Here is a 113,648-nt window from a genome sequence, read left to right on the forward strand (position 1 = left end):
CAGGCTTTGCTCACGTCACGCCACCTGATGACATTCCTGCTTTGCAGACGCGGTGACATTTCAACTTGGTTGCAACACACACGGATGTCCTACGGATACCTCTTCCGTGGGGATTTTCTGTTTAAATACTGACTAGTTGCTTGCCGTTGTTCGCACCACTCATCATGCGCAGGAACGCCTCTGGCATGCGCTCGAACCCTTGAAGAACGTCCTCGCGGTAGCGGATGTGGCCCTCGGCCTGCCAATCCTTAAGGTGCCGGAACGCCTCGGTGCGCTTGTGCCACCAGTCAAAAACAACCAACCCCTCGACCCGCGCGCGCGTCACGATCAGCCGCGCGCTGGCGCGCAGCCCGATGTCCTCGCTCGCAGGCTTGTCGACAACCGCGATGCGCCCGCAGATCACCACGCGCGCCCGTGTCGCGAGCTGTGCGAGAACGGTGTCGTGGATGTGCCCGCCAGTGTTGTCCCAGAACACGTCAATTCCACGCGGACAGGCCTCGGCCAGCTTTTCGGCCATCTGCGGGTCACGGTGAGAGAGCGCAACATCGAATCCCAACTCTCTGCAATAGTTCAGTTTCTCGTCACTTCCCGCGATGGCCACGACCCGCGCCCCCATGAGTTTGGCGATCTGGCCCACGAGCTGACCGACGGCCCCGGATGCGGCCGAGACCACCACGGTGTCGCCCGGCAGCGGCCTCCCGATCTCGGTCAGCCCGACATAGGCCGTGAGGCCCGGCATCCCGAGCCACGAGAGCGCCGCCTGCGGCGGAATGCCGTCGGGCACGCGGTTGGTGGCCTGCGCCCCCGGAAGATCCGGGTTCAGCACCGCGTGGGTCTGCCAGCCCATCTCCATGCTCTCCGCCAGGTCGCCGCTTTTCCAGGCCGGATGCGCCGAGGCGATCACCTCGCCGACGCCGCCGCCTTGCATCACGCCTCCCGGCGCAACCCCGGCGGTGTAATTGGCACCGGGGCTGATCCGCCCACGCATGTAAGGATCGAGTGAAAGCCATTGCGTTTTCACCAGAATTTGGCCCGGCATCAGCTCCGGAACGGGCACGTCTTCGAGCCGCCAGACATCGGCGGTCGCCGCGCCCTGCGGGTAATGGTCGAGCACCCATCTGCGGTTCATCATCTCCAGCCTCCCTCTATGGTGCTGATTTCGCGCTTTTTCTCCGATGGCGTAGCAGTCGGCCGCCAACGCATCAATCCTCTTGCCCCGGCTCGGTCCCTCGGTCACAAGGACAGCATGAGCAGCGCCCCCGATATCCTCTGCATCGGCTCCGTCCTGTGGGACGTGATCGGCCGATCCGCCAGCCACATGCGCCAGGGCTCCGACGTGCCCGGCCGCATCACCCGCTTGCCCGGCGGCGTTGCGATGAACATCGCGATGACCCTGACTCGCTTCGGGCTGCGCCCAGGCCTGATCAGCGCGGTCGGCCAGGACCCCAATGGCCACGAACTTGTGGATGCCTGCGAGCGGCTTGGGTGCATCACGGAATTTCTATATCGTTCCGAGGACTTGCCGACCGACATGTATATGGCGGTCGAAGGTGCGAACGGGCTGATTGCGGCGATCGCCGACGCCCATTCGCTGGAGCAATCCGGCGCGCGCATCCTCGCGCCGCTGATCGACGGGCCGCTCGGCACCTCGGACGATCCCTGGACAGGTCCGGTCGCGCTCGATGGCAACCTGACGCTGGGCCTTCTGGAAGAGATCGTCCGCCTGCCCGCCTTTGCCGCCGCCGACCTGCGCATCGCCCCGGCGAGCCCCGGCAAGGCCGAACGGCTGACACCCTTCCTGCGGGCCGGTCGCGGCGTGCTCTACGTCAACCTCGAGGAAGCCGGGCTGCTCTGCATGCAGGGCTTCGACAATTCCAGCGATGCCGCCAGAGCCCTGGTGGCGCGCGGCGCGTCGCGGGCGCTGGTCACCGATGGCGGCAAGCCCGCGTCGGATGCCACCTCCGAGGGGGTGATCTCGGAATGCCCGCCCGAAGTTCTGGTCACCCGCGTGACCGGCGCGGGCGACACTTTCATGGCGGCCCATATCGCCGCCGAACTGCGCGGCGCGGAGCGTGCGACGGCGTTGCATGAAGCGCTGGCCGCCGCCGCAACCTACGTATCCGGAGACGTGACTTCATGACCCTCGTGCATCTTTCCGCCCCCGTCGCCGAGGCCCTGTCCAAGGGTGCGCCCGTGGTGGCGCTGGAATCGACAATCATCACCCACGGCATGCCCTGGCCGCAGAACCTCGAGATGGCGCGCAAGGTCGAGCAGACCATCCGCGACGGCGGCGCCACCCCGGCGACCATCGCCGTGCTCGAGGGCAAGCTCTGCGTCGGCCTCGACGAGACGCAGCTCGAAGCGCTGGCGCAGACCAAGCATGCGGCCAAGCTCTCGCGCGCCGACATGGCCGTCTGCATGGCCCGCGGCGGCACCGGCGCGACCACCGTCGCGGCGACGATGATCGCGGCGCGGCTGGCGGGCATCGAGGTCTTTGCCACCGGCGGCATCGGCGGCGTGCACCGCGGCGCCGAGCAGAGCTTCGACATCTCCGCCGACCTGCAGGAGCTGGCGCAGACGCCGGTGACCGTGATCGCGGCCGGGGCCAAGGCCATTCTCGACCTGTCGAAGACGATGGAGGTGCTTGAAACCCTTGGCGTTCCGGTGATCGCCTACGGTCAGGACCAGCTGCCGGCCTTCTGGTCGCGCGAGGCCGGCATCGCCGCGCCGCTGCGGCTCGACACGGCAAGGCAGATCGCCGAGGCGCACCGGATGCGCGGCGCGCTCGGCCTGCCCGGCGGCCAGCTGGTGGCCAACCCCATCCCCGAAAGCGCCGAGATCCCGCGCGAGACCATGCTGCCGATCATCCAGCGCGCCATGGAAGATGCCAATGCCCACGGCATCCACGGCAAGGCCGTGACGCCCTACCTGCTGCAGCGCATCTTCGAGCTGACCGAGGGCCGCTCGCTGGACAGCAACATCCAGCTGGTGCTGAACAACGCCCGTCTCGGGGCCGCCATCGCGGCAGAAATGAGCGCCCTGCCCGCTGCGTAAGCCACAGCACGGATCACAGTCTCGCGCGCCCATTGTGAAGCGGCGCGCGAGTGCCTAGTTTGTTTCGGAACACCTCTTTCTCCGGAACACGAATGAACACCCCCTTCGACGACAAGCCCCGCCGCCCCGGCATCTTCGCGAGCCTGCGGGCCAGCTTCCTGACCGGGCTGGTGGTGATCGCGCCGGTCGGCCTGACAATCTGGCTGATCTGGACCCTGTTTGGCTGGGTCGACGGCTTCGTGCTGCCGCTGGTGCCACAGCGCTTCAATCCCGAGGAATACATCGGGATCAACCTGCGCGGCGTGGGTGTGATCTTCTTCCTGGTCTTCACCATCGTCGTCGGCTGGGTGGCCAAGGGGCTGATTGGCCGCTCGCTCATCCGTTTTGCGGAAACGCTGGTGGATCGCACCCCGGTGGTGCGCTCGATCTATTCGGGCATCAAGCAGATTGCCGAAACGGTCTTTGCCCAGTCCGAGCGCAGCTTCGAGAAGGCCTGCCTGGTGCAATATCCGCGCAAGGGCATCTGGGCGATCGGCTTCATCTCGACCCCGGCCAAGGGCGAGATCCTCGCGCGGTCGGACGTGATGGGAGAGTTGATCTCGGTCTTCGTGCCGACCACGCCAAACCCGACCTCGGGCTTTCTGCTCTACTTCCCCGCCGAGGATGTGGTCGAGCTGGAGATGACCATCGAGGACGCCGCGAAGCTGGTGATCTCGGCGGGCCTCGTCTACCCGCCCGAGAAGCCCGGCGACAAGCCCAAGGTCGAGCCGGTGCGCCGCGCCGGCTGAGGTCAGTCAAGGCGGGCAAGCATCTCTGTCGCCTTGCGCAAATCGGCCTCGTAAAGCGCTTCTGCCGCCGGGCGTTCGGCCTGCGGCAACCGCAGCAGGTAGGACGGGTGCAGGGTGATCAGCACCGGCGTGCCGTCCTGCGCCACTTCGATGCTGCCGCGCCGATCCATGAGCCCCCGCCGATCGCCGGTCAGGCTTTCCACCGCCGTCGCGCCCATGGCGAGGATCAGCTTCGGCTTCACCCGGCTCCGCTCGATATCGAGCCACCAGCGGCAGTGCTGCACCTCGCCGCGGTTCGGCGCCTGGTGGATCCGCCGCTTGCCGCGCGGCGTGAACTTGAAGTGCTTCACCGCGTTCGTGACATAGGCCTCGCGCCGGTCGAGCCCCACCCGGCCGGCGATCACGTCGAACAGCTGCCCGGCCGGGCCGACGAAGGGCCGCCCCTCGAGGTCTTCGAGATCCCCCGGCTGTTCCCCGACGATCATCAGCGCGGCCTCCTGCGGCCCCTCGCCCGGCACCGGTTGCGTCGCGTCCTGCCAGAGCGGGCAGCGGCGGCAGCCATCGAGCGCGCGGCGCAAGTCGGAAAGGTCGCCCACCGCGCCGTCGTTCGGTCCGTCCGGCACCTCTCTCAGACGCGAGGTGATCCGCCCGGCGCGTTTCGGCGCCAGCGTCGGCGCCGCCTCTGCCATCTCGCGCGCCCGCGCCTGCGCGGTGGCGACCATCTCTGGGATCAGCCGCGTTTCGGGCATGTTGTGCCAGTATTTTTTCGGCATCTCCGCCTGCATCGCCTTGAGCTTGACCCGCGCCGGGTTGAAGATGTTGCGGAAATAGGTGCGCCAGAGATCCTCGGCGGCATCCTCGGGCAGATCGGGTCGCGCCGCGCCGGGCGCAAGCCGCAGCGCGCCGCCCTCGAAATGCGCCGAGAGGTCGGGGGTGTAGATCGCCCAGTCCATGTCGCCGAAACGCTTCACGAAGAACGGCGCGGTCAGTTCGAGGATGTAGTGGCTCGGCTCGAACCAGGCGGCAAAGCTGCGGCGGTTGGCACCAGCTTGCCCGATCTCGCGGAAGCGGACGAAGGCGGTCATCTTGTGGCGGTCGCGGCTGACCTCCTTGGCCATGCGGGTCAGCTTCTCGACCCGCGGATCGCCGCGATCCTCGAGCAGGCGCTTCTCGCGCCGCAGTGCCCAGAGCAGCGCGTAAAGCCGGGCGAAACGTTCGGGATCGCGGTGCCAGACCACCAGCCGCGCCAGATCGACGAAGCCGCGCGGGACCGAGACCGGCGCGCCGCTGACCGGCGGCAACGCCTCGGCGAAAAGATCGCCCTCGCCCTGCCCGCGCTGCCAGAGCAGCTCCTCGGGCGGCACGCCTGCGCCCAGAAGGTCCCGCGCCTCGTTGCGCCAGGCCTCAAAGGTGCCGGTCTCGGGCAGGCTCACGCGGCGCATCAGAACAGCGACAGCTGCTCGGGCGGCGGCGCGAAGCGGGCGCGCAGGTCGGCGGCATCGCCCAGGGCGCGCGGCCGCCAGTCGAGCAGCGTGATGAAGGGTTTCGCCTGTTTCAGGTTCGCCCCCATGCGCCGCAGGTCGTCATAGCGCAGCGTGCGGTGGCGGCGTGTCGTGAGGATCCGCGCCACGGTCTTGGTCCCCAGCCCCGGCACGCGCAGCAGCATCTCGCGCTCGGCCCGGTTCACGTCGAGTGGGAACAGGTGCCGGTTGGACAAAGCCCAGGCGAGCTTGGGATCGATCTCGAGGTCGAGATGGCCGCCCTTGGTGGCCGAAGCGATCTCGTCCACCTCGAAGCCGTAGAAGCGCAGCAGCCAGTCCGCCTGGTAGAGCCGGTGCTCGCGCATCAGCGGCGGCCTGATCAGCGGCAGCGCGGCCGAGGCGTCGGGGATCGGCGAGAAGGCCGAGTAGTAGACCCGCCGCAGCTTGTAGCCCGAATAGAGCCGGGTCGAGGTGCGCAGGATCGTCGTGTCATCCGCCCCGTCGGCCCCGACGATCATCTGCGTCGACTGCCCGGCGGGGGCAAAGCGTGGCGGGCGCTTGCCGGTGAAGCTGCGCTCCTTGCCCGCCTCGCGTTTCAGCCGCACATCAGCCATGGCGCGGCGGATCTGCGCCGGGTCCTTTTCCGGGGCGTAATCCTTCACCGCGCGGTCGGTGGGCAGCTCGACGTTGATCGACAGCCGGTCGGCGTAGAGCCCCGCCTCCTCGATCAGCTCGGGCGCCGCGTCTGGGATGGTCTTGAGGTGGATGTACCCGCGGAAATAATGCTCGGTGCGCAGCATCCGGGCGATGCGCACCATGTCGGACATGGTCTCGTCGGGGCTGCGGATGATGCCCGAGGACAGGAACAGCCCCTCGATGTAGTTGCGGCGGTAGAACTCGAGCGTCAGCGTCACCACCTCCTCGGGGGTGAAGCGGGCGCGGGTGACATTGCTGCTGACCCGGTTCACGCAATAGGCGCAGTCGTAGATGCAGAAGTTCGTCATCAGGATCTTCAGCAGGCTGATGCAGCGCCCATCCGGGGCGTAGGCGTGACAGATGCCCGAGCCGGTGGTCGAGCCGATGCCCTTGCCATCGCGCGAGTCGCGCTTCTGCCCCCCGCTCGAAGCGCAGGAGGCGTCGTATTTCGCCGCGTCGGAAAGAATCGCGAGCTTCTGATCGAGGGTCATTCTTGCCATGCGTTCATGATATGTTCACATGAACCCGCGATCAATGGTCCGCTTGGGCGGGGACGTCCAGCTCACGCCGAAGTGTCCCCGCCGGGCCGTTCAGGGCTGGGTCAGCACCGGGTCAGAGCGCCGTCCAGCCACCGTCGACGGAGATCGTCGTGCCGGTGATCTGCGCCGCCGCGTCCGAGCAGAGAAACACCGCCGTGCCGCCGATTTGCTCGGTGGTGGCGAATTCCTTCGACGGCTGACGCTCGAGGATGACCTTCTCGATCACCTCTTCCTCGCTCATGTTGTACTTGGCCGCGGTGTCGGGGATCTGCGCCTCGACCAGCGGCGTCTTCACATAGCCCGGACAGATGGCGTTGCAGGTGATCGCCTCCTTGGCCGTCTCCAGCGCCACGGTCTTCGTCATGCCGACGATGCCGTGTTTGGCCGCGACATAGGCCGACTTGAACGGCGAGGCGGTGAGCCCGTGCGCCGAGGCGATGTTGACCACCCGGCCCCAGCCCGCCTTGCGCATCATCGGCAGCGCGGCGGCGGTGGTGTGGAAGGCCGAGGTCAGGTTGATGGCAATGATCGCGTCCCATTTCTCGACCGGGAACTCGTCGATCGGCGCGACGTGCTGGATCCCGGCATTGTTCACCAGGATGTCGCAGGCCCCGGCCTTCTCGATCAGCGCGCGGCAGTCGTCGCCCTTGGACATGTCGGCCTGAATGTAGCGCACCTCGACACCGAACTCCCGGGCCATATCCGCGGCCAGCTGATGGTCCTCGTCGCGGTCGGTGAAGGAATTGAGCACCACCGACGCGCCCGCCCGCGCCAGTTCGCGCGCGACGCCGAGCCCGATGCCCGAGTTCGATCCGGTGACGACAGCCGTCTTGCCCTTGAGAGACATGCGAAAACTCCTCGAAATGTGCGGCACCGACATGGCACGCCGCCGTTTGGGGTCAGAAGGCCCAGACCTCCCGCGTCCCGCCCCCGCCATTGCTCTGACATCCCGCCCGAAGCTGCAAGCCCGTGTTCGCAACGTCATCACGGATTCGTAGGGGCGAACTTCGCTGGTCCCCCTAGGCAAGAGCCGCACTGCCCTGTATGGCTCGGCGCACCGTCGCACACCGACGCCTACGTCTACTCCGTCAGCAGCGCGCCACCACAGCGAGGCGCGAGATCGTCTTGTCCGGCTGGCCATTTCTGCAATGTCTTGGCTGCACCGGACGACAGGTCCCTCCCGGAAGGTCGTGCAAAACCAAAAAAAAACGCCGGCACGAGGCCGGCGTTCAGTCATTGAGGCAGGTTTCATACAGGCAAGAAACCTATCGAGCAGTGATGTCTTTATACGCGCTTTGCTGCCGGAGTCCAACCTAAAAGTTTGAAAAGACGTAAAAGCCCCGGTAGGCTCGAAAACCAAGAAAACAAGGGCAGAGCAGGACGGTTTCTCCAATGGCCGCAATTCATTTCAAATTATCTCCGATGACGTCCGCGCTGACCGCGCTGGCGCTGTTCACCGGATTCGCGGCGACGGCGGAACCGATGCATGGCATCGCCATGTATGGCGCCCCTGCCCTGCCCGCGGACTTCGATCACCTGCCCTATGTCAACCCGGAGGCGCCCAAGGGCGGCCGCATCGTAACCGGCGAAGTCGGCAGCTTTGACAGCCTCAATCCGCATATTCTCAAGGGCACCGTGCCCTGGCAGCTGCGTTTCCTGGCCTATGAATCGCTGATGGGCCGCAGCTGGGACGAGCCCTTCACGCTCTATTGCCTGATCTGCGAGACGGTCGAGACCTCACCCGAGCGCGACTGGGTCGAATTCACCCTGCGCCCCGAGGCGAAGTTCTCCGACGGCACGCCGGTGACGGTCGAGGACGTGATCTGGAGCTTCAACACGCTCGGCACCGAAGGTCACCCACGCTACCAGGGCACCTACAGCCGCATCGAGAGCATCCAGCAGACCGGCGAGCACAGCCTGCGCTTCAGCTTCAACGTGCAGGACCGTGAACTGGCGCTGATCGTCGGCATGCGTCCGATCCTCAAGAAGGCGCAATGGGAGGGCAAGGATTTCGCCGCCTCCGGGCTCGACGTGGTGCCGATCACCACCGCGCCCTATGTCGTCGACGCCTTCGAGGCCGGCCGCTACGTCTCGCTCAAGCGCAATCCCGACTACTGGGGCAAGGACGTGCCCTTCATGAAGGGCCAGGCCAACCTCGACGAGGTGCGCATGGAATTCTTCGGCGACGGCACTGCCATGTTCGAGGCCTTCAAGGCCGGGCTGCTGAACTCCAACCGCGAGCTCAATTCGGAGAAGTGGGAGAGCCAGTACAACTTCCCCGCGGTGCAGAACGGCGACGTGGTGAAATCGGTGATCCCGCACGGCCGCCCCTCGGGGATGACCGGCTTCGTGATGAACACCCGCCGCCCCGGCTTCGACGACTGGCGCGTGCGCGAGGCGATGATCCAGCTGTTCAACTTCGAGTACATCAACGAAACGCTGACCGGCGGCCGCCAGCCGCGCATCACCTCGTATTTCTCGAACTCCGAGCTGGCCATGCAGCCCGGCCCGGCCACCGGCCGGGTGAAAGAGCTGCTGACCCCCTTCGCCGACAGCCTGCTGCCCGGCACGCTCGAGGGCTACGAGATGCCCGAGGGCGACGGCTCGGCGCGCAACCGCGCCGGCCTGCGCAAGGCGATGGAGCTGATGCAGGAGGCGGGCTACACGGTGCAGGACGGGGTGATGATGACCCCCGAGGGCCAGCCCTTCCAGTTCGACATCGTGCTGCCGCAGGGCGAGACCGAGGCCGGCTCGATGATCGACATCTACGTGCAGGCGCTGGAACGTCTCGGCATCAAGGTGCGCGTCGACACGGTGGATTCCGCGCAGTTCAACGCCCGCAGCGCCAGCTTCGATTTCGACATGACCTGGTTCCGCCGCGGCATCTCGCTCTCGCCGGGCAACGAGCAGCGTCTCTACTGGGGCAGCGCCGCCGCCGACCAGGAAGGCTCGCGCAACCTCATGGGGGTGAAAAGCCCGGCGGTCGACGCGCTGATCGAGGATCTGCTGACCGCCACCAGCCGCGAGGAGTTTCTCGCGGCCACCCACGCGCTTGACCGGGTGCTCACCGCTGGCCGATATGTCATCCCCACGTACGAGTGGAATCAGAGCTGGATCGCCCACGCCAAGGAGCTGACATTCGCCGAGCCCACGCCGGTCTACGGCGATTGGATCGACTGGCAGCCCAACGCCTGGTGGTGGGACGACAAGAACTGAGCCATCCGAAGATCAACAAGACCAACGAACGACGAGCAGACAGTATGAAACGCTTCCTTCTCCTGGCCCTCCTGGCCGCGCCCCTCGCCGCCTGCGGCACCGTCGACGGCTTCGGCCAGGATGTCTCGCGGGCCTCGCGCACGGTGGACAGCTGGTTCTGAGCGTCCACGGGGTCTGAGCGTCCCCCAGGGCGGCGCCGGCCCCTTCTTCTAGGCGGAAATATCCTGGGGGTCCGGGGGCAACGCCCCCGGTCTGCGCCCTCAGTCTGCGCTCCCGTTCCGCGCCCTGTGCTGCATCCGGCTCAGCGCGTGTCGCGCAGCCCCGGATGCAACCGCGTCAGCACCGCCAGAAGAAAAGCCGTGCTGACCCCGAAGGTCAGCAGCCCGGTGATCGCCGCGAAGGCCCCGAAGATGCGCAGCCCCGCGTCCAGCGTGACGTCGCCGTAGCCCAATGTGGTGTAGCTGACCACGGCGAAATAGAACGCCTCGGGCAGGGTTTCGAACGCGCCCAGGTGCCGGAAGCTGGCGGCCCAGAGCCAGATCTGCAGCGTATGCGCCAGCACCATGGCGCCGAAGGCCGCGCAGATCAGCGCGAAGAGCCGCAGCGGACCACTGTGGGCCTCGATCCGCGCAATGGCACCGAGCAGCCGGGGCGCGGTGCGCGCGACGATCCATATCTGGACCCCCGCGCAGAGGCACAGCAACCCCGTTCCCAGCGCGATCTGCGCCCACATCCCCATCCCGGCCGCCCTAGCGCGCCTTGAACAGGCTGCCGAGGATACCGCGCACCAGCCGCTTGCCGGTGGTGCCCGAGAGCTCCTTCAGCACCGCCTGCCCCAGCGCCTCGCCGAGGCTGTCCGGGGCGCTGTAGCGGGTGCTGCGCGGCTTGCTCGGGCTGCTCTTGCGCGGCTCTGCGCGGGGCGTCGGATCGTAACGCCTGGCCCTGTTGTAGTCCCGGATCTCCTCGTCCAGCGCCGCCTGCACGTCTCCTTGCGTCTCGGCCTCTTCCGCCGCAGCAGCAGCAGCCTCGGCGCGCGCCTGAAGCATCTCATGCGCCGAGTTGCGATCGACCGGCGTGTCATATTTCCCCTTCAGCGGCGAGGCATCCATCGCTTCGGTGCGCTCGGCATCAGTGATCGGCCCGAGTTGCGAAGCCGGCGGGCGCACCAGCGTGCGCTGCACGATCCCCGGAACGCCCTTCTTCTGCAGGAAGGAGGTCACCGCCTCGCCGGTGCCGACCTCGCGGATCGCGGTCTCGGTGTCGAAGGCGGGGTTCTCGCGGTAGGTCTCGGCGGCCTGTTTCAGCGCCTTGCGGTCGCGGGCGGTAAAGGCCCGCAGCGCATGCTGCACCCGGTTGCCGAGCTGGCCGAGGATGTCCTCGGGGATGTCATCCGGGTTCTGCGTCACGAAGTAGACGCCGACGCCCTTGGAGCGAATCAAGCGCGCCACCTGCTCGACCTTGTCGACCAGCGCCTTGGGGGCGTCGTCGAACAGCAAGTGCGCCTCGTCGAAGAAGAACACCAGCTTGGGCTTGTCGGGATCGCCGACCTCGGGCAGTTCCTCGAACAGCTCCGACAGCAGCCAAAGCAGGAAGGTCGCATAGAGCCGCGGCGCGCCCATCAGCGCGTCGGCGGCAAGGATGTTCACATGGCCGCGCCCGTCCGGCGCGCAGCGCATCAGGTCGGCAAGCTCCAACGCCGGCTCGCCGAAGAACCGCGCGCCGCCCTGGTTTTCCAGCACCAGCAGCCGGCGCTGGATCGCCCCGACCGAGGCGGTCGAGATATTGCCGTAGCGCAGGCTGAGATCCTTGGCGTTCTGCCCGACCCAGACCAGCAGCGACTGAAGGTCCTTCAGGTCAAGCAGCGGCAGGCCCTGTTCATCCGACAGGCGGAAGGCGATGTTGAGGATGCCTTCCTGCGCTTCGGTGAGTTCCAGCAGCCGCGCGAGCAGAAGCGGACCCATCTCGGCCACGGTGGTGCGCACCGGGTGGCCCTTGGCGCCGAAGAGGTCCCAGAACACCGCCGGGTATCCGCTGTAGGCAAAGGTGTCGAAGCCGATCTTTGCGTTGCGCTCCATGAAAGGCGCGTGGAGATCCGCGCTTTCGGAACCGGGCCGCGAGAGTCCCGATAGATCGCCCTTCACGTCCGACAGGAAGACCGGCACGCCCGCGGCGGAAAATCCCTCTGCGAGAATTTGCAACGTGACCGTCTTGCCGGTGCCCGTAGCCCCGGCGATGAGCCCGTGACGGTTGCCGTACTTCAGGCCAAGAAACTGTTTTTCCGAATAGGCTTCGCCGCCGCCGCCTACAAAAACGTCATCGCTCATCGCCTGTCTCCGCTGCCCTGTCGTTCCGAGCATACAATCTTAACTCTTTGCTGCCAGTATGAAAATTGCTCGGGGCACCATGTCCTCTCCTGCCTCGGGCAAACTTCCTCCCTGTCTGACTTGCCGCGTCCGTATCACGGGCGCGGCCTTTTGCACAAAAGTGAAGCCTCGCCGTTGCAAACCCTGTTGACCGGTGGGAAAGAGTTTCGTAGCGTCTCGGCAATGACAAAGTCGGCCGGTCCGACAGGGAGCAAGGGAAAGGGGACCGCAGGGTCCCTTTTCTCTTTTGGATGAATGGCTTTCGCGCTTTATTGCCGTTCTCGTGAAGCTTCAGAATTCCCGACTGACACCGCTTTGTGCGCATGATAAGCGGGCATTGAAACAAAATGACCGTTCAGGGGGACCCATGTTCAGACCTCTTCAAATCCTGCGCCTTCTGCCGCTCGCCGCGACGCTGGCCGGACTGCCGGCCTACGCGCAGGATGCCGCGCCGTCGAGCGACGCGCCCGCCGAAGACCAGACCGAAGGGACTGTTGCCGCGGGCGGACTGTCGCTTGGCGAGGATGCCAACGGCGCAGCACCGGCGGCACCCGGCCAGCAGCAGCCCGAGACCTATGTGAAGGCCACCCATGGCTCCTGGGAACTGCAGTGCCTGCGCGCGCCCGAGGGCAGCGATGCCGAAGATCCGTGCCAGATGTACCAGCTTCTGCAGGATGGCGATGGCAACAACGTCGCCGAGGTCAGCCTGTTCCGCGTCGCCAACGGCGGCCAGGTCGCAGCGGGTGGCACCTTCGTCGTGCCGCTGGAGACGCTGCTCACCCAGAAGCTGACCATCGCCGTGGATGGCGGTCAGGCGAAGCGCTACGACTTCTCCTTCTGCACCCCGGTCGGCTGTTACGCCCGCGTCGGCTTCACCGAGGAAGACGTGAGCCGTTTCAAGGCTGGCAAGGGTGCGACGATCACCATCGTGCCGGCGCTGGCACCCGATCAGAAGGTCACGCTGGACATGTCGCTCTCGGGCTTCACCGCCGGCTACGAAGAGGCCAGCGCGCTGCGCCAGTAACCTCTCGTCGAACGCGAGCAAAAGAACCCCGGCGACGCTCGCCGGGGTTTTTTCATGGCATTTCGGGGTCTCAGGCGTCGTGCAGGCCGGCCAGCACCGCTTCGGCGGCACGCATCCCCGGCGCAGGTCCGCCCTTGCCGAGCCGCTCCATGGTGAGCTGCATTGCCTGCGTCTGCTCCTGCGGTGCCTCGAGCACCCGCAGCACCGCATCGCCGATCGGACCCGGACGGCAGGCATCGCCGATGTACTCGGGGATTGTCCGGCTTTCTGCCACCAGGTTCACCAGGTTCACCGAGTCGACCAGCATCAGCCGCCCGATGATCTGCCGCGACAGCCAGCCCATGTCGTAGCCGATGACCATCGGCGTATTGGCCGCTGCAAGCTCCAGCGCAACCGTTCCAGAGGCGGCAAGCGCCACGTCGGCAGCGGCAAAGGCGGCGCGTTTCTCGGCCTTGCCCGCCTCGCCCTGTCCGCGCGGATCGAGCAGGATCGGATCGACAGACCAGCCCTGCACCGTCTCTCGCACCAGCTCGGCAACCGGCGCGGCCATCGGCAGCACGTAGCGCAGCTCGGGGCGGGCCTCCTGCACGCGCGCCAGCGCTGCGCCGAAGACCGGACCAAGCCGCGAGACCTCGGACCGGCGAGAGCCCGGCAGGATCAGGCAGAGCGGCGCATCGCCGATGCCATGGCGCAGGCGAAACTCGGCCTCTTCGGACTGGCTCGCCTGCGGGTCGGTGACAACGGGGTGTCCGACGAAATCGCAACGCATCCCGGCCGCCTCCATGTAGGGCGGCTCGAAAGGCAGCAGCGCCAGCACTTGGTCGATGTGTTTCGCCATCTTCGCCGCCCGGCCCGGACGCCAGGCCCAGACCGTCGGGGCGACGTAATGCACGGTGCGGATGCTTGAAGCGGCCTTCACCAGCTTGGCGACCCTCAGCGAGAATTCCGGCAGATCGACGGTGATCAGCACGTCGGGCTTGGCGGCCACCACCGCCTCGGCGGTCTGGCGGATGCGCGCCTTGAGCGCGCCGTAGTTGCGCAGGATCTCGGTGATCCCCATGATCGAGATCTCGTCCATGGGAAAGAGGCTCTGCAAGCCCTCCTCGAGCATGCGCTCGCCGCCGATGCCCTCGAAGCTGACGTCGGGGACCAGCGTCTTCAGCCCCTGCATGAGCGCGCCGCCCAGCTTGTCGCCCGAAGGCTCGCCCGCGATGATGAAGACCTTCATGCGTCCCGCTCCCGTACCCACAGGAAAAGCCCTGCGGCATCCAGCATTTCTATGACCGCCGCGCGGTCGAGCACCATGACGCCCTGCGCCTCGATAACAATCCCGGCAAGCCCGGCGCGGATTGCGCCGACGGCGGTGTTCGGCCCGATGACAGGCAGGTCGGCGCGGCGCTCCTGTCCCGGCTTCGGTGCCTTGTAGAAAATTCCGCCCGGCACCGGAGGCAGCTCGCCCAGCATGGCGTCCGTGCCGCGATGGTCCTCGCGCGCCACCACCTCTCCACCGGAAATGACACAGCATTGGCCCAGGTCCTCGAGCCCCTGCCGGTGACTCACCGCATCCGCGAGCCTGGCCATCTGAGCCGCCCCTTCGCCGGGACGGGCCTGCGTCAGCACACCGGCCTCCGGCAGAAGGCTCGGCGCGGCGTCATGCGCCCCCACCACCGCGAATCCTGCGTCTTCGAGCAGACCGATGACGATGCGCAGCGCGCCATCGTCGCCGCGCTTCAGCGCACGAAGGATTTTCGGCACCAGCAGCAGGGTCGGCAGATCGAGCCGCGAGAGCCTGACCTCGGGCCGCCCCACCGCACCGCACATGCACACGCGCGTCACCCCCTGCGCCTTGAGCCAGCGCAGGAAAGAGCCGAGCTTCTCGATCCGGAACAGGTGGTCCGCGGCGACCCGGTCGGGAGGCGAGCTTTCCATGGCGCAGATCAGCGCCGGTTCGGGCAGCGCCTCGAGCACCGCCCGAGGCAGATCGCCCTGCCCTGCGATCAGCGCCAGCATGGGGTCAGCCCGGCGTCAGGAAGTGGCGGTCGCTGTCACCGAGGATGAAGGCGACGATCTCGCGCACGTACTCGCTTTCGGTCTCATCGCCGAGGCGCTTGGCGCGTTCGGCGAAGGCACCTTCGCCCTGCGCCAGCATCTGGAAGGCGGCGCGCAGCGCGGTGATGTCCGCCCGGCTCACGCCGCGGCGCTTGAGGCCGACCAGGTTGAGCCCGTCGAGCTTGCCGCGCGGTGCCTGGACGAGGCCGTAGGGGATCACGTCGTTCGTCACCATGGTGACCGCGCCGATGATCGCGCCCCGGCCGATGCGCACCCATTGGTGCACGCCCGACAGACCGCCGACGATCACGTCGTCCTCGATCACGCAATGCCCGGCCAGCGCCGAGTTGTTCACCAGGATCACCCGGTCGCCGACCTGCGCGTCATGCGCCACGTGGCAGCCGGCCATGAACAGGCCATCATCGCCGACACGGGTGACGCCGCCGCCACCGTCGGTGCCGGCGTTCATCGTCACGTGCTCGCGGATGCGGTTGCGCTTGCCGATGACGAGCGCGGTCTTTTCGCCGCGGAACTTCAGGTCCTGCGGAATTTCACCGATCACCGCGAAGGGGAAAATCACCGTGTCCTCACCGATCTCGGTGCGGCCGGTGACCACCACGTGGCTCTTCAACTCAACGTTTGCCGCCAGCACGACCTCGGGGCCGACGTGGCAGAACGGGCCGATCTTGCAGCCCTCGCCGATCTGCGCGCCCTCTTCGACATAGGCGCTGGGATGGATCACTGCCTCGGTCACGCCGGCAGGTCCATCATCGCGGTGAATTCGGCCTCGCAGGCCAGCTCGCCATCGACCTCGGCGATGCCCTCGAACTTCCAGACCTTGCCGCCCGGCTTGCCGCGCAGGGTGCGGACCTTCATCTTGAGCACGTCGCCCGGCACCACCTTGCGGCGGAACTTGCACTTGTCGATGCCCATGAAATAGACCTTCAGGTCCTTGTCGGCGAGGTCGAGCGCCACGCCGACCATCACTGCGGTGGTCTGCGCCATGGCCTCGACGATGGTCACGCCCGGCATGATCGGCAGACCGGGGAAGTGGCCCTGGAAATGCGGCTCGTTCATCGTGACGTTCTTGATGCCCACGGCCGAGCTGGTGCCATCGATCTCCACGACCTTGTCGACGAGCAGGAACGGGTAGCGATGCGGCAGGATGCGCTGGATCAGCTGGATGTCAGCGCTGAGAAGCGTCTCGGTCATCGTCGGCCTTTCAAAAGGAAAAAGTCGCCCTTCCCCTAGCAATCCCGGCGGCGCGGGGCAAGCGGCGCGGTCTTTGCGACGTCACGGGATGCAACAGGTTGAAACAGCGCCGCCGGTCAGGGCTTGGACGGCGCGGAGTCCGCGGGGCCGGTGACGGCGCCGGACAGATCCGGCAGCGGCTCCGGATCGGGCAGCATCTCGTTCATCCGCGCGATGGCCATATCGGTGATGTCGATCGAGTTCGTGGACAGGAACACCGTCCGCTGATCGAGGATGATATCGGCCCCGGCGTCGCGCATCAGTTCGGCGAGGATCGGTTCGGCCTTCGAGATGAACTGCCGACGGCGCTCCTCGGACAGGTTGCCAAGCGTGCGCGCCTTGCTGTCCTGCGCGTCGCGCAGTTCCTGGACCTTGATGTCGAAAGCATCCGCCAGCTTGCGAAACGCCACCGGATCCATGGTCCGGCGCTTCTCGGTCAGGGATTTCTCCTCGGCCGTCAGCTCGGCTTCGATGCGCCGGTTCTCCGCGGCGATCTCGGTGCCGGTGGCGTCGAGCAGTTCCGAGACCTGCTTGCCAAAATCGCTGTCGGCGTAGAGCCTGTCGATCTCGACCGTCAGGATGGGGCTCTGCACGATGCCGGGGCGGATCGCCTCCTGCGCCAGCGCGGGGCCTGTCCCCGCGCACAGCAGAAGGATGGCGGCGCGCAGCAGGCTGCGCGCCCTCCGCTCAGAAGGTGCTCGAGACCGAGAGGCTGAAGTTCTGCTCGTTGTCATGCTCTTCCTTCGACACCGGGGTCGAGAAGTTCAGCCGCAGCGGCCCCAGGACGGAATCCCAGAAGACCGAGAAGCCGACCGACGAACGCGCGGTGAAATCGCTGTAGAGGACCTCGTTGTCACCGGCCTTCGCGATGGTGTCGTCGGACAGGCCCCAGACCGAGCCGATGTCGTAGAAGACACCGCCGGTGATGCCGTATTCCTCGGGCAGGCCAAGCGGGAACTCCGCGTCGAAGCGCAGGGCGGCGTAGTAGTTGCCGCCGAGCGGGGAATCGATGTCCTCGTCGTCGTTGTACTCGCGCGGGCCGATCCCGGCGTATTCGAAGCCGCGCATGATGTTCTCGTTCATCATGTAGCGGTCGGTCACCCGGCTGTCACCGTCGAGGTAGTTGATCGCCCCCGCCTGGAAGGTCGCGCGCAGGGTGATTTCCTCGTTCCAGACCAGCGTTTGCGCGATGGCGCGCAGATCGGTCTGGATGAAGTTGTTGTCGCTGCCAAGACCGCCGAAGTCCTGACCGAACTCGAGCAGGTAACCCTTGTTCGGGTCGAGACCCTCGCGCCGGGTGTCATAGCTGAAGGTATAGCCCAGCATATGGTCGTTGCGCGCGTCTTCCTCGGCTTCCGAGATCACCACGTTGCCGACGACATCCTCGTCGTAATCGGTGATGTCGGTGTAGCGGTAGGTGTAACGCAGGCCAAGACGACCATTGTCCGAGATCGGGAAGGTCAGGCTGGGCCGGAAGATGCCGGTGGCCGTGTCGTAATCGGCGCTGTCATACGACGTCTCGCGATAGCTCAGCGCCAGCCCGAACGCCACGTCGCGGCCCAGGAAGGCCGGTTCGACGAAATTGAACGTGTAGCTCTGGTTGGTCGACGCGGTGTTGATCCCGAACGACAGGCGCTGACCGCGACCGAGGAAGTTCTGCTCGGCGAAGCTGATCGAGGCCCCAAGGCCATCGGTGGTCGAATAGGAACCGCCGAAGCCGATCGAGCCGGTGGGCTTCTCGGTCACGTTCACATCGACGATCACCTGCTGCGGGGTCGAGCCTTCGCGGGCATTGACCTCGGCGTCCGAGAAATAGCCAAGCGCGCGGATGCGCTCCGCGGTCTCGCGGATCTCGCGCGGGTTGAACGGGTCGCCCTCGGCGACGTTGAATTCGCGACGAATGACCTGGTCGAGCGTCGTCGTGTTGCCCTCGATGTCGATGCGCTCGACGAAGATGCGCGGCCCGCGGGTCAGGTTGAAGGTCACGTCCAGAGTCTGCGCGCGGTCGTTGCGCGAGACCTGCGGATCGATGCGCACGAAGTTGAGGCCCTGCTTGGTCGCAAGGCGCTCAAGGCGGATGATTTCCTTGTCCACTTCGGCGGGCGAATAGGCCGCACCCGGCTTCAGGCTCAACGCGCTCCGGAAGGCGGCGAGGTCAACCTCGGGAAGCTCGCTCGCCACGCCGATACGGCCAAAGTCGAATTGCTGGCCCTCTTCGACGTTGAACGACAGGAAATAGCTGTCGCGCTCCTGCGAAAGCTCGGCATTCACGCCGGTAACGCGGAAATCCACATACCCGCGCGAGGCGTAGAAATCCTGAAGCAGCTGCCGGTCGAAGGCGATCCGATCCTCGATGTAGGTGTCGCTGCGGATCACGGCGCGCAGAAGTCCGGCCTGCTTCGTCTCGATGACGCGGCGCAGGCGGCTGTCAGAGAAGGCCTGGTTGCCGACGAAACCGATGCGCTCGACCTCGGTCACACCGCCTTCGAAGACTTCGAAGACAAGATCGACGCGGTTGTTCGAGCGGCGGATGAGCTTCGGCGTCACCTGCGCGGCGATACGGCCCTGTTGCAGGTAGGCGTCGGCGATCGCCTGAGCATCCTGCTCGGCCTGCCGCGGGCTGTACACGCGGCGCGACTTGGTCTTGACGATCGAGCCGAGGTCTTCGTCCTTCAGCCGGCGGTTGCCTTCAAAGGCGATCTGGTTGACGGTCGGGAACTCGGTGACCTCGATCACCAGAGTGTTGCCCTGCGGCGTGATCTCGACGCTCTCGAACAGACCGGACTCCACGATGCGCTGGTAGGCCGAGTTCAATTCCCCGGCGCTCACCGTTTCGCCGCGTGCGATCCCCGCATAACTCAGGATGGTGCCGGATTCGATCCGCTCGTTGCCCTCGATACGGACGTCGTTGAATGCGTAGGATTGCGCCTGCACCGCCTCTGGCAACGCCGTGAAGGCCACCGCTGCCGCAAGGGAAAGCGCGAGGGCCGAAACGCCTGCGCGATGCGCGTAAGATTTGCCGCGGGGCCTGCCCGACTTCTGCCCGATGCTCATGCTCGCTGTCCACTCCGCCGTGTTTTTTTATTGTGAGTAGCGGGTGTAGGTCATCTTGTCAAAAGACGAAACTGCGACGGGTCAAAGAGTTCCCAGGAAGGCGCCAAAATACAACGCGGCGAAAATCACCACGGCGAAGAACAGCCGGTCCCAGTTGATCGTCAGAAGCAGCCCAAGGCCGCGATAGCCGTCGTGAAAAGTCTGCATCCCTGCCCCCGCAAAAGCATGTGGTCCTGAACGCGGCTACACGGCCATCATGGCGGATTTAGGGCGAAAAAGGCCGGGCAGAAGATTTTCCCGCCCGGCCTTGTCCGATCTGTCGCCGTGGCGGCGATCAGGGGCAGAAGAGGTCGTTGGTCAGCGCAAACACCATCATCCCGAGGATCAGCACCAGCCCCGCGGACATCAGCGCGCGCAGCGCCCGTTCCGAGGGCGGCTTGCCGGTGACCGCCTCGTAGGCGAAGAACACGAGGTGCCCGCCATCGAGTACCGGCACCGGGAAGAGGTTCAACAGGCCCACGGCGGTCGACAGCACCGCGATGAAGGTCAGGAAGCTTTGCCCGCCCTGAGACGCCATCGCCCCCGAGGTCTCGGCGATGCCGATCGGACCGGACAGGTTGCACGACGAAATATTGCCCGCGATCATGTGCCACAGGCCCGAGAGCGATCCGGCGGCAATGCTGTAGGTGCGGCTCACCGCGCCTTTCATCGCATCAACGGGGCCAACGGTGGAGGTCGCCGGCTCGAAGAAGATGCCGCCGACGATGCCGATCCTGTACACCGCGTGGTAGCCGCCATCGGGCAGCGGCTCGTCGGTGCGTTTCGGGGTCATCGCCAGATCGAGGATCTCGCCGTCGCGCCACACCTCGAGGCCAAGCGTCGCCCCGTCCGAGCTTTCGACGCGCTGCTTGAGCTGGTCGAAGGCGAAGATCGGAACGCCGTCGATCGACATGATCACGTCGCCGGGCTCCATGCCGGCCTCGTTCGCGGCAGAGCGCGGCACGACCTGCGACACCAGCGGCGGATAGACATAGGGACCGGTCACGTCCTGGCGCGCGCCGCCGCGTTCCACGGTGTAGGTCAGCGAGTTCTGCAGCGGCAGCCCCTTCAGGAACGCCTCGAAGCCCTCGGCGTCGTCAAACGCGGGCGTCGCCGTTCCCTCGATCTCGAGCAGCACGTCGCCTTCCTGCAACTCCTGCACGCTGGGCATGGGGCGCAGATTGCCGACGGTCAGCGGCTCCGAGACCTGCCCCTGCACCATGAAGATGCCGGTGAACAGCAGGATGGTGAGCGCGAAGTTGAACACCGGACCGGCGGCGACCGTGGCGGCACGGGCCCAGAGCGGCGCGCCGGTCATGGTCTTGCGGCGCTCCTCGGCGCTCATCGGGGCCAGCGCCTCGGCGTCCGAGGTGCCGCTGGCGGCATTGTCGTCGCCCTTGAACTTCACGTAGCCGCCAAACGGCAGCGCCGCGATCTGCCAGCGCGTGCCGCGCTTGTCGACGCGGCTGAACAGCACCGGCCCGAAGCCCAGCGAGAAGACATCGGCATGGATCCCGGACCACCGACCGACGATGTAATGGCCGTATTCGTGGATCGCGACGATCACGGACAGCGCGACGACAAACGCAAGCAGCGTCCAGATGACGCTCCCGAACTGCGGGATCAGCTGGGTGACTTCCAAAGGCCCTGCCCTTTCAAATCGTTTCTTCTTGTCCCGCGGCGGGCCGTATCACCGGCGCACGGCGGCCGTCATCAATGGTGTTGCAGCGTCAGCTCGCGCGCGGTCTCCCGTGCGAGATGGTCAGCCGCACGCACGTTATCAAGGGTGATCTCGCTGCTTGTGACGGCACTGTCCGCCGCGAGCCGCTCCAGCGTCTGCTCGACGATCACCGCCATGTCCTGGAAGCCGATGCGCCTGGCGATGAAATCATCCAGCGCCTGCTCCTTGGCGGCGTTGAACACCGCGCCCGAAAGCCCGCCCGCCGCCATCACCTCGCGCGCGAGCCGCAGCGCAGGCCAGCGGGTCTCGCGGGCCGGGCGGAACGTGAGCTGCGAGAGCTTGACCAGGTCAAGCCGCTCGACCGGCAGCAGCCCGCGCTGTGGATGGTGCAGCGCGAAACCGATCGCATGGCGCATGTCGGGCGGTCCGAGATGCGCCATCAGCGCGCCATCGCAGAAGCCGACCAACGCGTGCATCATGCTCTCGGGGTGCACGACAACCTCGATCTTCTCGGGGTCTAGTCCAAAAAACTCTTTGGTTTCTATGACTTCCAAAGCCTTGTTGAACATGGAGGCGGAGTCGATGGTGATCCGCTGCCCCATCGCCCAATTGGGGTGGGTCGCGGCCTGCTCGGGGGTCGCCTCGGCCAGTTTTTCGATGGGCCAGTCACGGAACGCCCCGCCTGAGGCGGTGATGATCACCCGTTCGACGCGGCTCATGTCCTCGCCGATCAGCGCCTGGAAGACCGCCGAATGCTCGCTGTCCACCGGCAGCACCCGCCCGCCGTGGGCCTGCGCGGTGCGCAGCACCAGCGGACCGGCGCAGACCATGCTTTCCTTGTTCGCCAAAGCCAGCGTCGCGCCCTTTTCAAGCGCCCGCAGCCCCGGTGCGAGACCTGCCGCGCCGACGATGGCCGACATGACCCAATCGGCCGGGCGGCCTGCTGCCTCGATGATCGCCTCGGGACCGGCCGCGGCCTCGACCGCGGAGCCGGCAAGCCGTGCACGCAGCTCCGGCAACAGCGCCGGCTCCGCGGTCACTGCAAGGTCTGCACCGAACTTTCGAGCGTCCTTCGCAAGTTGCGCGACGTTCTTGCCGCCCGTCAGGGCAACGACATGGTAGCTTTCGGGATCGCGCGAAATCAGGTCGAGCGTGCTCTGACCGATCGAGCCGGTCGCGCCGAAGATGGAAATGCGTCTCATTGGACCGGTCTCACTCCACGCCGGGCGGGAAGTCGACGATCTGCCCGGCGATAAGCAGGAAGAGCGCGGCCCCCAGCATGCCGTCGAAGCGGTCGAGCAGGCCGCCGTGGCCGGGCAGCAGGTTCGAGCTGTCCTTGACCCCGGCGCGGCGCTTGACCGAGCTTTCAGCGATGTCACCGATCTGGCTGGCCATGGAAATCGCGATCGAGACCCCCACCAGCCCGAAGCCCGCCTCGCGCGAGTAGATGGCAAAGAGAGCGCCGACGATGCCCGCGCCGATCCAGCCGGCGGTGGCGCCGGACCATGTCTTCTTGGGGCTGACGCGCGGCCAGAGCTTCGGCCCGCCGATGGCGCGACCGGCGAAATAGCCGGCGACGTCGGTCACCACGACCACGGTCACCATCCAGAGCATCCAGGTCAGCCCGAAATCCGAGCGCAGCGACATGATGCCGTAGCCGGCGAGCATGATCATCGCGGTGAAGACCGAATAGGTGACCCCGCCGCGCTCCATCTGGCCGAACCCGGCCATCGACGGCAGCAGCAGCAGCGGCAGCGCGAAGGCCGGCGGCAGGTAGACCGAGGCCAGCGCGCAGACCCCGGCGACGACGGCAAGCAGCCTCGCCGACTTGCGCCGGTTGGTGTCCACCATGTTGACCAGTTCCCAGACCATGCCGCCGCAGGCCAGCGAGATGGCGATCCGCCACCAGATGCCGCCCAGCCAGACGCAGATCAGTGCGACGACGATCAGAACCGCCGCCGACGCCATGCGCGGGCCAAGGTCGCTCCAGCGTGCCGAGGTCATGCCTTCACACCGCCGTAGCGCCGTTCGCGCAGCCCGTAGCTGCCGATCAGGGACGAGAATTCCGCGGCCGAGAAATCCGGCCAGAGCGTGTCGACGAACTCGTATTCCGCATAGGCGGACTGCCACAGCAGGAAGTTCGAGATGCGCGCCTCGCCCGAGGTGCGGATCACCAGATCCGGATCGGGCAGCACGCAGGTATCAAGATATTTCGGCAAGGTCTCTTCGTTGACATCTTCGGGACTGAGCTTGCCCGCCGCGACATCCTGCGCCAGCCGTTGCGTCGCGCGGGCGACCTCGTCGCGGCCGCCGTAGTTGATGGCGATGGTCAGGTTCACCCCGGTGCAGCCCGAGGTCATCACCTCAAGCTCGTCCATCAGGGTGATCAGCTTGCGGTCGAGCTTCACCCGGTCACCAATGAAGCGCACCCGCACGTTCTCGGCGAAAAGCGCGCGTGCTTCCTTCTGGATGTAGCGGCGGAACAGGCTCATCAGCCCCGCCACCTCGGTCTGGGTGCGCTTCCAGTTCTCGGTCGAGAAGGCGAAGATCGTCAGGTATTTCACCCCGGCATCGGGGCAGGCCTCGACGATCTCGCGAACCCGCTTGGCGCCCGCGTGATGGCCGAAAAGCCGAGGGCGGCCCCTCTGGGTCGCCCAACGGCCATTGCCGTCCATGATGATGGCCACGTGGCGCGGGCCTCTGCCGTCTCGGATCGGTTTGGGCATCGGCCCTCCTCGCTTGGGCGTTTCCGCCTCAGACCTGCATGATCTCTTCCTGCTTGGTCTCCAGCGCGGCGTCGACCTTCTTAATGTAGCTGTCGGTCATGTCCTGCACCTCGGATTCCCAGAGCTTCTGGTCGTCCTCGGACATGCCGTCGGCCTTGGCCTTCTTGATCTGGTCCATGCCGTCGCGACGCACGTTGCGGATTGCGACACGGGCGTGCTCGGCATATTGGCCCGCGACCTTGGTGAGATCGCGGCGGCGCTCCTCGTTCAGCTCGGGGATCGGCAGCATGATGATCGTGCCGTTGAGCTGCGGGTTGATGCCAAGACCGCTCTCGCGGATCGCCTTTTCCACCTTGCCGACCAGGCCCTTGTCCCAGACGTTGATGGTGACCATGCGCGGCTCGGGCACGTTGACCGTGCCGACCTGGTTGATCGGGGTCATCGAGCCATAGGCGTCGACCTGCACGGGCTCCAGCATCGAGGCAGAGGCGCGGCCGGTGCGCAGCGAGGCGAATTCCGTGCGCAGGTTGGACATGGCACCATCCATGCGGCGTTGCAGGTCGGCGGTGTCGAGTTCGAATTCTTCAGACATGTTGGTTCTGCCCGTTCAAGTCATTCCGGTTAAAAGGCGTTCTAAGCCAGAGGCGGGCGGATGTATAGCGCTTTGCAGCCCGCCCGGACCGGCGAGCCGCCTCATGCCGCCGCGGCAGCCTGCTGCTGGATCCGCTCCACCATGGCGCGCAAGCCATTGGAGCGCTGCGCGGAAAGATGCTCGTTGAGCCCGAGCCGCGCCAGCTCGGCGCGGGCATCGATGCGGGCGACCTCGGCCGGCGTCAGCCCGTCGTAGAGCCGGTGCAGCACGGCGATCAGCCCGCGCACGATCATCGCGTCGCTCTCGCCCTCGAAATGCAGCCTGCCGCCGTCCCAGGTCAGGTGCAGCCAGACCTGGCTGGCACAGCCCTCGACCTTCGTGGCGGGCACCTTCAACGCCTCGGGCAGCGGCGCCATCGCCTTGCCGAGCTCGATCACCGTGCGGTAGCGGTCTTCCCAATCCTCGAGGAATTCGAAATCCTCGACCAGTTCCTCGAAACCTTCCTGTGCCATCTGTGCTCCTGCTTGCCGCGCCGCGCCGCACGGCGGCTGGCGCCGGGCGCGGGTGTGATCGGTCCCGAGAAGTAGGAGGCCGCGCCGCAAAGGTCCAGCCCTGGCAATGCATGCTTTTCAATACGGGTGCGATAGGCTAACCCGTGACCACCACAGGCAGAGGCATATCGCATCATGTTCAAACCCGTATCGGCCCTCATGATCTCGGCGCTCGTGCTCGGCGGCTGCGTCGGCCAGGACGAGACTGCGCCGGTCAGCAGCGAAACCGGCGCGAACAATCCGCTGATCCCGGAACGCTCGGCGGTAAGCTTCTTTGCCAAGAAGGAAGAGGTCTATCTTGGCCAGCCGGTCGGGATGATCACCGAGTTGCTGCTCGAGCGTCGTCCGGGCGGGTTCATCGTGCGAGTGAGCGGGGTTGCCGATTTCGCCGGACCTTTCGATGTTCAGCTGGTGCCGGTCGCCGGGTCCGAAGACACCGGCACGCTTGCCTTCCGGCTGCTGGCGCTTCAGGTGCCGGGACCGGTCCCCGCCGGAGCGGCCGCACGCACCGTCACCGCGGCGAAATGGATGACGGACAAGGAACTGGCCCCCTACCGTGCGCTGCGGGTCGAGGGCCTGCGCAATTCGCAAAGCGTCAGCCGTTGATCCGGGCGCAAATTCCTTCGAAGGAATTTGCACCTCTCCTCCGAGAGAGTCGCCCGCGCCAAGGCCTGGTGTGAACTTTGGGAGCGGCTCTGGTTCCGGAATTTGCCGTCTCGGATTGGCGCCGGTCGCGCGCCTTTTATTGTGACATCCTCGGGTTCGACTGTGCCTACGCGCGCCCCGAGGAGGGATTTTGCTACCTGCGCCTCGGCGACGCCGAGCTGATGATCGACCAGATCGGCCTGGGGCGCACCTTCGACGACGGGCACGCGCCCGATGCACCGCCCTTCGGCAAGGGGCTGAACCTGCAGATCCGCGTCGCCGCGATTGCCCCGATGCTCGCGGCGCTCGCCGAGGCCGGGCATCCTCTCTTCCTGCCGGTCGAAGAGCGATGGTATCGCGTCGGCAACGAGGAAGGCGGCAACCGGCAGTTCGTCGTGGCCGACCCCGATGGCTATCTCCTGCGCTTCTACGAAGAGCTTGGCAGGCGCCCGGCCGCGGGCTGACACCCTTTGGTCACGCTGACAGCGGCGCACGCACAACATGAAAACGCCCCCGCAAGTTCCTGCGAGGGCGTCAGATTTTTGGTTGAACGACGTGGTGCCCGCGTCAGAGCTCGATCACGTCCACCGACTTGCCCTTGGCTGCGAGCGCGATCTTGCCGTCGCAGAGGCGCAGCGCGTCGGCCCCGAAGACCTCGCGGCGCCAGCCGCTGAGGGCCTTCACGTCGCGCTGGCCGGCGGCGATCGCATCCAGTTCGGCGGCCGGGGCGATCAGCTTCGAGGCCACGCCCGAGCTTTCGGTCTTGGCCTTCAGCAATACGCGCAGCAGGTCGGCCAGCGCCGGGTTCACCTGCAATTGGTCGCGGTCGTCATCGACCTTGGGCAGCGACTCCTTCGGCGCCTCCTGCCCGGCCTTCACCGCCTCGAGAATGCCGTCGGCGATCGGACCCTTGCGCGCCTCGCGCAGCAGCAGCCGGGACCGGCCGAGGTCATCGAGCGTCACCGGCTTGGTCGAGGCCAGCTCGGCCAGCGCGTCATCCTTGAACACGCGGTTGCGGGGGATGTTGCGCGCCTGTGCGTATTCCTCGCGGAAGGCCGCGAGCGCGCGCACGATGGCAAGGAAGCGCGGGCTCGACGAGCGGGTGCGCACGCGCAGCCATGCCTCGTCGGGACGGGTGATGTAGGTCTCGGGATCGGTCAGCGTCGCCAGCTCCTCGGCGACCCAATGCGCGCGGCCGGATTCTTCGAGCTTGGCGGAAAGGAACTCGTAGATCACCCGCAGGTGCGTCACATCGGCCAGCGCGTATTTCTTCTGCGCCTCGGTCAGCGGACGGCGCGACCAGTCGGTGAAACGCGAGCTCTTGTCGAGCTGCTGCTTGGCGATGCGCTTGACCAGCGTCTCGTAGCCCACCTGCTCGCCGAAGCCGCAGACCATGGCGGCGACCTGCGTGTCGAAGAGCGGCTCGGGGATCACCCCGTGATCGACGTAGAAGATCTCGAGATCCTGCCGCGCGGCATGGAAGACCTTGACCACCGCGGTGTTGCGGAAGAGCTCCATCAGCGGCTCGAGCGACAACCCGTCGACCATCGGATCGACCAGCACGGCGTTCTCCTCGCCCTTGCCGGGGATCGCCAGCTGGATCAGGCAAAGCTTGGAGTAATAGGTGCGTTCGCGCAGGAACTCGGTGTCGACGGTCACATAGGGCGCGCTGGCAGCTTCGGCGCAGAATTCCGCAAGTTCTTCGGTCTTGGTCAATGTCTTCATGCGTGCACCGGCCCGTTCATGGATGTCTTGTTTCTCTTGGTTATCGCGCCTCCTACACCTTCGGCGCGCCAAGTTCAAAGCGGCAGCCACCGAAAGCTGGACAGAGCGGCATTTTCGCAGCCCTGCGCTTGCGCAGAGCGTACCGGCTGGGCCGCATCGCGCCCCACTCATCAAGCCTCGTGATGCCTCACGTGACAAGCATTCGTTTTCGCGAAGAGCCGGGAGCGTTTATGGAAAGGGCACTCCGAAGTCCCCCCCAAAAAAACTCCAAGGAGCTCTCCCATGTCCTCGCTCGATCTTGCTTACAGCTACACTCACCGCCCCGCCGTCACCGGCGGCTTCGGATCAATCGTCGCGGCGCTTGCGCTGCTCGCCCTGCTCGGCCTGCCGGCGCTCACCGCGCCCGAGACAGACGCGGCAGCGCTCGACTGGCACGGCAATGCCGCCAGCCACAAGGCCTCGCGCTAAGGCAGGACGACCGGCGTCTTGTCGCCCGCCGCGAAGCGGCGCAGCACCGCCGGGTAGAGCCTGTGCTCCATCTCCAGCACGCGCGCGGCGAGGCTGTCGGGCGTATCGCCCGTCAGGACCGGCACACGCGCCTGTCCCAGAAGCGGGCCGTCGTCCAGTTCCGGCGTGACCTCGTGCACGGTGCAGCCGTGCTCGGTATCGCCCGCCTCCAGCGCCCGCGCATGGGTGTGCAGCCCGCGATACTTCGGCAGCAGCGAGGGGTGGATGTTCAGCATCCGCCCCTTCCACGGCTCGACGAAGCCCGCGGTCAGCACGCGCATGAACCCCGCGAGGCAGAGGATGTCGGGCTGTGCCTTGTCCAGTTCCGCCTGCAGCGCCGCCTCGAAGCCGGGGCGGTCGCCCTTGAACGGGCGGTGGTCCACGACGGCGGTAGGGATGCCCATCGCGGCGGCCTTCTTCAGCCCGCCGGCATCCTCATTGTTCGACAGAACGAGAACCGGGCGCGCCGGGTGATCTCCGGTCATGCTCTCGGCCAGCGTCACCATGTTGGAGCCGCCGCCCGAGATGAAGATCGCGACGCGCTTCACTTCAGCGCGCCCTCGTAGGTCACGCCCTGCCCTTCGGTCACGGTGCCAAGCGTGCAGACGGTCTCGCCCTCGGCCTCGAGCAGCGCCTTCAGCGCCTCGGCGCGATCCGCCGAAACCGACAGGATCATGCCGATGCCGCAGTTGAAGGTCTTGAGCATCTCGCGCTCTTCGATACCGCCCACTTCGGCCATCCACTTGAAGACCGGCGGCAGCTGCCACGCGGCAAGGTCGATGGTCGCGCCGCAGCCCTCGGGCAGCACGCGCGGCAGGTTCTCGGTGAGGCCGCCGCCGGTGATGTGGGCGAGCGCATGCACGCCGCCGGCGCGGACCGCGGCCAGCGCCTGCTTCACGTAGAGGCGGGTCGGGGTCAGCAGCACCGCGCCAAGCGAGCCCTCCGCCCAGGGGCAGTCAGCCTCCCAGCCAAGACCCGAAACTTCGACCAGTTTGCGCACGAGGCTGTAGCCGTTCGAATGCACGCCATCCGAGGCAAGACCCAGCAGCACGTCGCCCACGGCCACGTCCTTCGGCAGATCCGAGCCGCGCTCCATCGCGCCGACGGCAAAGCCCGCAAGGTCGAAGTCACCCGCCGGGTACATGCCCGGCATCTCGGCGGTCTCGCCGCCGATCAGCGCGCAGCCCGAGCGCACGCAGCCTTCTGCGATGCCCTCGATGACCCGCGCGGCGCTCTCGGTGTCGAGCTTGCCGGTGGCGAAATAGTCGAGGAAGAACAGCGGCTCGGCGCCCTGGCACACCAGATCGTTGACGCACATGGCGACGAGGTCGATGCCGACGCCGTCAAGGTGGCCAGTGTCGATCGCGATACGCAGCTTGGTGCCCACGCCGTCGGTCGCCGCGACGAGGATCGGATCCTCGTAACCCGCGCCCTTCAGGTCGAAGAGCGCGCCGAAGCCGCCCAGACCCGAGACGGTGCCGCTGCGGTTGGTCCGCTTGGCCGCGGGCTTGATCCGCTCCACCAGCGCGTTGCCCGCATCGATATCCACGCCTGCATCCGCATAGGTGATGCCGTTCTTGCCTTCGGTCATGCCAGCCTCCGAGACCCCGTTTCGCGCGGGAATAGCGCAGGTCCGCGCAGATGAAAAGCGCCCATGCCCGGGGTTTTCGCGGATGGCGCGGCTGCGGGTGCGTATTTGCGGAACAATGAAAGCCGAAGGCCGGTCCGCTGGCGGCGGGCCGCGCGGCTCGGGATGAATGTTCCGCGGCTTCCGTAGCGTCAGTAATATTATTGCGCGGGCTCTACGCAGAACTGGGTATTCACAGCGCCGTGAGCGTTAGATAGCGTCAGCATCAGGCAAAAATGCCGCCGGTGCCCTTGGGAGGGGGTGCCGACCCAGGGAGGAGTATCATAATGAAAAAGACCTTCACGGCCGTTTCGGCCGCCGCTTTCGCTTTTGCCGGTGCTGCCTCGGCGCAGGAACTGCTCGAGATGACCTCGGGCTATTCCAAGAACCTGCCGATCCTCGGCACCGCCGCGGTGAACTTCGTCGAGAAGATCAACGCGATCTCGGAAAGCGTCGAGTTCGAACATTTCGATCCGGGCGAGCTGGTGCCGTCGCTGGAGATGCTCGACGCGGTGTCGAACGGCTCGGTGGACGCGGCCTATTCGACCTCGGGCTACTGGCAGGGCAAGATGCCCGCCGCCGGCCTCTTTGCCGCCGTGCCCTTCGGCCCCGAGCCGGGCGAGATGCTGGCCTGGATGCTCTACGACGACGGCATGACCCTGTTCCAGGAAATGTACGACACCAACGGCTACAACGTCCATGTGGTGCTCTGCGGCTCCTACGCCCCTGAAACCTCGGGGTGGTTCAAGAAAGAGATCAACTCGCTCGACGACCTCAAGGGTCTGAACATGCGCTTTTTCGGCCTTGGCGCCGAGGTGATGCAGAAGCTGGGCGTCTCGACCTCGCTGCTCGGTGCGGGCGACATCTTCCCGGCGCTGGAGCGCGGCGCGATCGATGCGACCGAGTTCTCGATGCCGATCGTCGATGCCAACCTCGGCTTCTACAACATCGCCAAGTACAACTACTTCCCCGGCTGGCACCAGCCCGCCACCATGTTCGAGCTGCTGATCAACAAGGACCGCTGGGAAGAGCTGGACGAGAAGAGCCAGAAGCAGATCGAGATCGCCTGCATGGCCAACCTGACCGACAACTTCGCCGAAGGCGAAGCGAAGAACTTCCCGGCCATGGTCGAGAACGTCGAGCAGCACGGCGTGACGATCAAGAACTGGACCCCCGAGCAGCTCAAGCAGTTCGAAGCCGCCTGGCTCGAAGTGGTGGAGGAGCTGAAGGCCGAGGACGAGATGTTCGCCAAGGCCTGGGCCGACCTCAGCGAGTTCCGCGAGGGCTACAAGACCTGGTTCAACAACATCTACCTGCCGCGCCCCTGGAACTGAGGCTGAACGGCTGATCGCCGGGCGCATGCGCCCGGCCACCTCCGGCGCGCCAGATGCATCGCGGGCGCGCCGTTTTCACGTCGCATGACCCGGATGGGCGCGGCGCAAGACCCCCAAGGCAGGCAGAACAAAGGACTAGGCCCGTGGAGGATTTCAAGGTTGCCATCTCCGACCCCGGAGAGATCGGACGCAAGGACCAGAACCGGGGCGACAGGTTCATCGTGCACCTGTCCAATCTCTGCGCCTGGCTGTTTCCCATCCTGATGCTCGCCATCTGCGCGCAGGTGGTGTTGCGCCAGATGGGCCACAACCAGGCCTGGCTCGATGACCTGCAGTGGTGGCTCTACGGCGTCGCCGTGCTGATCGGCATCGCCTATGCTGTGACCACCGGCAGCCACGTGCGGGTCGACATCTTCTACGACAACTTCGCCAAGAAGAAGCGGCTGATCATCGACATCATCGCGCTGGTCTGGCTGTTCTTCCCCTTCGTGCTGCTGTGCTGGGACGTGACGCTCGACTACGCGCTGACCTCGATCGCCGCCGACGAGGGCTCGTCGAGCCCGAACGGGCTGCACAACCTGTGGATCCTGAAGACGCTGATGAACCTCAGCTTCATCGTCATCATGGTGGCGATCTGGGCGGCCTACGTGCGGCACCTGTCGCAGCTGACCCGCCCGGCGCTGTGGAAGCAGCTGCTCTTCGCCCTGCCCTCCACCGTCTTCGGCCTGCAGCTGATCATCTGGTACGCCTGCGTAGGCTGGCTCATGGCGACCGACCCCGAGGTGGACAGCATCCGCACCGCCACCCGCGCCGCGATCTTCGACGACCTCGAATTCGGCCCGTGGGAAATGAAGAAGACCATCGCCCTCGCGCTTGTCGCAGCGGTGGTCGTGATTGTCGTGGCGCGGCTCTTCGCGCGCAAGGAGCGCTGAGATGCTGCACTTCCTCGGCCAATACCTGACGCTGAACGAGATCGCCGTTGCGGCGATGTTCCTGACCTTCATCTGGATGCTGTTCCGCGGCATCCCCGTGGCCATGTCGCTGGTCGGCGTGAGCCTGATCTTCGTGATCCTGTCGCAGATCCTGCTCGACCCGTTCCGCGCCGAGTTCAAGGATGTGATCGAGTTCGACCGCATCGGGCTCGAGTACAACCGCCTGCTGGCGCTCTCGGGCCGGCTCTTCGGCAACATCGTCAACAACCCGGTGCTCGTGGCGCTGCCGATGTTCATCTACATGGGGCTGATGCTCGACCAGTCGGGCGTGGCGCAGCGGATGATGCACGCGATGCAGAAGCTGTTCGGATCGCTGCGCGGGGGACTGTCGCTGACCGTGCTGCTGATCGGCATCATCCTCGCCGCCTCGACCGGGGTGATCGGCGCCTCGGTGACGCTGCTCGGGGTGATGGCGCTGCCGGCGATGATGGCACAGAACTACTCGAAACCCATCGCCACCGGCACCATCGCCTCGGCGGGCACGCTCGGGATCCTGATCCCGCCGTCGATCATGCTGGTGATCATGTCGGACCAGCTGGCGATCTCGCTCGGCGATCTCTTCATGGGGGCGCTCTTCCCCGGGCTGATCCTCGGCGCGCTCTACATCGTCTTCATCGTGATCTACGGCTTCATCTCGCCCGCCTCGATGCCCGCACCGGAGAGGTCCGGCAAGGTGGGCATGGAAGAGGTCAAGGAGGTGCTGCTGGCCGTGGTGCCGCCGATGTTCCTGATCCTGCTGGTGCTCGGCTCGATCTTCGTCGGCATCGCCACGCCGACCGAAGCCTCGGGCCTCGGTGCGCTCGGCGCGACGATCCTGGCGCTGGTCAACCGCAAGCTCGACTGGAAGGTGTTCCGCGAGGTGGCGCGCTCGACGCTCAACACCGCGGGCTACATCACCGGCATCTTCCTGGCGGCGAACTTCTTCGCCTTCGTGCTGCGCCGCTTCGGCGGCGACGAGATCGTGCAGCACCTGGTGCTCTCGGCCTTCGACAACCCCTACCTGACGATCGCCTTCATCCTGTTCATCGTCTTCTGCCTCGGCTTCCTGCTCGACTGGATCGAGATCACCATCATCATCATGCCGCTGATGCTGCCGATCATCCAGGGGCTGGAGCTGGCGGTGCCGGGCTTCGACCAGGTGCGCGACCCGCAGGTGGTGTGGTTCGCCATCCTCGTGGCGGTGACCCTGCAGACCTCGTTCCTGACGCCACCGGTGGGCTTCGCGCTCTTCTACCTCAAGGGCGTCTGCCCGCCGGGCGTGAACCTCGGGCACATCTACAAGGGCATCATCCCCTTCGTGCTGCTGCAGCTGCTGGGCCTCTTCATCGTCTTCGAGTTCCCGGCCCTGACCACATGGCTGCCGGCCATGGCCTACGGCGAGTAGCCCGGCCCTGAAACCCGGACCCCGCCGCCCTTGCGCGGCGGGGCCATCAGGGGCATGTAGGCGCGGCACGAAGACCCGGAGAGATCCCGCATGAGCCGCCAGTTCAAGACCTGCATCGTCACCTCCGACTACCACGTGCCGGGCGAGACCTTCATCAATCGCCACATCGAGCACATCTTCGGCGGCGACACGGTGGTGCTCTGCGGCCGGTTCAACGGCAAGAACCCCTACGACAAGCCGCTGTTCGAGCGCCGCTCGAAACTCTCGCTCTCGGACAAGGTGATCGCCCCGGTGGCGATGGGTTGGAACTCGCTGACAGAAGGCACCGGCCGCCTTCCCTTCGGCGCCAACCGCACAAGGCTGATGGAGTGGCTGCACGCGCAGAAGGTCGAGGTGATCCTCGCCGAGTTCGGCACCCAGGCGCTGGTGGTGGCCAAGCTGGCCAACGAGATGAACCTGCCGGTCTTCACCTATTTCCGCGGCACGGATGCCTCGCGCGCGCTGACCTCGCCGCAAAGGGTCAAGAGCTACCGCAAGATGATGCCGAGGCTCGACGGCGTCTTCTCGGTCTCGCAGTTCCTGCTCGACAACCTCGCCAAGCACGGTGTCACCCACCCCAATTCCCATGTCGTGCCCTCGGGCGTCGACGTGCGCCGCTTCGTGCCGGGCGAGAAGGTGCCGGGCTCCTGTCTCGCCGTGGGTCGCATGGTCGACAAGAAGGCACCGCAGATCACGCTGCGGGCTTTTGCCGCCGCCGCCAGGGGCCGCGAGGCGCATCTGACCTTCATCGGCGACGGGCCGCTGCTGGAGCCGTGCCGCGCGCTGGCCGCCGAGCTCGGGGTGGCGGCGCAGGTCACCTTCACGGGCGCGCTGCCGCATGACGCGGTGCGCGAGCACCTGCTCACCACCGAGACCTTCCTGCAGCATTCGATCACCGACAAGAACGGCAACACCGAGGGTCTGCCCACCGCCATCCAGGAGGCGCTGGCGGCCGGCTGCATAACCGTCTCGACGCTGCATGCCGGCATCCCCGAGGCGGTGACCGAGGGCGAGACGGGTTTCCTTGTACCCGAGTGGGATGAGGCCGGTTTCGCCGGGGCCATTTCCAAGGTGCTGGACCTGCCCGACCGCGCCGCCATGTCCCGCGCCGCGCGCAGCACGGCGGAAGCGAAATTCGACAACGCGGTGTTGCTCGGCAAGGTCGAAAACGAGATCCGCCGTGTCGTCGCCCTGCGCTCCGGCGCGGCCTGAGCCTTTCAGCATTCCACAAATACTCATGCCGCGCCCGTGGCAGGCTGCGCAACCCAGGGGGCTCTGCCCCCTCGGCGCTGACGCGCCTCACCCCCGGGATATTTCCACCTAGAAGAAAGGCGCGGGGGCGCATTGGAGGGCGGCTTGCATCGCGCGGCGATTCCCGCCATGTTCTGAACGAGTGTTCATTTCCGGGGTTGGGAGGCCCCGGAGCCGGCGGGAAAGGGAGGCCCCATGGAGTTTGCACCGAGCGAGGAACAGCAGGCGATCTTCGACATGGCGAGGGCCTTCGGGCAGGAGCAGATCGCGCCCTTCGCCCGCGACTGGGAGGCGGCGGGCACGATCCCGCGCGACCTCTGGCCGCGGTTGGCGGAGCTGGGTTTCGGCGGGCTCTACGTGTCGGAGGAGAGCGGCGGCGCGGGGCTGACCCGGCTCGACGCCACGCTGGTCTTCGAGGCGCTCAGCATGGCCTGCCCCTCTGTGGCGGCCTTCCTGTCGATCCACAACATGTGCGCCAAGATGATCGACGCCTATGGCTCCGACGCGCTGAAGGCGCGGGTGCTGCCGGGCGCGCTGACCATGGAGACGGTGCTTTCCTACTGCCTGACCGAGCCGGGGTCCGGCTCGGACGCCGCGGCGCTGCGCACGAAGGCCGAGAAGAGCAACGACAGCTACAGGCTGACCGGCACCAAGGCCTTCATCTCGGGCGGCGGCTATTCGGATGCCTATCTGGTCATGTGCCGCACCGGAGAGGACGGGCCGAAGGGCATCTCGGCGATCCTCGTCGAGGATGGCACGCCGGGTCTCAGCTTCGGCGGGCTCGAGGACAAGATGGGCTGGAAGAGCCAGCCGACGCGGCAGGTGCAGCTCGACGGCTGCGAGGTGCCGCGCGGCAACCTGCTCGGCGAGGAGGGCAAGGGCTTCCGCTATGCGATGGCCGGGCTCGACGGCGGGCGGCTCAACATCTCGGCCTGCTCGCTCGGTGCGGCGCAGGCGGCGCTGGACGCCACGCTGGACTACATGGCCGAACGCAAGGCCTTTGGCACCAGCATCGACCAGTTCCAGGCACTGCAGTTCCGGCTCGCGGACATGGAGATCGAGTTGCAGGCGGCGCGGGTCTTCCTGCGCCAGGCAGCCTGGAAGCTCGACACCGGCGCGCCGGACGCCACCAAGTTCTGCGCCATGGCCAAGAAGTTCGTCACCGAGGCGGGCTCGAAAGTGGTCGACCAGTGCCTGCAGCTGCACGGGGGCTACGGCTACCTCGCGGACTACGGGATCGAGAAGCTGGTGCGCGACCTGCGCGTGCACCAGATCCTCGAAGGCACCAATGAAATCATGCGCATGATCACCGCGCGCAGCCTGATCGGAAACCGATGACCGAGATCCTGACCCGCAAGTCCGGCCGCGCCGGCCATATCACCCTCACCCGCCCGGAGGCGCTGAACGCGCTGAGCTGGGAGATGTGCCTGGCGGCGGAAGAGGCGCTTGACGCCTGGGCCGAGGACCCCGAGGTGGCGCTGGTGATCCTTGATGCCGAGGGCGCGCGCGCCTTCTGCGCGGGCGGCGATATCGCCGAGATGTACCGGCGCGGGCTGGCGGGGGATCTGGACTTCGGGCGGCGCTTCTGGGCCGACGAGTACCGGATGAACGCCAAGCTTGCCGCCTACCCCAAGCCCATCGTCGCCTTCCTGCACGGGTTCGTCATGGGCGGCGGGGTCGGGCTCGGCGGGCATTGCTCGCACCGGGTCGTGGGCGAGAGCGCGCAGGTCGCCATGCCGGAATGCGGCATCGGCTTCGTGCCGGACGTCGGGGGCTCCTACCTGTTGGCGCGGGCGCCGGGTCGCCTGGGGGCCCACCTCGCGCTGACCGCCGCGCGCATGGGGCCGGGGGATGCGATCCATGCGGGCTTTGCCGATCTCTTCGTGCCCGAAGCGGACTGGGCGCTGATCAAGGAGCGGCTCATCGAGACCGGCGAGACCTCGGCGCTGGAAGAGGCCGCGCGCCCTGCCCCGGACAGCCCGATGGCGCAGGCGCAAGACCAGATCGACGCGCTTTATGCTTCGGGCGACCTGGTGGCGATCGAGGCGGCCTTGGTGGCATCGGAAGGCGAGTTGGCCCAGGCCGCGCTGAAGCAGGTGCGGCGCAATTCGCCGCTGTCGATGGCGACCACGCTGGCGATGCTGGCGCGGCTCGGCCCCGACCCGGACGACATCGAGGCGGCTCTGGCGCAGGAATACCGCGTCGCCTTCCGCATCATGCAGCAGGGAGATTTCCTCGAAGGGGTGCGCGCGCAGCTGATCGACAAGGACCGCACGCCGCGCTGGAGCCTGCCGCTGGATGGGGTGGCACCGGAGCGGGTCGCGGCGCTGCTGGCGCCGCTCGGCGAGGATGAGCTGGCGCTCTGAGCCATCGGCATCGGGCACCGGAATTTTGGGGAGGAGAGAGACATGAAAATCGGCTTCATCGGGCTCGGGAACATGGGCGCGCCCATGGCCGCGAACCTGATCGCGGCGGGTCACGAGGTGACCGGCTTCGACGTCGCGGGCGTCACGGTAGAGGGCGCGGGTCAGGCCGCCACGGCGGCAGAGGCGGCAGCGGGCGCCGAGGTGGTGATCACCATGCTGCCCAATGGCGCGATCCTGCGCAGCGTGGCGGCGGAGGCCATCCCGGCCATGGCACCGGGCGCGGTGCTGCTCGATTGCTCGACGGTGGACGTGGAGAGCGCACGGGCGGTCGCCGAGGAGGCGCAGGCATCCGCGCTCGGGGCGCTCGACGCGCCGGTCTCCGGCGGCATCGGCGGCGCAGCGGCGGGCACGCTGACCTTCATGGTCGGCGGCTCGGACGAGGCCTTCGCCAAGGCGAAGCCGCTCTTTGACATCATGGGGCAGAAGGCGGTGCACTGCGGCCCCTCGGGCAACGGGCAGGCGGCGAAGATCTGCAACAACATGATCCTTGGCGTGACGATGATTGCCACCTGCGAGGCCTTTGCGCTCGCCGACAAGCTGGGCCTGTCGCGCGAGGCGATGTTCGACGTGGTCTCGACCTCCTCGGGCTACAGCTGGTCGATGAACGCCTATTGCCCCGCGCCCGGCGTCGGCCCGAAATCCCCTGCCGACAACGGCTACACGCCGGGGTTCGCCGCCGAGCTGATGCTCAAGGACCTCGGGTTGTCGCAGCAGGCCGCCGAGGCCGCCGACGCCGACACGCCGATGGGGGCGCGGGCGCTCGAGCTCTACCGGGCCTTCGTCGAAGAGGAGAACGGGCGCGGCAAGGATTTCTCGGCCATGCTGCCGCGCTTCGAATCGCGCGGACGGAGCTGAGGGCGGAACCGGGAGGGGGCGCTGCCCCCTCTTCGCCTTCGGCGAATTCACCCCCGGCGTATTGCAAAAGAGAAGAAGGCCTCCGCGGCGCCTGTCTCCGCGGCCCGCGCCACGCGGCTCCGAAGATGGACATCTCGGGGAATCCCGAAATGCCCGGCTTTGATCCGACGGCTGTCGCCAACTCCCGGCTTCCCTGCTATGAGGCAGGCAAAAGACGGACCTCACATGACCACGCTTGATATATTCTCCGACCCGATCTGTCCCTGGTGCTACATTGGCAAGGGCCTGCTCGACCGCGCGATGGCGCAGCAGCCGGACCACGGTTTGACCCTCCGTTGGCGTCCCTTCATGCTGAACCCCGAGATGCCGGCGGGCGGCATGGACCGGCGCGCCTATCTCGAAGCGAAATTCGGCGGCAAGGACGGGGCGATCCAGGCCTATATGCCGATCGCCGAAAGAGCCGCCGAGGCCGGGTTGGAGATACATCTCGACCGGATCCGAACCACCCCCTCGACCATCGACGCGCATAGGCTGATCCACTGGGCCGATGTCGAAGGCGTGCAGACTGCCGTCGTTTCGGCGTTGTTCCAGGCGTATTTCGTCGATGGGCGCGATATCGGCGATGCCGAGGTGCTGGCCGATGTCGCCGATGGCGCGGGGATGGATGGCGCCATGGTCCAACGCTTGCTGGCAACGGATGCCGATCGCCGCGAGATTGCGCATATGGACGCCTCGGCGCGCGACATGGGGGTGCGGGCGGTGCCGACCTTCGTGGTCGCCGGCCAGCACGCCGTGCCCGGTGCGCAACCGACCGAGCTGTGGCTGCGGGTGATCGAGGAACTTCGCGCCCAGGCGTGATCCTGTCGCGGCCCCTGCCGCCGGCGCGCCCGGACGAGCGCGCAGACCAGCGCGCAGACCAGCGCATGGACCAGCGCGCAGCCGCCGGGGCCTGTGCATGGAGCGCGCCGCCTCTGTGCGGGGATTGACCGCCCGACGGGTTCCGCTGCGTCGCTTTTGCCGGTAGCTCTGGGCAGGATCCTCCCTTTCCCTCCTCCCCGCCCGTGCGCATCGCGGACGCGGGGCATTTCCTGTCGAGACCGAAATGACCATGACCTCCTCCGACCCCACGGACGCGGCCCGCGCGTCGAAGCGCCCTGGCCGCTTTGAATTCATCGCGCTGCTCGCGGCCATGTTTGCCACCATCGCGTTTTCCGTCGATGCAATGCTGCCGGCGCTTCCGCAGATCGGCCAGGAACTGACGCCGGGCGATCTGAACCGCGCGCAGCTGGTGGTGACCAGCTTCGTCTTCGGCATGGGCATCGGCACGCTGTTCACCGGGCCGCTGTCGGACAGCTTCGGGCGCAAGCCGGTGATCCTCGGAGGGATCGCGGTCTATATCGTGGCAGCCCTGCTCGCCGCCAGCGAGGACACGCTAGAGATGGTCCTGGCGGCGCGGATGCTGCAGGGGCTCGGTGCCGCCGGCCCGCGCGTCGTTGCGCTGGCCATCGTGCGCGACGTCTACGCGGGGCGCGGCATGGCCCAGATCATGTCGTTTGTCATGATGGTCTTCACCCTGTTCCCGGCGCTGGCACCAAGCATCGGAACGCTGATCATCGCCGCCTCGGGCTGGCGCGGCGTCTTCCTCGCCTTCGTCGTCTTCGCCTCGCTCATCGCGGTCTGGATGACGATCCGCCTGCCCGAAACCCTGCCGCGCGAGCGGCGCCGTCCCTTCCGGGCCGGGCTGCTCTGGTCGGCGACGCGGGAGCTTCTGGGGCACCCGGTGGTGCAGGTGTCGATCGGCGTGCAGGCGCTGGTCGCGGCCTGCATGTTCTCGATGATATCCTCCGTTCAGCAGATCTACGACATCAGCTTCGGCCAGGGCACCTATTTCCCGCTGTGGTTCGGAGGCGCGGCGGTGCTGTCGGCGTCTGCCAGCTTCGTGAACGCCCGGCTGGTCGGGCGACTAGGCATGCGGCGCATCGTGACCGCCGTTCTGCTGATGCAGATCATCTTCTCGGCGATCGCCACGGTGATCTTCGCCTGCGGGCTGTCCGGGCCCCTTGGCTTCGCGGTATTCCTGATCTGGCAGGTCTCGGTGTTTTTCATGATGGGGCTGACCATGGGGAATGTGAACGCGATTGCCATGGAGCCGGTCGGTCATATCGCCGGGATCGCCTCGTCGCTGCTTGGCGCGCTTTCGACGGTGATCGCGGTCGTGCTGGCGGTTCCGGTCGGGCTGATGTTCAACGGCACGCCACTGCCGCTGGCGAGCGGGGTCTTCGTGGAGGTCAGCCTGGCCTTCCTGCTGATGCTGCGCCTGAAACGGCTCGAGGGGCGGGGCACGGCCTGACCGGCGCGGAGCATTCGAGAACGCACCCGCGCCGCGGTCCCGAGACTCCGAGGCGCGGGTGTCTCATGTTGCTTCGGCCAGCGCGTGTCAGGTCCCGGCCCGGCGATCCGGCTCAGGCGCGACGCTGCGCCTGGGATACAGGGGGCTCGCTGCCGCTGAGGCGGAACACGGCCATGTCGCGCGCGAGATCTCGGGCGTGACCGCGCAGGCGCAGGCCCATGGCCGCCATTTCCTCGCTCAATGCCGCGCTTTCCTGCGTCTGGCTGTCGAGGCGGGAGACGGCCTCGGAAAGTGTGGCGAGCCGTTCGGACTGGCCCTTCGCATCGTCGCGAATCTCAGCAATCATGTTGCTGACCGTGCTGACGGAGGTCACGATGGCCGACAGCCGCCCGCCTGCCTCGTTCACCAGCTTGGCACCTTCCGACACCTGTTCCTCGCTGTCGAGGATCAGCTTTTTGACCCCGGCCGCGGCCTCGGACGTGCGCTGCGCCAACTGCCGGACTTCCGAGGCCACCACCGCGAAGCCCTTGCCGGAGTCGCCGGCGCGCGCGGCCTCGACCCCGGCGTTCAGCGCCAGCAGGTTGGTCTGGAATGAGATGTCGTCGATCAGGTCGATGATCTTGCCCACCTCCGAGGAGCTCTGTTCGATCAGTCGCATCGCGGCAATCGCGCGGTCTGTGACCGTGCCGCCCTCCTCGGCGCTGTCTCGGGCTTGGCGCGCCTGTTCGGAAAGCTCTCCGGCGCGGCTCGCCGTTCCGCGCAGGGCGCCGGTCACATCGGCCATGCCGCTGGCAGCGGTGCTGAGTTCCTGCGCTTGACGCTCGCTGCGCAGGGAAAGATCGCCGGTGACCTGCTCCAACGCGCCGGCTTCTTCATCAACCCCATCGGCGGTGCGCCGGGCGCTCCCCAACGCATCCTCGAGTTGCTGCAGCGCACGGTTGAAATCCTGTCGCAGCGCCTCGAACACGCCATCCATCGGCTGGTGCAGCGCACAATCGAGGTCACGCTCCGCAAGCGAGTGGAAATGTTTTGAAAACCTTGCAACGAGATCCTGCGTCATCTGCGCCGTGGCCTCGGCCCTGACCTGCGCTTCGGCGGCGCGATGGCTTTCATCGGCCAGTCGCTCGGCGCTTTCCGCAAGGCTCTGCCGACCGGCGTTGCGCTGCAGGATCGCCAGGGTCAGGATCAGCCCCTCCATGATCACGATGCCGCCATGCAGGACCACCCGCATGACATTTTCAAGCAGGTCGGTGGACGGGAAAACCAGCGCCGGCATGAGAAGCACGAGGCCGAGATGTTGCGTCGCGACCAGCAGGCAGCCGAAGATCAGCACGCTGACCCGGCCGAGGATCGAAATCCCCGCGAGCATGACGAAATAGACCATATGCGTGTCGAGCTGCCAGGGGTGCAGGCGGTAGGCCGCGGTGAGAACCGCCGCCTCTGCCACAACGACGGCGGCGAGCACGTAATCGGTCAGCCCGCTCTTCAGCCGCATCGCAATCCCCGCGATCAGCAGCAGACCGAGCGCGGCGCCGGTGCTCGGCATCAAGAGCCGACCGTGGTAAAGATCGGTGACCACGAAGATGGGCAGCAGCATGAGGCCCAGGAGCACCAGCATCATGCGTTCGGAAAGACCGCGGATGTGGCGCTGAAGGACGCGAGACAGGGGTTGCAGGGTGGCGGCAATGGTCATGATCTGATCCCGCAGAGGGTGGCCAATGCGCCGGCCTCGCGGGTGCCCCAGGCGCCGAGAGCCCGCAGCCGATCCGCCGGTGCGGGGCCATCGAAGGTTGCAAAACTGCCGAAGGGCGCCGTGACCGGACCGACCAGGCGGCCGCCCGTGCGGGCGACCAGCGCTGGCGCGCCCGGCCCCCAGGGCGGCGCGATGACCAGAACCACGCCCGTCGGGCCGCCGTCCGGGCTGCCGTCGCGCGCCGGGGCGCTGCCGAAGATCGCGAAGAGCCCGGCGCCAAATGTGATACAGAGCACGAATGCCAGCAGAAGCGCGGTCATGAAATCCTCAGCTTTTCGTTCCATGACGCCTGCATATGCGGCGAAGGTTTTCGATTTCGCTAATCGTCCCCGAAAAATACGGCGAATTGAGCGACGTCGCGGTATACGGTTGCATACCGATCTTCCCTCCCACCGGCAAACGCGCTACATGCGGCGCAGCCGACTCAGCCATCGAAAGGGACACCCATGTCGAAGATCAAGGTCGAGAACCCCATCGTCGAAATGGACGGGGACGAGATGACCCGGATCATCTGGGACTTCATCAAGAAGAAACTGATCCTGCCGTATCTGGACGTCGATCTGCTCTATTACGATCTGGGGATCGAGGAGCGCGACCGCACCGAGGACCAGATCACCATCGACGCGGCCGAGAAGACCCGCGAGATCGGCGTGGCCGTCAAATGCGCCACGATCACCCCCGACGAGGCGCGGGTCGAGGAATTCGGCCTCAAGAAGATGTGGCGCTCGCCCAACGGCACGATCCGCAACATCCTCGGCGGCGTGGTGTTCCGCCAGCCGATCATCTGCCGCAACGTGCCGCGCCTGGTGCCCGGCTGGACCCGGCCCATCGTCATCGGCCGCCACGCCTTCGGCGACCAGTACAAGGCCACCGACTTCACCTTCCCCGGCGCCGGCACGCTGACGATGAAATTCGTCGGCGAGGACGGCACGGTGATCGAGAAGGAGGTCTACCAGGCCCCCTCCGCCGGCGTCTACCAGGCGATGTACAACCTCGACAGCTCGATCATCGACTTCGCCCGCGCCTCGTTCAACTACGGGCTGATGATGGGCTGGCCGGTGTACCTCTCGACCAAGAACACCATCCTCAAGGCCTATGACGGGCGCTTCAAGGACCTCTTCCAGAAGGTCTACGAGGAAGAGTTCGAGGCCGAGTTCAAGAAGAAGAAAATCTGGTACGAACACCGGCTGATCGACGACATGGTGGCCTGCGCCATGAAGTGGAACGGCGGCTTCGTCTGGGCCTGCAAGAACTACGATGGCGACGTGCAGTCCGACACCGTGGCGCAGGGCTTCGGCTCGCTCGGCCTGATGACCTCGCAGCTGATGACCCCCGACGGCAAGATCGTCGAGGCCGAGGCGGCGCATGGCACGGTCACCCGCCACTACCGCCAGCACCAGGCGGGCCAGGCGACCTCGACCAACTCCATCGCCTCGATCTTCGCCTGGACCGGCGGCCTCAAGCACCGCGCCAAGCTCGATGCCAACGCGCAGCTGATGAGCTTCGCCGAGACGCTCGAGAAGGTGGTCGTGCAGACCGTTGAGTCGGGCTGGATGACCAAGGATCTGGCGCTGCTCGTCGGGCCGGACCAGAAGTGGCTCACCACCATGGGCTTCCTCGAGAAGGTCGACGAGAACCTCAACAAGGCCCTCGCCGCGGCCTGAACCCGCCGCCAAGCAACTGATATCACGGTCGGTCCTTCGGGGCCGGCCGTCTTTGTTTCTGCCTCATTTGCAGGCAGACCGCGCCGCTGACGCTGCGCTGCAGCGACTGCCCCCTTGACCTTGCCCATAAAGGTCAGCATCCCTGCCCCATGCTGCTTCTCGATAGCCCCCCTCCTGATCGACATACGCTGTGGGAAGACGTCCACGGCATCCTCGTCGGCACCACGCTCGTGGCGCTGGGGATCCAGTTCCTGCGCGCCTCGGGGCTGTTCACCGGGCAGATCGCCGGTCTGGCGCTGGTGCTCGGCGAACCCTTGGGGATGCGCTTCGGCCCGCTTTTCTTCCTGCTCAACGCCCCCTTCTACATCCTCGCAGTGAAGCAGCTCGGCTGGCGCTTCACCATCAAGAGCTTCATCTCGGTGGTGCTGATGTCGAGCATGGTGGACCTCATGCCGCTCGGCCTGCATGTCGAGGTTTCGCCGCCAATGGCCGCCGCGCTCTTCGGCGTCTGCGCCGGGATCGGGCTGCTCTCGCTCTTCCGCCACGGCGCGACACTGGGCGGAGTGGGTATCGTGGCGCTCTGGCTGCAGGACACGCGCGGGATCAAGGCCGGCTGGATCCAGCTCGGCTTCGACCTTCTGGTCTTCGCGTCTTCCTTCCTGTTCTTTGCGCCAATGCAGGTGATCTGGTCGCTGCTCGGCGCGATCATCCTCAACGCGCTGATCGCCATCAACCACCGCCGCGACCGCTACATCGCCCGCTCCTGACCGGCGCTTTTCACGCTGGCATCCGAAGGCGGGCGGTGGCACTCAGGGCCGAGTATCCAGCCCGAGGCCCCGAAATGCGCGCGTTTTCATTGTTCCCAAAATACGCAGGCGCGCCTTCGGGCCGCGCGAAGCACTCTGCGCGGGGCACCACATGCCCGCGCTGATGCTGCAGGGCACCGGCTCGAACGTCGGCAAGTCGGTGCTTGTGGCGGGGCTCTGCCGGGCGGCGCTGAAGCGTGGCATCAAGGTGGCGCCGTTCAAGCCGCAGAACATGTCGAACAACGCCGCCGTCACCGTCGACGGCGGCGAAATCGGCCGGGCGCAGGCCCTGCAGGCCAGGGCCTGCGGTCTCGAGCCGATGACCGACATGAACCCGGTGTTGTTGAAGCCCGAAACCGACATGGGCGCGCAGGTGATCCTTCAGGGCAAGCGCATCGCCACAACCCAGGCGCGCGATTACGGTGGGCTGCGGCCGCGACTCCTGGCCGGGGTTCTGGAAAGCTTCGAGCGCCTGAAGGCGTCGCACGATCTGGTGCTGGTCGAGGGCGCGGGCAGTCCCGCCGAGGTCAACCTGCGCGCCCGCGACATCGCCAACATGGGCTTCGCGCGGGCCGCGGAAGTGCCCGTCGTCCTGGCTGGCGACATCGACCGGGGCGGCGTCATTGCGCAGATCGTCGGCACGCAGGCGGTCATCGATGCCGCGGATGCCGAGATGGTAAAAGGCTTCCTGATCAACAAGTTCCGCGGCGATCCTCGACTTTTCGATGACGGCTACGCGCGGATTGAGCAGAGCACGGGCTGGCGCGGATTCGGCGTGCTGCCGTGGTTCCGCGACGCGCATCTTCTGCCTGCCGAGGATGCGCTCGACCTGCCGCGCCGCAGCCGCGAAGACGGGCTCAAGGTGGTCTGTCTCGCCCTCTCGCGGATCGCCAATTTCGACGATCTTGATCCGCTGGCACAGGAGCCGGGGGTGTCTTTGGCGATGATCGCACCGGGCGAGGTGATCCCCGGTGACGCCGACCTGGTGATTTTGCCCGGCAGCAAATCCACCCGCGGCGATCTCGCCTTCCTGCGCGCGCAGGGGTGGGATGTCGATCTTGCCGCCCACGTCCGGCGCGGCGGCCACGTGCTCGGCATCTGCGGCGGCTACCAGATGCTCGGGCGCAGCATCTCCGATCCGCTGGGCATCGAGGGACCGGCGGGCAGCGATGCGGGCCTCGGGCTGCTGGCGGTCGACACGGTGATGACCGCGGACAAGCGCCTGACCCGCGTCTCGGCAACCCATGCCGCGAGCGGGCTGCCGCTGGAGGGTTACGAGATCCACATCGGGCACAGCGAGGGCACCGACTGCACCCGCCCCTTTGCCTATCTGGACGGCATGCCCGAAGGTGCGCGCTCGGCCGATGGCCGCATCACCGGCAGCTACCTGCACGGGCTTTTCGCCGACGATGCCTTCCGCACAGCCTGGCTGGCGGGGCTCGGCGTGGCGGCGGGCGGGCTTCGCTACGGCGCGAAGGTGGACGCGGTGCTCGATGCGCTGGCCGAGCACATGCAGGCGCATCTTGACGTGCCGGGGCTGTTGGCACTGGCGCGCTGACGGGACCCAAACGCCCGGCGCCCCCCGGTCCTCCCGGAGGGCGCCTCGACACCTTTGCCGGTGGTCAGCCCGCCTGCGTCACGGCCCGCTTGGTCAGCACGCCGATCAGATGCGCGCGGTAGGCCGCCGAGCCGTGCAGGTCGGTCATCAGCCCGTCGGCTCCGACCGCCAGCCCGTCCAGCGCCGCCGCCGAGAAATCGCCCGAGAGCGCGGCCTCGGCCTCGGTCCAGCGGAACACGCCGTCTTCCGAGGCGCCGGTGACCGCCACGCGCACGCCGTCAGCGAACTTGGCGACGAACACCCCGACCAGCGCGAAGCGCGAGGCGGGCTGCTCGAACTTGATGTAGGCGGCCTTCTCGGGGATCCGGAATTTCACCGCGGTGATGATCTCGCCGTCCTCAAGCGCCGTGGTGAACAGCCCCTCGAAGAAGTCATCCGCCGCGATCTCGCGATTGCTCGTGACGATCGTCGCCCCGGAGGCCAGCGCCGCCGCCGGGTAGCAGGCCGCCGGATCGTTGTTGGCAAGGCTGCCGCCGACCGTGCCCCGGCTGCGCACCGCCGGATCACCGATATTGCCCGCGAGCGCCGCCAGCGCCGGATAGCTGGCCGCCACGTCCCGCGCCACGGTGCCATGCGGCGTACCGCCGCCGATGGTCACCGCGCCGCCCGAGCTCGACACGCCCTTGATCTCGTCGATCGAGGCAAGGCTCACCAGCACCGCGGGCGCCGCCAGCCGCTGCTTCAGCGAGGGGATCAGCGTTTGCCCGCCCCCGAGCGCCTGGGCCTCTTCCTCGCCGAGAGCACTTACCGCATCGGCCACGCTCTTCGGTCTTACGATCTCGAAGCTGTACATCTTCTTCCTCCTGGCGAAGGGCGAGCGGCCTCGCGCGGCGGCTCAACCCTTTCATCTTTCTCCAAATACTCACCTTCCCCGGCGCAAGATGCAAGCACCTCGGCCGGGGAAAGGCTCATCCCTGCATGGCTTGCCAGACGCGGTGCGGCGAGACCGGCATGTCGATATGCGCCACGTCGTGCCCGGCATGGTTCAAGGCATCGAGCACCGCGTTCACCACCGCCGGGGGCGAGCCGATCGCCCCGGCCTCGCCGCAGCCCTTCACCCCAAGCGGGTTGTGGGTGCAGGGCGTGGCGCAGCTGTGGTCGACCTTGTAGAACGGCACATCCGAGGCACGCGGCATGGCATAGTCCATGTAGCTGGCCGAGAGCAGCTGGCCGTCCGCGTCGTAGACGCAGGTCTCCAGCAGCGCCTGGCCAATGCCCTGCGCCAGCCCGCCGTGCACCTGCCCCTCGACGATCATCGGATTGACCACGTTGCCGAAATCATCGGCGGCGGCGAAGCGCTCGATGGTGACCTTGCCGGTCTCGGGATCGACCTCTACCTCGCAGGCATAGGCGCCGGCGGGATAGGTGAAGTTGGCCGGATCGTAGAACGCCGTCTCCTCCAGCCCCGGCTCGATCTCGGTGAGCGGGTAGTTGTGCGGCACGTAGGCGGCGAGCGTCACATCGCCCCAGGCCACCGACTTGTCGGTGCCCGCGACGGTGAACATGCCGTCCTTCAGCTCGATGTCACCCGCCGAGGCCTCCATCAGGTGGGCCGCGATCTTCTTGGCCTTGTTGATGATCTTCTCGGTGGCGCGGACCATGGCAGAGCCGCAGACCGCAAGCGAGCGCGAACCGTAGGTGCCCATGCCGAAGGGGATTTTCGAGGTGTCGCCGTGGACGATCTCGATCATGCTCTCGTCGATGCCGAGCATGTCGGCCACCACCTGCGGGAAGGCGGTCTCATGCCCCTGCCCGTGGCTGTGCGCGCCGACCATGACCGAGATCGAGCCGGTGGCGTTCACCCGCACGGTCGCGGCATCGTAGAGCCCCGCACGCGCCCCGAGCTGTCCCACGAGGTTCGACGGCGCGATGCCGCAGGCCTCGATGTAGCAGTTGACGCCAAATCCGCGCAGCTTGCCCTTGGCCTCGCTCTCGGCCCGCCGCGCCGCGAAGCCGGGGATGTCGATCATCTCTTCCAGCTTGTCCATCGTCGCGACGTAGTTGCCGGTGTCGTATTCCACCGCCACCGGGGTCGCATAGGGGAAGCTGTCGATGAAGTTCTGACGCCGCAGCTTGATCGGATCGACACCCAGTTCCCGCGCCGCCTTGTCGACCAGCCGCTCGAGCTGGAAGGTCGCCTCGGGCCGGCCCGCACCGCGGTAGGCATCGACCGGCACGGTGTTGGTGAACACCGCCTTGACGTTCACCTGGATCGCCGGGGTCTTGTAGTTGCCGGCCATCAGCGTGCCGTGCAGCCAGGTCGGCACCGAGCTGGCGAAGGTCGAGAGGTACGCCCCCATGTTTGCCAGCGTGTCGGTGCGCAGGCCGATGAAGTTGTTGTCCGCGTCCAGCGCCAGCTCGATCTTCGTGACGTGATCCCGGCCATGGGCGTCGGACATGAAGGCCTCGGAGCGGGTCGAGGTCCACTTGACGGGCCGGTTGATCTGCCGCGCGGCGAAGGTGACGAAGGCCTCTTCGGCGTAGTGGAAGATCTTCGTGCCGAAGCCGCCGCCCACGTCCGGCGCGACCACCCGCAGCTTGTGCTCGGGGATGCCGAGCACGAAGGCGCCCATCAGCAGGCGGATCACATGCGGGTTCTGCGAGGTGGTGTAGAGCGTGCTCTCGTCACCCGCGCGGGCATATTCCGCCAGCGCGACGCGCGGCTCCATCGGATTGGCGACAAGGCGGTTGTTCACCAGTTCCAGCGTGGTGACATGCGCCGCCGAGGCAAAGGCCGCCTCCACCGTCGCCGTGTCCGAGCCGAACTGCCAGTCGTAGCAGAGGTTGCCCGGCAGATCGTCGTGCACCCTGGCCGAGCCGCCTTCCAGCGCGCCCCGCATGTCGACGACCGCCGGAAGCTCCTCGATCTCGAGCTCGATCGCCTCGGCGGCGTCGCGCGCCTGCTCCAGCGTCTCGGCCACCACCGCGCAGATCGGCTCGCCCACATGGCGCACCTTGCCCTGCGCCAGCACCGGATGTGGCGGCTCCTGCATCGGATCGCCGTTCTTGTCGGTGACCTGCCAACCGCAGGGCAGCCCGCCGATACCCTCGAAATCCTTGCCGGTGAAGATCCGCACCACGCCCGGCATGGCCTCGGCGGCGCTGGTGTCGATGCTGGTGATCTTGCCATGCGCCACGTCCGAGCGCAGGAAGTGGCAGTAGGTCTGCCCGTAGACGTTGATGTCGTCGGTATACTTGCCGGCCCCGGTCAGGAAGCGCACGTCCTCGCGCCGCTTCTGGGCCGCTCCGATGCCATGATCCTTCGGCATGGGGTTCTCCTCCCTCATATGCCGGCGGGCCAGAACCGTCGCAACGGCCTTGCACCGCCTTCAACTCTCCACCCGGCCGCCGCCGTGGCCGCCGGTCCTCCCGTCACCGGCGGCGGTCTCCCGTCCACCCCCGGTCGTCAAAGGCGCTGCGCCGCGCCCTTCCGTGTCCTGCAAATACGCAGAGCCGGACGTCACCTCACGTCCCGCCCGCCTCACTCGGCGGCGATGCTGCTCACATCCTGCCCGCTCGCGGCCATGATCGCCTTGACGATGTTGTGATAGCCGGTGCAGCGGCAGATGTTGCCCTCGAGGTAGTGCCGGATCTCGGCCTCGGTCGGCTTGGGGGTTTCCTTCAGCAGCGCCGCCGCCGACATCACCATGCCAGGCGTGCAGAAGCCGCACTGAAGCCCGTGGTGATCCTGGAACGCCTGCTGGATCACGTTGAGCGAGCCGTCGGCATTGGCCTGCCCCTCGATCGTGGCGATCTCGGCGCCGTCGCATTCGGCGGCGAAGATGGTGCAGCCCTTCACGTTCGCGCCGTTGACGTGAATGTTGCAGGCGCCGCACTGCGAGGTGTCGCAGCCGACGTGGGTGCCGGTCAGATGCAGTTCGTCACGCAGAAACTCGGTCATGAGCATGTTGCCCCTGACCTCCTTCGAGACGGTCTTGCCGTTCACCGTCATCGTTACCTTGGTCATACGTTCCCTCCCTGGGATGACTGTTCGGTTGTCGGTCGGCCTCACTCTGGCACGGGTGTCAGCCCGAAACCATCCGTTTGAACCAGCCTTTCTTCTTACCCTCTGCCGCCGCCTCGCCCTCGGCCTCCGGCGCATCTTCGGGCTCTGCGGGTCCCTCCACCGCGTCCTGGAGGTTGGTGAAGAACTGGTCGGCCATCTTCTTCGCGAACCCGTCGATGATCCGGCTGCCGAGCTGTGCGAGCTTGCCGCCGACCTTGGCATCGACGTCGTAGGTCAGCTCGGTGCCGCCCTCGACCTCCTTGAAGCTGACATTCGCCCCGCCCTTGGCAAAGCCCGCCGCGCCGCCCTTGCCCTCGCCCGAAAGCGTCACCGTCTCGGGCTCGGCCATGTTCGACAGGGTCACCATCCCCTTGAAGGTGGCCTTCACCGGGCCGACCTTCTGCACCACGGTGGCCTCGAAGCCCTCTTCGGCGGTGCCGGTCAGTTCGGTGCAGCCGGGCACGCAGGCCTTCAGCACCTCGGGGTTCAGGATCGCGGCCCAGACCACCTCGCGCGGGGCCTTGATCACGCGGGTATCGCTCATCTGCATGGATCTTGTCCTCTCTGCTGGCGCTCGAACCTCCGAGACCGCGGCACCCGGCCCGCTAGGCTCCGGGGCGCAGCCGATCCTCCTCCATGTCCGCGCGCGACATTGCTTTTCCCTGCGGAGGATTGCGCCTATTTCCAGACTTCGCAACCCCGTATCCGAAGACCAGTCCCTGGAGGGCCCGAAAGCGGCGGCGGGCGTCGGGGCCGGCGGAGCGGGATCGGGAAGGCGCGAGCCGGTTGAGCGGGCGGACGGTCGGCGGCCCGCCCGGCCGCCTCAGCGCCTCGGCGGGATGGCGTAGGTCAGCGAGGCATGGGCGACCGGAGCGCGGCCACCTTCCGAGTAGAGCAGCACATCGGTCACGCTGAGGCTGCGCCCCAGCTTCAGCACCCGCGCCTCGGCCAGCAGGTCGCTCCCCGCCTCGGGCTTGCGCATGAAGTCGATCGAGCAATGCGTCGTCACGGTCAGCGCCTCGCGTCCGATCCGCGCCAGCGTCGCCACATAGGCCGCCACATCCGCCAGCGCGAACATCGACGGCCCCGAGACGGTCCCCCCGGGGCGCAGGTGCTGATCACCGGTGATCAGCCGCATGACCAGCAGGTCCTCGTCCATGCGGTCGATGGCGAACATCCCCTCGACCTGCGGGAAAACCTCCGACAGGAAGCCGGTCATCTCCGGAATGGTGAAATGCAGCGCCATGCAACCTCCCGCCTCTTTCGCCCCTCATCTCCGCTGGTTAGGCTGCCCGCTAGGATGGAGGAGGACAAGATGTCAATTCTGGAACGTCACGACACCGGGCCGGTCGCGCACCTGCGTCTGAACGCCCCCGAGCGGCTCAACCCGCTGTCGGATGCCATGCTGGCCGCGCTGCAGGCGCAGATCGACGCGCTCGGAGAGGATCAGACGATCCGGGCCGTGGTGATCTCGGGCGCGGGCAAGGCCTTCTGCGCCGGCCACGACCTGCGCGAGATGCAGGCCGGTCGGCAGGCCGACGACAAGGGCGCCGCCTATTTCGCCGCGCTCTTCGAACGCTGCGCCAAGGTGATGACCGGGCTGACCCGCCTGCCCCAGCCGGTGATCGCGCAGGTCCATGGCATCGCCGCCGCCGCCGGCTGCCAGCTGGTCGCCAGCTGCGACATGGCGGTCGCCGCCGAGGACGCGCGCCTTGCCGTCAACGGCGTGAACATCGGCCTTTTCTGCGCGACACCGATGGTTGCCCTGACCCGCAACCTGCCGCGCAAGATGGCTTTCGAAATGCTCACCACCGGGCGGTTCATCGGTGCTGCCGAGGCGCGGGACCTGGGTCTGGTCAACCGGGTCGTGCCCGCGGCGGAGCTGCCTGCGGCGACCCTGGCGCTGGCGGAAAGCGCCGCCTCGAAGCTGCCGCAGGCGGTGCGCATCGGCAAGCGGACCTTCTACGCGCAGGCGGAGCTGCCCTTGGACGAGGCCTACCGCCTGGCCGGCCAGGCGATGGTCGAAAACATGCTCGAGCGCGACACCGACGAGGGGATCTCGGCCTTTCTCGGCAAGCGCAAACCCGACTGGAGCGCCTGAGCCTGCGGCGGAAAGCCGCTGATCTTCGTGAGTTTTCCGGAACCGATGCGGCGGACGCGCGCGTTCTCTGCGTATAACTCCGCACCACGTCAAGGAGAGCAGCATGTTGCGTACCCTCACTTTCGCGGCCCTGTCGGCCGCCGTCCTCGTTTCCCCCATGGCGGCCAGCGCCGGCAACAACGGCTGCCCTCCGGGCCTGGCCAAGAAGAACGCGGCCTGCATGCCGCCGGGCCAGTACAAGAAGCTCGACCAGCGTCACCACGACCGCGACCATGATCGCGACCGGGATGAGGTGCACTACCATCGCTATGACCGAGGCGAGCGCATCCGCGACAACTACATCGTCATCCGCGATCCGGGCCGCTACCAGCTCGATCCGCGCCGCACTTATTACAACGTCGATGACTACGTCTACCGCGTCGACCCGGACACCGGGGCGGTGCTCGACATCATCGGCGGCATCGCGCAGCTGGCGAGGTAACCCGCACCGGGGGGCTCTGCCCCCCGCACCCCCCGGGATATTTTCAACCTAGAAGAAAAGGGGACCGGCGCTCATGCGAGCGACCGGTCCTTCTTCTCTTTTAAAATACGCATCACCCCGCCCAGGACGGCGGCGCTGCGCCGCTATTCCGCGGCGACCTTGCCGGGCCGCAGCATCGGCTTGAGATAATGCCCGGTGTGCGAGCGCCCGACTTCGGCCACTTCCTCCGGCGTGCCGGTGGCGACGATCTCGCCGCCGCCGTTACCGCCCTCGGGGCCGATGTCGATGATGTGGTCGGCAGTCTTGATCACGTCGAGGTTGTGCTCGATCACCACCACGGTGTTGCCCTGCTCCACCAACTCGTGCAGCACCTCGAGCAGCTTGCGCACGTCCTCGAAATGCAGGCCCGTGGTCGGCTCGTCGAGGATGTAGAGCGTGCGGCCCGTCGAGCGTTTCGCCAGTTCCTTCGACAGCTTCACCCGCTGCGCCTCGCCGCCCGAAAGGGTCGTCGCCTGCTGGCCGACCTTCACGTAGCTGAGGCCGACGCGCATCAGCGCATCCATCTTCTCGCGGATCGAGGGCACGGACTGGAAGAACTCCTGCGCCTCTTCCACTGTCATATCAAGCACATCGGCGATGCTCTTGCCCTTGAAGTGGATCTCCAGAGTTTCGCGGTTGTAGCGCTGGCCCTTGCAGGTTTCGCATTCGACGTAGACGTCGGGCAGGAAGTGCATCTCGATCTTGATCAGACCGTCGCCCTGGCAGGCCTCGCAGCGGCCGCCCTTGACGTTGAAGCTGAAGCGGCCAGGCTTGTAACCGCGCGCCTTGGCCTCGGGGAGCCCGGCGAACCAGTCGCGGATCGGGGTGAAGGCACCGGTGTAGGTCGCGGGGTTCGAGCGCGGCGTGCGGCCGATCGGGCGCTGGTCGATGTCGATGACCTTGTCGAGATACTCGAAGCCCTTGATCGTCTCGCAGGGCGCCGGGGTCTCGCGCGCGCCATTGAGCCGCATTGCGGCGTTCTTGTAGAGCGTCTCGATGGTCAGCGTCGACTTGCCGCCGCCCGAGACGCCGGTGACACAGACGAACTTGCCCAGCGGGAACTCGGCGGTCACCTCCTTGAGGTTGTTGCCGGTCGCCTTGACCACCTTCAGGGTCTTGCCGTTGCCCTTGCGGCGCTCGCTCGGCACGGCGATCTCGCGCGTGCCGGCGAGATACTGGCCGGTGAGGCTGGCGGCATCGTCCGAGATCATCTGCGGCGTGCCGTGGCTGACCACCTGGCCGCCGTGCACCCCGGCGCCCGGGCCGATGTCGAAGACGTAATCGGCCTGGCGGATCATGTCCTCGTCATGCTCGACGACGATCACCGTGTTGCCCTGGTCGCGCAGCGACTTCAGCGTGCCGATCAGCCGGTCGTTGTCGCGCTGGTGCAGGCCGATCGACGGCTCGTCGAGCACGTAGAGCACGCCGGTCAGCCCCGAGCCAATCTGCGAGGCGAGACGGATGCGCTGGCTCTCGCCGCCCGAGAGCGTGCCGGCCGAGCGCGACATGGTCAGATACTCGAGCCCGACGTTGTTGAGGAAGCCGAGCCGCTCGCGGATCTCCTTGAGGATGGCGCGGGCGATCTCGTTCTTCTGCCCCGAGAGCGCGGCGGGCACGGTCTCGATCCACGCGTGCGCCTCGCGGATCGACATCTGCACCACCTGGCCGACGTGCAGGCGGGCGTCCTTGGGACCGATCTTCACCGCCAGCGCCTCGGGGCGCAGACGGTAGCCGCCACAGGCGCCGCAGGGGCGGTTGTTCTGGTAGCGCTCGAACTCCTCGCGCACCCAGGCGCTGTCGGTCTCGCGGTAGCGGCGCTGCATATTGGGGATCACCCCCTCGAAGGCGCGGGTCACCTGGTAGACGCGGCCGCCCTCGTCGTAGCGGAAGGGGATCTCCTCCTTGCCCGAGCCGTGCAGGAAGACGTCCTGAACCTGTCGCGGCAGGTCCTTCCAGCGGGCGTTCTTGTTGAACCCGTAGTGCTTGGCGATCGACTCGATGGTCTGCAGGAAATAGGGCGACTTGCCCTTGCGCCAGGGCGCGATGGCGCCGTCGGCGACCTTCAGCGTCACATCGGGGACCACCAGCTGCTCGTCGAAGAACAGCTCGACGCCGAGCCCGTCACAGTCCGGGCAAGCACCGACCGGGGCGTTGAAGGAGAAGAGGCGCGGCTCGATCTCGGAGATGGTGAAGCCGCTGACCGGGCAGGAGAAATTCTCGGAGAAGGTGATCCGCTCGGGATCCCCTTCGCCTTCGCGCGGCGCGGTTTCCAGCACGGCGATGCCGGACGCGAGATCGAGCGCGGTGCGGAAGCTGTCGGCGAGGCGCGTCTCGAGCCCCTCGCGCACCACGATGCGGTCGACCACCACGTCGATGTCGTGGCGGAACTTCTTGTCGAGGGTCGGCGGCTCGTCGAGCTCGTAGAACTCGCCATCCACCTTCACCCGCTGGAAGCCCTGCTTGCGCAGCTCGAGGAATTCCTTGCGGTACTCCCCCTTGCGGTCGCGGATGATCGGCGCGAGCAGGTAGCCGCGCGTGCCCTCCTCCAGCGCCATCACGCGGTCGACCATGTCCTGCACCTGCTGCGCCTCGATGGGCAGGCCGGTGGCCGGGCTGTAGGGCGTGCCGACGCGGGCGAAGAGCAGGCGCAGGTAGTCGTAGATCTCGGTGACCGTGCCGACGGTCGAGCGCGGGTTCTTCGAGGTGGTCTTCTGCTCGATGGAGATCGCCGGCGACAGGCCGGAGATGTGGTCGACGTCGGGCTTTTCCATCATGTCGAGGAACTGCCGCGCATAGGCCGAGAGCGACTCGACGTAGCGCCGCTGACCCTCGGCGTAGATCGTGTCGAAGGCGAGCGAGGACTTGCCCGAGCCCGACAGGCCGGTGATCACCACCAGCTCGTCGCGGGGGATGTCGACGTCGATGTTCTTGAGATTGTGCTCGCGCGCGCCGCGCACTTCGATCTGCTTCAGCTCTGGCATGAGACCCTCGGGAAAGGAACGCCCCTACACATAGGCGAAACGCCCCGGATCGCAATGGGTAAATGAGAACTTAAGCGGAACATGCAGGGCGGGAATGCGCCTTTGCATCCTATCGAGTCTGCGCGCGGGTGTGGAGCAACTCTCTTCGAAGAGAGTTGCAAAAGCCTTCGAAGGCTTTTGCGGTGCTCAACGGTAGCGCAGGGAGATGCCGTCCGCGAAGAGATGTACCTTCGCGGGCTCGGCGTTCAGCCCGACCTCCGTGCCGCGCAAGCCCTTGTGGATGCCGGGAAGCTTGGCGATCAGCGCCTCCTTGCAGCCGGGCTGCGGCTCGAAGTGCAGCAGGGTCACCTCCCCGAGCGCCTCGGTCAGCGCGACCTTGCCGGTGAACACCGGCCGGCCCGAGGCGACGGTGAAATCCTCCGGGCGGATGCCCACGTTGACCCGCAGCCCCATGTCCGCATCGCGGGTGGGCACATCCGAGACGGCGGTGCCGCCGGTCTGCAGTGTCACGGTGGTCTGCGGCCCGGTGCCGGTCACCTCGCCCGCCAGCATGTTCATCGCCGGGGAGCCGATGAACTGCGCGACGAACTCGCTGTTCGGGGTCTCGTAGAGCTCGAGCGGCGATCCGACCTGCGCGATGCCCTTGTTGGCCAGCACGACGATGCGGTCTGCCAGCGTCATCGCCTCGACCTGGTCGTGGGTGACGTAGATCATCGTGCGGTCGGGAAGCTTTTCCTTCAGCTGGGCGATCTCGATCCGGGTCGCCACGCGCAGCGCCGCGTCGAGGTTCGACAGTGGCTCGTCGAAAAGGAACACCTTGGGGTCGCGCACGATGGCGCGGCCGATGGCGACACGCTGGCGCTGCCCGCCCGAGAGCGCCTTGGGCAGGCGGTCGAGATAGGGCTCAAGCTGCAGCATCTTCGCGGCGCGCTCGACCGAGGCGGCGATCTCCTCCTTGCTCTTCTTGGCGATCTGCAAGGCGAAGGACATGTTGTCGCGCACGGTCATGTGCGGGTAGAGCGCGTAGCTCTGGAACACCATGGCGATGCCGCGCTGCGCGGGCGGCACGTCATTGACCACCTGCCCGTCGATCTCCAGCGTGCCGCCGCTGATCCGCTCGAGCCCGGCGATCATCCGCAGCAGCGTGGACTTGCCGCAGCCCGAGGGGCCGACGAAGACGATGAGCTCGCCTGCGGTGACGTCGAGGTCGATGTTCTTCAGCACCTCGACGGTGCCGCCGTAGACTTTGCCGACATCGGTGAGTTTCAGGTCTGCCATCGTCTCCGCTCCCCCTATCCTTCCTGTTTGCCGATCACATGCGCAATGCCAGCGCGGGCTGCCAGGGCCCGAGGTGGAACTTTCCATCCGGCGCGGTGCCGGTCGAGCCGAGCTCGACGCCGACCTGTTGCCACTTGCCCGCGGGCGCGTCGATCGCCGCCGGTTCCGGCCCGATGTTGAAGGCGCAGAACAGCTCTTCCTTGTCGTCGCGGCGCAGGAAACTGAGCACGGTGCCCTCGGTCTTCAGATCGGCGATCTCGCCCTTGGCGAGCGCCGAATGCGCGTGGCGGAAGGCGATGGCGCGGCGGTAGTGGTGCAGGATCGCTGCCGGGTCCTTCTCCTGGTCCTCGACGGTCATCCGCAGGTGCTCGTGGCTCACCGGCAGCCAGGGCTGGCCCGAGGTGAAGCCGCCGTGATGTTCGTTCGGCTCCCAGACCATCGGCGTGCGGCAACCGTCGCGACCCTTGAAGGCGGGCCAGAACATGATCCCGTAGGGATCCTGCAGGTCCTCGAAGGCCAGCACCGCCTCAGGCAGCGCCAGTTCCTCGCCCTGGTAGATGCAGGCCGAGCCGCGCAGGCACATCATCAGCGTGGTGTAGAGCCGCGCCCCGGCGTCGCCGATGCCCCAGCGCGAGACGTGGCGCTCGACGTCGTGGTTCGAAAAGGCCCAGCAGGCCCAGCCGCCGCCCGCAACCTCGGCCACCTTGTCCATCACCTCCTTGACGTAGTCGGCGGTCGGCGCGCGCTTCGACAGCAGCTCGAAGGCGTAAGACATCTGCAGATGATCACTGCCCGAGGTGTACTCGCCCAGCACCTCGAGCCCGCGCAGGTCCTCGCCGATCTCGCCCACGGCGGCGGCGTTGTAGCGGTCCATCAGCTTGCGCAGCTTGGCGAGGAACTCGAGGTTCTCGGGCTGGGTCTTGTCGTAGAGGTGTTCCTGCCAGGTGTAGGGGTTCACAGCGGGCGCGGTGATCGGGTTGCGCCGCTCGGGCGCCAGCGCCGGGTTGTCGCGCAGCTTCGCGTCGTGGACGTAGAAGTTCACCGTGTCGAGCCGGAAGCCGTTCACCCCCCGGTCGAGCCAGAACTGCGCCACGTCGAGCAGCGCCTGCTGCACCTGAGGCTCGTGGAAGTTCAGGTCCGGCTGCGAGGTCAGGAAGTTGTGCAGGTAGTACTGGCAGCGCGTGGTGTCCCATTGCCAGGCCGATCCGCCGAAGATCGACAGCCAGTTGTTCGGCGGCGTGCCGTCGGGCTTGGCGTCGGCCCAGACGTACCAGTTGGCGCGGGCGTTGTCCTTGGACGAGCGGCTCTCTTCGAACCAGGGGTGCTGGTCCGAGCTGTGCGACATGACGAGGTCGATCAGCACCTTGATGCCCAGCCTGTGCGCGGTCTCGATCAGCGTGTCGAAGTCCGCAAGGCTGCCGAACATCGGATCGACATCGCAGTAGTCGCTGACGTCATAGCCGAAATCCTTCATCGGCGAGCGGAAGAACGGCGAGATCCAGACCGCGTCGACGCCCAGCGAGGCGATGTGCGGCAACCTGCGGGAGATGCCCAGCAGATCGCCGATGCCATCGCCGTTGCTGTCCTGGAAGCTGCGCGGGTAGACTTGGTAGATCACCGCGCCGCGCCACCAGTCACGGTCTTCCTTGGAGGGTACGGGGAGGGTGTTTTTGCTCATCAGACTGTTCTTTCGATCACTTCACGGAGCCTGCCAGCAGGCCGCGTACTAGGTATTTCTGCATGGCGAAGAAAACCACCAGCGGCACGACGATGGACACGAAGGCCGAGGTTGCAAGGATCTCCCATTGCCCCCCGCGCGAGCCCATCAGGTTGACCAGCCGGGCGGTCAGCACCAGCCGGTCGTCGTCGGTACCGAGGAAGACCAAGGCCACCAGCAGGTCGTTCCAGGTCCACAGGAACTGGAAGATCGCGAAGCTCGCCAGCGCCGGGAACGAGAGCGGCAGCACGATCTTGGTGAAAATCTGGAAGTCCGAGGCGCCATCGACCCGCGCGTTCTCGATGATGTCCTTGGGCAGGCCGACCATGTAGTTGCGCAGAAGGTAGATGGCGAGCGGCAGGCCGAAGCCGGTGTGCGCCAGCCAGACCCCGAGATAGCCCTTGCCGATGCCGATCGCGTTGTGCAGCTGCAAGAGCGGGATGAGCGCCAGCTGCAGCGGCACCACCAGCAGGGCCACCACCCCGGCGATCAGCAGCGCGCGGCCGGGGAATTCCATCCACGCGAGCGCATAGGCGGCGAAGGCGGCGACGAGGATCGGGATCACCGTCGCCGGGATCGCCACGGTCAGCGTGTTGAGGAAGGCCTGTCCGACCCCCGCCCCGGCGGTCGTGCCGAAGAGGACGTTGGAATAGTTCTCCAACGTGAACTCCGGCGGTGTGGTCGCCGTGGCAAAGACCCGTGGCAGGCGGCTGCCCTCGAAGCTCGCGGGGCCGCTCAGCCGGAACGCGCCTGTCTCGTCCACGGTCAGCTGCACGCCATCCTTCAACTCGGCAACCGCGCCGGGCTCGTAGGCCTCGGGTTCGCGCGACGAGGTGCCCCAGGCCGAGAGCCTGGTTTCGGCGGTGCCGAAAAGCGTGCCGTCGATGATGTAAAGACCGTCCTGCTGCTGCTCCTCGCCCTCGATGCGGATCGCCGGCAATTGGCCCTTCTGCGCCGAGAAGGCCGACCACCAGCCCGAGTTGCTGATCTGCTCGGCGGTCCGGAAGGACGACACCAGCAGGCCGACCGTCGGGAAGAGCCAGAGCGCGACCAGCAGCGCCACCGAGAGGTGCACCGCCCAGGTGAGCGTGGATTTCTGTCCTGCCATGCCTTCCATGTTCCGCCCTCCCTCAGTGCATCTCGCGGCGCGCGTTGATCACGTTCCAGACCAGGATCGGCGAGACCAGCAACATGATCACCATGGCCGCGGCCGAGCCGACGCCCCAGTCGAAGGCGCGGAAAAGCTTGTCGTACATGTAGTTGGCCAGAACCTGCGTCTGCCACTGGCCGTTGGTCATGGCGAGCACGATGTCGAAGACCTTGAGCACCACCAGGGTGATCGTCGTCCAGACCACCACGATGGTCGAGCGGATCTGCGGCACCTTGATCTTGAAGAAAATCTGGAACGGGTTGGCACCGTCGACGATGGCCGCCTCGACCGTCTCCTCGGGGATGCCGCGCAGCGCGGCGCCGAGGATCACCATGGCGAAACCGGTCTGGATCCAGATCAGCACGACCATCAGCAGGAAGTTGTTCCACGGCGTGATCGTCAGCCAGGTCTGCGGCTCGCCGCCGAGCCAGACCCAGAAGGCGTTGAGGATGCCGATCTGCTCCTGCCCGATGGGGCGGAAGTCATAGACCAGTTTCCAGATCACCGAGGCACCGACGAAGGAGATCGCCATCGGCATGAAGATCAGCGACTTGGCGATATTGCCCCAGCGGATGCGGTCGGTCAGCTGCGCCGCCAGGAGGCCGAATCCGGTCGAGGCGGCGGGAACGACGACCAACCACAGCAGGTTGTTGCGGATCGCCTCCCAGAACTTCGCCTCGCGCAGCATCTGCTGGTAGTTTGCCAGCCCGACGAAGGCGCTGCCCTGGTTGCGGTCGGTCAGCGAGAGCCAGAAGGTCGCGACCACCGGATAGGCCAGGTAGAGACCGAGCGCGAAGATCGCGGGGAACAGGAAGAGCCAGGGCCGGATCATCTCGGCCCGGCGGATGTTGCGCGCGATATTGGGGCCGCGCGCCGGGAATAGCAGCTTGTCGAGCAGCTGGTTGGACAGCCAGAAATAGCCGATGCAACCGCCGAGCCCGATCACGATGGTCAGTACGGCCTGAAGTGCCGGATGCATGACGTCCTCCCCTTCCCGTGCAGTCGTCCGGGGCGCCGCAACTCTCTTCGAAGAGAGTTGCAACTTCCTTGGAAGGAAGTTGCGTCGCGGCGCCTCGATTCCACTCTACGCCGAGTTACTTGTTGGCGTCCCAGCTTTTCTGGATCGCGGTCGCGACATCCTCGGCCGACTTGCCGCCGACATAGTCGACCATGCCGGTCCAGAAGCTGCCCGCGCCGACGGCGCCCGGCATCAGGTCCGAGGCGTCGAAGCGGAAGGTGGTGGCATCGAGCAGGATTTCGCCCATCTTCTTCAGCGGCGCAGAACCGTAGAGCTCGGCATTCGCCTCCTTGTAGGGGGTCAGGAAGCCGGATTGCGCCATCCAGATCTCATGCGCGATCGGCGTCTGCAGGAACTCGATGAAGGCGCGCGCGGCGTCGCTGTCCTTGGTGATGAAGGCGAGCGTGCCCGCGCCCAGCACCGGCTGGCCAAGGTCCTTGCCCTCGTAGGCGGGCATGTAGAAGAAGTCCGCGTCCACGCCCATCTCGGTGCCATCGGGGAAGAAGGTCGGGATGAAGCTGGCCTGGTGGTGCATGTAGCACTGCGGCGGCGAGGCGAAGAGTCCCGCCGGGCTCTCGCGGAAGTCGGTGGTCGCCACCGCCCCGGCGCCGCCGTTGACGAAGGCGTCGTTCTTGGCGAACCAGCCGAACTCGTCGATCGCCTCGATCACCTTGGGATCGTTGAAGGGGATCTCGTTGGTCACCCATTGGTCGTAGACTTCGGGCGGCTGCACCCGCAGCATCATGTCCTCGACCCAGTCGGTCGCCGGCCAGCCGGTCGCGCCGCCGGAACCGAGGCCGATGCACCAGGGGGTCTCGCCTTCCTCGGCGATCTGCTCGGTGAGGGCCTTCAGCTCTTCCATCGTGGTCGGCACTTCGTAGCCCGCGTCCTCGAAGTTCTCGGGGACGTAGAAGACCAGCGATTTCACGTCGATCTTGTAGGGGAAAGCGTAGAGCTGCGTGCCGTCCTTGCCCTCGAAGGATCCAAGGCTGACCCAGCTCTCGCCAGCGGCATAGTTCTCGCGCAGCCAGTCGGCGGTCTCGTTGCCGAGCGGGGTCACATAGCCCTTCTTCACCAGGTCGGCGATCAGCCCCGGCTGCGGCAGGATCGCGATGTTGGGCGGGCTGCCCGCCTCGGTATCAATGACGATCTGCTGCTCGTAGGTCTCGGACGAGGCGTAGCTGACCGTCGCGCCGGTGGCCTCCTCGAAATAGGCAAGCACCGTCTCGACCAGCTGCTGGTCGTCGCCGCGCCAGGGGCCGAAGATGCTGAGTGTCTGGCCCGACAGGTCGTGCGACGCTCCGAAGGCGTCAAGGCTGTCCCAGTTGAACCCCCCTTCGCCGGGCGTAAACACCATCTCTGCCTGGGCCGCGCCGGCGCAGAGCGCGAGCACCGCCACCGAGCCGAGAACGGCACGCGTGCCGCGGACCCCTGTGTTGCGTTTGGTCATGTCGTCAAACTCCTCCCGTTTGTCACGGCCCGGTCGGCCGCGAGAGATATGGTCATTTCGGACGCGCCGGGGCACTCCTCACCCCAAAGCGCTTTGAGCCACTTTCAGCCTCACGCGAACCTCCCCCGTTTGTCAATCACGCAATGCGGTTTGCACTCGCAAAAACAATGCTGCACTGCAGCTAAGGTGGCGTCGCGCCAAAGGGTCTTTCCGAAGGCCCTGTTTTGCCGTTACTGTGCCAGATACCGAAGCGCTTTGGAAACTCCTGCGATGAACCTCAAGCAACTGGCCGCGCATCTTAATCTCTCGCAGACCACCGTGAGTCGGGCGCTCAACGGCTACCCGGAGGTCAACGAGCAGACCCGCAAGCGCGTCATGGAGGCGGCGCAGGCGCTCAACTATGCCCCGAACGCGCGGGCCAAGGGCCTGGCCACGGGGCGCGCCATGGCCATCGGCCACGTCATCCCCATGTCGACCCAGCATCAGATGATGAACCCGGTGTTCGGTGATTTCATAGCTGGCGCATCGGACGAATACGTCAAGGCGGGATATGACATGACCCTGTCGGTGACCGGCGACCGCGATGAGGAAGAAAATTACCGGCGCCTCAAGGCGAAGGGCAATGTCGATGGGATCATCGTGCACGGCCCCTCGATGAAGGACCCCCGGATTCCCTTCCTGCGCCAGCTTGGCCTGCCCTTCGTGGTGCATGGCCGCGCCACCGAGCTCGACGTGCCGTACAGTTGGGTCGACGTGAACAACACCCACGCCTTCCAGCGCGCCACCGATTTCCTGCTCGACCTCGGGCACCGGCGCATCGCGCTGATCAACGGGCTGGAGTTCATGGATTTCGCCTATCGCCGCCGCGTCGGCTTCGCGCAGGCGCTGGACGGCCACGGATTGCTGCCGGACCCGCGTTACATGGCCGCCGGCGAGATGACCGAGAGCTATGGCTTCGAGGCGGCATCGCGGATGCTCGCCCTGCCCGACCGACCCACCGCGATGATCACCTCCTCGGTCATCGCAGCCATCGGGATCCGGCGCGCCATCCATGCCGCAGGGCTGGAGATGGGACGCGACGTGTCGGTGATCACCCATGACGACGATCTCAGCTTCCTGCGCAACGGGCCGGACGTGCCGATCTTCACCGCCACGCGCTCCTCGGTCTACGAGGCCGGACGGATCGCCGCTGCAATGCTGCTGGCGCATATCGCCGACCCCGATCTGCCGGCGCAGCCGCGCCTGCTCGAGGCGCAGCTGATCATCGGCGGCTCGACCGGCCCGGCGCCGCAAGACACGCACTAACGACCGGGTCATCCCCTCGCCCCTCGCAGTTCCCTCGCATTGAAAAGGACAAGCCATGCAGTTCACCCGCAAGGATTTTCCCGAGGATTTTCTCTTCGGCGTCGCCACCTCCAGCTACCAGATCGAGGGCCATGCCTTCGGCGGTGCCGGCCGCACCCATTGGGACGACTTCGCCGCGACTCCCGGCAATGTCGTGCGCGCCGAGAACGGCGCCCGCGCCTGTGACCACTACCACCGCTTCGAGTCGGACCTCGACCTGGTGAAAGCCGCCGGGCTCGACGCCTACCGCTTCTCGACAAGCTGGGCGCGGGTGCTGCCCGAGGGGCGTGGCGCGGTCAACCAGGAGGGGCTCGACTTCTATGACCGGCTGACCGACGCCATGCTCGAGCGCGGCATCAAGCCCTGCGCCACGCTCTACCACTGGGAGCTGCCCTCGCCGCTCGCCGACCTTGGCGGTTGGCGCAACCGCGACGTGGCGCATTGGTTCGGAGATTTCACCGAGGTGCTGATGAAGCGCATCGGTGACCGGATGTATTCGGTCGCGCCGATCAACGAGCCCTGGTGCGTCGCCTGGCTGTCGCATTTCATGGGCTTCCACGCGCCCGGACTGCGCGACATCCGCGCCACCGCCCGCGCCATGCACCATGTGCTGCTCGCCCATGGCCGCGCCATCGAGGTGATGCGCGGGCTCGGCATGAAAAACCTTGGCGGGGTCTTCAACATGGAGTGGTCGACCCCGGCCGATGACACCGAGGACGCGCGTCACGCCGCAGAACTTTACGACGGCATCTACAACCGCTGGTTCACCGGCGGCGTGTTCAAGGGAGAATACCCGCAGATCGTGCTCGACGGGCTCGAGCCGCATATGCCGACGAACTGGCAAGATGATTTCGGTCTGATCACCCAGAAACTCGATTGGTGCGGGCTGAACTACTACACCCGCAAGGTGATCGCCCCCAACACCGGTCCCTGGCCCTCGCTGCACGAGGTCGAGGGTCCGCTGCCCAAGACCTTCATGGACTGGGAGATCTACCCGCAGGGGCTGTCGCAATTCCTTATCCGGCTGGCGAAGGAGTACACCGGTGACATTCCGCTCTATGTGACCGAGAGCGGCATGGCGGCGCCCGATCCGCTGAAAGACGGCGGAGTGGACGACCAGGACCGCATCGCCTATCTCGATGATCACCTTGCCGAGGTCCGCAGCGCGATCGCCAGCGGCGCGCCGGTGAAGGGCTATTTCGCCTGGTCGCTGCTCGACAACTACGAGTGGAGCCTGGGCTATGAAAAACGCTTCGGGCTGGTGCACGTCGACTTCGACACCCTTGAACGCACGCCCAAAGCCTCTTACCACGCGCTTGCGAGAGCGCTAACGGAGTAGGGCATCATGAGCAGCGGCGGCACGGCAGTTCTGGCGGATATCGGCGGCACCAACACTCGGGTGGCGCTTTGCGAAGGCGGCAAGCTGGTCGCGGACTCGGTGACGCGCTACCGCAATGCCGAGAACGACGGCATCGGCGCTGTCCTGAAACACTATCTCGCCGAGAAGGGCACATCGGTCGATGCCGCCTGCGTCGCCGTCGCCGGACCGGTGCGCGACGGCGCCGGACGGCTGACCAACATCGACTGGGCGATCGACCGGCCGACTCTGGCCGAAGCCACAGGCGCCGAAACCATCTCGGTGCTCAACGACCTTCAGGCGCAGGGCCACGCGCTTGGCCACATCGCCGACGACTGCCTGACCCGCATCCTTCCCGGCCAGCCCGCCAGCCCTCAGGCGGCGCGGCTGGTGGTTGGCATCGGCACCGGCATGAATGCCGCGCCGGTCTACCGCCTCGGCGAGCGAACGCTGGTGCCGCCCTCCGAGTCTGGCCATGTCGCGATCCCGGTGCAGACCGACGAGGAAATGCGGCTGCTGCGCTACATCGAACGCAAACACCCGGCGCCCGGTGTCGAGGACATCCTCTCGGGTCGCGGTTTCGAACGGGTCTATGCCTGGCTCTGCGACGAGGATGGCGCGGGCACGCCGCTGACGGCGCAGCAGATCATGGAGGCGGTCGAGGCCGGAACAGATGCGCGCGCCCTGCGCGCCATCGAGGTCTTCGTGAGGGTCATGGGCCGGGTGTGCAGCAATCTGGCACTCACCACCCTGCCCTTCGGCGGCATTTACCTGATCGGGGGCGTGGCACGGCATTTCGGCCCCTATCTGACCACCGGCACCTTCGAGCAGGCGTTCACCGACCGGGGCCGCTTCGCCGAGTTCATGACGCAGTTCCCGGTAAGCCTAGTGACCGACGATTATGCGGCGCTCACGGGTTGTGCCTGCCACTTGAGCGAATTGCCCTGAATCTCGGCGCAATGCGCAAGGTGGTTGCCTTTGCGTAACAAAAACTGTTCATCAATCGTGCAGACGCCCTAGCTCGAGCGGCGCAACCCTTCGTCTTGTCCAAAGCGAGTGCCTTCCCATGAGCCCTACCGCCTCCCTGCGCGAGTCCATCATCCAGCATCTGCGCTATTCCTTCGGAAAGGATCCCGAGCACGCGATCCTCGAGGACTGGCGCATGGCGCTGAGTTACGCGGTCCGCGACCGGATCACCGACGCCTGGATCGGGGCCACCGGCAAGACCTACGACTCCGGGGCGAAACGGGTCTACTACCTGTCGATGGAATTCCTGATCGGCCGGCTGCTCGAGGATGGCATCGTCAACCTCGAACTGGTGGATGAAGCCAAGGCGGTGCTCGAGGAGTTCGGCAAGGACTACGGCACGGTGCTGTCCGATGAACCGGACGCGGCGCTCGGCAATGGCGGGCTCGGCCGGCTGGCCGCCTGTTTCCTCGAAAGCCTGTCGACCATCGGCTGCCCGGCGCACGGCTACGGCATCCGCTACGAGCACGGGCTGTTCCGGCAAAGTTTCGTCGATGGCCGCCAGGTCGAGCAGCCAGAACACTGGCTCGAACAGCGCCACGCCTGGGAATTCGAACGCCCCGAGGTGCGCTACCGCATCGGCTTCGGCGGCCACGTGGACCGGCGCGGCGAGACCGTGCGCTGGTATCCTGCCGAGGTGGTCGAGGCCGAGGCCTTCGACACGCCGGTCATCGGCTGGAAGGGACGCTGGGCCAACACGTTGCGGCTCTGGTCGGGCCGCGCCATCCACCCCTTCGATCTCGACCGCTTCAACCATGGCGATTTTGCCGGGGCGGCCCAGCCCGAGGCGCTGGCGCGGACCATCAGCCGGGTGCTCTATCCCGATGACACCACCGAACAGGGCAAGGAGCTGCGGCTCAAGCAGGAATACTTCCTGACCGCCGCGGCCCTGCGCGACATCCTGCGCCGCTTCAACAACCAGTTCGGCGACCTGCGCAAGCTGCCCGCCAAGGTGGCAATCCAGCTCAACGACACGCATCCCGCCATCGCCGGGCCCGAGCTGATCCGCGTTCTGCACGATGAGCGAGGGCTGTCGTTCGAGGAGTCGATGGAGATCGCCCGCGGCTGCCTCAGCTACACCAACCACACGCTGCTGCCCGAGGCGCTGGAGACCTGGGACGAGACGCTTTTCGGCCGCCTGCTGCCGCGGCACATCGAGCTCATCGACCAGATCGACAGCACCCATGCCAAGCAGAACCCCTCGCGGATGAATTCCATGCGCGCCGACCACCAGGTGAAGATGGGCCAGCTCAGCTTCGTCATGGCGCATCACGTCAACGGCGTTTCGGCGCTGCACACCGAGCTGATGAAGACCACGGTCTTCGAGGAGCTGCACACGCTCCATCCCGATCGCATCGTCAACGAGACCAACGGCGTCACCCCGCGCCGCTGGCTGCTGGCCTGCAACCCGCGCCTTGCCGGGCTGATCACCGAATCGATCGGCGAGGGCTGGGTGGACGACCTCGAGCAGCTGAAGGGGCTCGAGCCCTTCATCGAGGACACCGGCTGGCTCGACCGCTACGCGCAGGTCAAGCGCGACAACAAGGCCGAGTTGTCGAACTGGATGGGCACGACACACGGGCTGCACGTGGATCCCGAGATGCTCTTCGACGTGCAGATCAAGCGTCTGCACGAGTACAAGCGCCAGCACCTCAACATCCTCGAGACGATCGCCCACTGGGCCGAGATTCGCGACAACCCCACCGCCGACTGGACGCCGAGGCTGAAGCTCTTCGGCGGCAAGGCGGCGCCGGGCTATTTCTTCGCCAAGGACATCATCCGGCTGATCAACGACGCCGCTGCGGTGATCAACGCCGACCCGGTGACCGCGCCCTATCTCAAGATTGCCTTCCTGCCCAACTACAACGTCAGCCTCGCGGAGCGGATGATCCCCGCCGCGGATCTTTCGGAGCAGATCTCGACTGCCGGCAAGGAGGCCTCGGGCACCGGCAACATGAAGTTCGCTCTGAACGGCGCGCCGACCGTGGGCACGCTCGATGGCGCCAACGTGGAAATCCGCGAGCACGTGGGGGCCGAGAACTTCTTCCTCTTCGGCATGACCGCCGAGGAAGTCATGGAGCGCCGAAAAGTCGAGGGCCACGCCTGGAAGGCGGTGCAGGCAGACCCGCGCCTCAAGCGCGCGCTCGACCTGATCCGCGACGGGCGCTTCTCGCCGGGCGAGCCCGAACGCTACCACGGCATCACCGCCAACCTCGAAGGCGCGGATTATTTCCTCGTCTGCTCGGATTTCACCGACTACTGGCGCGCGCAGCGCGAGGTGGACACGGCCTTCAAAGACACACGCGCCTGGGCGAAAATGGCGGCGCTGAACACAGCGCGCTCGGGCTGGTTCTCGTCGGACCGGACGATCCGCGGATACATGGCCGATATCTGGGGGGCGCAGAGTCTGCTTTGATCTGCCAAGATCTTCAGGCACCTGAATGTCTCAGATCATTGCCAGAGGCGCGGAAGCAGCTACAGTCAGAGCATGAGCACCGTGTCCACACCCTCTGAGTCTGCCCTGCTGCGACTGCTGCGGGGGCACCACGACGATCCGTTCGCGGTGCTTGGCCCGCATGACATCGACGGGGTGCGCCATGTCACCACCTACGACCCCGGTGCCGACCGCATGTGGGGCGTGGTCAAGGGCGTGCGCCACCCGCTCGAGCCCTGCTCGGTGCCCGGCTTCTTCCACGGCCCGGTGCCCGGCGACATGGCCTATACGCTCGCCGGCGAGGACCACGGCGAGGATGACGAGCCGCACCACTTCGAGAAGGAAGATCCCTACCGCTTTGGCCCGGTGCTGGGCGAGATCGACGAATACCTGCTTGGCGAGGGCAGCCACCGCCGTCTCTGGGAGGCGCTCGGCGCGCATGTGATGACGCATGAGGGCGTGTCCGGCACCCATTTCGCGGTCTGGGCACCGAACGCAAAGCGGGTCTCTGTGGTGGGCGATTTCAACTGGTGGGACGGGTTGCGCCACCCGATGCGACGACGCGGCAATACCGGGGTCTGGGAGATCTTCCTGCCGGGCATAGGCGACGGCGCATTCTACCGCTACGAGATCGTCGGCCCCGATGGCAGCGTCCAGCCGCGCAAGGCCGACCCCATGGGCTTCGGCTCCGAGCATCCGCCCGCGAATGCCTCGATCGTGCGCGACATCTCGGGCTACGGCTGGTCCGACGACGCGTGGATCGAGACCCGCGCCGAAGCGCAGAGCCGCTCTGCGCCGATCTCGATCTACGAGGTCCACCTGCCGTCGTGGCGGCGCAAGGATTGGGGGCGGCCGATCTCCTACATCGAGGCGGCCGAGGAGCTGATCGACTACGTCGCCGAGATGGGCTTCACCCATATCGAGCTGCTGCCGGTCAGCGAGTACCCGTTCGACGGCTCCTGGGGCTACCAGCCGATCGGCATGTTTGCCCCGACCATCCGCCACGGGCTGCCGCATGAGTTCCGCGATCTGGTCAACGCCGCGCATGAGGCCGGGATCGGGGTGATCCTCGATTGGGTTCCCGGCCATTTCCCCAGCGACGCGCATGGCCTCGGGCGCTTTGACGGCACCGCGCTTTACGAGCATGCCGATCCCAAGGAAGGCTTCCACCACGACTGGAACACGCTGATCTACAACTACGGGCGTGCCGAGGTCGCGAACTACCTGACCGCCAACGCGCTTTACTGGCTCGAGGAATACCACGCCGACGGGCTGCGCGTGGATGCGGTGGCCTCGATGCTCTACCGCGACTACTCGCGCCCCGAGGGTGAGTGGGTGCCGAACAAGGACGGCGGGCGCGAGAATTACGAGGCGATCTCGATGCTGCGCCGGATGAACACGGAGTGCTACGGCCAGCACCCAGGCATCATGACCGTGGCCGAGGAAAGCACCGCCTATCCGGGCGTCTCCTCGCCGGTCGATCAGGGCGGACTCGGCTTCGGGTTCAAATGGAACATGGGCTGGATGAACGACACGCTCGAATACATCCGCAAGGACCCCATCTACCGCAGCTACCATCACCACCAGATGACCTTCGGGCTGGTCTACGCCTTCTCCGAGAATTTCATCCTGCCGATCAGCCATGACGAGGTGGTGCACGGCAAGGGCTCGATGCTGGGCAAGATGCCGGGCAACGAGTGGGAGAAATTCGCCAACCTGCGCACCTACTACGGCTTCATGTGGGGCCATCCGGGCAAGAAGCTGCTGTTCATGGGGCAGGAGTTCGCGCAGGCGCACGAGTGGAACCACGACGCCGAGATCGACTGGACCTGCCTCGGCGATCCCCAGCACGCCGGGATGCAGCGGCTGATCCGCGATCTCAACACGCTCTATTGCGAGACCCCGGCGCTGTACCAGAAGGACGCCGAGGAAGACGGTTTCGCCTGGATCGCCGGGGGCGACACCGGCAACTCGGTGTTCTCGTGGATCCGGCGCGGCCGCGCCGATGAGCCTGAGGTCGCGGTGATCTGCAACTTCACCCCTGCCGAGCATCCGCGCTACCGCATCGGCCTGCCAGAAACCGGTGTCTGGCGCGAGGCGCTGAACACCGACGCAGGCATCTATGGCGGTGGCAATCGCGGGAATTTCGGCCGCGTCATCGCCGACGACGAGCCCAGCCACGGCTATCCCGCCTCGGCCGAGCTCTTCCTTCCGCCACTTTCGGCGATCTTCCTCGTGCGCGAGGAAAACTGATCCATTCATACCCGTGTCACGGCTTTGCCCGACACATCGAATTTAGTTAAAGGAGGAGACGAATGCCCCGACGTTCCCAGAGGCTCGCGAGCCGCAGCATGGCCTTCGTGCTCGCGGGGGGGCGAGGCTCGCGCTTGCACGAGCTGACCAATTTTCGAGTGAAACCGGCCGTCTATTTTGGCGGCAAGGCACGGATCATCGACTTTGCCCTGTCCAACGCGCTCAACTCCGGCATCCGCAAGATCGCGCTCGCCACGCAGTACAAGGCGCACAGCCTGATCCGTCACTGCCAGCGCGGCTGGAACTTCTTCCGCGCCGAACGCAACGAGTTTCTCGACATCCTGCCCGCCTCGCAGCGCTACAACGAGCAGACGTGGTATCGCGGTACGGTGGATGCGGTGGCGCAGAACATCGACATCATCGACAGCTACGACATCGACTACATCGTCATCCTTGCGGGCGATCACATCTACAAGATGGACTACGAGGAGATGCTCGAGCAGCACGTCGAGAGCGGCGCGCAGGTCACCGTCGGCTGCCTGACCGTGGACCGCCACGAGGCCAGCGCCTTCGGCTGCATGGCGGTGGACGACAGCGACCGCATCACCTCGTTCCTCGAAAAGCCCAAGGACCCGCCGGGCCTGCCCGATGATCCCGAGAAGACCCTGGTCAGCATGGGCATCTATGTCTTCGACTGGAAGTACCTGCGCGGCAAGCTGGTCGAGGATCTGGGGTCGGAAAGCTCGACGCATGATTTCGGCAACGACATGATCCCCGAGATCGTCGCCGCGGGCGGCGCGCAGGCGCACCGCTTCGAGGACAGCTGCGTGCGCGAGAACGGCAAGCCCGCCTACTGGCGCGACGTGGGAACGATCGATGCCTTCTGGCGCGCCAATATCGACCTGACCAATTTCGACCCCGAGCTTGACCTCTGGGACACCGACTGGCCGATCTGGACCTATGGCGAGGTGGTGCCCCCCGCGAAGTTCATCCACGACGAGGAGGACCGCCGCGGCTCGGCCGTCAGCTCGCTCATCGCCGGCGGTTGCATCGTCTCGGGCACGGAGATTCGAGAGTCGCTCCTGTTCACCAAGGTGCACACGAATTCATATGCTTCGCTCGAACGTGTGGTACTTCTGCCCAATGTCTACGTCTCGCGCCATGCAAGGCTGACAAACACCGTGGTCAATCGCGGGGTGCACATTCCCGAGGGGCTTGTGGTCGGCGAGGATCCGGAGGAAGACGCAAAGTGGTTCCGTGTCACGCCCGGCGGCGTGACGCTGATCACGCAAGGAATGCTCGACCGGAGGGAAGCCGCCAAATGACTCGTGTCCTGTCTGTCGCCTCGGAATGTGTGCCGCTGATCAAGACCGGAGGGCTGGCCGATGTCGTCGGTGCCCTGCCCGGCGCGCTGGCGGTTCACGGGGTCGACATGCGGGTGCTGGTGCCGGGCTACCGGCAGGTCATCGCGAAGCTGCCGACGCAGGAGGCCGTCGCCGAATTCGACGACCTCTTCGGCGGCGCGGCGCGGGTGCTGAAGGCACCGCTCGGCGCGCAGGTGCTCTACGTGCTCGAAGCGCCGCATCTCTTCGACCGCGACGGCGGCCCCTACATGGATCCTCAGGGCAACGACTGGCGCGACAACCCCGAGCGTTTCGCCGCGCTCTCCTCTGTCGCGGCGATGATCGGGGCCGACGGGATCGAGGACTGGCACCCGCAGATCCTGCACTGCCACGACTGGCAGGCAGGCTTCGCGCCGCTCTACCTGCGCGAACTGGGCGCGGCGGGCCGGGTCTCGACGCTGATGACCATCCACAACATCGCCTTCCAGGGCATGGCCTCGGCGTCCCGCATCGGCGCGCTCGGGCTGCCGCGCACCGGGTTCCACCAGCGCGGCTACGAGTTCTGGGACAGCGTCTCGGCGCTGAAGGCCGGGCTCGTCTATGCCGACAAGCTTTCCACCGTCTCGCCCACCTATGCCTCCGAGCTGATGACCAAGGACTTCGGCATGGGGCTCGACGGCGTGCTGCGCGAGCGGCAGGAGGACATGGTCGGCATCCTCAACGGCATCGACGAGACGCTCTGGACGCCGCCCTACAAGACCATCGCCGAGAAGGCCAAGCACAAGGCCGCGCTGCGCAAGGAACTGGGCCTGCCGGCGGACTGGCCCGGCCCGCTCTGCGTGGTGATCTCGCGGCTGACCGAGCAGAAGGGTCTCGACATCCTGATGCAGGCGCTGCCCGCACTGCTCGACCGCGGCGGTCAGCTGGCGCTGCTCGGGGCGGGCAACCCCGGCCTGGAAGAGGCGTTCCAGCGCAAGGCCCAGAAACACCCCGGTGTTGCCGTGCGCATCGGCTACGACGAGGACCTCGCGCACCGGATGATGGCCGGCGGCGACGCGATCCTCGTGCCCTCGCGCTTCGAGCCCTGCGGGCTGACCCAGATGTACGGGCTGCGCTACGGCACGCTGCCGCTGGTGGCGCTGACCGGTGGCCTTGCGGACACGGTGATCAATGCATCGCCTGCTGGATTGGCAGCTGGCTGCGCAACAGGGCTGCAATTCCACCCTGTCAGCGCGCAGGCACTGGCCCAGGCGATGATGCGGCTTATAACCTTGTACCAGGACAAGGAAACCTGGACGCGCATGATGACCAACGCCATGGCCTCGCCGGTCAGCTGGACCCATTCGGCGGCGAAATATGCGGCGCTCTATGAAAGCATGGTGAAGGCCAAGCAGCCATGAGGCATCGATGAGCGAGCCGGTCATCCTCGCGGGGTCGGCGACCCAGCTCGGCGCGACCTTTGACGGCGATGGGGTGAATTTCGCGGTGTTTTCCGCTCATGCCGAGGCCGTCTCGCTCTGCCTTTTCGACGAGGATGGCACGGAAACCCACCGCCTGCCCCTGCCCGAGCGCGACGGGGATGTCTGGCACGGGCGCGTGCCCGGCCTGACTCCGGGCCAGCACTACGGTTTGCGCGTTGACGGCCCATTCCAGCCGAAGCAGGGCCACCGCTTCAACCCCCACAAGCTGCTGATCGATCCCTACGCCCGGCGTCTCACAGGGCACCCGGTGTGGAACGACGCGCTCTACGGCGGGCTCGAGACCCGCAACACCGCCGACAGCGCGCCCTACATGCCCAAGGGCGTGGTGGTGGACACGAGTTTCGACTGGGGCGGCACCCAGCCGCCGGACACGCGGCTTGCCAAGAGCGTGATCTACGAGGCGCACGTGAAGGGCCTCACCCAGCGTTTTCCGGGTGCCGAGCATCCGGGAAAATTCCTCGGCATCGCCTCGGACCCTGTGCTGGACTACCTGACCGACCTCGGCATCACCGCCATCGAGCTGCTGCCTGTGCAGGCCTTCCTCAACGACAGGTTTCTTGTCGACAAGGGGCTGCGCAATTACTGGGGCTACCAGACGCTGGGCTTCTTCGCGCCCGATCCGCGCTACCTCGACCAGGGCGCGCTCTGGGAGTTCCAGCACATGGTCGCCCGGCTGCACGCCGCCGGGATCGAGGTCATTCTCGACGTGGTCTACAACCACAGCGGCGAGGGCGACGAGCACGGTCCGACACTCAGCTTCCGGGGCCTGGACAACGCCAGCTACTATCGCCTGCCCGAGGACCGGCGCCTCTACATCAACGACACCGGCACAGGCAATACGCTCAACATCGACCACCCGATGGTGCTGCGCATGGTGATGGACAGCCTGCGCTACTGGGCGACGACCATGGGTGTGGACGGGTTCCGCTTCGACCTCTGCTCGACGCTCGGCCGCACACCGCAGGGCTTCGACCGCAACTCAGCCTTCTTCAAGGCGCTGCGCCAGGATCCGGTGCTGGCAGGCAAGAAGCTGATCGCCGAGCCATGGGACATCGGGCCGGGCGGCTATCAGCTCGGGGCCTACCCGCCGCCCTTCAGCGAATGGAACGACCAGTACCGCGACGGCGTGCGGCGCTTCTGGCGCGGCGATCTGGGGCATGTGCCGGTGATGGCCGACCGGATCACCGGCTCGGCCGGGCTGTTCGATCATTCTGGGCGCAATGCCACCGCTTCGGTCAACCTGCTCACCGCCCATGACGGCTTCACCCTGATGGACGTGGTCTCCTACAACCATCGCCACAACCAGGCGAACGGCGAGAACAACCGCGACGGCCACGGCGAGAACCATTCGGACAACATGGGCGTCGAAGGGCCTACCGAGGATCCCGCGATCCTCGACGCCCGCGCGCTGCGTCGCCGCAACCTGATGGCGACGCTGCTGCTGAGCCAGGGCACACCGATGATCCTTGCGGGCGACGAGATCGGCAACTCGCAGGGCGGCAACAACAACGCCTACGCGCAGGACAACGAGACCGGCTGGATCGACTGGGACAGCCGCGACGACGCCTTCCATGCCTTCACCCGCAAGCTCATCGCCTTTCGCAAGGTCCATCCGATCCTGCGCCAGCGCCGCTACCTGCACTCGCGCCCGCGCCGGGTCGACGGGGTGCCCGATCTTTTCTGGTGGCGTGCCGACGGGCAGGAGATGACCCGCGCCGACTGGACCAACGGCCATCTCAAGGTGCTCTGCGCCGAATTCCGCATGGCCTCGGGCACGCCGCTTTACAAGCAGCGCGAGGAAGCCATGTACATCGCCCTGAACGCCGGCGACGCGGTCGAGCTGACCCTGCCCCGGCCGGGCGACGGCTACGTCTGGGTGCGCCACATCGACACCGCCGCGCCCGAGGCGGCACCGCTGCGCCTTGGCGGGACGGTGACGCTGGCGGCAAATTCGGTCCTGCTGCTGGCAGAGGAGCCCTGATGGACGATCTCGACCTGCGTGCCGCAAAGGCGGGCATTCTTGGTGAATACCGCGACCTCTACGGCACATGGCACAGCACGCCGCCAGAGACCAAGACGGTCCTGCTGGCGGCGATGGGGCTCGCCGAGGATACCCCGATGCCGTCCCGCGACTTGCCGAAATGGCAGGTCTCGGTGCAAGGCGAGCCGCCCGCGCTGAAGGTGCCGGGGCACTGGCAGATCACGCTCGAGGACGGGCGGGCGCTGGAGGGCACGGGCCGTCTGCCCGCGCTGCCGCTGGGGCGTCACCGGCTGGACGCGGGCGACGAGACCTGCTGGCTGCTGAGCGCGCCGCCGCGTCTGGCGCTGCCCGAGCGCAACTGGGGGCTGATGGTGCCCTTGGCCTGCCTGCGCCCGGCAAGCGTGGGCGGCATCGGCAGCTTCGACGATCTGGCGGTGCTGGCCGAAGGAGCGGGCGCGCAGGGCGCGGGGTTCCTCGGCATCAACCCGATCCATGCAGGGTTTCACGTCGCAGATCCCGGCGGCTTCAGCCCCTACACCCCCTCGCACCGCCGCCGCCTGTCGCCGCTCTACCTGCCCACCGGCACCGCGGCGACACCGGGTGCTCTGGTGGATTTCGCTTCCGAGACCCCGGCCCGGCTCGCCGCGCTGGAAGCAGAGTTTCGCAACGCCCCGCCCGGCCCCGGCTTCGATGCCTGGCTGCGCCACGAGGGGGACGAGCTGCACCGCTTCGCGCTGCACCAGGCGCTGTCGGAAAAGCTCGGCGCCTATTGGAATGGCTGGGACGCCGCCTACCAGGACCCGAAGAGCCCACAGGTGGCGCAGGCGGCCCGAGACCTCTCCGAACGCATCCGCTTCCACGCCTGGCTGCAATATGCCGCCGAGGGGGCGGTTACTGCCGCGCAGCGCCGCGCGCAGGCGGCGGGCATGGCGCATGGGCTTTATCTTGACCTTGCCGTCGGCACGCATCCTCATGGGGCCGAGACCTGGACCGACCGTGCGAATTTCGCCACCGGCGCAAGCCTTGGCGCGCCGCCCGATGCCTTCGCGCCGCAGGGACAGAACTGGCAGCTCGCGCCGTTCAACCCCGTGGCGCTGGAAGACAGCGGTTTCGAGGCGCTCGCCCTCACCCTGCGCCAGCAACTGCGGTTCTGCGGCATGCTTCGGATCGACCACATCATCGGCTTTGAACGCGCCTACTGGGTGCCGGACGGGAACAACCTGCCGGGTGCCTACGTGCAGATGCCGCGCGAGGCGATGTTCGCCGTCGCCCGCATCGAGGCGGCACGCTGCGGCGGGGTGATCATCGGCGAGGATCTGGGCGTGATCCCCGACGGGCTGCACCACGCGATGGACGAAAGCGGGCTGCTCGGCTGCCGCCTTGCCTGCTTCGAGCACCGGGGGGATCCGCCCGAATTCAAGCGCCCCGAAGACTATGACGAGGCGGTGATTGCCAGCTTCACCACCCATGACCTGCCGACCTGGAAAGGCTGGCGCGCCGGGCGCGAGATCGGCATCCGCGAAAGCATCGGCCTGACCCCTCCCGAGCACGCGGAGGGGATGAAATCCTGGCGCGGACGCGAGATCGCCGGCTTCGACTGGCTCAGCGGTCAGTTCCGCGGCGCGCTCGACCCCGCCGCGCCCGAAGCCATGTTCCACGTTCTTGCCGCGACCCGCGCCCGTCTCGTGGCGGTGCAGGTCGAGGACCTGCTGGACAGCGATGTCCAGCCCAACCTTCCCGGCACCGTCTGGGAATATCCCAACTGGCGCCAGCGCCTGCCGCTTGGCCCGCAAGAGATTGCAAACACACCCGTTCTTGCCAATGCCGCCCGGATCATGGAAGCATCCGGGCGAAGGAGACATTCATGACGCACATCCGCACCGTACCCACCGAGCCGATCGAGGGGCAGAAACCGGGCACGTCCGGCCTGCGCAAGAAGACCCCGGTCTTCCAGGGCCACCATTATCTCGAAAACTTCATTCAAAGCATCTGGAACGGCATCGGCGGCGTCGAGGGCAAGACCCTCGTGCTCGGCGGTGATGGGCGGCATTTCAACTCCCAGGCGGCGCAGGTCGTGCTGCGCATGGCCGCTGCCAGCGGCGCCAAAAAGGTGATTGTCGGCGAACGCGCGCTGCTCTCGACCCCGGCCGCCTCGAACCTCATCCGCAAGCGCGGCGCCGACGGCGGCATCATCCTGTCGGCCAGCCACAACCCCGGCGGCCCCGAGGGCGATTTCGGCGTGAAATACAACGCCGGCAACGGCGGGCCGGCCCCCGAAGCCATCACCGACAAGATCTTCGAGGCCACCAAGACGATCACCGAGTTCAAGATCCTCGACAGCCAGGACGTCGGCCTCGCCGGCACCGGCACGGTGATGCTGGGCGACATGGAGATCGAGATCGTCGATCCCGTGGCCGATTACGCCGAGCTGATGAAGGAGATCTTCGACTTCGACGCCATCCACGCGCTGTTCCGCTCCGGCTTCTCGATGCGCTTCGATGCGATGCACGCGGTGACCGGCCCCTACGCGCGGATGATCCTCGAGGAGGAGCTGGGCGCCGGCCCCGGAACGGTGATCAACGCGATCCCGCTGCCCGATTTCGGCAAGGGCCATCCCGACCCGAACCCGATCTGGGCAAAGACGCTGATGGACGAGATGATGGGCGACCATGCGCCAGATTTCGGCGCAGCCTCGGATGGCGACGGCGACCGCAACATGATCGTCGGCAAACACTGCTACGTGACCCCCTCGGACAGCCTCGCGGTGCTGGCGGCCAATGCCACGCTCGTTCCGGCCTACGCGGGCGGGCTGAAAGGCGTCGCGCGCTCGATGCCGACCTCGGGCGCGGTGGACCGTGTCGCCGAGGGGCTTGGCATCGACTGCTACGCCACGCCCACCGGCTGGAAGTTCTTCGGCAACCTGCTTGACGCCGGCCGCGCCACGCTCTGCGGCGAGGAGAGCGCCGGCACCGGCTCGGACCACGTGCGCGAGAAGGACGGGCTCTGGGCCGTGCTCTTCTGGCTCAACGTGCTGGCGAAGAAGCACTGCTCGGTCGCCGAACTGATGGAGGATCACTGGAAAGCCTACGGCCGCAACTACTATTCGCGCCACGACTACGAGGGCGTGGACAGCGATGCCGCGAGCGCCCTTATGGACCACGTCCGCGCCCAGCTCGGCACGCTGCCCGGAACCGCGGTTGCGGGCATGACCGTCGCCTCGGCCGAGGAGTTTGCCTATGACGATCCGGTCGACGGCTCGCGCTCCGAGAAGCAGGGCCTGCAGATCGGCTTCGAGGGCGGCGCGCGGCTGGTGCTGCGCCTGTCCGGCACCGGCACCGAGGGGGCGACGCTGCGTGTCTATCTCGAGAAGGTCGAGACCGACCCGACACAGTTCGCGCTTGATCCGCAAGTCGCGCTGGCACCGGTGATCGCCGCCGCCGAGGCCATCGCGGGCATCAAGACACGCACGGGCCGGAGCGAGCCGGACGTCATCACCTGATCGGAATACAAGATTATGGATACCCTTCGCGCCATCGCCCTGATGGTGCTTGGCATGGCGTTGCTGGCCCTCAGCGACGCCTTCATCAAGCTGTCCTCGCTGCAGGCACCCTCCGGACAGGTGATGATGGCCATCGGCCTTGGTGGCTGCTGCGTCTTCCTGATCCTCGCCCGGATCAAGAAGATGCCGCTGCGCCGTGCCGATGCGCTGAATCCCAAGGTTCTCTGGCGCAACATCTTCGAGATGATCGGCGGGCTCGGGATGATCGTCGGCCTGTCCCATATTCCGCTGTCGGTGATGGCGGCGATCATGCAGACCGCGCCGCTGGCCGTGACCCTGGGCGCGGCGCTCTTTCTCGGCGAGAACGTCGGCTGGCGGCGATGGTCGGCGATCGGCGTCGGTCTGGTCGGGATGCTGATGGTGATCCGCCCGTTTGGCACCGCCTTCACCGGCTGGGAAATCTTCGCGGTCACCGGGGTCATCGGCCTGGCCGCCCGCGATCTGGTGACCCGCACCCTGCCCGCCGCCATCCCTTCGGTGGTGGTCTCGGCCTGGGGCATGGCCTCGATCGTGCCGGTCGGCCTCGTGCTGCTGCTGGTCTCGGGCCGCGCGCCGGTCTTCACGTTGCCCGCCCTGGCGCCGATGGCCGCCGCAATCGCGGTCACCGCGGGGGGCTATCTTGCGGTGACCAACGCCATGCGCATGGCCGAGGTCGCGGCGGTCTCGCCCTTCCGCTACACGCGGCTGATCTTCACCGCGAGCCTTGGCATGCTGATCTTCGGAGAGCGCCCCGACGGCTGGACCTATGCCGGGGCCGCGCTGATCCTCGCCGCCGGGCTCTACACCTTCGTGCGCGAGCACCGGCTGGCCCGCGCGCGGCAGCGGGACGTGAACCGGGGGCTCTGAGCCCCCGGATATCGCCCTACCCGCCCACGACCTCGATCCCCGGCGCCGTCACGCTGTTCGCGGCATCCACCGAGACCGTCTCGCGGGTGCGCGGCAGCGCCTCGGGCATCTCTCGCTGGATCCAGGTGATCAGCTTCTCGCGGATCTCGCAGCGCAAGTCATAGGTGCGCGGCGCGTTGCGCGCCGAGGCGAGGATGCGGATCTCCATCACCCGCTCGCGGAAGTCATTGACCTGCAGGTGGCAGACGTTCCCGTCCCAGAGCGCGCTCTCGCGGCAGATCTCGTTCATCCTGTCGCGGATCCTCTGGATGTCGGCGCAATGATCGAGATAGAGCAGCACCCCGCCGATCAGCGACGCGCCGTCCCGAGTCCAGTTCTGGAACGGCTGCTCGATGAAGTAGCTGAGCGGCACGATCAGCCGCCGCCAGTCCCAGATCTTGATCACCACGTAGGTGCCGGTGATCTCCTCGATCCAGCCCCATTCGCCCTCGACGATCACCGCGTCGTCGATGCGGATCGGCTGGGTGATGGCGAGCTGGATGCCGGCGATCAGGTTCTTCAGCACCGGCTGGAAGGCGAAGCCGACCACGATGCCCGCCGCCCCGGCCGAAGCCAGCAGCGAGACGCCCCATTGCCGGACCCCCGGAAAGGTCATCAGGATCGCCGAGATCGTCACGATCAGGATCAGCCAGCCGGTCAGCCGCACGAGGATGCGGCTCTGGGTGACATGCTTGCGCGCCAGGAAATTGTCCTCGGCATCGAGCGAGAACTTCCGCAGCCGCACCGTCGTCCAGATGTTCAGCGCCGTGTGCACCACCCAGGCGACAAGGATGATGAAGGCGATCAGCAGCGCGTGTTGCGCAAGATCGCGCCAGACCGCATCCAGCGGCGCCACCGCCACGCCGATCGCCAGAAAGAACACCACCAGCCCCATCCGCAACGGCCTTCGTGTGCGCGACACGAGACTGCGCCAGAAGAGATCGCGCTTCGCCACCATCCGGGTCAGGATGCCGAACACCAGCCGGTAGGCCAGCACTCCGACGAGGAAGGCCACCGCCAGCACCGCCGCGGGCATGACCCATCCCGGCAGCACCGGGATGATCGCCTCTACCGCCTCGGAAAAATCCGCCACCTGCTGCTCGAGCTGGTCCAGCTCGGAAATCTCGGCCACCTGCTGGCCGATCTCGCTCAGTTCTTCTTCCATGCACCATGTCCGCGCGGCACCGTCCTCCCCTCGGCACCCCTGCGCGGCCTTTCCTGCTGTCCATTGCCCGTGCGTCTGCAGAAAAAACCTAGGGGGCATTTCCGGCAGGGCAAAAAACTATGCTGCACGAACATGTGGTTGTTAGCGCAACCCCATGGGAACAGGCACTGTTAGCGTTACCGTGATTATTTACTTCTGCTTCGCCCCTGTTATAGCTCGTCGCGAACCCATTCCTTTGCGAGGGACCCATGAGCATCATCATCGACATTCACGCCCGCGAGATCCTCGACAGCCGCGGCAACCCCACCGTCGAAGTCGACGTCACGCTGGAAGACGGCACCATGGGCCGCGCCGCCGTGCCCTCGGGCGCATCGACCGGCGTGCATGAAGCCGTCGAGAAGCGCGACGGCGACAAGTCGCGCTACATGGGCAAGGGCGTGCTCGAAGCGGTCGCCGCGGTCAACGGCGAGATCGCCGAGACCATCGTCGGCTTCGACGCCACCGAGCAGCAGGCCATCGACATGGCGATGATCGAGCTCGACGGCACCGACAACAAGGGCCGTCTCGGCGCCAACGCCATCCTCGGCGTCTCGCTGGCTGTGGCCAAGGCAGCCGCCGAGTTCACCGGTCAGCCGCTCTACCGCTACGTCGGCGGCACCTCGGCCCGCGTGCTGCCGGTGCCGATGATGAACATCATCAACGGCGGCGAACACGCCGACAACCCGATCGACATCCAGGAATTCATGATCATGCCGGTCTCGGCGACCAGCATCGGCGAAGCCGTGCGCATGGGCTCCGAGGTGTTCCACACGCTGAAGAAGGAGCTCTCGGCGGCGGGCATGTCGACCGGCCTCGGCGACGAAGGCGGCTTTGCCCCCGAGCTGGCCTCGACCAAGGACGCGCTCGACTTCATCCTCAAATCGATCGAAAAGGCCGGCTACAAGCCCGGCGAGGACATCTTCCTCGCGCTCGACTGCGCCTCGACCGAATACTTCAAGGACGGCAAGTACGAGATGAAGGGCGAGGGCCTGTCGCTCACCTCGGCCGAGAACGTCGCCTATCTCGCCAAGCTCTGCGAAGACTACCCGATCATCTCGATCGAAGACGGCTGCGCCGAGGATGACTGGGAAGGCTGGAAGCTGCTGACCGAGGCACTCGGCGCATCGGTCCAGCTGGTCGGCGACGATCTCTTCGTCACCAATCCCGAGCGCCTCGCCATGGGCATCGATCAGGGCGTGGCCAACTCCATGCTGGTCAAGGTCAACCAGATCGGCACGCTGTCCGAAACCCTGAAGGCCGTCGATATGGCCCACCGCGCGCGCTACACCAACGTGATGTCGCACCGCTCGGGCGAGACCGAGGACGCCACGATCGCCGACCTCGCCGTGGCCACCAACTGCGGCCAGATCAAGACCGGCTCGCTGGCCCGCTCGGACCGGCTCGCCAAGTACAACCAGCTGATCCGCATCGAGGAAATGCTGGGCGAGGCGGCGGAATACGCTGGCCGCTCGATCCTCAAGCGCTGAGCCGCGACGCTCCGAAACTCGAAGGGCGGGGACATGTTCCCCGCCCTTTTGTCATTCGAGCCGTCGCCCGGCGCTTCTTCTCTTTTCAAATACGCCCTGTTCCGACGGCGCCATGAGCGGGAGGCCCGGAGGGGGGCTCTGCCCCCGTCCGCTGCGCGGACTCCCCCGGGATACTTGGGCCTAGAAGAAAGGCTCAGGAGGCGCTTTTCTCCTCGACCGCCTCGGCCAGCGCCTCGGCGCGGGCGGCAAGTTCGGCCATGGCCTCGGTCACGCTGCGCGGGATCACCGGCACCTCGACGCGCTCGGCCTCGGGTGGCGGCGCATCGCGCAGGGCGCGCACCTCGGACGCCATGGCGGCGATACGCTCCTCGGCGTCGCGCAGACGGTCCTCGGTCTCGCGCAGGCGATCCTCGAGCCCGGCGGTCTTGTCGGCCAGCATCAGCCCGGCCATCAGCAGCATCCGCGCCTCGGGCATGCGGCCAATCTGGCCGACCAGCACCTGCGCCTCGGTGTCGAGCATGCGCGCGGCGGCCTGAAGATACTGTTCCTCGCCCTCCTGGCAGGCCACCTCGAAGCTGCGGCCGCCGATCAGGATTTCGACTTCGATCTGCGACATCACAGCGCCTCCGGGGTCAGGGCCGCGGTCAGCCCGGCGAGCAGCGCCCGCGCCTCCGCGGTTTCCACGCCGCGCGCGGCGCGCAGCGACTCGAGTTCGGCCAGCATGGCCTGGTTGATCAGATGCGGCTCGCCCAGCCCGGCCTCGAGCGCGGCGCGCATCTCGGCCTGGGAGCGCATCAGCATGTCATTGGCCTGGCGCAGGCGCTGAAGTTCGCCGTCGAGCGCTGCCATCGCCTGGCGCTGCTCGGCCTGCGCCGCGCCGCCGGCGGGCCGGTTCTGCGGATTTTCCAGCTGCGCGTGCAACTGGCGCAGCCGCTCCTCGAGCTGCGCGTTGGCCATGCGTTCCTCGTCCAGCGCACCGCGCAGCGCCGCGATCTCGGCCGGGCCGCCCTCGGCCCCGCCAGGCTGCGCCGACCCCAGCGCCTCGACCCCGGTCGAGATGCGGTCAAACGCGCGGGTGATCCTGGAGTGCAACTCGTCGATCTGGCTCATCCTGCGTCCCTTGTTCCTTGCCTTGCGTCCGGCGGTGCCTCGCAGCATCCTCGGATTGCGACCCGCCGGTCCGTGCCGGAGCCCCGTGCCGCCAGCCTGCCCGGCCCGCCTATACCAAAGAGATCGGAAAGGCGAATCAATGCCTTCCGCTTCCGGCTGAGGATATCAAGCGGGCCGGGAAATTGCTCGCCATAAGTTCCAATACCTTACGGACCGTGCTTCATCCTGCGCGTGACGGGATGCGCCCGCAATACTTGAACTTATCACCAGCGCTGCTATTGAGCCCGCTGACAGGCTTCCGGCAAGAGGACAAAGCCCCGTGGACATTTCTGCACTCAAGGCCAAGAACCCCGACCATTGGACCCGCGCCTGCGCGATCCGCGCGCTGACGCTGGACGCGGTGACGGCGGCGAATTCCGGCCACTCCGGCATGCCCATCGGCATGGCCGACGTGGCCACCGTGCTTTACGCCAAGCACCTGAAATTCGATGCCAAGAACCCGAAGTGGGCGGACCGCGACCGGTTCATCCTCTCGGCCGGCCACGGCTCGATGCTGCTCTACTCGCTGCTCTATCTTGCCGGTGACCCGCAGATCACCCTCGACGAGGTGAAGAACTTCCGCCAATGGGGCGCCCGCACCGCCGGCCACCCGGAAAACTTCCACGCCGACGCCATCGAGACCACCACCGGTCCGCTCGGCCAGGGCATCGCAACCGCCGTGGGCTTCGCCATGGGCGAGGAAATCCTGCGCGCGCGCTTCGGCAAGAAGGTCGTGGATCACCACACCTATGTCATCGCCGGCGACGGCTGCCTGATGGAGGGCGTCAGCCAGGAGGCGATCACCCTCGCCGGCCGCTACGCCCTCGGCAAGCTCGTCGTCTTCTGGGACAACAACGGCATCACCATCGACGGCAAGGTCGAGCTGTCGGACAAGACCGACCAGGTGACGCGCTTCCGCTCGGCAGGCTGGGAGGTCATCGAGATCGACGGCCATGACCCCGAGGCGATCGACGCGGCCATCACGGCGGCGAAGAAGAGCGCGCAGCCGACGATGATCGCCTGCAAGACGCACATCGCCCTCGGCCACGCCGCGCAGGACACCTCCAAGGGTCACGGCGCGCTGACCAATGCCGAGCAGAACACCGCGGCCAAGCAGAACTGGGGCTGGGCCTATGGCCCGTTCGAGGTGCCCGCCGAGGTGAAGAGCTGGTGGGAAGAGGTCGGCAGCCGCGGCGCCGCCGACCGCGCCGAGTGGGAAGAGCGCTTCGCCGCCCTGTCGGACAGCCGCCAGAAGGACTTCACCCGTCAGCAGGACGGCGACGCGCCGAAGAAGCTCTCGGCGGTGATCCGCGCGCTGAAGAAGCAGATCAGCGAGGAAGGCCCGAAGGTCGCCACCCGCAAGAGCTCGGAAATGGTGCTCGAGGTGGTCAACCCGATCATGCCCGAGACCGTGGGCGGCTCGGCCGACCTCACCGGCTCGAACAACACCAAGACCGGTGACCTCGGCGTCTTCGACGTCGACAGCCGCAAGGGCCGCTACGTCTACTGGGGCATCCGCGAGCACGGCATGGCGGCGGCGATGAACGGCATGGCGCTGCACGGCGGCCTGCGCCCCTACGGCGGCACCTTCATGGCCTTCACCGACTACGCGCGCCCGGCGATGCGCCTCGCCGCGCTGATGCAGATCCCGACGGTCTTCGTGATGACCCACGATTCCATCGGCCTGGGTGAAGACGGCCCGACGCACCAGCCGGTCGAGCACCTGGCGATCAGCCGCGCGACGCCGAACACGCTGGTGTTCCGCCCGGCCGACACCGTCGAGACCGCGGAAGCCTGGGAAGTGGCGCTGACCCAGAAGGGCACGCCCTCGGTGCTGTCGCTGACCCGCCAGAACCTGCCGACCGTGCGCCGCGAGCACAAGACCAACAACCTCACCTCGAAGGGCGCCTACGTGCTGGCCGAGGCCGAGGGCAAGCGCCAGGCGATCCTGATCGCCACCGGCTCGGAGGTCGAGATCGCACTCGCTGCGCGGGACGCTCTGCAGGCCGAGGGCATCGGCACCCGCGTCGTCTCCATGCCCTGCATGGAGCTCTTTGCCCAGCAGGACGAAGCCTACCGCAAGCGCGTGCTGCCCGCGGGCCCCGTGCGCGTCGGCGTCGAGGCGGCCACCCGCCATGGCGGCTGGGACCGCTGGCTGCTCGGCGAGCGCGGCCGCGAGGCCAAGCAGGACTTCGTCGGCATGGACAGCTTCGGTGCCTCGGCCCCGGCGGAAGTGCTCTACGAGAAGTTCGGCATCACCGCGCAGAACGTGGTGGCGAAGGTCAAGGCGCTGCTCTGATCCGCACGCGGCAAGGGGGCGCTGCCCCCTCGCCCTTCGGGCTCACCCCCGGCGTATTTGGAAAGAGAAGACTAACGAAGGGCGCCTCTGCCGGGGCGCCCTTTTTCTGCGCTCAGAAGGCGGAGAGACAGCTCTCCTCGCGCAGGCAGCGCAGTTCGAGCCGGGGCTCCAGCGCGCGCTGGCCAAGCTCGCCGTTGACGCAGCTGGCGGCGATGGTGATCGCGGGGCTTTCCGGCAAGGGCGCGCCCGGGCCGAAACTGAACCTGCGCTCCTGCTCGGCGGCGCAGCCCGGCGCATCGAGATCACCGTCGCACGCAGCGCGCAGGGACTGGTACCAGCGCCGGCAGTGCGCCACGACGGCCTGCGGGTCATGGCCCTGTATCTCGGCGGTGCCATCGACGTAGCGACGGCCGATAGGAAAGGTCTGCCGTCGCACTCCCGCCGGGCCGGTGATCCGCACCTGGCTGACCCCGGCGTCGCACCGCGCGGTCGCGATCCAGGTTTGCGTGAGCGAGGCGGCGAGCGTGTCGGCTTCGGGCCGGACCAGCCGGGTGCCTCCGCCGGAGTCCGCCCCGACGCAGACCCAGACCGAGGCGGGCTCGGGCGGAGGCGCAAGCGACACGAAGCTGCGCCCGGTGAGGAAGGTTTCGTCGATCAGCGGCGGTGCGCCGTCACCTGCGGAGTCTTGGGCTGCCGCGGGCGGCCCCGGCAGGAGGCTCAGCAGCAGGGCAGTGAGGAGATGGCGCATGGGGACTCCGGACGGCACGGGCGGGGTTGCGTGCCCCGCTCGGCCAGCCTAGCACCTCGAGCGCCGGGTGCCATCGCCCGGAGTGCGGCGGCGTCTCGCGGCGCTCAGTGCGCCGCCTCTTTCTTGCGCCCGAAGAGCGGCAGGATGATCCGCGTGACGACGGGCACGAGGATCATCCCCCAGATCACCCCGAGCACGCCGTCGACCACCGCGGTGACGGTCCAGAGCGCCGCGGGGCGCAGCTCTTCCGAGACGCCATGCGACGCGGCCTCGGCCCAGTGGTGGATGGTCTCCTCGGGCAGGTGCCAGCCCATCTCGGCGGCGGAATGCACGAGGATGGAGCCGCCGACCCAGAGCATGGCGACGGTGCCGACCGTGGCGAGGATCTTCATCACCCAGGGCATGCCCTTGACGATGCCGCGACCGATCGAGCGGGTCACGCCGAGGCGCCCGACCTTTGCCAGCCAAAGCCCGATGTCGTCCATCTTCACGATGACCGCCACGGTGCCATAGATCCCGGCGGTGATCGCAAGGGCGACGATGCCGAGCGCCGCGGCGCGCACCCAGATCTCGGGCGCCTCGATCGCCGAGAGCGCGATGGTCATGATCTCGGCCGAAAGAATGAAATCGGTCTTGATCGCGCCCTTCACCTTCTGCTCTTCCAGATGCGCCGGATCGGCTTTGGTCGCGGCCTTAGGGGCGCTGGCGTGGGCGCCGGGCCGCAGCACGTGCAGCACCTTTTCCGCCCCCTCGAAGCAGAGGTAGGAGCCGCCGAGGATGAGCAGCGGCGGGATCATCCAGGGCGCGAAGCTCGACAGCAGCAGCGCCAGCGGCAGCAGGATGACGATCTTGTTGAACACCGAGCCGCGGGCGATGCGCCAGATGATCGGCAGCTCGCGTTTGGCTTCGAAACCATCGACGTATTTCGGGGTGACCGCGGCGTCGTCAATGACCACGCCCGCGGTCTTGGAGCCCGCCTTGGCGGCGCTGGCCGTGATGTCATCGACCGAAGCGGCCGCAATTTTGGCGATTCCCGCCACGTCGTCGAGAAGCGCGAGAAGTCCGCTCATGTCCTGCTCCGTATGGTTCTGGCCCCAAGGTAATCCGCGCGCCGCGTTGCGCAAGCCTCGGGCGTGCCGTAGCGGCACTGCACAAGGTTATGCGCTATCAGCAAGTCATGTTAGCGCCCGCAGCATGGTTTATCGCTAACATATTGCAATTCCTTTACTTTTCGCGTTGCTGCCGTGGCACACCTCTGTATACGGGAAGGCAAGTTCCACCCCATAGACTTCATCCTGACCAGGAGACCGCTCCATGACCGTGACCGTCGGCATCAATGGATTCGGCCGCATTGGCCGCTGCACCCTCGCCCATATCGCCGAGAGCGCGCGCAACGACGTGCAGGTGGTGAAGATCAACGCCACCGGCCCGATCGAGACCGCCGCCCACCTGCTGCGCTATGACAGCGTGCACGGCCGCTTCGGCGGCGAGGTCCGCGTCAGCGGCTCCAGCATGGACATCGGCCGCGGCCCGATGGAGGTCATGTCGACCTACAACATGGCCGAGCTCGACTGGACCGGCTGCGACGTCGTGCTGGAATGCACCGGCAACTTCAACGACGGCGAGAAGGCCGTGCAGCACATCCACCAGGGCGCGCGCTCGGTGCTGATCTCGGCCCCGGCCAAGAACGTGCAGAAGACCATCGTTTACGGCGTGAACCACCGCGAGCTCCAAAAGGGCCACACAATGGTCTCGAACGGCTCGTGCACCACCAACGCGCTGGCGCCGCTGGCCAAGGTGCTCGACGAGGCGGTGGGCATCGAGAGCGGCATCATGACCACGATCCACTCCTACACTGGCGACCAGCCGACGCTGGACCGCCGCCACAAGGATCTCTACCGCGCCCGCGCCGCGGCCATGGCGATGATCCCGACCTCGACCGGCGCGGCCAAGGCGCTCGGCGAGGTGCTGCCGAACCTGCGCGGCAAGCTCGACGGCTCGTCGATCCGCGTGCCGACGCCGAACGTCTCGGCGGTGGACCTGACCTTCCAGGCCGGCAAGGACGTGACCGTGGCCGACATCAACGAGATCATCCGCGAGGCCGCCGCTGGCCGCATGGGCTCGGTGCTGGCCTATGATCCCGAACCGAAGGTCTCGATCGATTTCAACCACACCACGCACAGCTCGATCTTCGCGCCGGACCAGACCAAGGTCATCGGTCGCACCGTGCGCGTGCTGGCCTGGTACGACAACGAATGGGGTTTCTCGGCGCGCATGGCGGACGTGGCCGCCGAGCTGGGTCGCACGTTGCACTGATCGCAGCCGATCATCGAATGGACAAAGGGCGGCCACCTGGGCCGCCCTTTGGCGTTTTGGTCTGCCGTGCGGACACAGCGCTCAGGCGTGTTTCTCGATGAGGCTGGCAAAGGCGCTCATGATGGTACCGAGGAACTTCCTGGTGTCCTCGTTGGTCACCTCGCCCGTCTCCGAGATCAGCTTCATCAGGTTGCCGATATAAGCTTCGGGCTGCTGCAGCGGCTGCATGTTCAGGAAAACCAGGGACTGCCGCAGCTGGTGGTTGGCGCCGAAGCCCCCCGGTCCACCCGGCGAGCCGGTCACCACAGCCGCGGGCTTGCCGTCCCAGACGCTGTCGCCATAGGGGCGCGAGCCGACGTCGAGCGCGTTCTTCACGGCGGCGGGCAGGCCGCGGTTGTATTCCGGGGTGACGAAGAGGACCGCGTCGCTGGCCTTCACCTGGGCGCGGAAACGGGTCCAGGCCTCGGGCGACGTCCCCTCGTCGAGGTCGGGGTTGTAGAGCGGCAGGTCGCCGATCGCGACAAAGTCGAAATCCAGCGCCTCGGGCGCAACTTCGGTCAGCGCCGTGGCGAGCATCCGGTTGTAAGAGCCCTCGCGCAGAGAGCCAACGATGACGGCAACTTTCCTGGACATGACAGTCTCCTTTCCTTGCCTTTGCCCCAGATATGGGACTGTGCCGGAAGGAGAGCAGGCCGATTTGCGCACGCTGCCTGCGCAGGAGAGCGCGGAACACCTGACCCGGAGAGCGGCAGGGTACGTCGGCACCCTGCCCGCCTTTTGCGGAGGGTCAGACCTTGCGCAGCGCGAGCACCGCGTTGAGCCCGCCGAAGGCGAAGGCGTTCGACAGGACCACCGAGACATCCGCCTCTCGCGCCTCGTTGGGCACCACGTCGAGCGCGCATTCCGCGTCGAATTCCTCGTGGCCTATCGTCGGGGCGATCACCCCGTCGCGCAGCGCCATGATGCAGGCCAGCAGTTCGACCGCGCCGGTACCGCCGATGCAATGGCCGTGCATCGACTTGGTCGAGGAGATCATCAGCCGGTCCGCCTGCGGTCCCATGGCATCGGCCACGGCGGCGCATTCGGTCTTGTCGTTGGCGGCGGTGCCCGTGCCATGGGCATTGATGTAGCCCACCTCGTCGCGGTCGATACGCCCGTCGCGCAGCGCACCCGAGATCGCCCGCGCCGCGCCCTGCTTGGACGGCATGACGATGTCGGCGGCGTCCGAGGTCATCGCAAAACCGACCACCTCGGCAAGGATGTCGGCACCGCGCGCCCTCGCGTGATCGTAGTCCTCGAAGACGTAGACCCCCGCGCCCTCGCCCTGCACCATGCCGTTGCGGTTGGCAGAGAACGGGCGGCAGGCGTCCTTGGACATGACCCGCAGCCCTTCCCAGGCCTTCACCCCGCCAAAGCAGAGCATCGACTCCGCCCCGCCGGTGATCATCGCCGGGCATGCGCCCGAGCGGACCATCTGGAAGGCGAGCCCCATGGCATGGTTGGAACTGGCGCAGGCGGTGGCGACGGTGAAGGTCGGTCCGCGCAAGTTGAACTCCATGCTGACATGGCTGGCAGCGGCGTTGTTCATCAGCTTGGGCACGACGAAGGGGTGAACGCGGTTCTTGCCCTCCTCGTAGACCGAGCGGTAATTCTCGTCCTGCGTGGTCAGACCGCCGCCCGAGGTTCCCAGCACCACGCCCGAGCGGTCCGCCATATCGCCATGGAACTCCAGCCCCGATTGTGCGATCGCCTCGCGCGCCGCGATCAGCGCAAATTGCGTGAAGCGATCGTAGAGCGCAAGCTGCTGGCGGTTGAAAGTCTCTTCCGGCTCGTAGCCCTTGACCTGCCCGCCGATGCGGATGGCCAGACGCTCGACGTCCCGGAACTCCAGTTCCCCGATGCCACAGCGCCCTTCGCGCATGGCCTCGAATGTTGCAGGCACGCCGCGCCCCAGCGCGTTGATCGTGCCTGCACCCGTAATGACGACCCGTTTCACGCGGTCTGCTCGGCCACCAGCTTCTCGATCCCGGCGACGATGGTCGACACCGAGGAGATGTCAAAATCGCTTTGCTCGGGCTCGTTGGCGTTGAACGGAACCGAGATGTCGAAGGCTTCCTCGATGGCGAAGATGCTCTCGACAAGGCCAAGACTGTCGATCCCCAGGTCCTCGAGCGTGCTCTCCATCGCCACGTCCGAGGGTTCGAGAACGGCCTGTTCGGCGATGATCTCGATGACCTTGTCTTTCACACTCATGGTGCTGCGCTCCCCATTATCGTCGCAGGGTCCGTGTCAGGGTCGGCTTACTCATTCCCCATGAGCTTGGAAACAGATTTCTTGAGTTCCGCGACTTCTTTGAAGAGCCGTGGCAATCTGCGCAAACCCTTGTAAGTCTCGACGTGGCTTTCCATTTTCATCGCCGGGTAGCCCAGCATGACACGCCCTGCCGGGATGTTCGACAGCACAGTGGTGCCGCCGCCGGTGATCACGTTGTCGCCGATGAAAATGTTGTCCGAGACGCCAGTCTGCCCGGCGAGCACGACGTTGTTGCCGATCTTCGTCGAGCCGGCGATGCCGCAGCAGCCGCAGATAAGCGTGTTGTCGCCGACCACGACGTTGTGGCCGATCATCACCAGGTTGTCGATCTTGGTGCCGTTGCCGATCTTCGTGTCACGCACCGAGCCGCGGTCGATGGTGGCATTGGCGCCGACCTCGCAGTCGTCACCGATGGTGACCGCGCCGAGCGAGTGGATGCGGGCCCATTGCTGGGCTACTTGCGTGCCTTCCTCGCCGAGGCTGGCACGGGCCTTCTCGACGCCCGAGACCTCGGGGGTGACGAAGCTGAAGCCGTCGCCGCCGATGCTGGCGTTGAACTGGCCGAAGAACCGCGCCCCGATGGTGCAGCGCGCGCCGATGCGCACGCCGGAGTGGATCATCGCGTCCTCGCCGATGGTCGCATCCTCGCCGATGAAGACCTGCGGGCCGATGACCGAGCGCGCGCCGATCTTCGCCCGCGCGCCGATCACCGTGAACGCCGCGACCGAAACGCCTTCGCCCAATTCGGCCGAGGGATCGATGCTGGCGGTCGGATGGATGCCTTCGCCGTAGCCGTTGCCACGGTCGAGCATTGCGGACAGGCCGGAAAGCGCATGGCGCGGGCGCGGCGCGAGGATGGCGGCCTGCAGCCCCATGCCCTGCCAGTCGGCCCCTTCCCAAAGCATGGCGGCATGCGCCTTGCCCTCGCCGATCTGTGCGGCGAACTCGGGTTTCATGGCCAGCGCCAGCTGGCCCTCTTCGGCCTGCGCCGGCTCGGCGACCGAGGTGATGCGGATCGAGGTGTCGCCCTCGGCCGTCAGGCCGAGCGCGGAAGCGATCTCTGCGATGGAGTGGCTGTGTACGGTGCTGTCTAGGGACATGGGGTCCTCCGGGATGCTCTCCCCGAGGATTTAACTCGGCCCGCCTGCCAGTACCACCCCCGCGGCGCTCAGCGCATCCCAGATGCGTGCATCCCGGCCATAAACATCGGCGCGATACTCCATCTCGCCCTTCACGGTGGTGAAGGCGGTCCGGTAGATCAGGTGCACCGGCACCGGCTGGTCGAGGTTCACCCGCGTCTCGCGCCCGGTGTTGAGCTTGGACTGGAACAGCCCGACCGGGTCCGAAGTCTGCCGCGACAGCAGCGTGTAGGCGAAATCATGCGGATCGCTGAGACGCACGCAGCCGTGCGAGAAGGTGCGTTGCGTCCGGTCGAACAGCGATTTCGACGGCGTGTCGTGCAGGTAGATGTTGTACTTGTTCGGGAACATGAACTTCACTGTCCCGAGCGCGTTGCGCGGCCCCGGCGGCTGGCGCATGGCAAAGGGGAAGCTCGATGCGCTGTATTGGGCAAAGCCATTGGCGCGGTTGACCTGGCGACCCTGCTGGTCGGTGATCTCGAGGTGCCCGGCAGCGCCGGGGTTCTGGCGCAGCAGCGGCAGATATTCGTTCACCACGATCGAGCGCGGCACGTACCAAGACGGGTTGATCACCATGAATTCCATCTGGTCCGAGAATTCCGGCGTGCGGCGGTCGCTCTCCTGCGAGCCGACCACCGAGCGAGTCTCGAAGGTCACCTTGCCGTCATCGACGATCTCGGCGTGGAAATCCGTGAGGTTCACCATGATGTGACGCTTGCCGAGCCCGCCGGGCAGGTTCAGCCAGCGCTCGCGTTCCATCGCCACCAGCACCGCCTTGAGCCGGTCCTCGGCCGGGATGTTCAGCTGGCTGAGCGTGCCCGACCCCGCGACGCCATCGACAGCCAGCCCGTGGCTTTCCTGGAACCGCATGACCGCACTGCGCAGCGTGTCGTCATACTCGGCCGAGAGCGTGGGCTTGAGATAGCCCATTGCAATGAGCCGGTCGCGCAGCGTCACGACATCCCCGCCGCGCATGCCCATCTCGAGCTTGGCCGTGCGCACGGTCGGCCCCCAGCCGCCGCGCGCCACGGTCTGTTCGAGCTTGAGCTTGGCGCGCAGGAGGCGGGCGTATTCGTCCGAGGAAGGCGCGAGGTGCTGGAGCACCTGGTAGGGATCGCTGGCGGCGAGAACTTCGAGCAGGATCTTCGGATCACGACGGGGGGCCTCGCGCTTGATGCCCGCGTCGGTCTGCGCGGGCACCAGGATTCCGCTCTGAAGGTCACGGGCGTACTGCAGGAAGGCGCGGCTTAGTTTCACCTCGAGTTCCCCGCGCGCGTGCTCGCCTTCGACGTGGCGCATCTCGCGGATCAGCCCGTCGAGATCGTAGCGCTGCGTCGGCAACCCGTGCACCGCGGCGGTGCCAAGCGCCTCGATCAACGCCGCGCGGCGCAGCGCCGAACTCTCCTCGGGGCCGGTCCAGATCGGCGCGAAACCGCGGGTACGGTAGAAGGCCGCGAGCCCCTCGTTGTCAGAGAGATTCTCGGCGACGGCCTGCTTGTAGGCGGTCATCGACAGCGCCTGAGCCCCTGCCATGCCTGCCGGCAGCGCAACCAGCGCGCTTGCCAGAACAAGTGCCGCCAGACTGCTTCCACGACGGAAATTCCGCATTTTACCCATCTCGACCCGTATCTTTTGTTTTCGTGCCCCTGACGCGATTTTCCGGTGCAGCATGGGGGCTTGTCCACACACAATCGCGCGTGATCTTCGAGTTTTCCGCACCTGAGACGCCAATGCACTGACGCCACGTAGGTTCCCACCTGGCGCAACACTGCTTCTCGGTGTGTGCGCAAAATTTCGCCGATTTCCCGGCGGAACCCACTAGGGGTTGGAGAATATCCTTCATCGATAAATTTTCCTGTGCCATAAAAGCCGCACATCTGGGGGAAAGATGGTAGGTCCGCCCAACGAGGCGGAACAAACAGGCACAGCGACTAAACGGGACAGGCGCTTCACATGACAAACACGACAGCAAGCGGCATCTCGCGGCGTGGCCTTCTTGGCGCGTTCGCGGCAACCCTCGTCACGGCAGCACCCACTTACGCAAGCGCGGCAGGCTTCCTGCGCGGCGCGGGCGATGTGCGCCGCCTGCGGATGTATTCCGCACGCACCGGCGAGACGCTCAACATGATCTACTGGATCGAAGGGGAATACATCCCCGATGCGCTGAAGGAGATTTCCTACTTCATGCGCGACTGGCGCACGAACGACGTCAAGAACATCGACGCGCGCACCATCGACATCATGACGGCCGCCCACAACCTGATGGACGTGAGCGAACCCTACATGCTGATCTCGGGCTACCGCTGCCCGAAAACCAACGCGATGCTCCGGTCTCGGTCCTCGGGCGTTGCAAAGAACTCTCGTCACCTCAAGGGCGAAGCGGCCGACCTGCGGCTGAACTCGCGCTCGGTCAACCAGATGGCCCGCGCCGCGGCCTCCTGCAACGCGGGCGGCGTCGGACGTTACTCCAGCTCGAACTTCGTGCACATGGACTGCGGCCCGGTGCGCAGCTGGGGCAGCTGATCTGCCACTTCGGTTTTTGTGTGACAGGGGCGCCCAAGGGGCGCCCTTTGTCTTTCCGGGCAGGCCGAGCCTGCGGCACCTCCCGCGGGGTAGGTTTCGCTGAAAGACGCGCTCAGCCGAGGCGCGATCGCCATTCATCGAGGGCGGCATTGCCGTCGCGCGTGGCCGGGCTGGTCTGGGCAGTCTCGGCTGTCTCGACGGCCAGGCGGGAGCCTTGCGCGAAAGCCGCTGCCAGCTGTCGCTGGAAGTCCTGCCCCTTGGTCTGGTGGCGCGCGCCGAAATAGAAGCTGACCACCGCTCCCAACAGCCACCACAGCGGTTCCGGCACCAGTGCCAACCCCGTCATGCGCGCGGCGAACCACTCCGGGCTGGTCATCGCGCTGACCAGCAGGGCGAGCGTTCCGAAGGCCAGCGCCGGGCGCGGCAGGCGGTTGAGCGAATCCACCAGCCTGTCGAAGCGCGACACCGGCGCGCGCGCGAACTCCTGCGCGAACTGCGCCAGCGCCGCGGCGCGCTGGCTGGCCTCGCGCGCCGCCCCGGCCTCGGCGTTCTCGCGGAAGACCTCGGCGGTCTCGCGCAGCGCGGTGCCGCCAGAGCCGAAGACCATGCCGAGAAGACCGTCCATCATGCCCATGCTGCGACCCTTTCGCGGAACTGCGCCTCGGTGAGGCGGAAGCGCGGCGAGATGAAGCTCTCGGCGCGCAGGATCCAGCCGCCCTTGCCGCCGGCGCGGCTGCGGGCGAACTTGCGGCTGACCGGACGGCGGTCGGCCAGGGCGAAGTAGTAGTTGCGGCGCGCGATACCGTAGGCGTCGGCGATATGGTCCGGGGCCGCCGAGGCCGCGCGTGCCGCGGCGGCAATTGTCCGCGGCCCGACCACGCCATCCACCGCCACCGGCTCGCCCATGTCGCGCAGCAGATTTTGGAGCAGCTTCACCGCCATGCCGCCGGCGTTGACATACATGTCGAAAACCGTCGGTTGCAGCAGTCTCGGCAGCGCGTCGAGCCGCGGCGCGCGGAAATAGTCGCGCAGGAAGATCTCGGCCGCCTCGGTCCCGGTGAGCCGCCGCAGATCCGCCCGGTCGACATCCCCGTCACCGTCGAGATCGCCTTCGAGCCGGCGCAGCGTGGCAAGCGTCACCCCGTGGTTCGTCGCCCCGCCGGGATCGTCCGGGTCATCGACGTAGCCGCCCTCTCGGGCGACGATATCCTGCGCCATGCGCCGGACCTCGGCCTCTTCGGTCATGCCAGCTGCCTCCGCTGAATGGGTTTCCCAAGACCCAATGCTCTGCCACAAGGGGTAAAGAGAGTTTCAGCGCGGCGTTCGGAGGGGACGATGCAGGTCGGCATGACGGCGGAAGACATCATCGGGCTGCTGGACCTCGCGCCCCATCCCGAGGGCGGGCACTATCGCCAGACCTGGATCGCGGACAGCGGTGACGGCGGGCGTGCCGCCGGGACCTGCATCTACTTCCTGCTCCGGCGCGGCGAGCGCAGTCACTGGCACCGGGTGGACGCGGCGGAGATCTGGCATTTCTACGCCGGGGCGCCGCTGGTCCTCTCGGTGGCGGCAACCGGGGCCGGGCCGCGCCGCGATCTGCTGCTGGGGCCGGACCTCGCCTCGGGCGCGCGCCCGCAGCACATCGTTCACGAGGGGCATTGGCAGGCCGCCCGCAGCCTCGGCGATTGGACCCTGGTGGGCTGCACCGTCTCGCCCGGTTTCCGATTCGAGGGCTTCGAACTTGCCGCACCGGATTTCGACATCGGCTGACATCGGTCCGCGGCGACCCCAAGGCGAATACCCGGCAACGCAAAAGGCCGGGGCAAGCTGCCCCGGCCTTCAACTGTCGACTGAAAACCCTTAGTTCATCGGGCCTTCGTCGATGTCTTGCAGCTCCATGAGCTGATCCTTGGTCATGTTGGTGACCACGGAGTAGTTGCCGTCGTCGATCGGCACGAACTTGGCATTGTCGATCTCGAGCAGCACGTGCTTGTCGCCGATGTCGAGGAAGCCGCCAACCTCGGCCACGATGCCGCGGAACGAGCCGTCGGCGTTCAGGACGATGTCTTCGATCTCACCGACGTTGTCCCAGTCGTCCGAGACGGTGTCATAGGCCATGCCATCGTCCCACTCCATCGCTTCGCCGTCGGCGTCGACCGCGTAGACGGCGCCACCGGTGATGTCACGGGTGCGGATCAGACCATCGGGCGAGCCGTTGAACATGCCGTCGACCGAGGCAGCCATCTCGCCGGCTTCCTGTTTCATCTCGGTGCCGGCTTCGGCCATGGCGTCGCCGGCTTCTTCGGCTTCCTGCTTCATTTCGTCGCCGGCTTCTGCCATCGAATCACCGGCTTCCTTCATGGCCTGCTCGCCTTCGGCAACGGCCTCGTCGGTTTCCTGTGCAATCGCGTCGCCGGTGTTTTCCATGGCCTGCTCGGCGTTCTGCACGGCGGCGTCGGCGTTGTCCTTCGCGGCGTCCATGTTGCTCTCTTGAGCGTAGACGGCGGTACCGGCGGTCAGGGCGATGATGGCGGCGGTGGTGGTCAGACGTTTCATGATGTCTCCTCCTTGGGAAGTCGTCGTCTTGTCTGCCCTCACAACACGCGGGGCGCAGTCGTGTTCCGACCGCGCCCCGAAATTAATCACTTTGAAAACTTGGAACTTTTTCAAGTATTCCGCTGCACGAATGCGACGAGCTGACGGGTCGAGCCGTCCTTACCCTCGGCGCTTTCCGCCCCCGACACGATGGGGCCAAGGGCCGTCGCCAACTCCTTGCCGAGCTCCACGCCCCACTGGTCGTAGGAGTTGATGTCGAGGATCACCCCCTCGACGAACACCCGGTGCTCGTAGAGCGCGACGATCATCCCCAGCGTGCGCGGATCGAGCAGCGGGTAGACCAGCGTGGTCGAGGGGCGGTTGCCGGGGAAGACCCGGTGCTTGGCCTGCCGGACCAACTCGGCACCCTCGAACTTGCCGGCCACCTTGCCGCGCGCCTCGTCAAGATCGCGACCACGCATCAGCGCCTCGGACTGCGCGAAGCAATTGGCCAGCAGAAGCTCGTGGTGATGGCGCAGCTTCGGTTCGTGGCTGCGCGCGCCGACCATGAATTCGCAAGGGATCACCCGCGTACCCTGGTGGATCAGCTGGTAGAAGGCGTGCTGGCCGTTGGTGCCGGGCTCGCCCCAGACCACCGGGCCACTGTCGAACGTCAGCGTCTCGCCATCCATCGCCACCGACTTGCCATTGCTCTCCATCTCCAGCTGCTGAAGATAGGCGGGCAGCCGCGCGAGGCGGTTCTCGTAGGGCAGCACGGCGCGGGTGGCGTGGCCCAGCACCTGGTTGTGCCACATGCCCACCAGCGCCAGCAGCACCGGCATGTTGGCCTCGAGCGGGGCGCTGCGGAAATGGGTGTCCATCGCCTGACCGCCCGCGAGGAAGGCGCGGAAGTTCTCCGGCCCCACGGCGATCATCATGGACAGGCCGATCGGCCCCCACATGGAGTAGCGCCCGCCGACCCAATCCTCGAAACCGAAGACGCGCGACGCCGGAATGCCCCATTCGCCCGCCTTCTCGGCATTGGAGGACAGTGCGATGAACTTGCCCTCGGTGCTGACGCCCTTCTCTTCCAGCCAGTCCCAGGCGGTGCGCGCGTTGGTCATCGTCTCGATGGTGGTGAAGGTCTTCGAGGCGATGATGAAAAGCGTCGTCTCGGGCGGACACTGTTTCAGCGCGTCGGCAATGTCGGCACCGTCAACGTTCGACACGAAATGGCAGCGCGGCCCGTCGTGATAGGGCGCGAGCGCGATGGTGCCCATCTTGGGGCCAAGGTCCGAGCCGCCGATCCCGATGTTCACCACGTCGGTGACCCCGGATGCGCGCACGTCGCGCGCCAGCGCCTCCATGCGCGAGAGCGTGTCCAACACCTCGGGCATCACGTCCTTGCCATCCACCTCGACCGGCACGCCCGCGATATTGCGCAGCGCGGTGTGCAGCACCGCCCTGCCCTCGGTTTCGTTGATCTTGGCGCCACCGAACATGGCCTCGCGCCGCGCCTCGACCTCGGCACCGCGCGCCACGGCGAGCAGCGCCTCCAGTACCTCGGCATCGATCTGCGTCTTGGAGTAATCGAAGAGCATCCCCTCGGCCTCGACCGAGAAGGTCTGTGCCCGCGCGGCGTCCTCGGCAAAGAGCGCATCGATCCTGCGGCCTTCACGTGCGGCCGCGAGGCGTTTCAGGTCATCCCACATTGAGGTTCTTCCCCTGTTGATCCGTTCCGTCAGATAGAATCACTCAGCCCAGTGCACCACCGCCTGATCAAGCACCGCGTTGATCGGGGCCTCCTCGGGCGGCAATCCCTTGGCGTTCTCGAGCGCCGCGCGCTTCTCTGCACCGTAGATCAGCACGTGCTTGCTGAGTGCCCCGTCGAGCACCGGCGCGGTCAGCGTGATGCGCGGCTCGGGCGCACCGGGCGCGCGCATCGGCAGCAGGATCGGCGCATCGGCGTCCAGCGCCTCGGCCAGCCGGTCGGCGCCGGGAAAGATAGAGGCCGTGTGCAGATCGGTGCCCATGCCCAGCAGCACGACCCCGAGCGGCAGCGAGGGGCGGATCGCCTCGGCCAGTTCCTCGAGCTTCTCCTCGGGCGTGCCGGCATCGGAATAGAGCGGCAGCAGACGCGCGGCGGCGGCCTTGCCGGTCAGCAGGCGCTCGCGCAGCAGCCGGGTGTTGGACCGCTCCGAGGTCTCGGGCACCCAGCGCTCGTCACCGAGCAGCACATCCACCCGGTCCCAGTCGAGCGAGGTGGCGCTCAATGCGTCGAAGATCGGCCCCGGAGAGGTGCCGCCGGGCACCGCCAGCGACACGCGCTTGCCCTGCTGCAACTGCGTGCGCAGTTCCCCGGCGATCATGTTGGCAAGGTCGATCGCCAGCATCTCGCGGTCGGGATAGTCGCGGAATTCGTAGCTCATGTCTTGATCCCCCGCCAGCGGCGGCCGTCCTTGTTGATCAGGAAGGCGGCGTCATCCGGTCCGGTGCTGCCCGCGTCATAGGGCTTGGGGTGATCGCCGCGGCGCTCCCAGCCCTCGATCAGAGGATCGGTCCAGGCCCAGGCCGCCTCGACCTCGTCGCCGCGCATGAACAGCGTCTGGTTGCCGCGGATCACGTCCATGATCAGCCGCTCGTAGGCATCGGGCGCATCCTCGGCGTCCGGCCCCAGCGCGTCGGCGAAGGACATGTCGAGCGGCACGTCGACGAGCCGCATGCCCCCCGGCCCCGGCTCCTTGATGGTGACCCCCAGCGTCATGCCCTCGTTCGGCTGCAGGCGGATCGACAGCATGTTGCGGTGCCGCCCGGCGTCCATGCCGAAGATCGAGTGCGGCGCGTCCTTGAACACCACGGCGATCTCGGAGGCCTGCGCCGAGAGCCTTTTACCCGTTCTCAGATAAAACGGGGTATTCGCCCACCGCCAGTTCGAGATGTAGCACTTCATCGCCACGAAGCTCTCGGTCTTCGACGCCGCGTTCTCGACGTCCTCGCGGTAGGAATTCACCTCGCCGTCCGAGGTATACTGGCCGCGCACGATGCTGTCGGGGTCCACCGGATCGAGCGCGCGGATCACCTTGAGCTTCTCGTCGCGCACCGAGTCGGGCTCGAAGCGCGCCGGCGGCTCCATCGCGATGAGGCACAGCAGCTGCATCAGGTGGTTCTGCACCATGTCGCGCATCGCGCCGGACTTGTCGTAGTAGCTGCCGCGCCCGGCCACGCCCACCGTCTCCGCCACGGTGATCTGGATGTGATCGACGTATTGCGCGTTCCACAGCGGCTCGAACAGCATGTTGCCGAAGCGCACCGCCATGAGGTTCTGCACCGTCTCCTTGCCGAGATAGTGGTCGATCCGGTAGATCTGCGCTTCGGTGAAATGCCGCGCCAGCTCCTCGTTGAGCGCGCGCGCCGACTCGAGGTTGTGACCGAACGGCTTCTCGACGACGATCCGCACCTCGGGATTGGTCAGCCCATGGCTGCGCAGCTGCTCCGCGAGGTCGCCAAAGAGGCTCGGCCCCACCGAGAAATAGAAGGCGCGCACGATGCTCTCGTCGTCGCGCAGCGCCGCTTTCAGCTCGCCCCAGCCGCTCTCGCCGCGCGCGTCCACCGCGACATAGCCGAGCAGGCCGAGAAACTCCTCCAGCACGCTGTCGTCGCATTTCGCCTTGCCGAACTCGCGGATCGCCTCGCGCACCATGTCGCGGTATTCGTCAACCGAGATCTCGGAGCGCGCGGCCCCGATGACGCGCGAGCCGGCGGGCATCTGGCCCGAGCAGTAGCGGCGGAAGAGACCGGGCAGGATCTTGCGGCGGGCAAGATCGCCGGTGCCCCCAAAAATGACGAGGTCGAAAGGATCGACGGGAATGACGCGGGAAACCATTTCGGGCCTGTCTCCGATTCTTATGTCGTGGCGGTTAGCGCTAACCGCGCCTTGCCTACCCCATTGCTGCCCGCGAGTCTAACATCCTGCGGCACCGCGGCAATGGCGTCCGTAGGATAATCCCCGCCGGTAACCATTTGCCGAAGCGCGACAGTCCGCTTGAACCGCCCGTGCGCCCGTGCGACCCAAGGGCAGGACAAGACGACAGCAACAAGGCCGCGGCTTGCGCGCGGAACAGACGGGGCGGGCCATGGCACGACGGATCATCATAGACACAGACCCCGGACAGGACGACGCGGTTGCCATTCTCCTCGCCCTCGCCTCGCCCGAGCTCGAAGTGCTGGGGCTGACCACCGTGGCCGGCAACGTGCCGCTGCCGCTGACCTCGCGCAACGCGCGCATGGTTTGCGAACTGGCCGGACGCCGCGATATCCCGGTGTTTGCCGGCTGCGATGCACCGCTGGCGCGCAAGCTGGTCACCGCCGAACACGTGCACGGCAGGACCGGGCTCGACGGCCCGGTGCTGCCCGAGCCCGCCATGACGCTGCAGGACCGCCACGCGGTCGATTTCATCATCGACACGCTGCGCGCCGAGCCCGCCGGCACGGTCACGCTCTGCCCGCTGGGGCCGCTGACCAATATCGCCAGCGCCTTCCGCCGCGCCCCCGACATCGCCGGGCGGGTGCAGCAGATCGTGCTGATGGGCGGCGCCTATTTCGAGGTCGGCAACATCACCCCTGCAGCCGAATTCAACATCTACGTCGACCCCGAGGCCGCGGCCGAGGTCTTCGCCGCCGGCGTGCCGCTGGTGGTCATGCCGCTCGACGTGACCCACAAGGCGCTGGTCACCCCGGCGCGCAACGAGGCGATCCGCGCCCTCGACACGCCGGTCGGTCGGGCCGTGGCCGAAATGACCGACTTCTTCGAGCGCTTCGATCTGCAGAAATACGGGTCCGAGGGCGCGCCGCTGCACGACCCCTGCGTCACCGCCTACCTGCTGGCTCCCGAGATCTTCTCTGGCCGGCACATCAATGTCGAGATCGAGACCACCTCCGAGCTGACCCTCGGAATGACCGTGGCCGACTGGTGGGGGGTCTCGGGCCGCGCGCCCAATGCCACCTTCATCGGTGATCTCGATGCCGACGCCTTCTTCACCCTGCTCACCGAAAGGCTGGCCACGCTATGAAATCCCTGCATCTCGCCGGCGCCGATGATCTCGAACGGCTGCTTCCCATGGTGGTCAGCCTGCAGGCCGAGCGCCAGCAGCAGCCCGACGAGGCGCTGATCACCGCCGCGCTCACGCCGCTGCTCGAGGGCGCGCCGCAGGGCGCCGCCTGGCTGATCGGCCCGCGCAAGGCACCTGTCGGCTACGTGGTGGTCAGCTTCGGCTGGTCACTGGAGAGCGGCGGGATGACCGGCACGATCGACCAGATCTACATCCGCCCCGCGGTGCGCAGCCGCGGCATGGGCAGCGAGGCGCTGTTCCAGCTCACCCAGGCGCTGCGCCAGGGCGGGGTCACCGCCCTGCAGATGGAGGTGGCGCAGGACGACGAGCACCTGAAACGCTTCTGCCGCCGCGCCCGCCTGCAGGACCGCCACGCCACGCTCATGCGCTGCCCGCTCTGAGGCGCGGGCGGCAGGGGCGCTGCCCCTCTTGGCCTCCGGCCAATTCACCCCGGGATATTTGGGCCCAGAAGAAATTCCGCCTGCCGGTCTTCTAGGCCCAAATATTCCGGGGAGCGCGAGGGGCAGCGCCCCTCGCCCGCGCGCTCACCGCTCCGGCAGCGGGATGAACTCCGCGTCGTCCCCCGGCGGCAGGTGGAAGCGCCCGTTCTGCCAGTCGCCGCGGCGCCAGGCTTCCTTGGCCTCCTCGATGCGCTCCTTCGACGAGGCGACGAAGTTCCACCAGATGTAGCGCGGCCCGTTCAGCGTCTCGCCGCCCAGCACCATCAGCCGTGCGCCCTGCGGGCCGGCCCGCAGCGACACCCGGTCGCCGGGGCGGAAGACCATCATCCGTCCGGCCTCGAAGCTGGTCCCCGCCTGCTCCACCGCGCCCTCGACCACGTAGACGCCGCGGTCCTCGTGATCGTCGGGCATGGGCAGCCGCGCGCCCGGCTCCAGCCGCGCATCGGCGTAGAACATCTCGGAGAAGGTCTTCACCGGCGCCACCGCGCCCCAGGCGCGGCCGAGCACCAGCCGCACGCTCTTGCCCTCGCCCTCCATCAGCGGCAGCTCCCCCGCACCGGCGTGCATGAAGTCAGGCGCCGCGTCCTCCGCCTGCTCCGGCAGTGCCAGCCAGGTCTGGATCCCGAGGAACGGCATCGGCGTGCGCTGGCTGGCGTCGTCGGTGCGCTCGGAATGGGTGATGCCATGGCCTGCCACCATGAGGTTCACGGCCCCCGGTTCGATCCAGCTGTCGGTGCCGAGCGAATCGCGGTGGTGCATCCGGCCCTGGAACAGGTAGGAGATCGTCGCCAGCCCGATGTGCGGATGCGGCCGCACATCCATGCCGCGGCTCGGCAGGAATTCCACCGGCCCCATCTGGTCGAAGAAAATGAACGGGCCGACCATCTGCCGGCGCGGCGCGGGCAGCGCCCGGCGTACCTCGAAGCCGCCAAGGTCGCGGGCACGTGGCACGATCAGCGTGTCGATTGCATCCACCTCGTTTCCGGTCGGGCAATGCGGCTCGAGGGCGGGGTTCCAGCTCATGGCATGTCTCCTCTGGTTTGACCAAGGGTAACTCGGAACGGCGCTGCGCCCTACAGTCACCCGCGCGCGGCGGATGTGCAGCGGCGCAGGTGTCTTCCCTTTCCCGCCGTCGTCCCTATGCTCGCGCCAGCAAGGGATCCTATGCCATGCCCGACCTTCTCGCCGCCCCGCGCGCCGCCCCCGAGGGCTTTTCCGATTGGCCGGAACTGCTTGCGCTGATCCGCGGCAGCTTCGCCTATATGGACGGGCGTATCGATCCGCCCTCCTCGGCGCATCTTCTGACGCCCGCAAGCCTGCGCGACCGCGCCGCGGCAGAGCATCTCTACATCGCAGGGCCGCCGCTTCTCGGCTGTGCCTTCTTCGCCGAGCAGCCCGATGCGCTCTACATCGGCAAGCTCGCCATCGCCCCCGATGCGCAAGGCGCGGGACTCGGCCGGGCGTTTCTTGCCGAGGCCGAGAGCCTGGCGCGCCGGCGGGGCCTGCCTCGGTTGCGGCTCGAGACCCGCGTCGAGTTGACCCGGAACCACGCCGCCTTTGCGCGGCTCGGTTTCATCAAGACCGCGGAAAAGGCCCACCCAGGCTTTGACCGGCCGACATCGATCACCCTGGAGAAGCCGCTCTTTGCCTGAGCGCCTCCGCTGCCTAAATGGTACCCCATGACCCTCACGATCCCCTTCGACAACAGCTACGCCCGCCTGCCCGAAGCCTTCCATGTGCGGCTTGAACCGGCGCGGGTGGCCGCGCCGAAGCTCATCGCGTTCAACGCCGGGCTGGCCGCGGAGCTCGGGATCGGCGGCACCGAGGACCCGCTCCTCGCGGCGATCTTCGCCGGCAACACGCTGCCCGAGGGCGCGGAGCCGCTGGCGCAGATCTATGCCGGGCACCAGTTCGGCGGCTTTTCCCCGCAGCTCGGCGACGGCCGGGCACTGCTGCTCGGCGAGGTGGTGGACAAGGCCGGCGTGCGCCGCGACATCCAGCTCAAGGGCTCCGGCCCCACCCCCTTCTCGCGCCGCGGCGACGGGCGGGCGGCGCTGGGTCCGGTGCTGCGGGAGTACCTGCTCTCGGAGGCGATGCATGCGCTTGGCGTGCCGAGCACGCGCGCGCTGGCCGCGGTGCGCAGCGGCGAGGATGTGTATCGCGAGACGATCCTGCCCGGCGCGGTTTTCACCCGCGTTGCGGCCAGCCATATCCGGGTGGGCACCTTCCAGCTCTTCGCCTCGCGCCAGCAGTATCCCGAGCTGCACCAGCTCTTCGAGTACACCCGCGACCGGCATTACCCCGAGGCCAAGACCCCCGGCGAAATGCTGGCCGCGGTCTGCCAGCGACAGGCCGAGCTGGTGGCGCACTGGATGTCGCTCGGCTTCATCCATGGCGTGATGAACACCGACAACTGCACGCTCTCGGGCGAGACCATCGACTACGGTCCCTGCGCCTTCATGGACCAGTACCATCCCGACACCGTCTATTCCTCGATCGACCAGCACGGGCGCTATGCCTACCAGGCACAGGCCGACATCATCGTCTGGAACATGGCGCAGCTCGCCACGGCAATGGTGCCGCTGGTACAGGACCAGGAGGCCGCGGTCGCGGAGTTCACCGAGATCATCAACGCCATGCCGAACCTCATCCGCGGTGCCTGGCTGACCCGCTTCGGGTTCAAGCTGGGCATTGCCGCACCGGCGCCCGAGGACGCGCGGCTGATCGCCGACCTGCTGCACCTGATGCAGGCGGGCGGGTCGGATTTCACAAACACCTTCCGCGCCCTCGCCGCCGGCTCGGCGCGGGACGAGATCGCCGACCGCGGCGCCTACGACCCATGGCACGCGCGCTGGCAGGAGCGCATTGCCGGCGACGCGGGCGCCGCGCCGCGGATGCGCGCCGCAAACCCCGCCTTCATCCCGCGCAATCACCGGGTCGAGCAGGCGATCGCCGCGGCAATGTCGGGCGATGAAAGCCTCTTCCACCATCTCGGTGCCGTGCTCGCCCGTCCCTATGACGACCAGCCCGAGGCCGAGGATCTGCGCCGTCCGCCGCTGCCGGGGGAAGTGGTGCGGGCGACCTTCTGCGGCACCTGACCGCGGCCGCGCGCAAGCCCGCACGGCCCGGCAAGACCCGCAAAGCGTCGGGAAAAGCGCGCAAATCCGCCCATCGGGGAATTTTCCTTCCCCTAGGTAAGCGCTTCCGGCACTCTGACCGCAAAGTCAGTCAGCACATGCATGCAGAAGGGAGCGCGAAGATGAGTCTCATGGGCACTCTGGCGAAGATCGCCATCGGATATGCCGCGGCACGCGGTGTCGATCGGCTGTCGGGCGAGCAGGGTCTCGGCACGCTGATCGGCGGCAAGGCGCAGATCCCCGGCTCCGAGCCCGGCACCTCGCTGCAGGCGCAGATGGGCAAGATGCTCGGCGGCAGCGGCAACCCGCTGGGTGCCATCATGGAGCAACTCAAGAAAAGCGGCTTCGGCGGGCTGCCGGGCATGGAGCAAGCCGGTCAGGCGGCCAGCACCGGCCTCGCGGGAATGCTCGCGGCGGCGGCCAAGGCCGCCAACATGGGTGGCAAGAACCTCGGCGACATGCTCGACAAGATGAGCGCCTCGCAGGCAGCAGCCCCCGAGGCCGAGAGCGCCGCCGGGCTGATGCTGCGCGCGATGATCCAGGCCGCCAAGGCCGACGGAGACATCGATGCCGCCGAAAAGGCAAAGCTGACCGACACGCTCGGCGCCGACGCCTCGGCCGAGGACATCGCCTTCCTCAAGGCGCAGCTTGCCGCCAAGCTCGACCCCGAGGCGCTGGCCAAGGACACACCCGACGCGCAGAAAACCCAGGTCTATGCCGCCTCGCTGATGGCAATCACGGTAGACACGCCGAAAGAGGCCGAATACCTTGATCGTCTCGCCAAGGCGATGGGGCTGCCGGAAACCGCGGTGAACGCGCTTCACATGCAGATGGGCCTGCAGCCGCTCTACGCCTGACCCATCGCCGGGTTTTCCGGCACGATTTCCGAAGGCCCGCATGCAGAAACATCCCTACTACGGCCTGGGGCTCGCCGCCCTGGGCGCCATGGTCCTGACGCCCGATACGCTGCTCATGCGCCTGTCGGGTATGGAAGGCCTGTCCATGCTGGTCTGGCGCGCGCTCGCGCTGGGGGCGATGTTCTGGGCGATCTTCCTCGCCACGGCGCGCGGGCCGCGCAACCTACACCTGCTGCTGTCCCGCCCCGGTCTGACGGTGATTGCCTGCCAGAGCGCCAATGCCGCGCTTTTCTCGCTCGGCATCGCAGTCGCGCCGGTGGCGGTGGTGTTGCTGGCGGTGGCGACCATGCCGGTCTGCGCCGCGGTGCTGTCACGGCTGCTCTATGGCGAGCCCACGAGCCGCGCCACCTGGATCACTATGGCCGCGGTTCTGTTCGGCATCGGTCTGGCGGTGAGCGGCAAGGGAGACCTCGCGGCCAGCCCCGGCGCCATCGCAGGGGCGCTCTGCGGCTTCGGAGTGGCGCTCACGCTCGGGCTGAGCTTTGTCACCCTGCGCCATGCCCCGGCCCTGCCGCTGATGCCCGCCATGGGCACCGGAGCCCTGATCGCGGGGCTCTGCGGGCTGGCCCTGGTCCCGACGGGCGCGCTGACCGAGGGCCACGTGCTGCCGATCCTCGCCACAGGCGTGGTGATCCTGCCGGTGTCCTTCTTCTGCCTCAGCTCGGCCTCACGCCATACGGCGGCGGCCAACGTCAGCCTGCTGATGCTGCTGGAAACGGTGCTCGGCCCGGTCTGGGTCTGGGCCTTCCTCGACGAAGCGCCAACCCCGCGCATGCTGCTTGGCGGCGGCCTCGTTGTCATCAGCCTGGCGCTCTACATCCTCGGCACGCGCCGCCGCGCCACGCGCCCGCCCTCAGATTCTTCTCTTTCCAAATACGCTGGGGGTGAGGTGCGCAGCGCCGAGGGGGCAAAGCCCCCTCTCTCCTGAACCTCCACCCGCGCCAACCTTCGACGCGCAGCGCGCCCGCGGCGTCAGCCGACCAGCAGGTTCACCCGCCGGTTCTGCTTGCCCTTGTTCTCGATCTTGCCAAGGCGCAATTCACCGATCTCGCCGGTGCGGGCCACATGGGTGCCGCCGCAGGGCTGAAGGTCGATCTGATCGGGACCTGCACCGATGCGCACCAGCCGGATGCGTCCGGCACCGCGCGGCGGCTGCACGCTCATCGTCTTGACCAGTTCGGGGTTCGCGTCCAGCTCGGCCTCGGTGATCCAGGTCTCGCTCACCGGCAGGTCGCGCGCGACGAAAGCGTTGAGCTGCGCCTCGAGCGCCTCGCGGTCCTCGGGCGGCTCGGGCATGAGGAAATCCAATCGCCCCTTGCCGGCGCTGATCTGCCCGCCGGTCACCGGCAGCGGCAGCGCCACGGACAGCAGGTGCAGCGCGGTATGGACGCGCATGTGCCGGTGCCGCCGTTCCCAGTCCAGCACCTGCGTCACCCGCGCACCGACATAGGGCAGAGGCTTGGGTTCGGCGGGCACCAGCACAATGGTTTCGCCCTCCCCCTTGACCGCCGTGGCGATCTCGATCTCGCCCCCCGGCCAGCGCAGTCGGCCGCTGTCGCCGGGCTGACCGCCGCTGGTCGCGTAGAAAAGCGAGGCATCAAGCAGGATGCCCCCTTCCTCGGTAAGCCCCATCACCTCACCCGGCGCCTCGCGGCGATAGGCATCCTCAAGGAACAGTCGTTCCGTCACATCACTCTCCTAGTCGTCTTCCGGTCCGACATCGTCTTCCGCCCCGATATCCTCTTCCGGTCCGACGGCCGGAAAGGCGGAGCGCTCGCCGCCGGTGCCCTTGTGGTCCTGCCGCGCAGCCGACGCGCCCTCCGGCGCGGCCGGGTCCTTCGGCGTCTCCCGAGAGGGATACAGCGCTTCGGGGTTGCGCAGCCAGATGTCACGCTGCGCAAAGGGAATCTCGATGCCCTCTTCCACGAAGCGCGCGTAGATCTCGTGGTTGAAGTCCGACAGGATCCGCACCTTCTGGTTCACGTCGCGCACGATTGCGCGGATCTCGAATTCCAGAGAATCGGCGCCGAAGCGGGCGAAGACCACCGAAGGCTCGGGGTTCATCAGCACCATGTCGTGCTCGCGCACGATGCGCAGCAGGATTTCCTCGACCCGCCGGGTGTCGGAGCCATAGGCCACACCGACGGTCGTGAACACCCGCCCGATGACATTGCCGCGGGTGAAGTTTGTCACCGTCCCGGAAATGAAGTCGGAGTTGGGCACGATCACATCGGTGCGGTCGAAGGTCTCGATCCGCGTGGCGCGCACCGAGATGTCCTTCACGATGCCCATATTGGTGCCGACCTCGATCCAGTCGCCCTGGCTGATCGGTCGCTCGATCAGCAGGATGATCCCCGACACGAAGTTCTGCACGATGTTCTGCAGGCCGAAACCGATGCCGACCGACAGCGCCGAGATGACGTAGCCGAGCGCGGTCAGGTTGATCCCCGCCGCGGTGATCGCCATCACCGCAGCCAGCATCACGCCAGCATAGCCCAGACCAGAGATCACCGCGTTCTGCCCGCCGATGTCGAGCTTGGTCTTCGGTAGGATCGAGCTGCGCAGCCCGCTTTGCAGCAGGCGGGTGATGCCGTAGCCGACGGCAAAGACCACCAGCATGGTCAGGAAGCTGGTCGGAGAGATCCGCGCGTCGCCCAGCAGGAAGCCTTCCTGGAAGCGCGCCCAGAGCTCGGTGATATCGGCGATCCGCGCGCCCCAGATCAGCGCCATGACCGGCAGGGCGAGCAGGATCAGGACGACCCCTGCCAGCACGGTGATGAGGCTGTCGTCCGGGTCCTTGCGGGTGATCAGCGCATAGAGATCCTTGATGAACCGTTGCAGCACGAGCACCAGCGCCAGCAGCGCCAGCGATTGGACCGCCGGAAAGACCATACCCTGGCCGACCCGGTGATAGCCCACCGCCGCCATGATCGGCCCGAAGATCGCAAACAGCATCGCCAGCCGCCCGATCATCCGGGCCAGCTGCATGCGGAAGGTCGAGCCCTCGAGCAGCGTGCCGTCGCCCTCGTCGGGCTCGATCTGACTGAGGCCCGACAGGATGTGCCCCAGGCGGAACAACATGAGCGCGGTGAGCACGATCAGCGGGAAGTCGAGAATCGCGTTGGTCGCATCCGAGAATTCGAAGATCTGCGACAGCGTCTGGCCCATGCCGCGCAGCACGAAGAGCAGCGCGAGGACCGAGGCATAGAGCCAGGCCTCGGTGCGCTGCCAGTTGGGCAGAGGCATGGTGGCGATCGAGTCGTCGCTGTTGAAGCTCTCACCCGCCAGCCAGCGGATGTAGAGCAGCACCAGCCCCCAGATCGGCACCGAGTACATGACCACAGTGAGGTTCGTGCCGGGCAGCCCGGAGATGGTCGCGGCCACGACCAGCAGGATCAAACCGCCAAGCGGCACCAGGATCGAGCCGAGCGATGCGAGGAAGCGCCAGACACCGGTGCCCCGCCGGGTCCGCCGGCGCAGCCATTCCTCGATGCGCCGCACCCAGACCGGGCCGCGGATGACCAACAGAGCCGACAGGCCGACGAGCAGGATGATCACCGGCAGGTTGTCGCGCGCCGCCGCGCGCTTGCTTTCCGAGGCGACGTTGTCACGCACCTCCTGCACCAGCGAATTCCCGGCTTCCACCACGTCGTTCAGGGCCGGTCCCCAAAGCTGCCAGTTCAGCGGCGACGGTCCGAGGGTCAGCAGACGGCTGGTCTGCATCTCGCGGATCCTGGTATCGATCTCGCCGATCAGCCCGTTGGCCTGGGTATAGGCCTCCTGAGCGCGGCGCACCGGCGCCTGCGCATCCGAGAGCTGCTGGTTCAGGTCGGCGCGGCGGGCGGCAATGTCCGCGGCCTCGCTCTCGCCCTCGGCGGGCGCCGGCCCCAGCGCGTCCAGCTGCTGCTGCAACGTGCCGATGCGCGAGGCATTGGTGCTTTCAGCGCGCAGGAAGCTGTCGCGCCATCCCGCGATATCGCTGCGCAGGTCCTCGTATTGCTTGACGGTAACGTCCTGCCCGTCAAGCAACCCATCGGCTTGATCGGCAAGCTTGGCCCAGGTGGTGTAGTCGATGTCCTGGGCCTGCGCGACCGCCAGGGTCGCGCAGAGCAGGGTCACCGCGCAAGCGGCAAGGCAGCGCCGGATCAGGGCAATCATACGTCCTCGAAGACGCCGGGGATCGAAGCAGGCGAGCGGTCGAGCCAGCTCGGCACGGGCAGGTCGCGCGAGCGCAGGAAGCCGGGGTTGAACAGCTTGGACTGGTAGCGCGTGCCATAGTCGCAGAGCACGGTGACGATGGTGTGACCCGGGCCCATCTCCTTGGCCATGCGGATCGCCCCAGCGACGTTGATGCCCGACGAGCCGCCGACGCAGAGCCCTTCCTCGGAGAGCAGGTCGAAGACCACCGGCAGCGCCTCGGCATCCGGCACCTGGTAGGCGAAATCGGGGGTGAACCCCTCGAGGTTGGCGGTGATCCGCCCCTGGCCGATGCCCTCGGTGATCGAGTCGCCCTCGGCCTTCAGCTCGCCGGTGGTGTAATAGCTGTAGAGCGCCGCGCCCATCGGGTCGGCAAGGCCGATCTTCACGCCCTTGGGCTGAAGCGCCCCCGCGACCCCGGCCAGCGTGCCGCCCGAGCCCACCGCGCAGATGAAGCCGTCAACCTTGCCGCCGGTCTGCTCCCAGATCTCGGGGCCGGTGGTTTCCACGTGGGCCAGACGGTTGGCGACATTGTCGAACTGGTTGGCCCAGATCGCGCCATGCGTTTCGGTCTTCGCCAGCTGCTCGGCCAGCCGGCCCGAGTAGCGCACGTAGTTGTTGGGGTTGCGGTAGGGCGCCGCCGGGACCTGCACCAGCTCGGCACCGGCCAGACGGATCATGTCCTTCTTTTCCTGGGACTGGGTCTCGGGAATCACGATCACCGTGCGGAAGCCCATCGAGGCACCGACCAGCGCGAGGCCGATGCCGGTGTTGCCCGCCGTGCCCTCGACGATGGTGCCGCCGGGTTCCAGCAGCCCCTTCTCCATCGCGTCCTTGATGATGTACAGCGCCGCGCGGTCCTTCACCGACTGACCGGGGTTCATGAACTCGGCCTTGGCGAGGATCTCGCAGCCCGTCATCTCGCTGGCCTTCTTCAGGCGGATCATCGGGGTATGTCCGACGGCCTGCGCCAGATCCTGTGCCACGCGCATGGGTCTCTCCACTTCGTCACTTCGTTGGAAGTCAGGTGTAGGGCGGACGCGGGGTGAACTCAAGCCGCCGAACGGAGCCGCTCACGTGCCCGTGCCAGCCACAGCAGCATCATCGCCAGCGGCCCGGCGTTGACCTCGCCGCTGTCGACCAGCTGCATGGCCTGCTCGAAGGGCAACACGTGGCTGCGGATGTCCTCGTGCTCGCTGTCGAGCCCGCCCATGCCGCCACTGTGGTCTCCAAGGTCGCAGAGGCCCAGGAAACAATGGAAGAACTCGCTGGTATAGCCCGGCGAGGCATAGACCCGCACCATCGGCTCGAGCGTGCTGAGATGCAGCCCGGCCTCCTCGACCGCCTCGCGCCGGGCACAGGTCTCGGGGCTCTCGCCGGCATCGACCAGCCCGGCCACCGGCTCGAGCACCCAGGGGTGCCTGTCCTCGCGAAGGATCGGCCCGTAGCGCATCTGCTCGATCAGCAACACCAGGTCGCGCCGCGGGTCGTAGGGCAGCACCAGCGCCGCGTCATAGGCCACGAAGCCCTCGCGGTGGATCACCTCCGACACGCTGCCATCGAAGCGCTCGTGTTGCAGCGTGAAGTCGCGCATCCGGAAGAACCCGTCATGCGCCGGACGGTCCTCGAGGATGCAGACCGCCCCCTCGCGCGTGCGGTCCGAGCGCAGCGTGCAGGGGGTCTCGGCATTCGCCAGCACCCGCGGCCAGGCCCGCGCCGCCAGATAGGGCCGGATCTTGCGCACCATGGCGGCGGAACGCCGACCATGGCCGCGCATGATCTCCCGCGCGATCTCGCAGCCAAGCTCTGCCGCCTGCGGATCGTGCGCGCCCCCCGTCCAGGGGGCACCCTCGGCGCTAAGGTCGATGCGGGCACGCACCGGTTCCGCCTCCCCCGGCAGCGCCACATCCAGGAACTCCTCGGATTGCCAGCCGGTGAAGTAACACAGCCGCTCCACGTCGGCCGCGCTCGCGTCGAGCAAGAGCCCCGGTGCCACCTGCTCCGGATCGGGACGAAGCGCCGTAAGCCGATCGGCGCCGCCCTCGGGATCAAGCACCACATGCCCCGGAAGACGTGCCGGCACCAGGTCCGCCGCGCGGCCGAGCACGATCTCCAGCAGCGCCGTATCCGCCAGCGTCCCCGACAGGAAAA

Annotated in this window: 101 protein-coding genes (1 of these 101 running past the window's edge); 45 read left to right on the forward strand and 56 right to left on the reverse strand. The window is 66.9% G+C overall.

Annotated features, from left to right (window positions below; translation table 11 throughout):
• Window positions 1-121: 121 nt before the first annotated feature.
• The gene (locus IQ782_RS14150; protein ID WP_194135307.1) at window positions 122-1,132 is read right to left on the reverse strand and encodes an NADP-dependent oxidoreductase; all 1,011 of its coding nucleotides are present in this window, start codon (window positions 1,130-1,132) and stop codon (window positions 122-124) included.
• A gap of 114 nt (window positions 1,133-1,246) precedes the next feature.
• Between IQ782_RS14150 and IQ782_RS14155 the strand changes: the two genes are divergently transcribed.
• From IQ782_RS14155 to IQ782_RS14165, 3 genes are all read left to right on the forward strand, one after another.
• Complete coding sequence (locus IQ782_RS14155) at window positions 1,247-2,140, forward strand: PfkB family carbohydrate kinase (protein WP_194135309.1); 894 nt, start codon at window positions 1,247-1,249, stop codon at window positions 2,138-2,140.
• Window positions 2,137-3,054, forward strand: a complete 918-nt coding sequence (locus tag IQ782_RS14160) for a pseudouridine-5'-phosphate glycosidase (RefSeq protein ID WP_194135310.1) — start codon at window positions 2,137-2,139, stop codon at window positions 3,052-3,054. Before IQ782_RS14155 ends, IQ782_RS14160 begins: the two co-directional genes overlap by 4 nt.
• A 92-nt stretch (window positions 3,055-3,146) precedes the next feature.
• Window positions 3,147-3,842 (forward strand): DUF502 domain-containing protein, encoded by a 696-nt coding sequence (locus tag IQ782_RS14165; RefSeq protein WP_194135311.1) that lies wholly within the window; start codon window positions 3,147-3,149, stop codon window positions 3,840-3,842.
• 2 nt (window positions 3,843-3,844) lie between these two features.
• Here the strand turns inward: IQ782_RS14165 and IQ782_RS14170 are convergent, their stop codons facing one another.
• The 3 genes from IQ782_RS14170 to IQ782_RS14180 form a co-directional block, all read right to left on the reverse strand.
• The gene (locus IQ782_RS14170; protein ID WP_194135312.1) at window positions 3,845-5,284 is read right to left on the reverse strand and encodes a UdgX family uracil-DNA binding protein; all 1,440 of its coding nucleotides are present in this window, start codon (window positions 5,282-5,284) and stop codon (window positions 3,845-3,847) included.
• A complete protein-coding gene (locus IQ782_RS14175; protein ID WP_194135313.1) occupies window positions 5,284-6,519 on the reverse strand; it encodes a putative DNA modification/repair radical SAM protein in 1,236 nt (411 codons plus the stop codon). The genes IQ782_RS14170 and IQ782_RS14175 overlap by 1 nt, the downstream gene beginning before the upstream one ends.
• Before the next feature lie 112 nt (window positions 6,520-6,631).
• Complete coding sequence (locus IQ782_RS14180) at window positions 6,632-7,405, reverse strand: 3-hydroxybutyrate dehydrogenase (protein ID WP_194135314.1); 774 nt, start codon at window positions 7,403-7,405, stop codon at window positions 6,632-6,634.
• Between the two features lie 575 nt (window positions 7,406-7,980).
• On the opposite strand from IQ782_RS14180, the gene IQ782_RS14185 reads away from it, so the two are divergent.
• Window positions 7,981-9,774: an extracellular solute-binding protein gene (locus IQ782_RS14185; protein ID WP_240989302.1), complete on the forward strand. Its 1,794-nt coding sequence runs from the start codon at window positions 7,981-7,983 to the stop codon at window positions 9,772-9,774.
• A gap of 44 nt (window positions 9,775-9,818) precedes the next feature.
• Window positions 9,819-9,935: an entericidin EcnA/B family protein gene (locus IQ782_RS14190; protein ID WP_194135316.1), complete on the forward strand. Its 117-nt coding sequence runs from the start codon at window positions 9,819-9,821 to the stop codon at window positions 9,933-9,935.
• A 140-nt stretch (window positions 9,936-10,075) separates the two neighbouring features.
• Here IQ782_RS14190 and IQ782_RS14195 read toward each other — a convergent pair whose 3' ends face one another.
• Window positions 10,076-10,513 carry a potassium channel family protein gene (locus tag IQ782_RS14195; protein ID WP_194135317.1) on the reverse strand — a complete coding sequence of 146 codons (438 nt, stop codon included), beginning with the start codon at window positions 10,511-10,513 and terminating at the stop codon, window positions 10,076-10,078.
• A 10-nt stretch (window positions 10,514-10,523) separates the two neighbouring features.
• Window positions 10,524-12,098 carry a helicase HerA-like domain-containing protein gene (locus IQ782_RS14200; RefSeq protein ID WP_194135318.1) on the reverse strand — a complete coding sequence of 525 codons (1,575 nt, stop codon included), beginning with the start codon at window positions 12,096-12,098 and terminating at the stop codon, window positions 10,524-10,526.
• A 406-nt stretch (window positions 12,099-12,504) separates the two neighbouring features.
• Between IQ782_RS14200 and IQ782_RS14205 the strand changes: the two genes are divergently transcribed.
• Window positions 12,505-13,161, forward strand: coding sequence for an invasion associated locus B family protein (locus IQ782_RS14205; RefSeq protein WP_194135319.1), 657 nt, complete (start codon window positions 12,505-12,507; stop codon window positions 13,159-13,161).
• A gap of 70 nt (window positions 13,162-13,231) precedes the next feature.
• On the opposite strand, the gene lpxB is transcribed toward IQ782_RS14205, so the two are convergent.
• From lpxB to IQ782_RS14265, 13 genes are all read right to left on the reverse strand, one after another.
• Window positions 13,232-14,389, reverse strand: a complete 1,158-nt coding sequence (gene lpxB / locus IQ782_RS14210) for a lipid-A-disaccharide synthase (RefSeq protein ID WP_194135320.1) — start codon at window positions 14,387-14,389, stop codon at window positions 13,232-13,234.
• On the reverse strand, window positions 14,386-15,171 hold the full coding sequence (locus tag IQ782_RS14215; protein WP_194135321.1) for an LpxI family protein: 786 nt from the start codon (window positions 15,169-15,171) through the stop codon (window positions 14,386-14,388). The genes lpxB and IQ782_RS14215 overlap by 4 nt, the downstream gene beginning before the upstream one ends.
• Before the next feature lie 4 nt (window positions 15,172-15,175).
• Window positions 15,176-15,964 (reverse strand): acyl-ACP--UDP-N-acetylglucosamine O-acyltransferase, encoded by a 789-nt coding sequence (gene lpxA, locus IQ782_RS14220; RefSeq protein ID WP_194135322.1) that lies wholly within the window; start codon window positions 15,962-15,964, stop codon window positions 15,176-15,178.
• A complete protein-coding gene (gene fabZ / locus IQ782_RS14225) occupies window positions 15,961-16,422 on the reverse strand; it encodes a 3-hydroxyacyl-ACP dehydratase FabZ (protein ID WP_194135323.1) in 462 nt (153 codons plus the stop codon). The genes lpxA and fabZ overlap by 4 nt, the downstream gene beginning before the upstream one ends.
• A 116-nt stretch (window positions 16,423-16,538) precedes the next feature.
• Window positions 16,539-17,195 (reverse strand): OmpH/Skp family outer membrane protein, encoded by a 657-nt coding sequence (locus IQ782_RS14230; protein WP_194135324.1) that lies wholly within the window; start codon window positions 17,193-17,195, stop codon window positions 16,539-16,541.
• The gene (gene bamA / locus IQ782_RS14235; RefSeq protein ID WP_194135325.1) at window positions 17,149-19,515 is read right to left on the reverse strand and encodes an outer membrane protein assembly factor BamA; all 2,367 of its coding nucleotides are present in this window, start codon (window positions 19,513-19,515) and stop codon (window positions 17,149-17,151) included. Before bamA ends, IQ782_RS14230 begins: the two co-directional genes overlap by 47 nt.
• A gap of 81 nt (window positions 19,516-19,596) precedes the next feature.
• Window positions 19,597-19,722: a hypothetical protein gene (locus tag IQ782_RS30185; RefSeq protein WP_277347855.1), complete on the reverse strand. Its 126-nt coding sequence runs from the start codon at window positions 19,720-19,722 to the stop codon at window positions 19,597-19,599.
• A 127-nt stretch (window positions 19,723-19,849) separates the two neighbouring features.
• Entirely contained in the window at window positions 19,850-21,196 is a 1,347-nt protein-coding gene (gene rseP / locus IQ782_RS14240; protein ID WP_194135326.1) for an RIP metalloprotease RseP, read from the reverse strand.
• Between the two features lie 71 nt (window positions 21,197-21,267).
• Window positions 21,268-22,437, reverse strand: a complete 1,170-nt coding sequence (gene dxr, locus IQ782_RS14245) for a 1-deoxy-D-xylulose-5-phosphate reductoisomerase (protein ID WP_194135327.1) — start codon at window positions 22,435-22,437, stop codon at window positions 21,268-21,270.
• Window positions 22,438-22,447: 10 nt separating this feature from the next.
• A complete protein-coding gene (locus IQ782_RS14250) occupies window positions 22,448-23,239 on the reverse strand; it encodes a phosphatidate cytidylyltransferase (RefSeq protein ID WP_194135328.1) in 792 nt (263 codons plus the stop codon).
• Window positions 23,236-23,961, reverse strand: a complete 726-nt coding sequence (locus IQ782_RS14255; RefSeq protein WP_194135329.1) for an isoprenyl transferase — start codon at window positions 23,959-23,961, stop codon at window positions 23,236-23,238. The genes IQ782_RS14250 and IQ782_RS14255 overlap by 4 nt, the downstream gene beginning before the upstream one ends.
• A 28-nt stretch (window positions 23,962-23,989) precedes the next feature.
• Window positions 23,990-24,553: a ribosome recycling factor gene (gene frr / locus IQ782_RS14260; protein WP_194135330.1), complete on the reverse strand. Its 564-nt coding sequence runs from the start codon at window positions 24,551-24,553 to the stop codon at window positions 23,990-23,992.
• Between the two features lie 101 nt (window positions 24,554-24,654).
• Entirely contained in the window at window positions 24,655-25,065 is a 411-nt protein-coding gene (locus tag IQ782_RS14265; protein WP_194135331.1) for a SufE family protein, read from the reverse strand.
• A gap of 174 nt (window positions 25,066-25,239) precedes the next feature.
• Here IQ782_RS14265 and IQ782_RS14270 point away from each other — a divergent pair, with 174 nt between their 5' ends.
• Window positions 25,240-25,710: a hypothetical protein gene (locus tag IQ782_RS14270; protein WP_194135332.1), complete on the forward strand. Its 471-nt coding sequence runs from the start codon at window positions 25,240-25,242 to the stop codon at window positions 25,708-25,710.
• 77 nt (window positions 25,711-25,787) lie between these two features.
• Window positions 25,788-26,213, forward strand: coding sequence for a bleomycin resistance protein (locus IQ782_RS14275; RefSeq protein WP_194135333.1), 426 nt, complete (start codon window positions 25,788-25,790; stop codon window positions 26,211-26,213).
• 103 nt (window positions 26,214-26,316) lie between these two features.
• Here IQ782_RS14275 and rnd read toward each other — a convergent pair whose 3' ends face one another.
• Window positions 26,317-27,474, reverse strand: coding sequence for a ribonuclease D (gene rnd, locus IQ782_RS14280; RefSeq protein WP_194135334.1), 1,158 nt, complete (start codon window positions 27,472-27,474; stop codon window positions 26,317-26,319).
• 282 nt (window positions 27,475-27,756) lie between these two features.
• Between rnd and IQ782_RS14285 the strand changes: the two genes are divergently transcribed.
• Window positions 27,757-27,942 (forward strand): hypothetical protein, encoded by a 186-nt coding sequence (locus IQ782_RS14285; protein ID WP_194135335.1) that lies wholly within the window; start codon window positions 27,757-27,759, stop codon window positions 27,940-27,942.
• On the opposite strand, the gene purN is transcribed toward IQ782_RS14285, so the two are convergent.
• Both purN and purM read right to left on the reverse strand, forming a co-directional pair.
• On the reverse strand, window positions 27,939-28,529 hold the full coding sequence (gene purN / locus IQ782_RS14290) for a phosphoribosylglycinamide formyltransferase (RefSeq protein ID WP_194135336.1): 591 nt from the start codon (window positions 28,527-28,529) through the stop codon (window positions 27,939-27,941). The two genes, IQ782_RS14285 and purN, sit on opposite strands and share 4 nt — an antisense overlap.
• Window positions 28,526-29,572, reverse strand: coding sequence for a phosphoribosylformylglycinamidine cyclo-ligase (gene purM / locus IQ782_RS14295; protein WP_194135337.1), 1,047 nt, complete (start codon window positions 29,570-29,572; stop codon window positions 28,526-28,528). The genes purN and purM overlap by 4 nt, the downstream gene beginning before the upstream one ends.
• Before the next feature lie 323 nt (window positions 29,573-29,895).
• Here purM and IQ782_RS14300 point away from each other — a divergent pair, with 323 nt between their 5' ends.
• From IQ782_RS14300 to IQ782_RS14340, 9 genes are all read left to right on the forward strand, one after another.
• Entirely contained in the window at window positions 29,896-30,942 is a 1,047-nt protein-coding gene (locus tag IQ782_RS14300) for a TRAP transporter substrate-binding protein (protein WP_194135338.1), read from the forward strand.
• Window positions 30,943-31,085: 143 nt separating this feature from the next.
• Window positions 31,086-31,874 carry a TRAP transporter small permease subunit gene (locus IQ782_RS14305; protein ID WP_338092591.1) on the forward strand — a complete coding sequence of 263 codons (789 nt, stop codon included), beginning with the start codon at window positions 31,086-31,088 and terminating at the stop codon, window positions 31,872-31,874.
• Between the two features lies 1 nt (window position 31,875).
• Window positions 31,876-33,318, forward strand: coding sequence for a TRAP transporter large permease (locus IQ782_RS14310; RefSeq protein WP_194135340.1), 1,443 nt, complete (start codon window positions 31,876-31,878; stop codon window positions 33,316-33,318).
• Between the two features lie 90 nt (window positions 33,319-33,408).
• A complete protein-coding gene (locus IQ782_RS14315) occupies window positions 33,409-34,569 on the forward strand; it encodes a glycosyltransferase (protein ID WP_194135341.1) in 1,161 nt (386 codons plus the stop codon).
• 234 nt (window positions 34,570-34,803) lie between these two features.
• Complete coding sequence (locus IQ782_RS14320) at window positions 34,804-35,946, forward strand: acyl-CoA dehydrogenase family protein (protein WP_194135342.1); 1,143 nt, start codon at window positions 34,804-34,806, stop codon at window positions 35,944-35,946.
• Complete coding sequence (locus IQ782_RS14325) at window positions 35,943-36,974, forward strand: enoyl-CoA hydratase/isomerase family protein (protein ID WP_194135343.1); 1,032 nt, start codon at window positions 35,943-35,945, stop codon at window positions 36,972-36,974. Before IQ782_RS14320 ends, IQ782_RS14325 begins: the two co-directional genes overlap by 4 nt.
• 42 nt (window positions 36,975-37,016) lie before the next feature.
• Window positions 37,017-37,889: a 3-hydroxyisobutyrate dehydrogenase gene (gene mmsB / locus IQ782_RS14330; protein WP_194135344.1), complete on the forward strand. Its 873-nt coding sequence runs from the start codon at window positions 37,017-37,019 to the stop codon at window positions 37,887-37,889.
• A gap of 225 nt (window positions 37,890-38,114) precedes the next feature.
• Window positions 38,115-38,747 (forward strand): DsbA family oxidoreductase, encoded by a 633-nt coding sequence (locus IQ782_RS14335; protein ID WP_194135345.1) that lies wholly within the window; start codon window positions 38,115-38,117, stop codon window positions 38,745-38,747.
• A 250-nt stretch (window positions 38,748-38,997) separates the two neighbouring features.
• Window positions 38,998-40,239 (forward strand): multidrug effflux MFS transporter, encoded by a 1,242-nt coding sequence (locus IQ782_RS14340; RefSeq protein ID WP_194135477.1) that lies wholly within the window; start codon window positions 38,998-39,000, stop codon window positions 40,237-40,239.
• A 112-nt stretch (window positions 40,240-40,351) separates the two neighbouring features.
• Here IQ782_RS14340 and IQ782_RS14345 read toward each other — a convergent pair whose 3' ends face one another.
• On the reverse strand, window positions 40,352-41,932 hold the full coding sequence (locus IQ782_RS14345; protein ID WP_194135346.1) for a methyl-accepting chemotaxis protein: 1,581 nt from the start codon (window positions 41,930-41,932) through the stop codon (window positions 40,352-40,354).
• Window positions 41,929-42,252, reverse strand: coding sequence for a hypothetical protein (locus IQ782_RS14350; protein ID WP_194135347.1), 324 nt, complete (start codon window positions 42,250-42,252; stop codon window positions 41,929-41,931). Before IQ782_RS14350 ends, IQ782_RS14345 begins: the two co-directional genes overlap by 4 nt.
• 186 nt (window positions 42,253-42,438) lie before the next feature.
• Between IQ782_RS14350 and IQ782_RS14355 the strand changes: the two genes are divergently transcribed.
• From IQ782_RS14355 to IQ782_RS14365, 3 genes are all read left to right on the forward strand, one after another.
• Window positions 42,439-43,656, forward strand: a complete 1,218-nt coding sequence (locus IQ782_RS14355; protein WP_194135348.1) for an NADP-dependent isocitrate dehydrogenase — start codon at window positions 42,439-42,441, stop codon at window positions 43,654-43,656.
• Between the two features lie 149 nt (window positions 43,657-43,805).
• Entirely contained in the window at window positions 43,806-44,423 is a 618-nt protein-coding gene (locus IQ782_RS14360) for a YitT family protein (RefSeq protein ID WP_194135349.1), read from the forward strand.
• Window positions 44,424-44,574: 151 nt separating this feature from the next.
• Window positions 44,575-46,020, forward strand: coding sequence for a cobyric acid synthase (locus tag IQ782_RS14365; protein ID WP_194135350.1), 1,446 nt, complete (start codon window positions 44,575-44,577; stop codon window positions 46,018-46,020).
• A 64-nt stretch (window positions 46,021-46,084) separates the two neighbouring features.
• On the opposite strand, the gene IQ782_RS14370 is transcribed toward IQ782_RS14365, so the two are convergent.
• From IQ782_RS14370 to IQ782_RS14390, 5 genes are all read right to left on the reverse strand, one after another.
• Window positions 46,085-46,873 (reverse strand): FAD binding domain-containing protein, encoded by a 789-nt coding sequence (locus tag IQ782_RS14370; protein WP_194135351.1) that lies wholly within the window; start codon window positions 46,871-46,873, stop codon window positions 46,085-46,087.
• Window positions 46,874-46,988: 115 nt separating this feature from the next.
• Window positions 46,989-49,349, reverse strand: a complete 2,361-nt coding sequence (locus IQ782_RS14375) for a xanthine dehydrogenase family protein molybdopterin-binding subunit (protein WP_194135352.1) — start codon at window positions 49,347-49,349, stop codon at window positions 46,989-46,991.
• A 212-nt stretch (window positions 49,350-49,561) separates the two neighbouring features.
• Window positions 49,562-50,047 (reverse strand): (2Fe-2S)-binding protein, encoded by a 486-nt coding sequence (locus IQ782_RS14380; RefSeq protein ID WP_194135353.1) that lies wholly within the window; start codon window positions 50,045-50,047, stop codon window positions 49,562-49,564.
• A 58-nt stretch (window positions 50,048-50,105) separates the two neighbouring features.
• The gene (locus tag IQ782_RS14385) at window positions 50,106-50,636 is read right to left on the reverse strand and encodes an SRPBCC family protein (RefSeq protein ID WP_194135354.1); all 531 of its coding nucleotides are present in this window, start codon (window positions 50,634-50,636) and stop codon (window positions 50,106-50,108) included.
• Between the two features lie 273 nt (window positions 50,637-50,909).
• Window positions 50,910-51,332: a PaaI family thioesterase gene (locus IQ782_RS14390; RefSeq protein ID WP_194135355.1), complete on the reverse strand. Its 423-nt coding sequence runs from the start codon at window positions 51,330-51,332 to the stop codon at window positions 50,910-50,912.
• A gap of 54 nt (window positions 51,333-51,386) precedes the next feature.
• On the opposite strand from IQ782_RS14390, the gene IQ782_RS14395 reads away from it, so the two are divergent.
• Together IQ782_RS14395 and IQ782_RS14400 are read left to right on the forward strand one after the other, a co-directional pair.
• Window positions 51,387-52,187 (forward strand): enoyl-CoA hydratase, encoded by an 801-nt coding sequence (locus IQ782_RS14395; RefSeq protein WP_277347856.1) that lies wholly within the window; start codon window positions 51,387-51,389, stop codon window positions 52,185-52,187.
• A gap of 103 nt (window positions 52,188-52,290) precedes the next feature.
• The gene (locus tag IQ782_RS14400) at window positions 52,291-52,668 is read left to right on the forward strand and encodes an excinuclease ABC subunit A (protein WP_194135357.1); all 378 of its coding nucleotides are present in this window, start codon (window positions 52,291-52,293) and stop codon (window positions 52,666-52,668) included.
• A 143-nt stretch (window positions 52,669-52,811) separates the two neighbouring features.
• Here the strand turns inward: IQ782_RS14400 and uvrA are convergent, their stop codons facing one another.
• The 6 genes from uvrA to IQ782_RS14430 form a co-directional block, all read right to left on the reverse strand.
• Window positions 52,812-55,688, reverse strand: a complete 2,877-nt coding sequence (gene uvrA, locus IQ782_RS14405; protein WP_194135358.1) for an excinuclease ABC subunit UvrA — start codon at window positions 55,686-55,688, stop codon at window positions 52,812-52,814.
• 186 nt (window positions 55,689-55,874) lie between these two features.
• Window positions 55,875-56,966 (reverse strand): ABC transporter ATP-binding protein, encoded by a 1,092-nt coding sequence (locus IQ782_RS14410; protein WP_194135359.1) that lies wholly within the window; start codon window positions 56,964-56,966, stop codon window positions 55,875-55,877.
• Window positions 56,967-57,000: 34 nt separating this feature from the next.
• Window positions 57,001-58,644 (reverse strand): alpha-glucosidase, encoded by a 1,644-nt coding sequence (locus tag IQ782_RS14415; protein WP_194135360.1) that lies wholly within the window; start codon window positions 58,642-58,644, stop codon window positions 57,001-57,003.
• A 16-nt stretch (window positions 58,645-58,660) separates the two neighbouring features.
• The gene (locus IQ782_RS14420; protein ID WP_194135361.1) at window positions 58,661-59,800 is read right to left on the reverse strand and encodes a carbohydrate ABC transporter permease; all 1,140 of its coding nucleotides are present in this window, start codon (window positions 59,798-59,800) and stop codon (window positions 58,661-58,663) included.
• A gap of 13 nt (window positions 59,801-59,813) precedes the next feature.
• The gene (locus tag IQ782_RS14425) at window positions 59,814-60,812 is read right to left on the reverse strand and encodes a carbohydrate ABC transporter permease (protein WP_194135362.1); all 999 of its coding nucleotides are present in this window, start codon (window positions 60,810-60,812) and stop codon (window positions 59,814-59,816) included.
• Window positions 60,813-60,927: 115 nt separating this feature from the next.
• On the reverse strand, window positions 60,928-62,301 hold the full coding sequence (locus tag IQ782_RS14430) for an ABC transporter substrate-binding protein (RefSeq protein ID WP_194135363.1): 1,374 nt from the start codon (window positions 62,299-62,301) through the stop codon (window positions 60,928-60,930).
• A 270-nt stretch (window positions 62,302-62,571) separates the two neighbouring features.
• Between IQ782_RS14430 and IQ782_RS14435 the strand changes: the two genes are divergently transcribed.
• The 11 genes from IQ782_RS14435 to IQ782_RS14485 all read left to right on the forward strand — a co-directional run bounded on the left by IQ782_RS14435 (window position 62,572) and on the right by IQ782_RS14485 (window position 79,925).
• Entirely contained in the window at window positions 62,572-63,606 is a 1,035-nt protein-coding gene (locus IQ782_RS14435; RefSeq protein ID WP_194135364.1) for a LacI family DNA-binding transcriptional regulator, read from the forward strand.
• A gap of 55 nt (window positions 63,607-63,661) precedes the next feature.
• The gene (locus IQ782_RS14440; RefSeq protein WP_194135365.1) at window positions 63,662-64,984 is read left to right on the forward strand and encodes a GH1 family beta-glucosidase; all 1,323 of its coding nucleotides are present in this window, start codon (window positions 63,662-63,664) and stop codon (window positions 64,982-64,984) included.
• 6 nt (window positions 64,985-64,990) lie between these two features.
• The gene (locus IQ782_RS14445) at window positions 64,991-65,950 is read left to right on the forward strand and encodes a glucokinase (RefSeq protein WP_194135366.1); all 960 of its coding nucleotides are present in this window, start codon (window positions 64,991-64,993) and stop codon (window positions 65,948-65,950) included.
• 118 nt (window positions 65,951-66,068) lie between these two features.
• A complete protein-coding gene (locus IQ782_RS14450) occupies window positions 66,069-68,444 on the forward strand; it encodes a glycogen/starch/alpha-glucan phosphorylase (protein WP_194135367.1) in 2,376 nt (791 codons plus the stop codon).
• A gap of 72 nt (window positions 68,445-68,516) precedes the next feature.
• The gene (glgB, locus tag IQ782_RS14455; protein WP_194135368.1) at window positions 68,517-70,715 is read left to right on the forward strand and encodes a 1,4-alpha-glucan branching protein GlgB; all 2,199 of its coding nucleotides are present in this window, start codon (window positions 68,517-68,519) and stop codon (window positions 70,713-70,715) included.
• Between the two features lie 62 nt (window positions 70,716-70,777).
• A complete protein-coding gene (gene glgC / locus IQ782_RS14460; protein WP_194135369.1) occupies window positions 70,778-72,040 on the forward strand; it encodes a glucose-1-phosphate adenylyltransferase in 1,263 nt (420 codons plus the stop codon).
• Window positions 72,037-73,458 (forward strand): glycogen synthase GlgA, encoded by a 1,422-nt coding sequence (gene glgA, locus IQ782_RS14465; protein WP_194135370.1) that lies wholly within the window; start codon window positions 72,037-72,039, stop codon window positions 73,456-73,458. The genes glgC and glgA overlap by 4 nt, the downstream gene beginning before the upstream one ends.
• Before the next feature lie 7 nt (window positions 73,459-73,465).
• Window positions 73,466-75,520, forward strand: coding sequence for a glycogen debranching protein GlgX (gene glgX / locus IQ782_RS14470; RefSeq protein WP_194135371.1), 2,055 nt, complete (start codon window positions 73,466-73,468; stop codon window positions 75,518-75,520).
• The gene (gene malQ, locus IQ782_RS14475) at window positions 75,520-77,388 is read left to right on the forward strand and encodes a 4-alpha-glucanotransferase (RefSeq protein WP_194135372.1); all 1,869 of its coding nucleotides are present in this window, start codon (window positions 75,520-75,522) and stop codon (window positions 77,386-77,388) included. The genes glgX and malQ overlap by 1 nt, the downstream gene beginning before the upstream one ends.
• Entirely contained in the window at window positions 77,385-79,019 is a 1,635-nt protein-coding gene (locus IQ782_RS14480) for an alpha-D-glucose phosphate-specific phosphoglucomutase (RefSeq protein WP_194135373.1), read from the forward strand. Before malQ ends, IQ782_RS14480 begins: the two co-directional genes overlap by 4 nt.
• A 15-nt stretch (window positions 79,020-79,034) precedes the next feature.
• Window positions 79,035-79,925: a DMT family transporter gene (locus IQ782_RS14485; RefSeq protein WP_194135374.1), complete on the forward strand. Its 891-nt coding sequence runs from the start codon at window positions 79,035-79,037 to the stop codon at window positions 79,923-79,925.
• 16 nt (window positions 79,926-79,941) lie between these two features.
• Here IQ782_RS14485 and IQ782_RS14490 read toward each other — a convergent pair whose 3' ends face one another.
• Entirely contained in the window at window positions 79,942-81,129 is a 1,188-nt protein-coding gene (locus tag IQ782_RS14490; protein WP_194135375.1) for a mechanosensitive ion channel family protein, read from the reverse strand.
• A gap of 248 nt (window positions 81,130-81,377) precedes the next feature.
• On the opposite strand from IQ782_RS14490, the gene eno reads away from it, so the two are divergent.
• Complete coding sequence (gene eno / locus IQ782_RS14495; RefSeq protein WP_194135376.1) at window positions 81,378-82,655, forward strand: phosphopyruvate hydratase; 1,278 nt, start codon at window positions 81,378-81,380, stop codon at window positions 82,653-82,655.
• A gap of 193 nt (window positions 82,656-82,848) precedes the next feature.
• Here the strand turns inward: eno and IQ782_RS14500 are convergent, their stop codons facing one another.
• Both IQ782_RS14500 and IQ782_RS14505 read right to left on the reverse strand, forming a co-directional pair.
• Window positions 82,849-83,271 (reverse strand): cell division protein ZapA, encoded by a 423-nt coding sequence (locus IQ782_RS14500; protein ID WP_194135377.1) that lies wholly within the window; start codon window positions 83,269-83,271, stop codon window positions 82,849-82,851.
• Window positions 83,271-83,765: a hypothetical protein gene (locus IQ782_RS14505; protein ID WP_194135378.1), complete on the reverse strand. Its 495-nt coding sequence runs from the start codon at window positions 83,763-83,765 to the stop codon at window positions 83,271-83,273. Before IQ782_RS14505 ends, IQ782_RS14500 begins: the two co-directional genes overlap by 1 nt.
• A gap of 319 nt (window positions 83,766-84,084) precedes the next feature.
• On the opposite strand from IQ782_RS14505, the gene tkt reads away from it, so the two are divergent.
• Complete coding sequence (gene tkt / locus IQ782_RS14510) at window positions 84,085-86,103, forward strand: transketolase (RefSeq protein ID WP_194135379.1); 2,019 nt, start codon at window positions 84,085-84,087, stop codon at window positions 86,101-86,103.
• A gap of 112 nt (window positions 86,104-86,215) precedes the next feature.
• Here tkt and IQ782_RS14515 read toward each other — a convergent pair whose 3' ends face one another.
• Window positions 86,216-86,851 (reverse strand): hypothetical protein, encoded by a 636-nt coding sequence (locus IQ782_RS14515; protein WP_194135380.1) that lies wholly within the window; start codon window positions 86,849-86,851, stop codon window positions 86,216-86,218.
• Window positions 86,852-86,955: 104 nt separating this feature from the next.
• Complete coding sequence (locus IQ782_RS14520; RefSeq protein ID WP_194135381.1) at window positions 86,956-87,921, reverse strand: DUF808 domain-containing protein; 966 nt, start codon at window positions 87,919-87,921, stop codon at window positions 86,956-86,958.
• 244 nt (window positions 87,922-88,165) lie between these two features.
• Between IQ782_RS14520 and gap the strand changes: the two genes are divergently transcribed.
• The gene (gap, locus tag IQ782_RS14525) at window positions 88,166-89,167 is read left to right on the forward strand and encodes a type I glyceraldehyde-3-phosphate dehydrogenase (RefSeq protein ID WP_194135382.1); all 1,002 of its coding nucleotides are present in this window, start codon (window positions 88,166-88,168) and stop codon (window positions 89,165-89,167) included.
• An 81-nt stretch (window positions 89,168-89,248) separates the two neighbouring features.
• Here the strand turns inward: gap and IQ782_RS14530 are convergent, their stop codons facing one another.
• The 5 genes from IQ782_RS14530 to IQ782_RS14550 form a co-directional block, all read right to left on the reverse strand.
• Window positions 89,249-89,800: an NADPH-dependent FMN reductase gene (locus IQ782_RS14530; RefSeq protein ID WP_194135383.1), complete on the reverse strand. Its 552-nt coding sequence runs from the start codon at window positions 89,798-89,800 to the stop codon at window positions 89,249-89,251.
• A gap of 154 nt (window positions 89,801-89,954) precedes the next feature.
• Window positions 89,955-91,163, reverse strand: a complete 1,209-nt coding sequence (locus tag IQ782_RS14535; protein WP_194135384.1) for a beta-ketoacyl-ACP synthase II — start codon at window positions 91,161-91,163, stop codon at window positions 89,955-89,957.
• Window positions 91,160-91,420, reverse strand: coding sequence for an acyl carrier protein (locus tag IQ782_RS14540; RefSeq protein ID WP_194135385.1), 261 nt, complete (start codon window positions 91,418-91,420; stop codon window positions 91,160-91,162). Before IQ782_RS14540 ends, IQ782_RS14535 begins: the two co-directional genes overlap by 4 nt.
• A gap of 47 nt (window positions 91,421-91,467) precedes the next feature.
• Window positions 91,468-92,580, reverse strand: a complete 1,113-nt coding sequence (locus tag IQ782_RS14545) for a UDP-3-O-(3-hydroxymyristoyl)glucosamine N-acyltransferase (RefSeq protein WP_194135386.1) — start codon at window positions 92,578-92,580, stop codon at window positions 91,468-91,470.
• Between the two features lie 30 nt (window positions 92,581-92,610).
• On the reverse strand, window positions 92,611-94,227 hold the full coding sequence (locus IQ782_RS14550) for a L,D-transpeptidase family protein (protein WP_194135387.1): 1,617 nt from the start codon (window positions 94,225-94,227) through the stop codon (window positions 92,611-92,613).
• 345 nt (window positions 94,228-94,572) lie between these two features.
• Between IQ782_RS14550 and mepK the strand changes: the two genes are divergently transcribed.
• Window positions 94,573-95,142 (forward strand): peptidoglycan L,D-endopeptidase MepK, encoded by a 570-nt coding sequence (mepK, locus tag IQ782_RS14555; protein WP_194135388.1) that lies wholly within the window; start codon window positions 94,573-94,575, stop codon window positions 95,140-95,142.
• A 112-nt stretch (window positions 95,143-95,254) separates the two neighbouring features.
• On the opposite strand, the gene IQ782_RS14560 is transcribed toward mepK, so the two are convergent.
• Window positions 95,255-95,776, reverse strand: coding sequence for a holin family protein (locus IQ782_RS14560; RefSeq protein ID WP_194135389.1), 522 nt, complete (start codon window positions 95,774-95,776; stop codon window positions 95,255-95,257).
• A complete protein-coding gene (locus IQ782_RS14565) occupies window positions 95,767-96,387 on the reverse strand; it encodes a holin-associated N-acetylmuramidase (protein WP_194135390.1) in 621 nt (206 codons plus the stop codon). The genes IQ782_RS14560 and IQ782_RS14565 overlap by 10 nt, the downstream gene beginning before the upstream one ends.
• A 102-nt stretch (window positions 96,388-96,489) precedes the next feature.
• On the opposite strand from IQ782_RS14565, the gene IQ782_RS14570 reads away from it, so the two are divergent.
• Window positions 96,490-96,912, forward strand: a complete 423-nt coding sequence (locus IQ782_RS14570; RefSeq protein WP_194135478.1) for a cupin domain-containing protein — start codon at window positions 96,490-96,492, stop codon at window positions 96,910-96,912.
• A gap of 90 nt (window positions 96,913-97,002) precedes the next feature.
• Here IQ782_RS14570 and IQ782_RS14575 read toward each other — a convergent pair whose 3' ends face one another.
• The 4 genes from IQ782_RS14575 to zwf form a co-directional block, all read right to left on the reverse strand.
• Window positions 97,003-97,698 carry a PRC-barrel domain-containing protein gene (locus IQ782_RS14575; RefSeq protein WP_194135391.1) on the reverse strand — a complete coding sequence of 232 codons (696 nt, stop codon included), beginning with the start codon at window positions 97,696-97,698 and terminating at the stop codon, window positions 97,003-97,005.
• A 110-nt stretch (window positions 97,699-97,808) separates the two neighbouring features.
• Complete coding sequence (gene pgi, locus IQ782_RS14580) at window positions 97,809-99,410, reverse strand: glucose-6-phosphate isomerase (RefSeq protein WP_338092593.1); 1,602 nt, start codon at window positions 99,408-99,410, stop codon at window positions 97,809-97,811.
• Between the two features lie 18 nt (window positions 99,411-99,428).
• A complete protein-coding gene (gene pgl / locus IQ782_RS14585; protein ID WP_194135393.1) occupies window positions 99,429-100,106 on the reverse strand; it encodes a 6-phosphogluconolactonase in 678 nt (225 codons plus the stop codon).
• On the reverse strand, window positions 100,103-101,560 hold the full coding sequence (gene zwf, locus IQ782_RS14590; RefSeq protein ID WP_194135394.1) for a glucose-6-phosphate dehydrogenase: 1,458 nt from the start codon (window positions 101,558-101,560) through the stop codon (window positions 100,103-100,105). The genes pgl and zwf overlap by 4 nt, the downstream gene beginning before the upstream one ends.
• A gap of 250 nt (window positions 101,561-101,810) precedes the next feature.
• Here zwf and IQ782_RS14595 point away from each other — a divergent pair, with 250 nt between their 5' ends.
• Together IQ782_RS14595 and IQ782_RS14600 are read left to right on the forward strand one after the other, a co-directional pair.
• On the forward strand, window positions 101,811-102,746 hold the full coding sequence (locus IQ782_RS14595; RefSeq protein WP_194135395.1) for a nucleoside hydrolase: 936 nt from the start codon (window positions 101,811-101,813) through the stop codon (window positions 102,744-102,746).
• Window positions 102,743-103,186 carry a GNAT family N-acetyltransferase gene (locus IQ782_RS14600; RefSeq protein WP_194135396.1) on the forward strand — a complete coding sequence of 148 codons (444 nt, stop codon included), beginning with the start codon at window positions 102,743-102,745 and terminating at the stop codon, window positions 103,184-103,186. The genes IQ782_RS14595 and IQ782_RS14600 overlap by 4 nt, the downstream gene beginning before the upstream one ends.
• Before the next feature lie 144 nt (window positions 103,187-103,330).
• On the opposite strand, the gene IQ782_RS14605 is transcribed toward IQ782_RS14600, so the two are convergent.
• Window positions 103,331-104,269: a pirin family protein gene (locus IQ782_RS14605; protein WP_194135397.1), complete on the reverse strand. Its 939-nt coding sequence runs from the start codon at window positions 104,267-104,269 to the stop codon at window positions 103,331-103,333.
• Window positions 104,270-104,415: 146 nt separating this feature from the next.
• Here IQ782_RS14605 and IQ782_RS14610 point away from each other — a divergent pair, with 146 nt between their 5' ends.
• The 4 genes from IQ782_RS14610 to IQ782_RS14625 all read left to right on the forward strand — a co-directional run bounded on the left by IQ782_RS14610 (window position 104,416) and on the right by IQ782_RS14625 (window position 108,228).
• A complete protein-coding gene (locus tag IQ782_RS14610; protein WP_194135398.1) occupies window positions 104,416-104,898 on the forward strand; it encodes a GNAT family N-acetyltransferase in 483 nt (160 codons plus the stop codon).
• Window positions 104,899-104,925: 27 nt separating this feature from the next.
• The gene (locus IQ782_RS14615) at window positions 104,926-106,344 is read left to right on the forward strand and encodes a protein adenylyltransferase SelO (RefSeq protein WP_194135399.1); all 1,419 of its coding nucleotides are present in this window, start codon (window positions 104,926-104,928) and stop codon (window positions 106,342-106,344) included.
• 161 nt (window positions 106,345-106,505) lie between these two features.
• Window positions 106,506-107,240 (forward strand): tellurite resistance TerB family protein, encoded by a 735-nt coding sequence (locus IQ782_RS14620; RefSeq protein WP_194135400.1) that lies wholly within the window; start codon window positions 106,506-106,508, stop codon window positions 107,238-107,240.
• Between the two features lie 40 nt (window positions 107,241-107,280).
• The gene (locus IQ782_RS14625; protein WP_194135401.1) at window positions 107,281-108,228 is read left to right on the forward strand and encodes a DMT family transporter; all 948 of its coding nucleotides are present in this window, start codon (window positions 107,281-107,283) and stop codon (window positions 108,226-108,228) included.
• Window positions 108,229-108,272: 44 nt separating this feature from the next.
• Here the strand turns inward: IQ782_RS14625 and IQ782_RS14630 are convergent, their stop codons facing one another.
• The 4 genes in view from IQ782_RS14630 to IQ782_RS14645 are tightly spaced (at most 59 nt apart) and all read right to left on the reverse strand, a layout consistent with a single transcriptional unit that may run on beyond the window.
• Entirely contained in the window at window positions 108,273-108,989 is a 717-nt protein-coding gene (locus IQ782_RS14630) for an alanine--tRNA ligase-related protein (protein WP_194135402.1), read from the reverse strand.
• A gap of 9 nt (window positions 108,990-108,998) precedes the next feature.
• A complete protein-coding gene (locus IQ782_RS14635) occupies window positions 108,999-111,458 on the reverse strand; it encodes a DUF3772 domain-containing protein (protein WP_194135403.1) in 2,460 nt (819 codons plus the stop codon).
• Window positions 111,455-112,489, reverse strand: coding sequence for a cysteine synthase A (locus IQ782_RS14640; RefSeq protein ID WP_194135404.1), 1,035 nt, complete (start codon window positions 112,487-112,489; stop codon window positions 111,455-111,457). The genes IQ782_RS14635 and IQ782_RS14640 overlap by 4 nt, the downstream gene beginning before the upstream one ends.
• Window positions 112,490-112,548: 59 nt before the next feature.
• Window positions 112,549-113,648, reverse strand: the 3' portion of a protein-coding gene (locus IQ782_RS14645; RefSeq protein ID WP_240989303.1) for an NUDIX domain-containing protein. It continues 7 nt past the right edge of the window; the window shows 1,100 of its 1,107 coding nt (coding positions 8-1,107); the start codon falls outside the window, past its right edge; its stop codon occupies window positions 112,549-112,551.

The sequence above is a fragment of the Salipiger mangrovisoli genome (assembly GCF_015223355.1).
Taxonomy (GTDB): domain Bacteria; phylum Pseudomonadota; class Alphaproteobacteria; order Rhodobacterales; family Rhodobacteraceae; genus Salipiger; species Salipiger mangrovisoli.

Coding starts and splice junctions, on each gene's coding strand:
- IQ782_RS14265 (WP_194135331.1), bottom strand. CDS start 25,065: ATGGCACAGGAAGGTTTCGAGGAACTGGTCGAGGATTTCGAATTCCTC.
- IQ782_RS14450 (WP_194135367.1), top strand. CDS start 66,069: ATGAGCCCTACCGCCTCCCTGCGCGAGTCCATCATCCAGCATCTGCGC.
- IQ782_RS14335 (WP_194135345.1), top strand. CDS start 38,115: ATGACCACGCTTGATATATTCTCCGACCCGATCTGTCCCTGGTGCTAC.
- glgC (WP_194135369.1), top strand. CDS start 70,778: ATGCCCCGACGTTCCCAGAGGCTCGCGAGCCGCAGCATGGCCTTCGTG.
- IQ782_RS14425 (WP_194135362.1), bottom strand. CDS start 60,812: ATGCATCCGGCACTTCAGGCCGTACTGACCATCGTGATCGGGCTCGGC.
- IQ782_RS14380 (WP_194135353.1), bottom strand. CDS start 50,047: ATGACCAAGGTAACGATGACGGTGAACGGCAAGACCGTCTCGAAGGAG.
- IQ782_RS14505 (WP_194135378.1), bottom strand. CDS start 83,765: ATGAGCCAGATCGACGAGTTGCACTCCAGGATCACCCGCGCGTTTGAC.
- IQ782_RS14365 (WP_194135350.1), top strand. CDS start 44,575: ATGCCCGCGCTGATGCTGCAGGGCACCGGCTCGAACGTCGGCAAGTCG.
- IQ782_RS14170 (WP_194135312.1), bottom strand. CDS start 5,284: ATGCGCCGCGTGAGCCTGCCCGAGACCGGCACCTTTGAGGCCTGGCGC.
- purM (WP_194135337.1), bottom strand. CDS start 29,572: ATGACCGAAGGCAAGAACGGCATCACCTATGCGGATGCAGGCGTGGAT.
- rnd (WP_194135334.1), bottom strand. CDS start 27,474: ATGAAGACATTGACCAAGACCGAAGAACTTGCGGAATTCTGCGCCGAA.
- glgA (WP_194135370.1), top strand. CDS start 72,037: ATGACTCGTGTCCTGTCTGTCGCCTCGGAATGTGTGCCGCTGATCAAG.
- gap (WP_194135382.1), top strand. CDS start 88,166: ATGACCGTGACCGTCGGCATCAATGGATTCGGCCGCATTGGCCGCTGC.
- IQ782_RS14640 (WP_194135404.1), bottom strand. CDS start 112,489: ATGCGCGTGGCACAGGATCTGGCGCAGGCCGTCGGACATACCCCGATG.
- IQ782_RS14410 (WP_194135359.1), bottom strand. CDS start 56,966: ATGGCAGACCTGAAACTCACCGATGTCGGCAAAGTCTACGGCGGCACC.
- IQ782_RS14385 (WP_194135354.1), bottom strand. CDS start 50,636: ATGCAGATGAGCGATACCCGCGTGATCAAGGCCCCGCGCGAGGTGGTC.
- IQ782_RS14360 (WP_194135349.1), top strand. CDS start 43,806: ATGCTGCTTCTCGATAGCCCCCCTCCTGATCGACATACGCTGTGGGAA.
- IQ782_RS14390 (WP_194135355.1), bottom strand. CDS start 51,332: ATGGCGCTGCATTTCACCATTCCGGAGATGACCGGCTTCCTGTCGGAG.
- IQ782_RS14300 (WP_194135338.1), top strand. CDS start 29,896: ATGAAAAAGACCTTCACGGCCGTTTCGGCCGCCGCTTTCGCTTTTGCC.
- IQ782_RS14400 (WP_194135357.1), top strand. CDS start 52,291: ATGTTGCGTACCCTCACTTTCGCGGCCCTGTCGGCCGCCGTCCTCGTT.
- IQ782_RS14620 (WP_194135400.1), top strand. CDS start 106,506: ATGAGTCTCATGGGCACTCTGGCGAAGATCGCCATCGGATATGCCGCG.
- IQ782_RS14550 (WP_194135387.1), bottom strand. CDS start 94,227: ATGCGGAATTTCCGTCGTGGAAGCAGTCTGGCGGCACTTGTTCTGGCA.
- frr (WP_194135330.1), bottom strand. CDS start 24,553: ATGTCTGAAGAATTCGAACTCGACACCGCCGACCTGCAACGCCGCATG.
- IQ782_RS14355 (WP_194135348.1), top strand. CDS start 42,439: ATGTCGAAGATCAAGGTCGAGAACCCCATCGTCGAAATGGACGGGGAC.
- IQ782_RS14445 (WP_194135366.1), top strand. CDS start 64,991: ATGAGCAGCGGCGGCACGGCAGTTCTGGCGGATATCGGCGGCACCAAC.
- IQ782_RS14195 (WP_194135317.1), bottom strand. CDS start 10,513: ATGGGGATGTGGGCGCAGATCGCGCTGGGAACGGGGTTGCTGTGCCTC.
- IQ782_RS14370 (WP_194135351.1), bottom strand. CDS start 46,873: ATGTACAGCTTCGAGATCGTAAGACCGAAGAGCGTGGCCGATGCGGTA.
- IQ782_RS14515 (WP_194135380.1), bottom strand. CDS start 86,851: ATGCGCCATCTCCTCACTGCCCTGCTGCTGAGCCTCCTGCCGGGGCCG.
- IQ782_RS14190 (WP_194135316.1), top strand. CDS start 9,819: ATGAAACGCTTCCTTCTCCTGGCCCTCCTGGCCGCGCCCCTCGCCGCC.
- glgB (WP_194135368.1), top strand. CDS start 68,517: ATGAGCACCGTGTCCACACCCTCTGAGTCTGCCCTGCTGCGACTGCTG.
- eno (WP_194135376.1), top strand. CDS start 81,378: ATGAGCATCATCATCGACATTCACGCCCGCGAGATCCTCGACAGCCGC.
- IQ782_RS14250 (WP_194135328.1), bottom strand. CDS start 23,239: ATGACCTCGGCACGCTGGAGCGACCTTGGCCCGCGCATGGCGTCGGCG.
- bamA (WP_194135325.1), bottom strand. CDS start 19,515: ATGAGCATCGGGCAGAAGTCGGGCAGGCCCCGCGGCAAATCTTACGCG.
- IQ782_RS14500 (WP_194135377.1), bottom strand. CDS start 83,271: ATGTCGCAGATCGAAGTCGAAATCCTGATCGGCGGCCGCAGCTTCGAG.
- IQ782_RS14215 (WP_194135321.1), bottom strand. CDS start 15,171: ATGCTGGCGCTGATCGCAGGGCAGGGCGATCTGCCTCGGGCGGTGCTC.
- lpxB (WP_194135320.1), bottom strand. CDS start 14,389: ATGAAGGTCTTCATCATCGCGGGCGAGCCTTCGGGCGACAAGCTGGGC.
- IQ782_RS14315 (WP_194135341.1), top strand. CDS start 33,409: ATGAGCCGCCAGTTCAAGACCTGCATCGTCACCTCCGACTACCACGTG.
- IQ782_RS14185 (WP_240989302.1), top strand. CDS start 7,981: ATGACGTCCGCGCTGACCGCGCTGGCGCTGTTCACCGGATTCGCGGCG.
- IQ782_RS14520 (WP_194135381.1), bottom strand. CDS start 87,921: ATGAGCGGACTTCTCGCGCTTCTCGACGACGTGGCGGGAATCGCCAAA.
- fabZ (WP_194135323.1), bottom strand. CDS start 16,422: ATGACCGAGACGCTTCTCAGCGCTGACATCCAGCTGATCCAGCGCATC.
- IQ782_RS14270 (WP_194135332.1), top strand. CDS start 25,240: ATGTTCAAACCCGTATCGGCCCTCATGATCTCGGCGCTCGTGCTCGGC.
- IQ782_RS14230 (WP_194135324.1), bottom strand. CDS start 17,195: ATGACAACGAGCAGAACTTCAGCCTCTCGGTCTCGAGCACCTTCTGAG.
- IQ782_RS14420 (WP_194135361.1), bottom strand. CDS start 59,800: ATGGAAGGCATGGCAGGACAGAAATCCACGCTCACCTGGGCGGTGCAC.
- uvrA (WP_194135358.1), bottom strand. CDS start 55,688: ATGCCAGAGCTGAAGCAGATCGAAGTGCGCGGCGCGCGCGAGCACAAT.
- IQ782_RS14575 (WP_194135391.1), bottom strand. CDS start 97,698: ATGAAACGTCTGACCACCACCGCCGCCATCATCGCCCTGACCGCCGGT.
- IQ782_RS14530 (WP_194135383.1), bottom strand. CDS start 89,800: ATGTCCAGGAAAGTTGCCGTCATCGTTGGCTCTCTGCGCGAGGGCTCT.
- IQ782_RS14150 (WP_194135307.1), bottom strand. CDS start 1,132: ATGATGAACCGCAGATGGGTGCTCGACCATTACCCGCAGGGCGCGGCG.
- IQ782_RS14340 (WP_194135477.1), top strand. CDS start 38,998: ATGACCTCCTCCGACCCCACGGACGCGGCCCGCGCGTCGAAGCGCCCT.
- IQ782_RS14490 (WP_194135375.1), bottom strand. CDS start 81,129: ATGGAAGAAGAACTGAGCGAGATCGGCCAGCAGGTGGCCGAGATTTCC.
- IQ782_RS14175 (WP_194135313.1), bottom strand. CDS start 6,519: ATGGCAAGAATGACCCTCGATCAGAAGCTCGCGATTCTTTCCGACGCG.
- IQ782_RS14375 (WP_194135352.1), bottom strand. CDS start 49,349: ATGCCGAAGGATCATGGCATCGGAGCGGCCCAGAAGCGGCGCGAGGAC.
- IQ782_RS14600 (WP_194135396.1), top strand. CDS start 102,743: ATGAAATCCCTGCATCTCGCCGGCGCCGATGATCTCGAACGGCTGCTT.
- zwf (WP_194135394.1), bottom strand. CDS start 101,560: ATGGTTTCCCGCGTCATTCCCGTCGATCCTTTCGACCTCGTCATTTTT.
- IQ782_RS14560 (WP_194135389.1), bottom strand. CDS start 95,776: ATGGGCATGATGGACGGTCTTCTCGGCATGGTCTTCGGCTCTGGCGGC.
- IQ782_RS14480 (WP_194135373.1), top strand. CDS start 77,385: ATGACGCACATCCGCACCGTACCCACCGAGCCGATCGAGGGGCAGAAA.
- IQ782_RS14625 (WP_194135401.1), top strand. CDS start 107,281: ATGCAGAAACATCCCTACTACGGCCTGGGGCTCGCCGCCCTGGGCGCC.
- IQ782_RS14350 (WP_194135347.1), bottom strand. CDS start 42,252: ATGACCGCGCTTCTGCTGGCATTCGTGCTCTGTATCACATTTGGCGCC.
- IQ782_RS14255 (WP_194135329.1), bottom strand. CDS start 23,961: ATGCCCAAACCGATCCGAGACGGCAGAGGCCCGCGCCACGTGGCCATC.
- IQ782_RS14345 (WP_194135346.1), bottom strand. CDS start 41,932: ATGACCATTGCCGCCACCCTGCAACCCCTGTCTCGCGTCCTTCAGCGC.
- IQ782_RS14285 (WP_194135335.1), top strand. CDS start 27,757: ATGTCCTCGCTCGATCTTGCTTACAGCTACACTCACCGCCCCGCCGTC.
- IQ782_RS14325 (WP_194135343.1), top strand. CDS start 35,943: ATGACCGAGATCCTGACCCGCAAGTCCGGCCGCGCCGGCCATATCACC.
- IQ782_RS14165 (WP_194135311.1), top strand. CDS start 3,147: ATGAACACCCCCTTCGACGACAAGCCCCGCCGCCCCGGCATCTTCGCG.
- IQ782_RS14415 (WP_194135360.1), bottom strand. CDS start 58,644: ATGAGCAAAAACACCCTCCCCGTACCCTCCAAGGAAGACCGTGACTGG.
- dxr (WP_194135327.1), bottom strand. CDS start 22,437: ATGAGACGCATTTCCATCTTCGGCGCGACCGGCTCGATCGGTCAGAGC.
- IQ782_RS14310 (WP_194135340.1), top strand. CDS start 31,876: ATGCTGCACTTCCTCGGCCAATACCTGACGCTGAACGAGATCGCCGTT.
- pgl (WP_194135393.1), bottom strand. CDS start 100,106: ATGAGCTACGAATTCCGCGACTATCCCGACCGCGAGATGCTGGCGATC.
- IQ782_RS14540 (WP_194135385.1), bottom strand. CDS start 91,420: ATGAGTGTGAAAGACAAGGTCATCGAGATCATCGCCGAACAGGCCGTT.
- IQ782_RS14160 (WP_194135310.1), top strand. CDS start 2,137: ATGACCCTCGTGCATCTTTCCGCCCCCGTCGCCGAGGCCCTGTCCAAG.
- mmsB (WP_194135344.1), top strand. CDS start 37,017: ATGAAAATCGGCTTCATCGGGCTCGGGAACATGGGCGCGCCCATGGCC.
- IQ782_RS14610 (WP_194135398.1), top strand. CDS start 104,416: ATGCCCGACCTTCTCGCCGCCCCGCGCGCCGCCCCCGAGGGCTTTTCC.
- IQ782_RS14605 (WP_194135397.1), bottom strand. CDS start 104,269: ATGAGCTGGAACCCCGCCCTCGAGCCGCATTGCCCGACCGGAAACGAG.
- IQ782_RS14635 (WP_194135403.1), bottom strand. CDS start 111,458: ATGATTGCCCTGATCCGGCGCTGCCTTGCCGCTTGCGCGGTGACCCTG.
- IQ782_RS14430 (WP_194135363.1), bottom strand. CDS start 62,301: ATGACCAAACGCAACACAGGGGTCCGCGGCACGCGTGCCGTTCTCGGC.
- IQ782_RS14320 (WP_194135342.1), top strand. CDS start 34,804: ATGGAGTTTGCACCGAGCGAGGAACAGCAGGCGATCTTCGACATGGCG.
- IQ782_RS14200 (WP_194135318.1), bottom strand. CDS start 12,098: ATGAGCGATGACGTTTTTGTAGGCGGCGGCGGCGAAGCCTATTCGGAA.
- IQ782_RS14395 (WP_277347856.1), top strand. CDS start 51,387: ATGGAGGAGGACAAGATGTCAATTCTGGAACGTCACGACACCGGGCCG.
- IQ782_RS30185 (WP_277347855.1), bottom strand. CDS start 19,722: ATGCAGACTTTTCACGACGGCTATCGCGGCCTTGGGCTGCTTCTGACG.
- IQ782_RS14565 (WP_194135390.1), bottom strand. CDS start 96,387: ATGACCGAAGAGGCCGAGGTCCGGCGCATGGCGCAGGATATCGTCGCC.
- glgX (WP_194135371.1), top strand. CDS start 73,466: ATGAGCGAGCCGGTCATCCTCGCGGGGTCGGCGACCCAGCTCGGCGCG.
- mepK (WP_194135388.1), top strand. CDS start 94,573: ATGACAAACACGACAGCAAGCGGCATCTCGCGGCGTGGCCTTCTTGGC.
- IQ782_RS14595 (WP_194135395.1), top strand. CDS start 101,811: ATGGCACGACGGATCATCATAGACACAGACCCCGGACAGGACGACGCG.
- IQ782_RS14155 (WP_194135309.1), top strand. CDS start 1,247: ATGAGCAGCGCCCCCGATATCCTCTGCATCGGCTCCGTCCTGTGGGAC.
- malQ (WP_194135372.1), top strand. CDS start 75,520: ATGGACGATCTCGACCTGCGTGCCGCAAAGGCGGGCATTCTTGGTGAA.
- IQ782_RS14440 (WP_194135365.1), top strand. CDS start 63,662: ATGCAGTTCACCCGCAAGGATTTTCCCGAGGATTTTCTCTTCGGCGTC.
- IQ782_RS14545 (WP_194135386.1), bottom strand. CDS start 92,580: ATGTCCCTAGACAGCACCGTACACAGCCACTCCATCGCAGAGATCGCT.
- IQ782_RS14485 (WP_194135374.1), top strand. CDS start 79,035: ATGGATACCCTTCGCGCCATCGCCCTGATGGTGCTTGGCATGGCGTTG.
- IQ782_RS14180 (WP_194135314.1), bottom strand. CDS start 7,405: ATGTCTCTCAAGGGCAAGACGGCTGTCGTCACCGGATCGAACTCGGGC.
- IQ782_RS14205 (WP_194135319.1), top strand. CDS start 12,505: ATGTTCAGACCTCTTCAAATCCTGCGCCTTCTGCCGCTCGCCGCGACG.
- IQ782_RS14435 (WP_194135364.1), top strand. CDS start 62,572: ATGAACCTCAAGCAACTGGCCGCGCATCTTAATCTCTCGCAGACCACC.
- IQ782_RS14615 (WP_194135399.1), top strand. CDS start 104,926: ATGACCCTCACGATCCCCTTCGACAACAGCTACGCCCGCCTGCCCGAA.
- IQ782_RS14570 (WP_194135478.1), top strand. CDS start 96,490: ATGACGGCGGAAGACATCATCGGGCTGCTGGACCTCGCGCCCCATCCC.